Raw genomic sequence first — 111,869 nt, 5'->3', positions numbered from 1 at the left:
GTCACGCCGAGCGACGCGGTGCGCCGCGTCGGCCGCGACGAGTCGCGCATGTTCATCGAGGCGAACAAGCCGGTGTCCGTGCATGACCTCGTGTACGGGATGATCATCCAGTCGGGCAACGATGCCGCGATCGCGCTGGCCGAACTCGTCGGCGGCAGCGAAGGGCAGTTCGTCACGATGATGAACGACGAGGCCGCGCGCCTCGGCATGAAGGGCACGCACTTCGCCGACGTGAACGGCATGCCCGACCCGAACCACTACACGACGGCCGGCGACCTCGCGAAGCTGTCCGCGCACCTGATCCGCGATTTTCCGCAGTACTACGGGATCTTCTCGGAGAAGGAATTCAAGTACAACAACATCCGCCAGGGCAACCGCAACCGGCTGCTGTGGCTCGACCCGACGGTCGACGGCCTGAAGACGGGCCATACGCAGGCGGCTGGCTACTGCCTGATCGCGTCGGCCAAGCGCGCGATCCCGGGTGTCGACGGCCAGCGCCGCCTCGTGTCGGTGATGATGGGCGAGCAGAAGGAAAGCGACCGTACGCAGGACAGCATGAAGATGCTGAACTACGGCTACAGCGCGTTCGACTCGGTGCGCCTGTTCAAGGGCGGCCAGGCGATCGCGACGCCGCGCCTCTACAAGGGCAAGGACAACACCGTGCAGGTCGGCGTGAGCGCCGACCAATGGGCGACCGTGCCGCGCGGCCTCGGCGACAAGGTCAAGACCGAAGTCGACGTCAACGCGCCGCTGATCGCGCCGCTCGCGCAAGGCCAGCAGGTCGGCACCGTGAAGATCGTCGCCGACGGCAAGACGCTGTCCGAATTCCCGGTCGTGGCACTGCAGGCCGTGCCGGAAGCGGGTATCTTCGGACGTATCTGGGACTCGATCCTGCTGATGTTCAGCAAGAAGAAGTAAGCGCGACGGGCCTTTGTTTTCACGACTTCATCCCCATCTGTCATAGCCATGAGCCAAGCCGAATTCGAACCGATCGTCTACCTCAGCGTCTCGTCGCAGGAGGAACTGGTACCGCTGTCCGAAGCCCGTGTGCCGGTGCTCGACCGCGGGTTCATCTTCGGCGACGGCGTGTATGAAGTCGTCCCCGTGTATGCGCACGACGGCGCGCACGTGCCGTTCCGGATCGAACAGCATCTGGAGCGGCTCGCGCGCAGCCTGAAGAAGATCGGCATCGACGACCCGCACGATGCGGCCGGCTGGCGCGCGCTGATCGAGCGGGTGGTCGCGGCGAACGCCGAAGGCCTCGGCGACGGCAACGCGCTCGTCTACCTGCAGGTGACGCGCGGCGTCGCGAAGCGCGGCCACGCGTTCCCGGCGAACGCGGTGCCGACGGTGTTCGCGATGACGAGCCCGCTGCGCCTGCCGTCGGAAGAGGAGCGCGCGAAGGGCGTGCGCTGCGTGACGGCCGAGGATCGCCGCTGGCTGCATTGCGACATCAAGTCGATCTCGCTGCTCGGCAACGTATTGATGGCGCAGCATGCGGCCGAACGCGACGCGTTCGAGACGATTCAGTTGCGCGACGAAAACGTGACCGAAGGCTCGTCGTCGAACGTGTGGATCGTGAAGAACGGCGAACTGTTCGCGCCGCCGCGCAGCAACAAGATCCTCGAAGGGGTCCGCTACGCGCTGGTCGAGCAACTGGCCGACGAATGCGGGATCCGGTTCGTCGCGCGCGAGATCAGCGAGGTCGAGCTGCGTTCGGCCGACGAAATCATGATCACGTCGGCCACCAAGGAAATCCTGCCCGTCACGTCGCTCGACGATCTGCCCGTGCAGGGCGGCAAGCCGGGCCCCGTGTTCGCGGCGCTGTACGACGCGTACCAGCGTGCGAAGGCGCGCGAGTTTGAACAGTTTGACCTAACCCGGAGAAAATGATGAGCGAACCGACCAAAACCGTCGAGGTCACCGGCGCGATCGAAACCCGGAAGGAGTCGCTGCTGGAGTTTCCGTGCGATTTCCCGATCAAGATCATGGGCAAGGCGCACCCCGAATTCAAGGACACGATCTTCAAGGTCGTGGCCGTTCACGACAACGAGATCGACGTCGAGAAGATCGAGGAGCGCGCGTCGAGCGGCGGCAATTACACGGGCCTCACGATCACCGTGCGCGCGACGAGCCAGGAGCAGCTCGACAACATCTACCGCGCGCTGACCGGCCATCCGATGGTCAAGGTCGTGCTCTAACGCCAGGCAGTCCGGGATCAGCGCAAACGGCCGCTGATCCCTTTCCATCCGCCCTCCAGCGCGCACTCGGCGGGGCATTTCCCCGCCGCGCGCCGCGCGTCCAGCTCGTCGCACAGACGCTTGTATTCGGCGACTTCCTCGAACAGCCAGGTCCGGAACGCCTGCACGCGCGGCGTGTTCAAGAGCGGCGGCGGACACACGAAAAAATAGTGCCACGGGCTCGGCCCGTCGATGTCGAACAGGCGCACGATGCGCCCGTCGAGCAGGTCGTGCACCGCGAGCGAGCGGCGTACCAGCGCGATCCCCTGGCCCTCGATCGCGGCGAGCAGCAGGTTCGACGAATCCTGGTACAGAATGCCCCGTTTCGGCTCGGTCAGCGTGTCGAGCCCGGCCGCGTCGAACCATGGTCGCCACAGCTCGTCGTCCGAGCGCAGCAGCGGGTAGTGCACGAGATCGGCGGGCGTCTGCGGCAGCTTGCCGCCGTTCAGTGTCGGCGCGCACGCGGGAAAGAACACCTCCTCGAACAGCGGCTCCACGTGCAGCCCCGGATAGCTGCCGAAGCCGAAGCGGATCGCGAGATCGACGTCGTCGCGCGCGAAATCGGTGAGCGAGTTGGTCGATTGCAGCTCGACGTCGATTTCCGGATGCCGCTCGATGAACGTGCCGATGCGCGGCGTGATGAAGCGCGCGGCGAACGACGACAGCATCGACACCACCAGCCGCCGGTCGCGGTCGCTCGCGCGCACGTCGCGCGTCGCGTCGGCGATCACCATCAGCGCGGTGCGGATCTGCTGCGCGTAGCGCATGCCGGCGTCGGTCAGGCACAGCCGCTTGCCGTTGCGCGTGAACAGCTGCACGCCGAGCTCTTCCTCGAGCGCGCGCACCTGATGGCTGACCGCGCCGTGCGTGACGAACAGCTCGTCGGCGGCGCGCGAGAAGTTCTCGTGGCGGGCGGCGGCTTCGAACGCGCGAATCGCGTTCAGCGCCGGGAGCTGGCGGAGGTCCATTTGCTAATTTTCCTCACATCGACGTGAAAATTGGTCGTTTGGTCGGGCGCCTTCGAGTGACTACGATTGTAGCCATCGAAGCACTTATTGGCGGAGTCGATCATGCAAGAAATCTCTTCAAGCATCACCTTCGAAATTCCCGCGGGCGAGACCGTGCCGATGAAGGTGCAACGCAGCACGCGGCTGATCGTCCAGTGCGGGCCGGTCTGGGCGACGCGCAGCAACGACGTCGACGATTACTTCCTGGTCGACGGCGAGACGCTCAAGCTGCGCCGCGGCGAGCGGCTGTGGCTCAGCGCGGAAAGCCGGGAGGGCGCGCGCGTCGCGTTCTCGGTGTCGCGGCCGCCGCGGGAAGTCGCGCTCGGCGGGCTGAGCCGGCTGCGCGAACGCGTCGCTGCGTTGGTCCACGGCGGCTGGCGCACCGTCTGACCGTCGTTTCGTCCGACGGATACCGGCGATCCGTCCCCCACCCAAGGCCGGCGAGACCCACGGGTTTTCGGTAAACTACCGCCCATGTCCGTTTCGCCGGTTTCCATCGTGTCCACGCCTGTCGCCGTTTCCGCATCGCCCGCCGGAGCCTTGGATCAGCCGGCTCAGCCGGTCACCGTGCGGTGGCGGGGCCGCGAGGCCTACGAGACGAGCTTCGACGCGATGCGCGCGTTCACCGACACGCGCACCGCCGACACCGGCGACGAGATCTGGGTGGTCGAGCATCCGCCCGTCTACACGCTCGGCCAGGCCGGCGACCCGGCGCACCTGCTGGTGGCCGACAGCGGCGTGCCGCTCGTGAAGGTCGACCGCGGCGGACAAATCACCTACCACGGCCCCGGCCAGATCGTCGTCTACCTGCTGCTGGACTTGCGCCGGCGCAAGCTGATGGTGCGCACGCTCGTGACGAAGATCGAGCAGGCCGTGATCGACACCCTCGCGGCGTATAATCTCGCTTCGGTCCGCAAGGCGGGCGCGCCCGGGATCTATGTGGCATCCGGCGTGCACGAGGGCGCGAAGATCGCGGCCCTTGGCCTGAAGATCCGCAACGGCTGCAGCTATCACGGGCTGAGCCTGAACGTGAAGATGGATCTGCGCCCGTTTCTCGCGATCAATCCGTGCGGCTATGCCGGACTGGAAACCGTCGACATGGCGAGCCTCGAGGTTGCCGCCGACTGGAACGACGTCGCCCACACGCTGGTGGGCCGTCTGATCGCCAACCTCGACGGCGCATCCGCGGCCGCCGACAAGCCGCACGCACTGGAACAATCGAATGACTGACGTTACCGCTTCTCCCGCACCGGCCGATACGGCCGCGACCCCGGCCTACGATCCGACCGCCAAGCAGAAGGCGCAGGCGAAGACGGCGCGCATCCCGATCAAGGTCATTCCGATCGAAAAACTGAAGAAGCCGGAGTGGATCCGCGTGAAGGCGGCTACCGGCAGTTCGCGTTTCAACGAGATCAAGACGATCCTGCGCGAGCACAACCTGCACACCGTGTGCGAGGAAGCGAGCTGCCCGAACATCGGCGAGTGCTTCGGCAAGGGCACCGCGACGTTCATGATCATGGGCGACAAGTGCACGCGCCGCTGCCCGTTCTGCGACGTCGGCCACGGCCGGCCCGATCCGCTCGACGCGGATGAGCCGAAGAACCTCGCACGCACGATCGCCGCACTGAAGCTCAAGTACGTGGTGATCACGAGCGTCGACCGCGACGACCTGCGCGACGGCGGCGCCGCCCACTTCGTCGAGTGCATCCGCGAAGTGCGCGAGCAGTCGCCCGACACGCGCATCGAGATCCTGACGCCGGACTTCCGCGGCCGTCTCGACCGTGCGATTTCGATCCTGAACGCGGCGCCGCCCGACGTGATGAACCACAACCTCGAAACGGTGCCGCGCCTGTACAAGGAAGCGCGCCCGGGTTCAGACTACGCGCATTCGCTGAAGCTCTTGAAGGACTTCAAGGCGCTGCATCCGGACGTCGCGACGAAGTCGGGGCTGATGGTCGGCCTCGGCGAGACGGAAGAGGAAATCCTGCAGGTGATGCGCGACCTGCGCGCGCACGACGTCGACATGCTGACGATCGGCCAGTACCTGCAGCCGTCCGAGCACCACCTGCCGGTGCGCGCGTACGTGCATCCGGACACGTTCAAGATGTACGAGGAAGAGGCGTACAAGATGGGCTTCACGCACGCGGCCGTCGGCGCGATGGTGCGTTCGAGCTATCACGCCGATCTGCAGGCGCATGGGGCGGGGGTGGTCTGAGCACCGCGTTTGCCTCCATCCGCGCAAGACCCGCAGTCCCGAAAGCCCGCAGCGATGCGGGCTTTTTCGTTGGCGCGGCGGTGATCCGCGCATGCGCGCGGCAATCGTCACCCGATCGGACGCGCGATCCAATCCGACACGAAAAGCAAAGCCGAAACGACATCGATAGCTTCGCACGATAAGTTCGCTCCCGCTGCGCGCAAAGCTCGTAAAGTCGGCTCTCCGCTTGCAACACCCGCATTCCGAAGGAGAGCCGCATGTCCCGTTTCAGCTTCATCCGCCGCGCGCTCGTCGCGCTGACCGCCTTTGCCGCGCTCGGCGCGGCGCACGCCGAATCGCGCGAAGTTGTGATCGCGTATCAGGACATGGTCGTGCCGTGGCGCTACGCGCAGGCGAGCGGTGAAGTCGAAAAGGCGACCGGCTACAAGGTCACGTTTCGCAAGCTCGACAGCGGCGCCGACGTGATCCGCGCGCTCGCGTCGGGCTCCGTGCAGCTCGGCGAAGCCGGTTCGAGCCCGATCGCGGCCGGCCTGTCGCAGGGGCTCGACATCTCGCTGTTCTGGGTGCTCGACAACATCAACGACGCCGAGGCGCTCGTCGCGCGCAACGGCTCGGGCGTGACCAGCGTCGCCGCGCTCAAGGGCAAGAAGATCGGCGTGCCGTTCGTGTCGACGTCGCACTTCCATACGCTCGTCGCGCTGCAGGCCGCGGGCGTGAATCCGAACGACGTGAAGATCGTCAACCTGCGTCCGCCCGAAGTCGCGGCCGCGTGGACGCGCGGCGACATCGACGCGACCTATATCTGGGACCCGGTGCTCGCGAAGGTCAAGCAGTCGGGCACCGTGCTCACGACGTCGGGCCAGGTTGCGAAGGAAAGCGGCAAGGCGACGTTCGACGGCTTCGTCGTGAGCCGCAAGTTCGCGCGCGAGAACCCCGAGTTCGTCGCGCGCTTCGTGAAGGTGCTCGCGTCCGCCGATGCCGACTATCGCGCACACACCGCCGCATGGCGGGTCGGTTCGCCGCAGGTCGCGGCGGTCGCGAAGGTATCGGGCGCGAACGCGGCCGATGTGCCCGCGAGCCTCGCGCTCTATGCGTTCCCGACGCCCGCTGAGCAGGCATCGCCGACGTGGCTCGGCGGCGGCGCGCAGTCGGGCGCCGCGAAGTCGCTCGCGGCCACCGCTGCGTTCCTCAAATCGCAAGGCACGATTCAGACGGTGCTCGCGGATTATTCGGTCGGCGTCGATCCGCAGTTCGTGCAGAAGGCCGCGCGTTGAGCGCGGTCATCCGGCCCATTCATCGCGGAGCCTTCGATCATGAGCACGCTGGAAGTTCGCCAGGTATCGGTCGCCTATCCGGGCGAGCGCGGCAGGCCCACGACGCAGGCGCTCGCGCGCGTCGACCTGCGCATCGATTCCGGTGAATTCGTCGTCGCGCTCGGTGCGTCCGGCTGTGGAAAGACGACGCTGCTGAACTGCATGGCCGGCTTCGTCGCGCCGACGACGGGCGACGTATGCGTCGACGGCGTGCCGGTCACGGGCCCCGGCGCCGATCGCGGCGTCGTGTTCCAGAAATACGCGCTGCTGCCGTGGCTCGACGTGCTCGACAACGTCGCGCTCGGGCTGCGCTTCGCACGCGTGTCGAAGGCCGAACGCGAAGCGCGCGCGGCGGAGATGCTCGCGCTCGTCGGCCTCGAGCGTCATGCGCATGCGCGCGTGTACGAACTGTCGGGCGGGATGCAACAGCGCGTCGGCATCGCGCGTGCGCTCGCGAGCGACCCGCGCGTGCTGCTGATGGACGAGCCGATGGGCGCGCTCGACGCGATGACGCGCGGCACGATGCAGGCGCTCGTGCTCGATGTGTGGGCGCGCACCGGCAAGACGGTGTTCTTCATCACGCACGACGTCGAGGAGGCGCTCTTTCTCGCGACGCGTCTCGTCGTGATGACCCCGGGCCCCGGTCGCATTGCCGAAACCTTCGAGCTGCCGTTCGCGCGCCGTTACGTCGAGTCGCGCGATGCGCGTGCGGTGAAGTCGTCGCCGGATTTCATCGCGTGGCGCGAGCGGCTGATCGCGTATCTGCATCGCGACGAGGCCGTCGCGGAGGCCGCGCGATGAGCGAATTCGCGCGGCACGGCGTGGCGGTCGGACGCGGCCGGATCAGTACATTGCACAGGCAGGACAGCATGAGCACGCAGGATTCTTGGGCGGCCGATCGCACGGCCGCGGGTGTCGAGCCGGACGACGGTCGCACGACGCGGGCCGAGGCTGCGGCGCGCGCCGTGCGTGCGCGTCGTTCGTCGGGCCGTTATCGCTTGCCGGGGCAGGGGAAAACGGCCGCGCTCAGCGCGGCGACGGTCGCTGCGCTGGCCGTGCTGTGGTGGGTTGCGACGCATCGGCAATGGTTGCCGCCGCTGTTCCTGCCCACGCCGGAAGCCGTATGGACGGCCTTCGTCGACGCGTGGCACGGCCGCATCCAGGGCGGCCTGCCGTTGTCCGAGCATCTGTTGTGGAGCGCTGCCCGCGTGTTCGGCGCGTTCGCGCTCGCCGCCGCGATCGGCGTGCCGGCCGGCATCCTGATGGGCGTGAGCCGAATCGCACGCGGCGTGCTGGATCCGTTGCTGGAGTTCTACCGGCCGCTGCCGCCGCTTGCGTATCTTCCGCTCGTCGTGATCTGGTTCGGCATCGACGAAACGGCGAAGCTCGTCGTGATTTTCCTCGCCTGCTTCGCACCGATCGCGATGGCCGCACGCGCCGGCGTGCGTGCGGCGACGGTCGAGCAGATCAACGCCGCGTATTCGCTCGGCGGCAGCTTCGCGCAGATCGTGCGGCACGTTGTGCTGCCGGCCGCGCTGCCGGAAATCCTCACCGGGCTGCGGATCGCGATCGGGTTCGGCTGGACGACGCTCGTCGCCGCCGAGATGGTTGCCGCGACGGCCGGGCTCGGGCAGATGGTGCTCAACGCATCGAGCTTTCTGCGCACCGACATCGTCGTGATGGGGATTCTGATCATCGGCGCGATCGCGTGGCTGTTCGATCTCGCGATGCGCTGGGTCGAGCGGCGGGTGGTGCCGTGGAAGGGGAGAGGGTGACTCGAAGCAGGCGGCGCATGCGCGCCGTCCGCTGCCGACAAGCGTCGATCATTCCCCCATCGCCACCCCTTCCCGCCGCGGATCCGCGCCACCGAACCACACCGTCTGCCCCTGCACGTTCAGCCGCTGGATCCCCTGCAGCCCCGAGTTCATCTCGACGACCTGTACGTCGTGCCCGCGGCCCTTCAGCCCGTCGACGAGCGCGTCCGACACGCGCCCGCGCTCGAGTTGCGTCGGCCCGTTCATCGACCCGAAGTTCGGCAGCGCGATCGCCTGCTGCATCGTCATCCCCCAGTCGAGCACGCCGACCAGCGTCTTCGCGACATGATTGATGATCGCGGGGCCGCCGGCCGAGCCGACGATCATCGTCACCTGCTTCGTCTTCTTGTCGAACACGAGTTCGGGCGACATCGCCGAGCGCGGCCGCTTGCCTGGCTGCACGCGGTTCGCGATCGGTCGGCCGTTGTCGGTCGACGCGAACGAGAAGTCGGTGAGCTGGTTGTTCAGCAGGAAGCCGCGCACCATCAGCCGCGAGCCGAACGCGTCCTCGATGCTGGTCGTCATCGACAGCGCCTGACCGTAGCGGTCGACGATCGCGATGTCGGACGTCGACGGCAATTCGGCGCTGCGGTCGTCGGCCATCGCCAGCGTCGCGCCCTGCGGCGTGCCGGCCTGCGCGACGCCCATGCTCGTGTCGCCGATCAGCCGCGCGCGCTGCGCGAGATAGGACTTGTCGGTGAGGCTCGCCCAGTTGCCGCCCGGCAGCGGCACGAAATCGGGATCGGCCACGTAGCGCGCACGGTCCGCGTACGCGAGACGCCCGGCTTCGCTGAACAGATGGGCGGCGAACGGCGTCGGCTCGTAGCCGAGCTCGTTGCGCACCGGCTTCTGCGCGCCGATCTGCTGCCAGTCGGGCATCGCCTCGAGAATGCCGAGCATCTGCGCGATCGCGAGGCCGCCCGACGATGGCGGCGGCATCCCGCAGACCACCGAGCGCCGATAGTCGGCGCACAGCGGCGCACGCACCTTCGCCTTGTAGCGCGCGAGATCCTGCAGCGACAGCAGCCCCGGGTTGGTCGGGTGCTTGCGCACCTTCGTGACGATGTCGCGCGCGATCGCGCCGCTGTAGAACGCGTTCGCGCCGCGGTCGGCGACCTGGCGCAGCACGGTCGCGAGCGCGGGATTCTTCAGCACCGTGCCGGCAGCCTTCGGTGTGCCGTCCGCATTGTAGAAATACGCGCGGGCGGCCGGGTCGTCGTGCAGGTACTTGTCGTTCGCGATCAGCATCGCGAGCCGCGGGCTGATCGTGAAGCCGCGCTCGGCGAGCCGGATGGCCGGCTGGAACAGCCGGCGCCACGGCAGCTTGCCGTGCGCGCGGTGCGCGGCGTCGAGCATCCGCAGCACGCCCGGCGTGCCGACCGAACGCCCGCCGACGACGCCTTCGTAGAAGCCCATCGGCTGGCCGGTCGGCCCGTAGAAGAGGCGCTCGGTCGCGGCGGCCGGCGCGGTCTCGCGGCCGTCGTACGCCTGCGTCGTCTTGCCGTCGAAGTACAGCATGAACGCGCCGCCGCCGATGCCCGACGATTGCGGTTCGACCAGCGCGAGCACCATCTGCGTCGCGATGGCCGCGTCGATCGCGGTGCCGCCGGCCTTCAGCATGTCGTAGCCGGCCTGCGTGGCGAGCGGGTTCGCGGCCGCGATCATGAAGTGCTGCGAGGTCCAGCCCGACTTGTCGGTCCAGCCGGACGACGGTTCGGGCGCGTGAACGCCGGGCAGCGGGACGGCCGCGCCCGATGCGGCGGCGACCGGGACGACGGCGCCCGATGGCGCGGACGGGGACGTGCAGCCGGCGTTGAACGCGACGAGCGCGACGGCGGCGAGCAGCGTCCAGGGACGCGAATGCGGACGAATCCGGTCGAACATTGAACCCTCGGCAGCAGTGAATTCGAAGGAGACGGCGGCGTTGACGTTGGCGCTGGCGCTGGCGCAACGGCGCCGCCCGTCCCGGCGCGCTATTGTCGCCGCGTGCCCGGCGGCTTGTCATCCGACAGGAAACCCTGACGCATCCCGCCGGGCCCGCCCCGGCCGGTCTTTCCGGCCTGTTCGAGGATGAATTCTATGAACGTCGACGTCGCGCGCGTGTGGTGGCGGTTCGGCATGTACAGCATGTACATGTGCGTGCCGAAGATGCTGAGCCGGTATGCGTCGAGCGACGTGACGACGGCGCCGCGGCGCAGATCGTCCTGCATCACGTAGTCGGGCACGATGCCCACGCCGATCCCCGCGAGGATCGCCTGGCGCAGGAACAGGAAGTTCTCCGAAATCAGCGTCGGCTCGAGCAGCACCTCGTGACGCTCGTCGCCGAGATACGCGGCGATCCGCAGTTGCCGGCCCATCACCGTCGCGGTGACGACCGGCGCGGCGGCCAGCGCGCCGAGGCTCGCCGGCATCCCGTGCGCGGCCGCGAACGCGGGCGACGCGCACGCGACGTAGCGCACCGCGCCCATGTCGCGTGCGACGAGGTTCTGCGGCGGCTCGGACATCACGCGGATCGCGATGTCGACTTCGTCGCGCATCAGGTCTTCCACGCGGTTCTCGAACACCACGTCGAGCACGATGCCCGGATGCCGCCGCTTGAACGCGAGCAGCCAGTCGGACATCACCATCTGCCCGTAGCCGCTCGGCACCGACAGCCGCACGCGGCCCTGCAGGTCCTGCCCGAGCGTGGTCACCGATTCCTGCGCGGCGAGCAGTTCGTTGCGGATGCGCCGGCCGTGCTCGTACAGCTTCAACCCGATCTCGGTCGGCTCCATGCGCCGCGTCGTGCGCCGCACGAGCTGCTGGCCGATCGAGCGCTCGAGCTGGTTCAGCCGGTAGCTGACGTTCGCCCGGCTCATCTTGAGCCGCTGCGCGGCCTTGCTGAGATTGCCGGCGTCGAGGATCTCGACGAGCAGCGTCAGCGCGTTCAGGTCCATGCGGGGTGTCTCCTGATCCGGCCCGTTTAACGATCCGAACTGGTCCGAAACGGTCCGAAAGCATTCAATGTCAAGTCAGACTTGACAGCTTGTAAAAGCGTGCAGGAATTGTCAATGAATCTCGATCAATCGAGAATCGAGTCATGCCCGGCAACCACGCCGGATCGTTTCCCGCCGCGCGGGACAGCTCGCGAACCGGCACCGCCCGCCGGCCTGGCGAGCGGTCCCGTCCGCCCGGCGCACCGCACTTGGAGACACGATGAATTCACCCGCTTCCCACGAACCCGCCCAGACGGGCACCGTCACCCGCGAGCGGCGCGACAAGGTGCTCGTCGTCACGATCGACCATCCGCCCGTCAACGCGCTGTCCGCCGACGTGCGGCGCGGCCTCGCCGACGCGATCGACGCCGCGCAGGCCGACGACGCGATCCGCGCGGTGCTGATCGTCGGCGCCGGCCGCAACTTCATCGCGGGCGCCGACATCCGCGAATTCGGCAAGCCGCCGGTGCCGCCGTCGCTGCCCGACGTGTGCGAGCGGATCGAGTCGAGCACGAAACCGGTCGTGGTCGCGCTGCACGGCGCGACGCTCGGCGGCGGCCTCGAGGTCGCGCTGGCCGCGCATTACCGGCTCGCGGTGCCGGGCGCGAAGCTCGGGCTGCCCGAAGTGACGCTCGGCCTGCTGCCCGGCGCGGGCGGCACGCAGCGCGCGCCGCGCCTGATCGGCGCGAAGGCCGCGCTCGACCTGATGCTGACGGGCCGCCATGCGAGCGCCGAGGAAGCGCTCGCGCTCGGCCTCGTCGATCGCGTCGCGCACAGCGACGACACGCTCGCCGAAGGGCTCGCGTACGCGCAGGAACTCGTGTCGCTCGGCGCGCCCGTGCGCCGCACGCGCGACGCACGGGGCCTGGCGGACCGCGCGGCCGCGCAGGCCGCGCTCGACGCGGCGCGCGCGGAATTGCCGAAGAAGTCGCGCGGCCTTTTCTCGCCGGCGAAGATCGTCGACGCGGTCGAGGCCGCGCTCACGCAGTCGTTCGATGCGGGGATGAAGCTCGAACGCAGCCTGTTCCTGCAGTGCGTCGACAGCCCGCAGCGTGCGGGCCTCGTGCATGCGTTCTTCGCGGAACGCGAAGCGGCGAAGGCGCCCGAGGCGCGGCGCGCGAGCGCACGGCCGGTCGAGCGGATCGGCGTGGTCGGCGGCGGCACGATGGGCGCGGGCATCGCGGTCGCGGCGCTCGACGCCGGGCTGCCGGTGACGATGATCGAGCGCGACGAAGCGTCGCTCGCGCGCGGCCGGGCGCACGTCGAGAAGGTGTACGACGACCTCGTCGCGAAAGGGCGGATGACGCCGGCCGCGCACGCCGCGCGGCTCGCGCGCTTCAAGGGCAGCACGTCGTACGACGCGCTTGCGCAGGCCGACGTCGTGATCGAAGCCGTGTTCGAGGACATGGCCGTGAAGCAGGCCGTGTTCGCCGAGCTCGCCCGCGTGTGCAAGCCGGGCGCGGTGCTCGCGACCAACACGTCGTATCTCGACATCGACGCGCTCGCCGCGAGCATCGACCGGCCGGCCGACGTGATCGGCCTGCATTTCTTCTCGCCGGCCAACGTGATGAAGCTGCTCGAGATCGTCGTGCCGGCGCGCGTGAGCCCGGACGTCGTCGCGACCGCGTTCGCGCTCGCGAAGCAGTTGAAGAAGACGCCGGTGCGCGCGGGCGTATGCGACGGCTTCATCGGCAACCGGATCCTCGCCGTGTACCGGACGGCGGCCGACTACCTGATGGAAGACGGCGCGTCGCCGTACCAGATCGATCGCGCGGTGCGCGAGTTCGGCTTTCCGATGGGCCCGTTCCAGGTGGTCGACCTCGCGGGCGGCGACATCGGCTGGGCGACCCGCAAGCGCCGCGCGGCGACGCGCGACCCGAACGCACGCTACGTGGAGATTTCCGACCGGCTGTGCGAGCGCGGCTGGTTCGGGCAGAAGACCGGCCGCGGCTACTACCTGTATCCGGACGGCGCGCGCGTCGGCACGCCCGATCCGGAAGTGGAAGCGATCGTCGCGCAGGAACGCGCGAAGAAGGGCGTCACGCCGCGCACGTTCACCGACGGCGAGATCCTGCGCCGCTACCTCGCCGCGATGATCAACGAAGGCGCGAACGTCGTGCACGAGAAGATCGCGCTGCGCCCGCTCGACGTCGACGCGGTGTTCCTGCACGGCTACGGCTTTCCGCGCTATCGCGGCGGCCCGATGCACTACGCGGACACGGTCGGCCTCGCGAACGTGCTCGCCGATATCCGCGCGTTCGCGAAGGAGGATCCGCTGTTCTGGAAGCCGTCGCCGCTGCTCGTCGATCTCGTCGCGCGCGGCGCGGATTTCGCGAGCCTGAACCGCATCGACTGAACGCCAACCGCATTTGCAACGGACCGAAGATGGACCTCGATTTCACGCCCGAAGAAGAAGCCTTCCGCGCGGAAGTGCAGCGCTTCCTGCAAACCGAACTGCCCGAGCGCATCGCGCGCAAGGTGAAGGGCGGCCTGCATCTGACGCGCGACGACATGCGCGAATGGCACGCAATCCTGAATGCCCGCGGCTGGCTCGCGAGCCACTGGCCGCGCGAATACGGCGGCCCCGGCTGGAGCGTCGCTCAGAAGTTCCTGTTCGACAACGAATGCGCGCTCGCCGGCGCGCCGCGCATCGTGCCGTTCGGCGTGAACATGCTCGGCCCCGTGCTGATCAAGTACGGCAGCGACGCGCAGAAGCGCCATTGGCTGCCGCGCATTCTCGACGGCACCGACTGGTGGTGCCAGGGCTATTCGGAGCCGGGCGCCGGCTCCGATCTCGCGGCGGTGAAGACGAGCGCGGTGCGCGTTGGCGATCACTACGTCGTGAACGGCCAGAAGACGTGGACCACGCTCGGCCACTACGCGAACATGATCTTCTGCCTCGTGCGCACCGCGACCGACGTGCGCAAGCAGGAAGGCATCAGCTTCCTGCTGATCGACATGAACACGCCGGGCGTCGAGGTGCGCCCGATCATCACGCTCGACGGCGAGCACGAGGTGAACGAGGTGTTCTTCACCGACGTGCGCGTGCCGATGGAAAACCTGGTCGGCGAAGAGAACCGCGGCTGGACCTACGCGAAATACCTGCTCACGTACGAGCGCACCAACATCGCCGGCATCGGCTTCTCGACCGCTGCCCTCGACCGGCTGCGCGCGGTGGCCGCGAAGGTCGCGAAGAACGGCCGACCGCTCGCGGACGATCCGTTCTTCGCGGCACGCGTCGCGCGCGTCGAGATCGAACTGGAAAACATGCGCACGACCAACCTGCGCGTGCTGGCCGCGGTCGCGGGCGGCGGCGTGCCGGGCGCGGAAAGCTCGATGCTGAAGATCCGCGGCACGCAGATTCGCCAGGAGATCACCGCGCTGATGCGGCGCGCGATGGGGCCGTATGCGCAGCCGTTCGTCGAAGAGGCGCTCGACGCCGACTACGCGGGCGAACCGGTCGGCCCCGACGAAGCCGCGAGCGCCGCGCAGCAGTATTTCAACAACCGGAAGCTGTCGATTTTCGGCGGCTCGAACGAGATCCAGAAGAACATCATCGCGAAGATGATGCTCGGGCTGTAACGAGGGACGCGACGATGGATTTCCAGCACACAGAAGACCGCCGGATGCTGGCGGACACGTTGAACCGCTTCATCGCCGAACAGTACGCGTTCCCGGTGCGCGACCGCATCGCGCAGTCGGCCGAAGGCTTCGACCGCGCGATGTGGCGGCGCTTCGCCGAGCTCGGCACGGTCGGCGCGCTGTTTCCGGAAGCCGACGGCGGTTTCGGCGGCGCGGGCTTCGACATCGCCGTGGTGTTCGAATGCCTCGGGCGCGGGCTCGTCGTCGAGCCGTTCCTCGGCGCGCTGCTGGCCGGGCGTGCGCTGTCGCTCGCGGGCGGCGATGCGCATCGCGACAAGCTCGCCGCGCTGATCGACGGCAGCGCGAGCGCCGCGTTCGCGCACGACGAGCCGGGTTCGCACTACGAGCTGACGACCGTGCGCACGCGCGCCGAACGTGCGGGCGACGGCTGGGTGTTGACGGGCGCGAAGGGCGTCGTCGACCAGGCCGCGCAGGCGGCGTTCTTCGTCGTCAGCGCGCGTGTGTCGGGGCGCGACGACGACGCGGCCGGCATCGGCCTGTTCGTCGTGCCGGCCGATGCGCCGGGCGTGTCGCTACGCGACTACCGGAAGATCGACGGCGGCCGCGCGGCCGAAGTGCGCTTCGAGCGCGTCGCGCTGCCGGCCGATGCGGCGCTCGGCACGCACGACGGCGAAGCGGGCGCCGAGCTGCTCGAACGCGTGCTCGGCTACGGGCTGCTCGCGCTGTCGGCGCAAGCGCTCGGCGCGATGGACGTCGCGAAGGAGGCGACGCTCGAGTATCTGCGCACGCGCAAGCAGTTCGGGATGCCGATCGGCAGCTTCCAGGCGCTGCAGCACCGGATGGCCGATCTGCTGCTCGAAGTCGAGCAGGCGCGCTCGGCCGTGATCAACGCGGCCGCGCAGCTCGATGCGCCGCGCGCGGTGCGCGAGCGCGCGCTCGCCGCGGCGAAATACAGCATCGGCCGGATCGGCACGCTCGTCGCCGAGGAATGCATCCAGCTGCACGGCGGAATCGGGATGACGTGGGAATTGCCGCTCGCGCACTACGCGAAGCGGCTCGTGATGATCGATCACCAGCTCGGCGACGAGGATCACCATCTCGCGCGCTACATCGCGCTGTCCAAACGATAACGGCGCAAACGCGAATGGAGGAGACGACGATGACGAACGACACGCGCGCGCTGCCGCTGGCCGGCGTGAAGGTGCTCGATTTCTCGCGTGTGCTCGCGGGCCCGTGGTGCGCGATGGTGCTCGCCGATTTCGGCGCGGAAGTGATCAAGGTCGAGCATCCGGCGCGCGGCGACGATACGCGCGACTGGGGGCTGCGGATCGGCGACACCGAGACCACGTATTTCAACAGCGTGAACCGCAGCAAGCGCTCGATCTGCGTCGACCTGCAGACGGAAGCCGGCCAGCGCCTCGCGCGCGAGCTGGCCGCACGGGCCGACGTGGTGATCCACAACTTCAAGTTCGGCGGCGCGGAGAAGCTCGGGCTCGGCTACGACGCGCTGGCCGAGCTGAATCCGCGCCTCGTGCACTGCGCGATCTCGGGCTACGACCGCTCGGGCGCGGAGGCCGCGCGGCCCGGCTACGACCTCGTCGTCCAGGGCGAGGCCGGGCTGATGGCGCTGAACGGCGAGGCCGGCCAGCCGCCGCTGAAGTTCGGCGTCGCGGCGGTCGACCTGTTCACCGGCATGTATTCGGCGCAGGCGATCCTCGCCGCGCTTTACGAGCGCCATGCGACGGGGCGCGGTCGCCGCATCGAGATGGCGCTGTTCGACTGCGGGCTGATGATCACCGCGTACTACGGGCTCGACGCGCTGCTGATGGGCGAGGACCCGCCGCGCTACGGCAACGCGCATCCGTCGATCGTGCCGTACGGCGTGTTCGATGCGGCCGACGGCCCGCTCGTGATCACGGTCGGCAACAACACGCAGTTCGCGCGCTTTTGCGACGCGATCGAGCGGCCCGATCTCGCGGCCGACGAACGCTACAGGACCAACCTCGGCCGTTCGGAGAATCGCGCCGACCTGCTGCCCGAGATTCGCCGCGAACTCGCGCGCCGCTCGCGTGCGACGCTGCTGGCGGCGCTCGCCGCCGCGGGCATTCCGTGCGGCGAAGTGCTCGGGCTGCACGAAGCATTGACGTCGGAACGCGCCACCCGCGCCGGGCTCGTCACGCGGCAGCCGCATCCGGTCGCGGGCGGCGTCGACGTGCTCGCGCCGCCGTACCGTTTCGACGGCGCGCGGCTGCCGGTGCGCGGTGCGCCACCGGTGCTCGGCGCGGATACGGACGCGGTGCTCGGCGGCTGGCTCGGGATGTCGGCCGACGAGGTGGCGCGGCTGCGTGCGGATCGCGTCGTGTAACGCGTTGCCTGGATTGCCGCCGCGGCGCGGGCGGAGCAGTCGATACGCGCCGACCATCCACGAGACAGCTCTCGCGATACGACGAGACGATATTGGAGACAACATGGAGCTTTCCGTCATCGAATCGGTCACGGCGCGCCCTGACTACCAGCAGCTCGTGCGGGCACGGCGCCGCTTCAGCTTCATGCTGACGGCGCTGATGATCGCCACGTACTACGGCTTCATCCTGCTCGTCGCGCTCGCGCCGCACGTGCTCGCCGCGCCGCTGTACCGCGGCGCGACGACGACGGTCGGGATCGCCGCGGGCGTCGCGATCATCCTCGTCGCGATCGGCCTGACCGCGTGCTACGTGCTGCGCGCGAACCGTGCGTTCGACCGCCGCGTCGACGCGATCCTGCAGCGTTCGTAACGGAGGCCGACATGCGATTCGTTTCGCGCGCGCTCGTCGCGCTGGCCGTTCTCGTTTCCTCCGCCGCCCGTGCGACCGGCGTCGCCGGGCCGATGCCCGACAAGGTCGAGCTGAACCCGGTCGCGATCGGGATGTTCTTCGCGTTCGTGTTCGCGACGCTCGCGCTCACGCGCTGGGCCGCGCGCCGCACGCGCTCGACACGCGACTTCTACACGGCCGGCGGCGGCATCACCGGGCTGCAGAACGGGCTCGCGATCGCGGGCGATTACATGTCGGCCGCGTCGTTCCTCGGGCTGTCGGGCATGGTGTTCATGTTCGGCTTCGACGGGCTGATCTATTCGATCGGCTTCCTGGTGGGCTGGCCGTTCGTGATGTTCCTGATCGCCGAACCGTTGCGCAACCTCGGCAAGTTCACGTTCGTCGACGTCGTCGCGTACCGCTTCGCGCAGCGGCCGATCCGGCTGCTGACGTCCGCGAACGCGCTGACGATCGTCGTGCTGTATCTCGTCGTGCAGATGGTCGGTGCGGGCAAGCTGATCCAGCTGCTGTTCGGGCTGTCGTACGGCACGGCCGAGCTGATCGTCGGCGTGTTGATGGTGGTCTACGTATTCTTCGGCGGGATGACCGCGACCACCTGGGTGCAGGTGATCAAGGCCGTGCTGCTGCTCTGCGGCGCGACGCTGCTCGCGTTGCTGGCGCTCGGCGAATTCGGCTTCGACATCGACGCGATGTTCCGCCGTGCGGTGGCCGTGCATCCGGGCGCGCTGTCGATCATGGGGCCGGGCAAGCTGATCCGCGATCCGGCCAATGCGCTGTCGCTCGGCATCGCGCTGATGTTCGGCACGGCCGGCTTCCCGCACATCCTGATGCGCTTCTTCACGGTGCCGAACGCGAAGGAGGCGCGCAAGTCGGTGCTCTACGCGACGGGCTTCATCGGCTATTTCTACCTGCTGACCTTCGTGATCGGCTTCTCGGCGATCGTGCTGCTCGCGCAGCATCCGGAATTCTTCCGGCTCGGCGCGAACGGCACGTTCAACCTGACGCACGACCTGCTCGGCGGCTCCAACATGGTCGCGGTGAAGCTCGCGCAGGCGGTCGGCGGCAACTGGTTCTACGGGTTCATCGCGGCCGTCACGTTCGCGACGATCCTCGCGGTGGTCGCCGGCCTCACGCTCGCGGGCGCGACGACGATCTCGCACGACCTGTACGCGCAGATGTGGGCGCGCGGCAAGCCCGACGAGCGGCTGGAAATGCGCATCTCGCGCGCGGCGACGATCGCGCTGTCGGCCGTCGCGATCGCGCTGTCGATCCTGTTCGAGCACGTGAACGTCGCGTTCATGGTCGGGCTCGTCGCGGCGGTGGCCGCGAGCGCGAATTTCCCGGTGCTCGCGATGTCGATCTTCTGGCGCGGGATGACGACGCGCGGCGCGGTGCTCGGCGGCGGCCTCGGCCTCGTGTCGGCGGTCGTGCTGACGGTGCTGTCGAAGTCGGTGTGGGTCGACGTGCTGCATCATGCGCACGCGCCGGTGTTCCTCGACAACCCAGCGCTCGTGTCGGTGCCGCTCGCGTTCGTCGGGATCGTCGTCGGCTCGCTCGCGGATCGCGGCGAGCGCGCGCGCCGCGAGCGCGACGCGTTCGCGCGGCAGGAGTTCTACGCGCAGACGGGCGTGCTCGCGAGCCGGGCCGTGCAGCACTGATTCATCTGATGAAACAATGCGTCCGTCCGGATCGCCGGACGGATATTTTCCGGAAATCCGGAATTCCGGATTTCCTTGCCTGCCGCATTACGGGAAATACAATGAAAACAATGGCTTGAGGGGTTCCGGAAACCTGGCATCGACCTTGCAATATGAAAAGCACGGCCATCCCCCGGCCCGACTATTAAACCAAGGAGACAATCGATGACCAGCGCCTTCCTCCCCTGTCGGATGTTCTGAGGCATCGCTTGTTGCGGCACGGCAGCCGCGCGGGCGAATGCCTTCTCCCCTGAGACATTCGCCTGCGCGCGTGACGCCGTTTCCACCGGCTCATCATCTACTTCAGCAGGAACCATCGTGAAGAAGAAACCCTTCTACAAAGTGCTCTATGTGCAGGTGATCTTCGCCATCATCGTCGGCGTGATCCTCGGCCACTACTACCCGGCGCTCGCCACCGACATGAAGCCGCTCGGCGACGGGTTCATCAAGCTGATCAAGATGGTGATCGGCCCGATCATCTTCTGTACGGTCGTCACCGGCATCGCCGGCATGGAGGACATGAAGAAGGTCGGCCGCGTCGGCGGCAAGGCGCTGCTGTACTTCGAGATCGTGTCGACCTTCGCGCTGGTGCTCGGCCTCGCGGCCACGCACCTGCTGCGTCCGGGCGTCGGCTTCAACATCGATCCGGCGACGCTGAACGGCAAGGAAGTCGCGTCGTACGCGGCGAAGGCGCACGGGCAGTCGACCGTCGACTTCCTGATGCACATCATCCCGAACACGATGGTCGACGCGTTCGCGCAGGGCGAAATCCTGCAGATCCTGCTGATCGCGCTGCTGTTCGGCAGCGTGCTCGCGCACCTCGGCGAGCGCGGCAAGGTCGTGACCGACTTCATCGACGGCCTGACGCGCGTGCTGTTCGGCATCGTGCACATCGTCACGAAGCTGGCCCCGATCGGCGCGTTCGGCGCGATGGCGTTCACGATCGGCAAGTACGGCGTCGGCTCGCTGGTGCCGCTGCTCAAGCTGATCGGCACGTTCTACCTGACGTCGGTCGTGTTCGTGCTCGTCGTGCTCGGCGCGATCGCGCGCTTCACCGGCTTCTCGATCATCCGCTTCGTGTCGTACATCAAGGAAGAGCTGCTGATCGTGCTCGGCACGAGCTCGTCGGAAGCCGCGCTGCCGCAGTTGATGGAAAAGCTCGAGAAGGCGGGCTGCTCGCGTTCGGTCGTCGGCCTCGTCGTGCCGACCGGCTATTCGTTCAACCTCGACGGCACCAACATCTACATGACGATGGCCGTGCTGTTCATCGCGCAGGCGACCAACATCGAGCTGACGTGGATGCAGCAGCTCACGCTGCTGGCCGTCGCGATGCTGACGTCGAAGGGCGCGAGCGGCGTGACCGGTGCGGGCTTCATCACGCTCGCCGCGACGCTGGCCGTCGTGCCGACGATCCCGCTGTCGGGCATGGTGCTGATCCTCGGCATCGACCGCTTCATGAGCGAATGCCGCGCGCTGACGAACATCGTCGGCAACGGCGTGGCAACCGTCGTCGTGTCGGCGTGGGAGAAGGAGCTCGACCGCAACAAGCTGCGCCAGGCGCTGAAGGGCGGCGCCGAAGTCGCGCCGACCGAGACGGCCGGCGTCTGACGCGATGAACGAGCAGGCGGCGGCACGGCCCGCCGGCCGTGCGGCCCGCGGCGGCCGGGGTATCGGGGCGGAGGCCTATGACACAATAGGCGATCCGCATCGTCAGGAAGCCTCGACCGTGACGCGCCGCCTGCTCATCCTCGTCGTGCTCGCCGCCGCGCTCGTCGCGGCGTGCGCGCTCACGTGGACGATCACGTGGCAGCGCGGCGTCGCCGAGCTGCAGCGCAATGCCGCGGTACGCGTCGAGCGCACCACCAACGCGCTCAAGAGCACGCTCGACCGCTACGAATCGCTGCCTTATCTGCTCGGCAGCCATCCGTACGTGCAGGATCTGCTTGCCGAGCCGAAGCGCGGCGACTACACCGCCCGCGTCAACCGCTATCTCGAAGACCTCAACGAACACGCGCACGCGACCGTCACCTACGTGATCGGCGCGGACGGCCTGTGCGTCGCCGCCAGCAACTGGCGCGCACCCGACAGCTTCGTCGGGATCGAATACCGTTTCCGCCCGTATTTCCTCGATGCGATGAACGGCCGGGTCGGCCGCTTCTTCGGGATCGGCACGATCTCGCGCGATCCCGGCTACTACATCTCGCAGCCCGTGTGGCGCGACGGCAAGATCGCGGGCGTCGTCGTCGTGAAGCTCAATCTCGAATGGTTCCAGGGCGCCGACGCGTCCGAGCCGCTCGTCGTCGTGGACGATCACGGCGTCGTGTTCCTGTCGTCCGTGCCCGCGTGGAAGTACCACACGCTGCGCCCGCTCACGGGGCCCGTCGCCGCGTCGATCTACGAAACGCGCCAGTACGCGCAGCAACCGGTCACGCCGCTGCCGCTGCGTGTCGAGCAGACGCTTGGCGCCGATGCGGAGATCGTGCGCCTCGGTGCCGGCCGGCGCGCGCCGCGCTTTCTCGCCAGCAAGCGCCGGATCGGCGAGCCCGACTGGCTGCTCGTCACGCTCGCGCCGATCGCGCCGATCGATGCCGATGCGCGCAACGCCACGATCGTCACCGGCTTCGGCTTCGTGTCGGTCGCGCTGCTCGCGTTCTACTGGCGGATGCGCCGCGCCCGCGTGCGCGAGATGATCCGCGGCCGCGCGCTGCTGCAGCAGGCGTACGCGGAACTGAACCGGCGCGTCGAGGAGCGCACGGCCGACCTGTCTGAAGCGAACGAGCGATTGCAGAAGGAAGTCGGCGACCGGATCCGCGCGGAGCAGGAACTGCGCGCCGCGCACGACGAACTGATCCAGGCGAGCAAGCTCGCCGCGCTCGGCCAGATGGCGGCCGGCATCACGCATGAACTGAACCAGCCGCTCGCGGCGCTGCGCAGCTTCTCGGACAACACGCGCGTGCTGCTCGATCGCGGCGAGCAGGCCGCCGCGCGCGAGAATCTCGAGGCGATCGCCGCGCTCACCGAGCGGATGGGCAAGATCACCAACCAGCTGAAGCTGTTCGTCGGCCGCGCGAAGCCGCGCAACGAGCAGGCGCTCGTCGTGCGCGCGCTGCGCAGCGTGCTGTCGCTGCTCGACGAGCGCCTGCGCGGCGTCGCGCTCACGCTGACGCTGCACGACGCGACCGTCTCGCCCGCGCACGACGCGCCGCTCGATCTGGCGCGCGACTATCCCGAACTCGTCGCGCGCTGCGAGGACCTGCGCCTCGAACAGGTGCTGATCAACCTGCTCGGCAACGCGCTCGACGCGGTGGCCGGCGTCGCGGCGCCGGCCATCGAGGTCACGATCGCGGTGTCGGCCGCGACGCTCGCGGTCGAGGTGCGCGACAACGGCTGCGGCATCGCGCCCGATTTGTTGCCGCGCCTGTTCGAGCCGTTCTTCACGACCAAGGAAATGGGGCGCGGGCTCGGGCTCGGTCTCGCGATCTCGTCGTCGATCGCGAGCGACGCGGGCGGCGCGCTGACCGCACGCAACGCACCGTCGGGCGGCGCGCTGTTCGTCTTGACGCTGCGGCGCGCCCGCACGCATCATCCGGACTCCGTGTCCGAGCCGGCGGGCTCGCATTAGCGTGAGCAGGCCGGTCGGCGAACGACCGGCATCAACGAGATGCCGCGCGCGCCGCGCGGCTTGTCAGGAGCGAGTGAGTACGATGGCCAACCGGCTGCAAGTGATCTATATCGAAGACGATGCGCTCGTGCGCCGGGCGAGCGTGCAGAGCCTTCAACTGGCGGGCTTCGACGTCGCCGGCTTCGAGTCGGCCGAAGCGGCCGAGAAGGCGATCGTCGCGGATACCGCCGGCGCGATCGTCAGCGACATCCGGCTGCCCGGCGCGAGCGGGCTCGACGTGCTCGCGCAGTGCCGCGAGCGCGTGCCCGACGTGCCGGTGATCCTCGTCACCGGTCACGGCGACATCTCGATGGCCGTGCAGGCGATGCGCGACGGCGCCTACGACTTCATCGAAAAGCCGTTCGCGGCCGAGCGCCTGATCGAGACGGTGCGCCGCGCGCTCGAGCGCCGCGAGCTCGTGCTCGAGAACCACGCGCTGCGGCGCGAGCTGGCCGGGCAGAACGTCGTTGCGCCGCGCATCATCGGCCGCAGCCCCGCGATCGAGCAGGTGCGCAAGCTGATCGCGAACGTCGCGCCGACCGACGCGTCGGTCCTGATCAACGGCGACACGGGCGCCGGCAAGGAGCTGATCGCACGCAGCCTGCACGAGTTGTCGCCGCGCCGCGACAAGCCGTTCATCGCCGTGAACTGCGGCGCGCTGCCCGAGCCGATGTTCGAGTCGGAGATGTTCGGCTACGAGCCCGGCGCGTTCACCGGCGCCGCGAAGCGGCGCGTCGGCAAGCTCGAATACGCGTCCGGCGGCACGCTGTTCCTCGACGAAATCGAAAGCATGCCGCTCGCGTTGCAGGTGAAGCTGCTGCGCGTGCTGCAGGACGGCGTGCTGGAGCGGCTCGGCTCGAACCAGCCGATCCGCGTGAACTGCCGCGTGGTCGCCGCCGCGAAGGGCGACATGAGCGAGCTCGTCGCGGCCGGCACGTTCCGGCGCGACCTGCTGTACCGGCTCAACGTCGTGACGATCGCGTTGCCGCCGCTCGCCGAGCGCCGCGAGGACATCGTGCCGCTGTTCGAACACTTCATGCTCGATGCGGCCGTGCGCTACGGCCGGCCCGCGCCGGTGCTGACCGACCGGCAGCGCGCGAGCCTGATGCAGCGCGACTGGCCGGGCAACGTGCGCGAGCTGCGCAACGCCGCCGACCGCTTCGTGCTCGGCGTGGCCGACGTGCCGCAGCAAACGGGCGCCGCCGACGACGCCGACAACGACCAGACGCTGAAGGAGCGCATCGAGCAATTCGAGCGCGCGGTGATCGCCCAGGCGCTGAACCAGACGGGCGGCGCGGTCGCGGCAACGGCCGACCGGCTGCATGTCGGCAAGGCGACGCTGTACGAGAAGATGAAGCGTTACGGGCTGTCGGCGAAAGGCGAAACCGAGCGCTGAAAAGCAAACGGACCGCGGAACCGGGGTGTCCGGTCATGCGGTCCGTTGCGTGCCGGAACGGCGCGGTGCGCGCGCCTTCCGGCCGGCTCGGGCGGCGCTCAGGCCGCGTTGCCGTCGAGCGCCTTCTTGAGCAGCGCGTCGAGCTCCGCGAATTGCGGCGCGCCGACGTAGCGCTTCAGGATCTTGCCGTCCTTGTCGACGACGAAGGTCGTCGGCGTGAGTTGCACGTTGCCGAACTGCTTCGCGACGCTGCCGTCGTCGAGCGCGACCTTGAACGGCAACTGGCGCGTCTGCGCGTAATTCGCGACGTACATCGGCGGATCGTAGTTCATCGCGACCGCGACGAATTCCAGCCCCTGACCCTTGAAGCGATTGTAGGTGTCGACCATCTGCGGCATTTCCTGCATGCAGGTCGCGCAGCTCGTCGCCCAGAAGTTCACGAGATAGACCTTGCCCTTCAGGTCGCCGGCGGTCGAGACCTTCTGGCCCGACAGCAGCGTGAAGGTGGCGTCCGGCACGCTGGACTTGCCGTTGAACGCGAAGAAGCCGGCGACGGCGATCGCCGCGACGACGGCGGCCGCGGCGAGGTAGCGGACGGGGCCGGCACTGCGGCGGGTGGAAGGCGTGGTGTTCATCTGGTGCTCTCGGAGTCGATGACGCTGATCGACGCAAAGGACGTCGAAATTCGGCGCTCATTTTAGCGCGAATGCGGGGCGCGCACCGGCAGCCGGCACGCATCCCGGTTTTCCGGTTCGACGGATAATGGTCGTTTTGCCTGCCGCGATCCACGCCATGCCGAAGGAAGTCATCGATTCGTTGCGCCCCCTTTTTCGCCCGCTGCGACACTTCGCCGCGCTGGCCTGCGTGAGCGCCGCGCTCGCCGCGTGCTCGCCGTCGTACGACTGGCGCACGCTGCACAACGACGCCGGCTACACGATCGACCTGCCGGCGAAGCCGACCGTCGAGGAGCAGCCGGTGGCGCTCGGCGGTACGTCGATGCCGATGCGGATGCAGGCCGCGCACGTCGACGGCGCGGTATTCGCGGTCGGCACGCTGACGTTGCCCGACGATCGCGACGACACACGCCGCGCGGCGCTCGAATTCCTGCGCGCGGGGCTGTCGCGCAATCTCGAAGGCGCGCCGCAGACGGCGGCGGTGCCCGTGCCGCTCGCGGCCGGCGGCGCCGTGAACGGGCTCGAGCTGCGCATCGCGGGCGCCGCCGCCGGCGGCGATCGCGCGCGCAAGACGATCGTCGCGCGGCTCGCCGCGCGCGGCCGGCACGCGTACCAGGCCGTCGTGATCGCCGACGGGCCGCTCGCGCAGGAGCAGCTCGATCAATTTTTCGGTTCGTTCAAACTCGATTGACGACGGCTGGCGAGGGCGCTCGGACACGCCGTGACAACTGAAAGTTCATTCGCAGCTTTCGACGCTAATCGCCGGATTTTGCGAGGGTTTTTCGGCTATCCACAGCGCATGTGGATAACTTTGTTGAAAAGTGGCGGGAATTTCCCGCGAAGCCGCGCGGGACGGCCTTCCGGCCGGTTTGGTCGCCCATCCTCCTTTTGAGAAAAATCAATCGAAACAACGGGATACGAATTCCGCCCGGCAAAGGCCGCGACGAGCCGCGATCCGGGGCCGGATTCGTGGAATTGTGTATAAGTCAAGTCTTGACAGCCTGATTTTGTCCTCCTGGGCCGCTCACGGCGCCGTCAACGCGCGCCGGTAGCGGATCGCCTCGGCGATCTGCGCGGCCGTCGGCAGCGGGTCGCCGGCCAGATCGGCGATCGTCCGCGCGACTTTCAGCACGCGGAAATACGCGCGCGCCGACCAGCCGAAGCGCTCGCCGGCCTCGCGCAGCAGCCGCTCGCCTTCGTCGGTCGGTCGGCACAGGTCGTCGGTTTCGCGGCCGCTCAGCATGTGATTCGTCTTCCCCTGTCGCTCGAGCTGCAGCGCACGCGCCTGCGCGACCCGGGCCGCCACCGCCGCGCTCGGCTCGCCGGGCGCCGTCGCGCGGGTCGCGAGTTCGGCCGGCGACAGCGCGGGCAGGTCGATCTGGATGTCGATGCGGTCGAGCAGCGGCCCCGACAGCTTGCGCAGATAGCGGGCGGCCGCGTCCGGCGAGCAGCGGCAGCGCCCGGACGGATCGCCGTGCCAGCCGCACGGGCACGGGTTCATCGCGGCGATCAGCTGGCACGCGGCGGGGAAGTCGGCCTGCTGGGCCGCGCGCGAGATCGTGATGCGGCCGGCTTCGAGCGGCTCGCGCAGCATTTCCAGCACGTGCCGGTCGAATTCCGGCAGTTCGTCGAGAAACAGCACGCCGAGGTGCGCGAGCGTGATTTCGCCCGGCTGCGGCGGATTGCGGCCGCCGACCAGCGCGGCGGCGCTCGACGAGTGATGCGGCGCGCGAAACGGCCGGCGGCGCCACTGCGCGGGCGAGAAGCCGAGCCGGCTCGCGGACAGCAGCGCGGCCGAGGTCAGCGCCTCGTCGTCGGTCAGCGGCGGCAGCAGGCCGGCCAGCCGTGCCGCCAGCATCGACTTGCCGGCCCCTGGCGGGCCGACCATCAGCATGTGATGGCCGCCCGCGGCGGCGACTTCCAGCGCGCGTCGCGCGCCGCGCTGGCCGATGACGTCCGCGAGATCGGGCGCGGCGGGTGCCGGCAGGCCGTCGAGACAGGGCGCGGCGACCGGCGCGAGCCGCCCGTCCGGCGCATCGGCGAGGTGCGCGCACAGCGCAGGCAGGTCGCGCGCACCGAATACGGTCACGCCCGGCACGAGTGCGGCCTCGGCAGCGCTGTCGAGCGGCAGGTACAGCTCGGGCGGACGCGCTGTCGCGGCCGAATCGCGCGGGGCGCCGGGATCCATGCCCGGGCCGCCGGCCAGGCCCGCGCCGGATTCCTCCGCACGCCGGTCCCGCGCGGCGCCGCACGCCATCGCGAACGCGCCGCGCATCGGCCGCAGCGCGCCCGTCAGCGACAGCTCGCCCGCGAATTCGCGGCCGGCCAGCGCGTCGGCCGGGATCTGGCCGTTCGCGGCGAGAATGCCGAGCGCGATCGGCAGGTCGAAGCGGCCCGACTCCTTCGGCAGGTCGGCCGGCGCGAGATTGACGGTGATGCGGCGCACCGGGAATTCGAACCCGCAGTTCTGCAGCGCGGCGCGCACGCGCTCGCGGCTTTCGCGGACTTCGAGATCGGGCAGCCCGACGATCGAGAACGACGGCAACCCGTTGGCGAGATGGACTTCGACGGTGACGTCCGGCGCGCGGCCGGAGGCGGGCGCGCGACTGCGCACCACGGCGAGCGACATGGCGAGGCTCCTGTAAACAGGCGGACGACGGCCGTTCGGGGCCGCATGCCGCGGGACTCGGAGGAATCGGGTGCGCGCTTGCCGGCGTGGCGCGGGGAAAGAACGAGGTGCTGCGAAGAGCGATGGACTGCGAAGAGCGCGGGACGACGAAGAGCGCGGGACTACGAAGAGCGATGGACTGCGAAGAGCGATGGACTACGAAGAGGGGCTGCGAAGAGCGACGGACGACGAAGCGTGGCGAAACGGCTTCGGGGTGGCGGGCGCGGGCCGCACGAGGCGGCCCGCACCCGGACCTTGCGGCCGGTGGGGCGTCAGGCCTGCGGGGCGGCGAGCTTCTGCTCGAGTTCCGCGACGCGCTTTTCGAGCTCCTCGAGGCGCACGCGGGTGCGGGCGAGCACCTGTGCCTGCGTATCGAATTCCTCGCGCGTGACGAGATCGAGCTTCGAGAAGCCTTGCGACAGCATGGCCTTCACGTTGCGCTCGACGTCCTTGGCCGGCGAGTTTTTCAGCAAATCGCTGACGCGCGATTGCAGATCGTTGAAAACGTCGCTGGGTTGCTTCATGTGATTCCCCTTCCTTGCACAAAAAATGTGCATCTTCAGTTGCATACGTGCCCATGATGCACGCATGACCGGAAATGGTGCGCGCGGGGCGCGAATTCCGGGCATGGCGCCCGCATGGGTGAATGGCCCGGCGATCCGGGACGTGCGTGCACTCTAGCAACGATCCTTTCGCCGCGCCAGCAAACCGGGCCATGTTGGCCATTCGGCCGGGCTTTCGCGCCTTACGTCGCGGGATGCGACCCCCTTCCGCAGCCCTTCGAGACGGTGCTCGGACCAACATGGCATGCGAGTTGCTGAGAAGAGTCCGTCACAACATTCCAACTCATCCGACGGGACAACCCAGCGAGAGGACTTCATGAAACTCATTACCGCAATCATCAAGCCGTTCAAGCTCGATGAGACGCGCGAAGCGCTGTCGGCGCTCGGCGTCTCGGGCATCACGGTGACGGAGGTCAAAGGGTTCGGGCGCCAGAAGGGGCACACCGAGCTGTACCGCGGCGCCGAATACGTGGTCGATTTCCTGCCGAAGATGAAGATCGAGGCGGCCGTGTCCGACGATCTCGTCGACCAGGCGGTGGAAGCGATCGAGCGGGCCGCACGCACGGGCAAGATCGGCGACGGCAAGATCTTCGTCACGCCGATCGAACAAGTGATCCGGATTCGCACCGGGGAGACAGGCGCGGACGCGCTGTAACAGAACAGACAAGACAAGCGACAAGAGGAAACCCAAGATGCGCAAACTTCTGATGTCCCTGCTGATGGCCGGCTCGCTGATCGCGGCCGGCGTTGGCTCCGCGCTCGCCGACGACGCGGCGTCCGCCGCGGCTGGTTCCGCCGCGGCTGCTTCCGCGCCGGCCGCCGCCACTTCCGACGCATCGGCTGCCGCCGCACCCGCTTCGACGCCGGCCGCCGACGCATCCGCCGCCGCTGCCGCACCCGCTTCGGGCGCGGCCGACGCATCGGCCGCCGCATCCGCGCCGGCCGCCCCGGCGGCGCCCACCGCGCCGTTCTCGGTCGATTCGTCGAAGATCAGCGCGGGCGACACCGCGTGGATGCTCACGTCCACCGCGCTCGTGCTGTTCATGACGATCCCCGGCCTCGCGCTGTTCTACGCGGGCATGGTCCGCAAGAAGAACGTGCTCGCGACCGTGATGCAAAGCTTCGCGATCACCGCGCTGATCACGGTGCTGTGGACGGTGGTCGGCTACAGCCTCGCGTTCACGCCGGGCAACGGCTTCATCGGCGGCCTGTCGCGCGTGTTCCTGCACGGGATGAACTACATCAAGGGCGACAAGGCGACGACGCTGACGGTCAGCCATCTCGCGTCGACGATTCCGGAATCGGTCTACTTCGTCTACCAGATGACGTTCGCGATCATCACGCCGGCGCTGATCTGCGGCGCGTTCGCCGATCGCATGAAGTTCTCGGCGATGCTCGTGTTCATGACGCTCTGGTCGCTGATCGTCTATGTGCCGATCGCGCACATGGTGTGGGAGCCGACCGGCTGGCTGTCGGCGGACGGCGTGCTCGACTTCGCGGGCGGCACCGTCGTGCACATCAACGCCGGTATCGCGGGCCTGATGTCGTGCCTGGTGCTCGGCAAGCGCGTCGGCTACGGGCGCGAATCGATGGCGCCGCACAACCTCGTGCTGACGATGATCGGCGCGTCGATGCTGTGGGTCGGCTGGTTCGGCTTCAACGCGGGTTCCGCGGTCGCGGCCGACGGCCGTGCCGGCTTCGCGATGCTGACGACGCAGGTCGCGACGGCCTGCGCGGCGCTCGGCTGGATGTTTGCCGAATGGATCGCGAAGGGCAAGCCGTCGGTGCTCGGCATCGTGTCGGGCGCGGTCGCGGGTCTGGTGGCGATCACGCCGGCGGCCGGCTTCGTCGGCGTGGCGGGCGCGCTCGTGATCGGTATCGCGGCGGGCGTCGTGTGCTTCTGGTCGGCGACCTGGCTCAAGTCGAAGCTCGGCTACGACGATTCGCTCGACGCGTTCGGCGTGCACGGCGTGGGCGGGATTCTCGGCGCACTGCTGACCGGCGTATTCGCGGTCAAGGACATCGGCGGCATGGACGGCAGCCTGCTGCTGCAGGCGAAGGGCGTGCTGATCACGCTCGTGTACAGCGGCGTGCTGAGCTTCGTGCTGCTGAAGTTGATCGATCTGACGATCGGCTTGCGCGTGTCCGAAGAGGAAGAGCGCGAAGGCCTCGACGTGGTGCTGCACGGCGAGCACGTGGAATAAGTCACACGAACCACGGCGGGCCGCCGCGACGACGGCGCCCGCCCCCGAATGAGCGCAGCGACTTCGGCCCGCCTACCCGGCGGGCTTTTTTTCTCCTGACGCGTGCTGTCGTAGCGGATAACCCTTCACTCTATCGGGTCAATAGCCGAAAACTTCCTCCATATCCTTGTGAAGCCGGGAACAATCCCCAAATGGGCAAGGCAATTGCTCTACAATCTTCATTCTCCCGCTCGCGAGTGATTCATGGTTCCCCACCTCGTTACCGCGTTGAACGGTCCGCTGCTCGAACTCGAGCAGAAGATCCTCGACGCGACGCCTGCGATCGAACGCTGGTTCAGGCTCGAATGGCAGGAACACACCCCGCCGTTCTATTGTTCGGTGGACCTGCGCAATGCCGGCTTCAAGCTGGCGCCCGTCGACGCGAACCTGTTTCCCGGCGCCTTCAACAATCTGCCGTCCGAGGTGCTGCCGCTCGCCGTGCAGGCCGCGATGGCCGCGATCGAGAAGATCTGCCCGGACGCGAAGAATCTGCTCGTGATTCCCGAGCTGCCGACCCGCAACGCGTTCTACCTGGAAAACGTCGCGCGCCTCGCGACGATCATGCGCCAGGCCGGCCTGAACGTGCGTTTCGGCTCGCTCGATCCCAGCATCACCGACATGACGCCGATCACGCTGGCCGACGGCCAGAAGATCGTGCTCGAACCGCTCGAGCGTTCGCAGCGCCGCCTCGGCCTGAAGAATTTCGATCCGTGCTCGATCCTGCTGAACAACGACCTGTCGGCCGGCATCCCGGCCGTGCTGGAAAACCTGCACGAACAGTACCTGCTGCCGCCGCTGCACGCGGGCTGGGCCGTGCGCCGCAAGTCGACGCACTTCGCATGCTACGACGACGTCGCGAAGAAGTTCGCGAAGATGGTCGGCGTCGATCCGTGGATGGTGAATCCGTATTTCGCGCACGTGGAAGGCGTCGACTGGCAGGCGCATGAAGGCGAGCAGGCGCTCGCCGACGCGATCGACGGCGTGCTGAAGAAAATCGCGCGCAAGTACCGCGAATACGGGATCAGCGAGAAGCCGTACGTCGTCGTGAAGGCCGACGCGGGCACCGCGGGCCGCGGCGTGATGACCGTGCACGACGCGGCCGAGATCGGCCGCATGACGAAGGCCGAGCGCGCGCAGATGGCCGAATCGAAGGCCGGCCTCGCGGTGCGCGACGTGATCGTGCAGGAAGGCGTCTACACGTTCGAGCGCGTCGGCGACGAGGTGGCCGAGCCGGTCGTGTACATGATCGACCGCTACGTGGTCGGTGGCTTCTACCGCACGCACGGCGGCCGCGAGCGCGACCAGAACCTGAACGCGCCCGGCATGCACTACGTGCCGCTCGGCTTCGAGCACACCGCGCTGCCGGATGCCGGCGCGAAGCCGGGCGCCGCGCCGCCGAACCGTTTCTACATGTACGGCGTCGTCGCGCGGCTGTCGCTGATCGCGTCGTCGATCGAACTGGAAAAGACCGACCCCGAAGCCATCCAGGTGTAACGGACTTCGCTACGTACAGGACCCGCATGGACATTCTTTTTATCGCCGACCCGCTCGAGCATTTCAAGATCTACAAGGATTCGACCTACGCGATGATGGCGGAGGCCGCCCGGCGCGGGCATGCGGTGTACGCGTGCGAACCGCGCCACCTCGCGTGGACGGGCTCGGCCGTCGAGGCCGACGTGCGGCGCATCGCGTTCGTCGGCGAACTGGACGACCTGCATCGCGACACCTGGTTCGACGCGGGCGCGGTCGATGCGCGCCGTCTCGAATCGTTCGGCGCGGTGCTGATGCGCAAGGATCCGCCGTTCGACATGGAGTACGTGACGTCGACGTGGCTGCTCGAGCTGGCCGAGCGTGCCGGCGCACGCGTGTTCAACAAGGCGCAGTCGATCCGCGATCATTCGGAGAAGCTCGCGATCGGCGAGTTCCCGCAGTTCGTCGCGCCGACGCTCGTCACGCGCGACGCGAAGCGGCTGCGCGCGTTCCACGCCGAGCACGGCGACGTGATCCTGAAGCCGCTCGACGGAATGGGCGGGATGGGCGTGTTCCGCGTGAAGCCGGACGGCATGAACCTCGGTTCGATCGTCGAGATGCTGAGCCACGACGGCACGCGCTCGGTGATGGCGCAGAAGTTCATCCCCGAGATCAAGGCCGGCGACAAGCGCATCCTGCTGATCGGCGGCGAGCCGGTGCCGTATTCGCTCGCGCGGATTCCGCAGGGCAGCGAGGTGCGCGGCAATCTCGCCGCGGGCGGGCTCGGCGTCGCGCAGCCGCTGACGGCCCGCGACCGCGAGATCGCCGCAACGCTCGGGCCCGTGCTCGCGTCGCGCGGGCTGCTGCTGGTCGGCCTCGACGCGATCGGCGACTGGCTGACCGAGGTGAACGTCACGAGCCCGACGTGCTTCCGCGAGATCATGGAGCAGACGGGCTTCGACGTCGCCGCGATGTTCATCGACGCGCTGGAGCGTGCGGCCGCGTAGGCCGCCTTCCGCGCCACCCCGGCGGCGGCCGCGCAGGCCCCCCGTCGCCGGAGCCGCTTGACCGGCCTGCTACAATGCCCGCTTGCCCGGTGCCGCGATCGGCGCACCGAAGGCCCGGCGGTCGGGCCGACACTGTTGCAAGGCTGAACATGAAACGTTCCCCATACTCGCTACGCTCATTGCCCCGCCGCGGGGTATCGGCCCGCCAGGGGCGGCCGGGAGCGATCTGACATGGCCGGGATTCTGATCATCGCGCACGCGCCGCTCGCCACCGCGCTGCGGGACTGCATCGCGCACATCTACGGCGGCGTGCCCGCCCGCATCGGCTGCATCGACGTGATGGCGGACAGCGATCCGGCCCAGGTGATGGCGTTTGCGCACGCGGAACTCGCGCGGCTCCGGGAAGACAACGGCGTGGTCGTGCTGACCGACATGTACGGCGCGACGCCCGCGAACATCGCGGGCCAGCTCGCGAAGCTCGACAACGTGCGCGTGCTCGCGGGCGTGAACCTGCCGATGCTCGTGCGGGCCGTCTGCTACCGCACCGTGCCGCTCGACAAGCTGGTCGACAAGGCGCTGTCCGGCGGCGCGAAGGGCGTCCACGAGGTGTCGTCCGGCACGCCGCCGCCCCCGTCGGAAACCGGCTGCGGCCAGTGCGCGCCAATTCCGCCCGAACCGCAGCCGCGCACCGAATCGCACTGAGCCGCCGTTTTCCGTTTTAGCCCGACCCGCCGGCGCGCGCCGCCGGCGGTCCCGACCGACCCGACCGAGAATCATGCTTCAACAAGAAACCACCATCGTCAATAAATTGGGGCTCCATGCGCGCGCATCGGCCAAGCTTACGCAACTGGCCGGCAACTTCCAGTCGGAAGTCTGGATGACACGCAACGGGCGCAAGATCAATGCGAAGAGCATCATGGGCGTGATGATGCTGGCGGCCGGCATCGGCAGCACCGTGACGATCGAGACCGAAGGGCCCGACGAGCGGGAAGCGATGGATGCGCTGCTGAAGCTGATCGCCGACAAGTTCGGCGAAGGCCAGTGAGCGCGACGCGGAATCATTGCCGTTTCCAGTCAGAATGCCGCGGATGTCGCGGCATTTTTTTCGTCGGAAGCATTGATGCGGAATGCGCAATGCTGCGCTGCATGCAGTCAGCAGGGAGTCGCGGAATTTATAATCGCTAACCGGGGTCATAAGCGCATCGCAGCAGTGTGCCGCGGCTTTACTTGTACAGAGGAGGTGCGCGTGTCCTTCACGCTGCATGGCATTCCCGTCTCACGAGGTATCGCGATCGGGCGAGCCTATCTGATCGCGCCGGCGGCGCTCGACGTCGCCCATTACCTGATCGAGGCCAACCAGACCGACGCCGAAGTGGAGCGATTCCGCACGGCGCGCGACGTCGTGCGGCGCGAGCTCGAAGCGCTGCGCGCCGACCTGACCGACGACACCCCGAGCGAAGTCGGCGCATTCATCGACGTCCACACGATGATCCTGAGCGACGAGATGCTCGTGCAGGAAACCATCGACCTGATCCGCACGCGCCGCTACAACGTCGAATGGGCGCTGACCGAGCAACTCGAACTGCTCACGCGCCATTTCGACGACATCGAGGACGAATACCTGCGCGAGCGCAAGGCCGACATCGAGCAGGTGGTCGAGCGCGTGCTGAAGGCGCTCGCCGGTGCGCCGTCCGCGTCGCAGGCGCTCGACGGCGCGGCCGCGAACGGCACGAACGAGATGATCGTCGTCGCGCACGACATCGCGCCGGCCGACATGATGCAGTTCAAGACGCAGTCGTTCCAGGCGTTCGTCACCGATCTCGGCGGCCGCACGTCGCACACGGCGATCGTCGCGCGCAGCCTCGGCATTCCGGCCGCGGTCGGCGTGCAGCATGCGAGCGCGCTGATCCGCCAGGACGACCTGATCATCGTCGACGGCGATCAGGGCATCGTGATCGTCGATCCCGCGCCGATCGTCCTCGAGGAATATTCGTACCGCCAGTCCGAGAAGGTGCTGGAGCAGCGCAAGCTGCAGCGCCTGAAGTTCTCGCCGACGCAAACGCTGTGCGGCACGAAGATCGACCTGTACGCGAACATCGAGCTGCCCGACGACGCGAAGGCGGCCGTCGAGGCCGGCGCGGTCGGCGTCGGCCTGTTCCGCTCCGAGTTCCTGTTCATGCATCAGAAGGAGATGCCGGAAGAGGAGGAGCAGTTCGCCGCGTACAAGCGCGCCGTCGAGTGGATGAAGGGCATGCCGGTGACGATCCGCACGATCGACGTCGGCGCGGACAAGCCGCTCGACGCGCTCGACGAAGGCTACGAAACGGCGCCGAACCCGGCGCTCGGCCTGCGCGCGATCCGCTGGAGCCTGTCCGAGCCGCAGATGTTCCTCACGCAGTTGCGCGCGATCCTGCGCGCGTCCGCGTTCGGCCAGGTGAAGATCCTGATCCCGATGCTCGCGCACGCACAGGAGATCGACCAGACGCTCGACCTGATCCGCGAGGCGAAGCGCCAGCTCGACGACGCGGGGCTCGCGTACGATCCGAACGTGCGCCTCGGCGCGATGATCGAGATCCCGGCCGCGGCGATCGCGCTGCCGCTGTTCCTGAAGCGCTTCGATTTCCTGTCGATCGGCACGAACGACCTGATCCAGTACACGCTCGCGATCGATCGCGCCGACAACGCGGTCGCGCATCTGTACGACCCGCTGCATCCGGCCGTGCTGCACCTGATCGCGTACACGTTGCGCGAAGCGAAGCGCGCGGGCGTGTCGGTGTCGGTATGCGGGGAGATGGCGGGCGACCCGGCGCTCACGCGCCTGTTGCTCGGGATGGGGCTCACCGAGTTCTCGATGCATCCGAGCCAGTTGCTCGTCGTGAAGCAGGAGATCCTGCGCGCGCACCTGAAGGCGCTCGAAAAGCCGACGGCCGACGTGCTGGCCGCGTTCGAGCCGGAAGAAGTGCAGGCGGCGCTGCAGCGGCTGTCGATCGCCGAGCCGCGGGCGGATGCGGCTGCCTAGGCGTTCTTGCCGCCGCTAACCATCGCGAAACGTCACGCATGCGCGGCCCGGCGCATGCCCGTCGCGCGTCAGTGCCGGCCCCTGCACACCGGGCAGTCGGCCTGGCGCGCGATTTTCATCGTCGTCCATTCCATCCGCAGCGAATCGAGCATCATCAGCCGCCCGTTCAGCGTCTTGCCGATGCCGCCGATCACGCGCAGCGCCTCGGCCGCCTGCATCGCGCCGATGATCCCGACGGTCGGCGCGAACACGCCCATCGTCGCGCATGCGACTTCCTCGAACGGCTGGTCTTCCGGAAACACGCACGCATAGCAGGGCGCGGCCGCGTCGCGGAAGTCGAACGTGCTGATCTGGCCGTCGAAGCGAAGCGCGGCACCCGACACGAGCGGCACGCCGTGCGCGACGCATGCGCGGTTGATCGCGTGCCGCGTCGCGAAGTTGTCGGTGCAGTCGAGCACGACGCTCGCATGCGGCACGTGCGCGTCGAGCCACGCATCGTCGACGCGCGCCGCGACCGCGTTCACCGTCACCTCCGGGTTCAGTTGCGCGAGCGTGTCGCGCCCCGATTCGACCTTGCTGCGGCCGACCGATGCCGTCACGTGCAGGATCTGCCGCTGCAGGTTCGTGAGGTCGACCGTATCGGCGTCGACGAGCGTGAGCGTGCCGACCCCCGATGCCGCGAGATACATCGCGGCCGGCGAGCCGAGGCCGCCCGCGCCGACGACGATCGCATGCGCGTCGAGAAAGCGCTGCTGCGCGTCGATGCCGATTTCGTCGACGAGGATGTGGCGGGAGTAGCGAAGGAGTTGATCGTCGTTCATGGGGGCTCGTGAGCGAGGCGGGCGGACGTTCGTTATTTTAGGCGCGCATGAAAAACGGGCCATCGCGGTCTTCCCGCGATGGCCCGTCGGATGCCGGCCGGCGCTTACTTCGGCGCGGAGGCGGGCTTCGGTGCGGAAGCCGGCTTCGCGGCGCTTGCGCCCGATGCCTTCGCGGCCGCGGCGGCCTTGCCGGCCGGGCTCTTCGTCGTGCTCTCGGCGAGCAGCGACTTCGATTCCTGGACCGGCTTGCCTTCGAGCTTGTTGAGCGCCTGCTGCATCATGAAGTCGTCGGCGCTGCCGAACTCGATCGGCTTGCGATCGCGATCCTTCTGGCGCTGCTCCGGCGTCTTCTTGTCGTTCTGCTCTTCGAGAATGCGCAACTGGTCCAGCCGGCGCTGCTCGCGCTCTTCCTGCTCCTTCTTCTCGTTCGGATCCTGCGTGTTCGCGAGGTGGTTCGTGTAGTCGACCTCGCGCGTCACGAGCACGTCGTCCGGATCGCCGTCCGCGTACTGATCGACCGGCACGTCCGGCGTGATGCCCTTGTTCTGGATCGAACGGCCGCTCGGCGTGTAGTAGTACGCGGTAGTCAGGCGCAGCGCGGTGTCGGCCGTCATCGGGCGGACCGTCTGCACCGAACCCTTGCCGAACGTCGTCTTGCCCATGATCTGCGCGCGCTTCGAATCCTGCAGCGCACCGGCGACGATTTCCGACGCGGACGCCGAATACGCGTTCGTCAGCACGATCATCGGCACGGTCTTGAAGATCGGCGGCAGGTTCTTCAGCGGATCGCCGTCGAAGGACGGCAGGCGATAGTTGTCGTACGTATCGCGGTAGACCTGCTTCGAATCGGGGATCTGGCCGTTGGTCGACACGACGACCGAGTCGGGCGGCAGGAACGCGCCGGCCACGCCGACCGCGCTCTGCAGCAGGCCGCCGCCGTTGTTGCGCAAGTCGAGGATGAGGCCCTTCAGATTCGGTTGCTGGCGCGCGATGTCCTGCAGCTTCTGCGCGAGATCCGGCGTCGTGCGCTCCTGGAAGCTCGTGATGCGGACATACGCGTAGCCCGGATCGAGCATCTTCATCTTCACGCTCTGGACCTTGATGATCGCGCGCGTGACCGTGACCGGGAACGTGCGGTCGTCGCTCTTGCGGAAGATCGTCAGCGTGACCTTGGTGCCCGGCTCGCCGCGCATCTGCTTCACGGCCTTGTCGAGCGTCATGCCGCGCACCGGCTTGTCGTTGATGCGCGTGATCAGGTCGCCCGGACGGATACCGGCGCGGAACGCCGGGGTATCCTCGATCGGCGAGATCACCTTGACGAGGCCGTCTTCCTGCGAGATCTCGATGCCGAGGCCCGCGAAGCGGCCCTTCGTCTGCTCCTGTAGCTCGTCATAGTCGGTCTTGTCGAGGAACGACGAGTGCGGATCGAGGCTCGACACCATGCCCTTGATCGCGGCCGTCAGCAGCTTCTTGTCGTCGACCGGTTCGACGTACTCGCGCTTGATCTGCCCGAATACTTCCGCGAACAGGCGGAGCTGGTCGAGGGGAAGCGGCGCCGTGGCGGTCTGCTCGGCCGATGCGGAAACCTGCAGCGTGGCGAACACGCCCGTGGCAAGGCCCGCGGCAATCAGGCCGATGTTCTTCAAATTCATTCGCATAGAGATCTGGTGCGGTCGGGAAGCGCGTGGCGGTAGCGGGGATGTAGCGGACAAGTATAACTGTTCGTCCGATAACTCAGTGGAACGGCGCGAAAAGCGTCGACAAGGCCGCAGAAGGCCCGGCGAGGCACCGCCGGGCGCGCTGCGGGGTTCGAAAGCGGATTCGACCGCAGCAGGGCCGCGAAGGTTCGCGCGACGTGCGGCCCGGCGTTCGAGGCCGGGCCCGGCACGCCGCGCCGGGCGTCAGCCCGCCTTGCCCTGCTTCGCGACGGCGGCCTGCGCCTGCGCGATCGCTTCCTGGTCGCCGAGGTAATAGTGCTTGATCGGCTTCAGGTTCTCGTCGAGTTCATAGACGAGCGGCACGCCGTTCGGGATGTTCAAGCCGACGATGTCGCTGTCCGAGATGCCGTCGAGGTACTTGATCAGCGCGCGCAGCGAGTTGCCGTGCGCCGCGATCAGCACCTGCTTGCCGGCGCGCACCGCTGGCGCGATCGACTCGTTCCACAGCGGCAGCACGCGCGCGACCGTGTCCTTCAGGCACTCGGTGAGCGGCAACTGCTCGCGCGGCACCTTCGCATAGCGCGGGTCGCCGAACGGCGCGCGCTCGTCGGTCGGCTCGAGCGCGGGCGGCGGCGTGTCGTAGCTGCGGCGCCACACGAGCACCTGCTCGTCGCCGAACTTCGCAGCCGTTTCCGCCTTGTTCAGGCCCGACAGCGCGCCGTAGTGGCGCTCGTTCAGGCGCCACGAGTGGACGACCGGCAGGTACATCAGATCCATCTTGTCCTGCACGTGCCACAGCGTGCGGATCGCGCGCTTGAGCACCGACGTGTACGCGATGTCGAACGTGTAGCCGGCCTCCTTGAGCAACTCGCCGGCCTGGTAGGCCTCGTTGCGACCCTGTTCGGTCAGGTCGACGTCGACCCAGCCGGTGAAGCGGTTTTCCTTGTTCCACGTCGATTCGCCGTGGCGGATGAGAACGAGTTTGTACATGGATCTTGCGGTCGGTAGTGAAGGGAAGCGGGGCGCGTCGCGCGGCGCCCGGACCGGGCCCGCCATCGCGCAAGGCGGTTATTTTATAATGGCGGGATTGTCCTCATCCGATTTCTCTTCTTCCGGCGGAATTCCGTGACGTTCTTTACCAATTACACCAACCTGGCCCTTATCGCGATCCTGGTGGTTTCCGGCGGCCTGCTCGCATGGCCCGCACTGCGCCGCGGTCGCGGCGGCCTGTCTGCCGCGGAGGCGACGCAGCTCATCAACCGTCGCAACGCGGTCGTGATCGACCTGCGCGCCGCCGCCGATTTCGCCGCCGGCCATCTGCCGTCGGCGCGTCAGGTCGCGCCGGGCGAGATCGGCGCGAAAATTGCGCAGGTCGCGAAGAACAAGAGCACCCCGGTGCTGCTCGTCTGCCAGAACGGCCAGCAGTCGCAGAAGGCGGCGCGCGAGGTCGAGGCGGCGGGGTACGCCGAGGTGCACGTGCTCGAAGGCGGCGTGGCCGCCTGGCAGCAGGCCGGGATGCCGGTCGTCAAACAAGGAGTGGCGAAGTGAACAAGGTTTTGATGTACAGCACGCAGGTGTGTCCGTATTGCATGCAGGCCGAGCGCCTGCTGAAGCTGCGCGGCGTCGAGCAGATCGAAAAGGTGCTGATCGATCGCGATCCGGCCCGCCGCGAGGAAATGATGACGCGCACGGGGCGCCGCACGGTGCCGCAGATCTATATCGGCGACACGCACGTCGGCGGTTACGACGATCTGTCGAAGCTCGACCGCGAAGGCGGCCTCGTGCCGCTTCTGCAAGCGGCCTGATTAGGGCAGAATGGCCGCCGGCCGCGCCGCGGCTTGGGCGCGCAGGATTCATCCGTGGCGGCCGGCGAACAGCCGGGCCGCCCCGTCACCACTTTTAGGGAAACACCATGTCCGACGTCGAAAACCAACCGTTCTTCAACATCCAGCGCGTCTACCTGAAGGATATGTCGCTCGAGCAGCCGAATTCGCCGGCGATCTTCCTCGAGCAGGACATGCCGTCGGTTGAAGTCGAAGTCGACGTCAAGGCCGACCGCCTCGCGGAAAGCGTGTTCGAAGTCGTCGTGTCGGGTACCGTCACCGCGAAGGTGAAGGACAAGGTCGCGTTCCTGATCGAAGCGAAGCAGGCCGGCATTTTCGACATTCGCAACATTCCGGACGAACAGCTCGACCCGCTCGTCGGCATCGCGTGCCCGACGATCCTGTTCCCGTACCTGCGCTCGAACATCGCCGACGCGATCACGCGTGCGGGCTTCCCGCCGATCCACCTGGCGGAAATCAACTTCCAGGCGCTGTACGAGCAGCGTCTCGCGCAGCTTCAGCAGCAGGCCGGTGCGGCAGGTGCACCGAACGGCGCGCCGAATGGCGCGCCGAACGGCACGACGCTGAACTGACGTTTCGCTCGGACCGGTGCTGGGTATGAAAGTAGCCGTTCTCGGCGCCGGTGCCTGGGGCACCGCGCTCGCGGGCCATCTGGCCGCGCGGCACGATACGCTCTTGTGGGCGCGCGATGCCGCGCTCATCGCCGGGCTGCAGGCCCGGCACGAAAACTCCCGCTATCTGGACGGCATCGCGCTGCCCGATGCGCTGCGCTACGACGCCGATCTCGGCGCCGCGCTCGCGCATGGCGCCGCGGACGACGCGCTGTGCGTGATCGCCGCGCCGGTGGCCGGGCTGCGCACGCTGTGTCGCGCGATGCGCGACGCAGGCTGCGTGCCCGCGCACATCGTCTGGGTCTGCAAGGGCTTCGAGGCCGACACGCATCTGCTGCCGCATCAGGTGATCGCGGCCGAGCTGCCCGAACAGCGGAGCAACGGCGTGCTGTCCGGCCCGAGCTTCGCGCGCGAGGTCGGACAGTCGCTGCCCGTCGCGCTGACGGTGGCGAGCACGTCGGCCGAATGCCGCGAGCGCACGCTCGCCGCGTTCCATCACGGCGCGATGCGGATCTATACGGGCGACGACGTGGTCGGCGTCGAGGTCGGCGGCGCGGTGAAGAACGTGCTGGCGATCGCGACCGGCATTTCCGACGGCCTCGGCCTCGGGCTGAACGCGCGCGCCGCGCTGATCACGCGCGGCCTCGCCGAAATGTCGCGGCTCGGCGTGGCGCTCGGCGGCCGCGCGGAAACCTTCACGGGCCTCACCGGCCTCGGCGACCTGATCCTCACCGCGACGGGCGACCTGTCGCGCAACCGCACGGTCGGCCTGCAACTGGCGGCCGGCCGCACGCTGAACGACATCCTCGGCGCGCTCGGCCACGTGGCCGAAGGCGTGCGCTGCGCGCAGGCCGTGCTGGCGCTCGCGCGCGCGCAGGCGATCGAAATGCCGATCACGGAAGCGGTGTGCGGCGTGCTGTTCGACGGCATCGCGCCGCGCGACGCGGTCAGCGGTCTGCTGCGCCGCGACGCGCGCGCCGAGTAGGCCCGGCGGGATCGCCCGGCACGGGTGCGCCGGGCACGCGGCGCCAAAGCGGACTACGCTTGAAGTGTCTCCGGCGTTCCGCGAGGTCGTCATGCTGCAGATCCATTCCACCACGCTCGATGCGCAGGTCGTCGACATCACGACGCTCGACGTCGATGCGATCGTCAACGCCGCGAACGGCTCGCTGCTCGGCGGGGGCGGCGTCGACGGCGCGATTCACCGCGCGGCCGGCCCCGGCCTGCTCGCCGAGTGCCGCACGCTCGGCGGCTGCGACACCGGCGACGCGAAGCTCACGCGCGGCCACGGGTTGCCCGCGCGCTACGTGATCCACGCGGTCGGGCCGGTATGGTATGGCGGCGCGCGCGGCGAGGCCGAACTGCTCGCATCGTGCTATCGGCGCGCGATCGAGCTGGCCGAAGAGGTTGCCGCGACGTCGATCGCGTTTCCGGCGATCAGTTGCGGCGTCTACCGCTATCCGGCCGAAGCCGCCGTCGATATCGCGGTCGGCACCGTCATCGAGATGCTCGCGCAGGCGCCGAACCTCGCCCGCGTGGTATTCGCGTGCTTTTCCCCCGACATCTACGACCTGTACCGCGCGCGCCTCGTGCGAACCTGACGCGTTCGGCGCCCGGGCTGCGTGCGTCGCGCGTCAGGCGCCGCCTTCGAAGCCGGCCTGACGCCAGGCCTCGAACACGACCACCGCGACCGTGTTCGACAGGTTCAGGCTGCGGTTGTCCGGCCGCATCGGCAGGCGCACGCGCTGTTCGTTCGGAAAGCGTTCGAGCAGCTCGGCGGGCAGGCCGCGCGTTTCGGAGCCGAACACGAACCAGTCGCCGGGCAGGAACGCACGATCGTGGAAGCGGCCCGAGCCGCGCGTCGTGAACGCGAACATCCGCGCAGGCTCGGGTGCTTCGGCGGCGACGAACGCGTCCCAGTCGCGATGCACGCGCATCTGCGCATACTCGTGATAGTCGAGGCCGGCGCGGCGCATCCGCGCGTCGTCGAGCGGAAAGCCGAGCGGCTCGATCAGGTGCAGGTGCGCGCCGGTGTTCGCGCACAGGCGGATCACGTTGCCGGTGTTCGGCGGAATTTCGGGGGCGACGAGAACGACGTTGAACATGTTTCGGTTGGGCTGGGGCGGCCGGAGTGGCGCAGCGCGCGCGTGCATCCGGCCGGCCGGTTCGTGACGGCCGCACGCGGGCGGCCGGCTTCTTTATCTAATTAATCCCTGGCGGTGCGCAGCGCAACCAGATTCGTCACGCGCGCGGCGCCCGCCGCCTTCAGCGCCTGCGCGGCCGCCGCGAGCGTCGCGCCGGACGTCATCACGTCGTCGACGAGCGCGATGTGGCGACCGGCGACGCCGCCTGCCACCGCGAAAGCCGCCATCACGTTGTCGCGTCGTGCGCGCCGGTCGAGCCGCGACTGCGGCGCGGTGTCGGCGACGCGCGCGAGCAAGGCCGCGTCCGCTTGCACGCCGAGCCTGCGCGCGAGCGGACGCGCGATCGCCCACGCCTGGTTGTAGCCGCGCGCGACGAGCCGCCGGTGCGACAGCGGCACGGGCGCGACGAGGTCGAAGCCGCGCGCATCGCGCGTATCGTCGACCAGCCGTGCGAGCCGGGCCGCGAATTCGCCGCCGAGCGCGAGCCGCGCATGAAACTTCAGGCCGCGCGCGAGCCCGTCGAGCGGCGCGCGGTAATCGGCGAGCGCGAGCGTCGCGTCGAACGGCGGCGGCGCGGTGCGGCACGCGTCGCACCGGTACGCGGCCGCGCGGCCGGCGCCGGGGCGACGGCCGCCGGGCGATCGCACGTGCCCGACGCCGAGCGGCAGCGCGCAGACGTCGCAGCGCAGCCGCGCTTCATTCCAGTACGCGGCATCGCAGGCGCCGCAAATCACGGCGTGTGACAAATTGCCGCATAGCGCGCACCGGTTCGGCAACGCGACCGCGGCAACGCGCGCGCCCCATGTTCTGGCGTGCGACAAAACGACGCGAACCGAGCGTTCGGCGGAACCGCGGACCATCGCAACACTCCTGGCATGCCGCCTCAATGAAGCTTGCGAGGCGAGCGAGTATACTTCGGGCTCTTCGCCAGTGTGCCCGACATGTCCCCAGCTTCGACTTCAACCGGCCGTCCGGCCAATGACGCCAGGCGCCTGCGGCGGATCTTCGACCGCCGTGCCGCCACGTTCGATGCGGTTGCGTTCCTGCCGCGCGAGATCGCGCAGCGGATGAACGAGCGCCTCGAATACATCAAGGTGAGCCCCGCGGCCGTGCTGGATGCGGGCTGCGGCCCGGGCGACGATCTCCCGGCGCTGCGCGCGCGCTTTCCGGAAGCGCCGGTGTTCGGCGTGGACCTGTCCGGCGCGATGCTCGCGCGGGCCGGTCGGCGCGAAGTCGAGCAGACCACCTGGCGCCGCTGGCTGCCGGCGTCGCTCGGTCGGGCGCTGGGCCAGCGCGGCCCGCGCGTCGCGCAGGCCGACTTCGCCGCGCTGCCGTTCCCGGGCGGCGCGTTCGACCTGATCTGGTCGAATCTCGCGCTCCACTGGCATTCGCGTCCCGATACCGTCTTCCCCGAATGGCAGCGCGTGCTGCGCGTGAACGGGCTCCTGATGTTCAGCACGCTCGGCCCCGACACGCTGCGCGAGCTGCGCGCGGCCTGCGCGGACGCCGAAGCGGCGCTCGGCATCGCGCCGCCCGCCGCGCGCGTGATCGATTTCGTCGACATGCACGACCTCGGCGACATGCTCGTCGAGAGCGGCTTCGAGATTCCCGTGATGGACCAGGAAGTGCTGACCGTCACCTACAAATCCGCCGATTCCCTGCTGGCCGACGTGCGCCGTTGGGGCGCCTATCCGTTCGAGCGCACGGCGCCGCGGCACGCGATGCGGCGCTTTCGCGCGGCGCTCGGCGACGCGCTGGACGCGCGCCGGCGCGAGGACGGCACGATTGCGCTGACCTTCGAGGTGATCTACGGCCACGCATGGAAGGCCGTGCCGCGCACGACCGCGGAAGGGCACGGGATCGTGCGCATCGAGGACATCGGCAGGGGGCGTCCGAAGAATCGGTAAAGCGGTAAAGAGGGGTTTTGTTATGTCTGAAATTAGCGGCGCAAAGCGGGGTCGAATTGGCGGCTAAAACGGCCGAAAAGCTTGTCGCGCTTGGCTTGGCGGGCGATAGGCGCTTGCTTGTGGATGCCATTGAACCCGCCTATAATGCGTCAGCTTGTCGTCCCGGGGTCCCCGCAATACGGGGCGACGAGTCCGATGCAGGCATGCATCGCATGCCATTCGCGTGAGGCGGCGATGGAAGCAGCGAGGGTTTTGGCGGAGACGGCGGACAGCGAACCGATCCTCGAAGATTGGCTCATGAAACGCAACTGTTCGGTGTCGCCACGCCAGTTCGTGCTGTTTTACGCGTCGCTCGCGGGCTTCTCGCTGGCGATCGCGGCGTTGCTGATGTGGAGAGGGGCCTGGCTCGTCATGCCCTTTACCGGCATCGAGTTGCTGGCGGTGGGTGTCGCATTTGCGATCTATGCTCGCCATGCGGTCGATTACGAGCGCATCAGGCTGTTTCCGCACCGGCTCGTGATCGAGCGGATGGATGCGGAGCGGCTCACGCAGATCGAATTCAACCCGCGCTGGGTGCGGGTCGAGCCGGGTGCGACGCCACGCGATCCGATTCGGCTGGTGTCGCGCGGGCAGACCGTCGTAATCGGGCAGCATCTCGCGCAGTACAAGCGTGCGCAGTTCGCCGACGAACTGCGCGTGTCGCTCAGGCGCTGCGGCTGACGAGGCGCAGCCATCGGCCGGAACGGGCCGGCGGCTTGCGACGGGGGAGGGTTTGAATGGAAATTTTGGGTAAGGATGCTATGAAAACAATCAAGCGAGCCCTCGCGGGCGTGCTGGCATGCAGCGGATTGCTCTTTGCCGGTGCGGCCCTGGCGGTCGGTGATAGCCCGGGCGGCCCCCGTGTCAACGAGATCAACTTTCAGCCGCCGGTCACGAAAATCGCCGAGGAGCTCTACGATCTCCACACGATGATGCTGATCCTCTGTACGGTGATCTTCGTCGGCGTGTTCGGCGTGATGTTCTATTCGATCTTCGCGCACCGCAAATCCAAGGGCCACAAGGCCGCCAATTTCCATGAAAGCACGACCGTCGAGATCATCTGGACGATCGTGCCGTTCGTCATCGTCGTGCTGATGGCGCTGCCGGCGACGAAGGCCGTCGTCGCGATGAAGGACACGACGAACGCCGATCTCACGATCAAGGTCACCGGCTACCAGTGGAAGTGGGGCTACGACTACGTGAAGGGCCCGGGCGAGGGCATCGGCTTCCTGTCGACGCTGACCACCCCGCGCGACGAAGTGATGGGCAAGAAGCCGATCACCGACACCTATCTGCAGGAAGTCGACAATCCGCTCGTCGTGCCGGTCAACAAGAAGATCCGCATCATCACGACCGCGAACGACGTCGTCCACTCGTGGTACGTGCCCGCGTTCGGCGTGAAGCAGGATGCGATCCCCGGCTTCGTGCGCGACACGTGGTTCAAGGCCGACAAGGTCGGCACGTTCCGCGGTTTCTGTACCGAGCTGTGCGGCAAGGAACACGCGTACATGCCGGTCGTCGTCGAAGTGCTGTCGGAAGACGACTACGCGAAGTGGGTCACCGCGCAGAAGGCGAAGCTCGCCAGCGCGGCGGTCGATCCGAACAAGGTCTACACGATGGCCGAACTCGTCGCGCACGGCGAGGAAGTCTACAAGGCGAACTGCGCGGCCTGCCACCAGGTGAACGGCAAGGGCCTCGGCGCGTTCCCGGCGATGGACGGCAGCCCGATCGTGAACGGCCCGATCGCGGCCCACGTCGAGCGCGTGCTGCACGGCAAGGGCGCGATGCCGTCGTGGGCATCGCTGTCGGACCTCGACATCGCTTCGGTCGTCACGTACGAACGCAACTCGTGGGGCAACCACAAGAACGACCTGCTGCAGCCGAAGCAAGTGGCTGACGCACGCAACGGCAAGATGCCGGAAGACACCGCGGGCGCGGCACCGGCAGAAGCGGCTTCGGCATCGGCGCAAGCCGCGTCGGGCACCGAGCAGCCGGCGGCAGCGGCATCGGCCGCGCTGTCGACGATCTACTTCGAGACGGGCAAGAGCGTGCTGCCGGCCGACGCGAAGGCGGCGATCGCCGCCGCGGCCGACTATGCGAAGGCGCATCCGGACGCGAAGCTCGCGCTGTCGGGCTTCACCGACAAGACGGGCTCGGCCGACGCGAACGCCGAACTGGCGAAGCATCGGGCCCAGGCCGTGCGCGATGCGCTGAAGGCAGCAGGCGTGGCGGAAGACCACATCATTCTCAAAAAGCCGGAAACGATCACGGGCGGGGCTGACGCGAAGGAAGCCCGGCGTGTCGAGATCGGCCCGGCGGCTTGACGTGTCGCTGAGTTAGTCGACGTATTCGCATTAGGAGATTCTCATGTCTAGCATCGGGCACGACGTAGCCGCGGACCACGCGCACGACGACCACGCGCACGAAGCCCCGCACGGCTGGCGTCGCTGGCTGTTCGCCACCAACCACAAGGACATCGGTACGCTGTACCTGCTGTTCTCGTTCATCATGTTCCTGTCGGGCGGCGTGATGGCGCTCGGCATCCGTGCCGAGCTGTTCGAGCCGGGCCTGCAGATCATGCGTCCGGAGTTCTTCAACGAACTCACGACGATGCACGGCCTGATCATGGTGTTCGGCGCGATCATGCCGGCCTTCGTCGGCTTCGCGAACTGGATGATTCCGCTGCAGATCGGCGCATCCGACATGGCGTTCGCGCGGATGAACAACTTCAGCTTCTGGCTGCTGCCGGTCGCGGCCGTGCTGCTGGTCGGTTCGTTCTTCGCGCCGGGCGGCGCGACGGCCGCCGGCTGGACGCTGTACGCACCGCTGTCGACGCAGATGGGCCCGGGCATGGACTTCGCGATCTTCGCGGTCCACATCATGGGCGCGTCGTCGATCATGGGCGGGATCAACATCGTCGTGACGATCCTGAACATGCGCGCACCGGGCATGACGCTGATGAAGATGCCGATGTTCGCGTGGACGTGGCTGATCACCGCGTACCTGCTGATCGCCGTGATGCCGGTCCTGGCGGGCGCGATCACGATGGTGCTGTTCGACCGCCACTTCGGCACGTCGTTCTTCAACGCGGCAGGCGGCGGCGACCCGGTGATGTACCAGCACATCTTCTGGTTCTTCGGCCACCCCGAGGTGTACATCATGATTCTGCCGGCGTTCGGGATCGTGTCGCAGGTGATCCCGGCGTTCGCGCGCAAGACGCTGTTCGGCTATAGCTCGATGGTGTACGCGACGGCGTCGATCGCGATCCTGTCGTTCATGGTCTGGGCGCACCACATGTTCGCCACGGGCATGCCGGTCACCGGCCAGCTGTTCTTCATGTACGCGACGATGCTGATCGCGGTGCCGACGGGCGTGAAGGTGTTCAACTGGCTCGCGACGATGTGGCGCGGCTCGATGACGTTCGAAACGCCGATGCTGTTCGCGATCGGCTTCCTGTTCGTGTTCACGTTCGGCGGCCTGACGGGCCTGATGCTCGCGATGGCGCCGCTCGACATCCAGTATCACGGCACCTACTTCGTGGTCGCGCACTTCCACTACGTGCTGGTGGCCGGCTCGCTGTTCGCGCTGTTCTCGGGCTGGTACTACTGGGCGCCGAAGTGGACGGGCTGGATGTACAACGAGACGCGCGGCAAGATCCACTTCTGGGCGTCGATGATCTTCTTCAACCTGACGTTCTTCCCGATGCACTTCGTCGGTCTCGCGGGCATGCCGCGCCGCTATGCGGACTACCCGGCGCAGTTCACGGACTTCAACCAGGTGGCGACGATCGGCGCATTCGGCTTCGGCCTCGCGCAGGTGTACTTCCTGTTCGCGGTCGCGCTGCCGGCCTATCGTGGCGGCGGCGAGCTGGAGAAGGCGTCGGACAAGCCGTGGGACGGCGCGACGGGCCTCGAGTGGACGGTGCCGAGCCCGGCTCCCTTCCACACGTTCGAGCAACCGCCGCACGTCGAATAAGTGTCACCCGGCGGCCCGCCGCTGCCTGCCGCGCAGGCAGGCGCGGCGGGCGCCGAATCGATGGATCAGCGAAGTTTCAGCGAAGTTGCAGATGACCCGGAATCCACAAGAAAGACGAACGCCCGAGCAGATCCGCGCGGGCAACAAGCGGCTCGGCCTCACCCTGCTCGTCATCGCCGCCGTTTTTTTTGTGGGTGTCGTGATCAAGCAGTGGTGGCTGTCCACCCACTGATGCAGTAATTGACGCAGTAGCGAGGAAGTCGTCGTATGTCGAAGCCGGAAGAGGGCGCCGTGGATCGTGCGTTCAATCGTTCGATGCTGGTGAAGCTCTTCGTCGTGGCCGGGCTGATGTTCGGTTTCGGCTTCGCGCTGATCCCGATGTATCGGGCGATCTGCCAGATCACCGGCATCAACAACCTGGTGCAGCGCGATGTCAGCGAGCGCGAGGTGAAGAACTCGCAGGTCGACTATAGCCGCACGGTGTCGGTCGAGTTCGATGCGAACGCACGCGGGCCGCTCGGGTTCAAGCCGGAGCACAACAGCCTCGACGTGCATCCGGGCGAGCTGACGACGATCGTGTACGACGTGACGAACGGGCAGGGCCGGCCGGTCGTCGCGCAGGCGATTCCGAGCTACGCGCCGAAGCAGGCGACGGAGTTCTTCAAGAAGATCGAGTGCTTTTGCTTCACGCAGCAGACGCTGACCGCGAACGAGTCGCGCAAGATGCCGGTGGTGTTCGTGATCGACCCGAAATTGCCGAAGGACGTGAAGACGATCACGCTGTCGTACACGTTCTTCGAGCTGAATACCCCGGCCACGCCGGCACCGGCGCAGCGCAGCACGGCGGCGGCGCAGGGTGCGGCGAAGCCGGACGCATGAAGACGGAGGCGGGGCGATGACGGAGATCAAGCGGAGCGGGACGTTCGGACAGGCGTTGAGAGCGGTGCTGTGGTCGTTCTTCGGGGTGCGCAAGCGGCGCGACCTGGAGGCCGATGCGACGCAGCTCAATCCGCTGCACGTGCTGATCGTCGCGTTGATCGCGGCCGGCGTGTTCATCGGCGTGCTGATCCTGATCGTGCGTGCCGTCGTGGGCTGAGGCGAGCGGCGCGCGGCTAGCGGCCACGAAAGAATGCAGTGCGCGGCGCCACGGCGCGGCGTGCAGGAAAGAGCGGCGGCGGTCTCGCCGCGCAAGAAATAAAGCCGGAGCGGTTTCCGGTACACAAATTGGACTGAAGTGGAGAATCAAGCATGAGCGGTCAAAACCAGACCCCGTACTATTTCGTGCCGCATCCGTCGCAGCATCCGATCAGCGCGGCCATCGGCCTGCTGGTCATGCTCGGGTCGGTAGCGCTGTGGATCAACGGTCACGACTGGGCGCCGTTTACGGCGCTGCTCGGCCTGCTGTGGTTGCTCTTCACGCTGTATCACTGGTTCGGCGACGCGATCGCCGAATCGGAAGGCGGTCATTACGGCAAGAACGTCGACAAGTCGTACCGCTGGAGCATGAGCTGGTTCATCTTCTCGGAAGTCATGTTCTTCGGCGCGTTCTTCGGCGCGCTGTTCTATGCGCGTGAAATCGCGCTGCACCAGCTCGGCAGCCTCGACTACAAGCTGATCTGGCCGGACTTCTCCGCCGTGTGGCCGAACGAAGGCCCCGCCGCGCTCGCCGGTCACTTCAAGACGATGGGCCCGTGGCCGATCCCGACGCTGAACACCGCGCTCCTGCTGTCGTCGGGCGTGACGCTGACGATCTCGCACCACGCGCTGCGCGACGATCATCGCAAGAAGGCGATTGCATGGCTGGCCGCGACGCTCGTGTTCGGGATCTGCTTCCTGTTCCTGCAGGGCTTCGAGTACTACCACGCGTACAACGAACTGAACCTGACGCTGAACTCGGGCGTGTACGGTTCGACGTTCTTCCTGCTGACCGGCTTCCACGGCTTCCACGTGTTCCTCGGCGGCACGATGCTCGCGGTGGTGCTGGTGCGGATGATCCGCGGCCACTTCAAGCCCGATCATCACTTCGCGTTCGAAGGCGCCGCGTGGTACTGGCACTTCGTCGACGTCGTCTGGCTCGGCCTGTACGTCGTCGTCTACTGGCTGTAAATGGAAAAACGGCCCGCGCAGCGATGCGCGGGCCGTTTTCATTGGTGTGCGGGCGCGGCGGCGAAGCCGCGGCCGACACCGCCCCGGCGCCGCCGCGACTCAGTCAGGCGGCGCTTTTGCTTGGTGGCGCGGCCGTGCGGCGAAATGTCACAGCGGCTGCGGCAGCCGGCGCGGCAACGGCATCAACGTCCGATCGGCAGGCCGGTCGAATGGATCCAGCCCATCCAGTTCGCGAACAGGATGAACAGGAACAGCGACACCGACAGCCCGACGCGGGTGGCGAGCGACCAGACCATGCGCTTCGTATGGCCTCGGTCGTGCATCATGAAGTAGAGCGCCGAGCCCATGCTGGCAATGATGAGGACGAAGGCGATGGGAACGAGTATGTGCATGACACGAACCGGACGACGGCAATTCGAAAGGAAGAGGATAATTATCGCACTTCGCTTTCGCGCACGTGCCGGGCGGGCCGCACGATGAAGATTCGCTGGCTGCCTGCGCTGCTGATCCTCGTCGTCGTCGCCGTCACGATCCGTCTCGGTTTCTGGCAACGCGACCGCGCACACCAGAAGGAGGCGCTGCAGGCGAGCATCGCGCGCTACGAGCAGGCGGCCCCGGTCGATCTCGGCGCGCAGCCGGTGCCGCTCGCGTCGATCGAGTTTCACCGCGTGCGGGCGAAAGGCCGTTTCATGCCCGAGCAAGCGGTGTTCCTCGACAATCGGCCGTATAACGACCAGCCGGGTTTTTACGTCGTGATGCCGTTTAAACTCACGGGCGGCGGCGTCGTGCTCGTGAACCGCGGCTGGCTGCCGCGCAACATCGCCGATCGCACGGCGATCGAGCCGTTCGCGACGCCGGCGGGCGAGGTCGAGATCGTCGGCATCGCGCGCGCCGATGCGTCGCGCGCGTTCGAGCTCGGCGAAGGCGGGTCGGCCGCGCACCAGAAGATCCGGCAGAACCTCGACGTCGCCGCGTATGCAAAGGAAACCGGGCTGCCGCTGCAGCCGTTCGTGATCCAGCAGACGAGCGACGACGGCGACAAGCTCGTGCGCGACTGGCCGGCGGCGACGACCGGCGTCGAGCGCAATTACGGTTACATGTTTCAGTGGTGGGCGATGGCGGCGGCCGCGCTCGGCTTCGGCCTGTACGCCGCGCGGCGTGCGGCGAAGAAGTCGACCGGCGCGTGAGCGCCATGCCAGGACGCGGCGCCGGCGCCGCGGGTTCGTTTCGAGAGGTCTGATTTGTCCATGCAATCTTCCCGTCAAGGTCCGGCCGCAGCGCCGATGTCGGCCGCGGCCCGCAAGCGCGGCCGCTGGATGCTCGTGCTGCTGGGTCTCGTGTGCGCTGCACCGATGATCGCGTCGTATTTCACCTATTACGTGATCAAGCCGAAGGGTGGGTCGACGAATTACGGCACGCTGATCGAGCCGCAGCGCCCGATCCCGGCGGATCTGCAGGTCACCGACGAAACCGGCAAGACGGTACCGCTGTCGTCGCTGCGCGGCGTCTGGCTGTTCGTGATGACCGACCGCAGCGCGTGCGACGACGCCTGCGCGCGCAAGCTGTATTTCATGCGCCAGATCCGCGTCACGCAGGCGGGCGAGCGGCACCGGATCACGATGGTGTGGCTGCGCAGCGATGCGGGCGCGACGCCGCAAAAGGTGCTGGACGCGTATCCGGACACGCGCCGGTTCGTCGCGGATCCGGCCGCGGTGGCCGCGTGGCTGCCGGCCGATGCCGGCACGAAGGACACCGACCACATCTACATGGTCGACCCGAACGGCAACCTGATGATGCGTTTCCCGAAAGACCCGAATCCCAGCAAGATCAAGTCGGACGTGACGAAGCTGCTGAAGTGGTCGAGCATCGGTTGAGGCGAGAGAACGAGGCACCATTCCGATGTCGTATCTACTGCAACTCGGCCTGATCGGCCTGTGCATCGCACTGCTGCCGCTGTCGTACGTGTGGGTGAAGGCCGACGACGACAAGTTCCGCAAGCTCGTGTGGATCACCACGTTCCTGACCCTCGACCTCGTGATGTTCGGCGGCTTCACGCGGCTGACCGATTCGGGGCTCGGCTGCCCCGACTGGCCCGGCTGCTACGGCACGTCGTCGCCGTTCATCGCGCACGCGGCGATCACGGCGGCGCACCAGGCGATGCCGACCGGGCCGGTCAGCATGACGAAGGCGTGGATCGAGATGATCCATCGTTATTTCGCGATGGCTATCGGCGTGCTGATCATCGCGCAGGTGGCGATCGCGTGGGCCGCGCGGCTGCGCCGCCGCCCGCTGCACGTGTCGCCGTGGTGGCCGACGAGCCTGCTGCTGCTGATTCTCGTGCAGGGTGCGTTCGGCGCATGGACGGTCACGATGAAGCTGCAGCCGGTGATCGTCACGATCCACCTGCTGCTCGGCCTCACGCTGCTCGGCACGCTCGGCTGGCTCGCGGCGCGGCAGACACCGCTGCCGTCGCATGACCCGGAGGCCGGGCGCTACCGGGCGGCCGCGCTCGCGGCGCTCGTGCTGCTGGTCGTGCAGATCGCGCTCGGCGGCTGGGTCAGCACCAACTACGCGGTGCTCGCGTGCACCGACTTCCCGACCTGCAACGGCCAGTGGATTCCGCCGATGGATTTCCAGCACGGCTTCCACCTGTGGCGCGCGCTCGGGATGACGAAGGACGGCGACGCGATCACGCAGGACGCGCTGGTCGCGATCCATTGGACGCACCGCACGTTCGCGTTCGTCGTGGTCGCGTATCTGGTCGCGTTCGCGCTGAAGATGCGCCGCTTCGCATCGCTGCGGCGGCCCGCGAACGGCGTGCTGCTGGTCGTCCTGCTGCAGTTCGTGACGGGCCTGACCAACATCGTGCTGCAGTGGCCGCTGCCGGTCGCGGTCGCGCACAACGGCGGCGCCGCGATCCTGCTGCTGCTCGTCGTCATGTTAAACTTTCGCATCCTTTCAAGCCGCCCCGGCCGTGTCGCGCAGCCCGCGCGCGACGCCGCCCCGGCGTGACCGCCCCCATGCAAAGCACCCTCTCCCAATCGCCCGGTAGCCGCTTTTCCCAGTACATGGCGCTGACGAAGCCGCGTGTCACGCAGCTCGCGGTGTTCTGCGCGGTGATCGGCATGTTCCTCGCGACGCCGGGCATGGTGCCGTGGCATGTGCTGATCGGCGGCACCGTCGGCATCTGGCTGCTGGCCGGCGCCGCGTTCGCGATCAACTGCCTCGTCGAGCAGAAGATCGACGCGATGATGCGCCGCACCGCGTGGCGCCCGTCCGCGCGCGGCGAGATCACGACGCCGCAGATCCTGCTGTTCTCGGCCGTGCTCGGCAGCGTCGGCGCATGGACGCTCTATACGTTCACGAACCCGCTGACGATGTGGCTGACGATCGCGACGTTCGTCGGCTACGCGGTGATCTACACGCTGCTGCTCAAGCCGATGACGCCGCAGAACATCGTGATCGGCGGCGCGTCGGGCGCGATGCCGCCGGCGCTCGGGTGGGCGGCGGTCACCGGCGCGGTGCCGGGCGACGCGTGGATCCTCGTGCTGATCATCTTCGTCTGGACGCCGCCGCATTTCTGGGTGCTCGCGCTCTATCGCCGCAAGGATTACGAGAACGCCGGGCTGCCGATGCTGCCCGTCACGCACGGCGAGAAGTTCACGCGCCTGCACATCCTGCTGTATACAGTGATCCTGTTCGCGGTCACGCTGATGCCGTTCATTTCCGGGATGAGCGGGGCCGTCTACCTGACGAGCGCGGTGCTGCTCGGCGCGGTGTTTCTCGCGTATGCGTGGAAGATCCATCGCGACTATTCGGACGAACTCGCCCGCAAGGCCTTCCGCTACTCGATCGTCTATCTGTCGCTGCTGTTCGCGGCGCTGCTCGTCGATCACTATGCACGCCCGCTGCTCGGCGTGTAACCGCACGGTTTGAACGCAATGCTCCCATCACGGTTCGGGCGCCGCGCGCGCCAAGGCTGGATGCTCGCGTGCGCATTCACGGCAGCGCTGCTGCTCGCCGGATGCGACAACGCGCCGAAATTCCAGAATCTCGACATCACCGGCAACACGCAGTTCGGCAGCGACTTCTCGCTGCCCGATACGACCGGCAAGGTCCGCACGCTCGCCGACTTCAAGGGCCGTGCGGTCGTGATGTTCTTCGGCTATACGCATTGCCCGGACGTGTGCCCGACCACGATGGCCGAATTGTCCGAAGCGCTGAAGCAGCTCGGGCCGGATGCCGCGAAACGCGTGCAGGTGCTGTTCGTCACCGTCGATCCGGAGCGCGACACGCCGGCGCTGCTCGGCCAGTACGTGCCCGCGTTCGATCCGTCGTTCATCGGCCTGCGGCCGGCCGACGAAGCGCAGCTCAAGAAGGTCACGAAGGATTTCCGCGTGTACTACGCGAAGGTGCCCGGCAAGACGCCCGGCAGCTACACGATGGATCACACGGCCGCGAGCTACGTGTTCGACCGCGACGGCAAGCTGCGCCTGTTCGTGCGCGACGGCCAGGGCCCGGCCCCGTGGGTCCACGACCTGAAGCTGCTGGTCGACTGACCGGCAGCTGCCGGGCGAGCGGCCCGGCGTGTCGCGTGACGGCCGTCCTGCGCCGTCGCGTTTTTCCTCTCTCATCGTGGTGCGCATGCGCTGCCCGCCGGGCGGCGCGTCGGCATGCGCGCGCGTGGCGCCGAAGCCGCGTTACGGCAGCGCCGGCACGTTGAAGCCGGAGGCGGCGCGCGTGATCCGGAATTCCGTCACGCGATACGTGGCGAGCCCCTCGGTGACGAACGGGTCGGTCTCGAGGATCGCGTCGAGCGCGTCGCGATCGATGCGGGCCGCGAGGATCACGCCGCCTTCGCGCGGCACCTTCGGCCCCGCCGCGATGAAGATGCCCTTGTCGAACTGCGGCTGCAGGTACGCGCGGTGGCGTTCGAGCGCGTCGTCGATGCGCTCGAGCGACGCGGTGTAGTGGATGTCGATGACGTACATGGATGGCCCTGGAAGGATGCCGGCGCTTCGCGCACCGGCCGGTCGGTCTTTTTAGCACAGCGGACGCGGGCTGTCGCGCCGGCGCGGCCTCGCGACGGGCGCCGTACCTGTCGATCGCCGGCTCGCCGCGGCCGCGCGTATTCAAGATGTAAGCCTCGTTGCCGTAAATGAAAGAGCAACCGTTTGCGCGCGGCAGGCCGTTCGCGCGTCGGATGCTTCGACATCGACAGAGGCACGCAGATGAGCAGAATGAGTTTGAACCGCAAGCTGTGGCTCGCGCTTGCGCTGGTATGGATCGGTCTCCTGGGCGTCGGCGCATGGAGCGCCTACGAGACGCGCGCGACGATGCTCGCCGAACGCAAGGCCGGCATCGCGAATCTCGTCGACTCGGCGGCGGGCATCGTGAAGGCCTATCACACGCTCGTGCAGAACGGCACGCTGCCCGAGGCCGACGCGAAGCGCGACGCGCTCGCGCGTCTCGCCGCGATGCGCTACGGCGATTCGGGCTACGTGTTCGTGATGGATTCGAAGCCGGTCGTGCTGATGCATCCGACGCTGCCGAAGCTCGTCGACACGCAGGTCGGCGACTATCTCGATCCGGACGGCAAGCCGCTGTTCGTGACGATTCTGAACGCGGCGAAGGCGACCGGCAGCGGCTTCGCCGAATATCGCGGGCGGCTGCCGCACAGCGAGACGGCCGTGCCGAAGATCAGCTACGTCACGCGGTTCGCGCCGTGGGACTGGAACATCTCGAGCGGCGTGTTCCTGAAGGACATCGACACCGTCTACTACCGGACGCTGCTCGGCCATCTGGCCGTGGTGTTCGTGATCGGCCTCGTGATCAGCGCGGCGATGCTGGTGATCATCCGCAACGTGCGCGGCAGCCTCGGCGGCGAGCCTGACGAAGCGGCCGCGCTCGCGACGCGCATCGCGCAGGGCGACCTGACGCAGCCGGTGCCGGTGCGCGCGGGCGACCGCACGAGCATGATGGCCGCGATGCACGACATGCAGGCGCGGCTGCAGGCGACGATCGGCGGGATTCGCCAGTCGGCCGAAGCGATCGCGTCGGCGAGCCGCCAGATCTCGGCCGGCAACGACGACCTGTCGCAGCGCACCGAGGAGCAGGCCGCGTCGCTCGAGGAAACGGCCGCGAGCATGGAGCAACTGACCGCGACGGTGAAGCAGAACGCCGACAACGCGCGGCAGGCGAGCGGGCTCGCGAACAATGCGTCGGACATCGCGCGCACGGGCAGCGACGTCGTGAACCGCGTGATCGGCACGATGGGCGAGATCGACGACAGCTCGCGCAAGATCGCCGACATCATCGGCGTGATCGAGGGCATCGCATTCCAGACCAACATCCTCGCGCTGAACGCGGCGGTCGAGGCCGCGCGCGCAGGCGAGCAAGGCCGCGGCTTCGCGGTGGTCGCGGGTGAGGTGCGCTCGCTCGCGCAGCGCAGCGCGACGGCCGCGAAGGAGATCCGCGCGCTGATCGTCGATTCGGTCGAGCGCGTGCGCAACGGCTCGACGCTGGTCGGCCAGGCCGGTACGACGATGGGCGAGATCCTGCAGGCGGTCGCGCGCGTGACCGACATCATGGGCGAGATCGCGGCGGCGTCCGAGGAGCAGGCGAGCGGCATCACGCAGGTCGGGCGCGCGGTCACGCAGATGGACCAGGTGACCCAGCAGAACGCGGCGCTGGTCGAGGAAGCTGCCGCGGCGGCCGCGTCGCTGCAGGAACAGGCCGCGCGGCTGCGCGATGCGGTCGGCGCGTTCCGGGTCGGCAATGCCGGCGGCCCGGCGCCGCGCGGGGCCGGTGCGCGTGCGGTCGAACCGGCCTTCGGCGCGAAGGCGGCCGACGAGACGGTGGCGGCGTGACGCGTGTCGGCCGATGGACCGATGCGTCGATGGACCGATGCGCCAAGAAAAACTGCAACTAACGGCCGACTCGTGCGTCGGCCGCCGGCACCGCGCGGGTGCATACCCATATGAGCGGGATGTATTTCACTTCCCGCCGATCCTGTGACACCATTTGGCCCTTCCTGCGAGTCGGGGCATACCCGTATCGCGCCCCATTTCAAGTAAGCAAGCAAGCGAGAAACAGATGAAGCGTCGCAGTCTCCTGAAGGTATTTTCCGTGCTGGCCACCGGTGCCGCGCTGACGCTGTCGGCAGGCGCGCACGCCGAAGACAAGGTGATCAAGGTCGGCACGGTCGCCGGCCCGGATTCGGAAGTGTGGCAAGTCGTGCAGAAGGTCGCGAAAGAGAAGGAAGGCCTGAACGTGAAGGTCGTCGAGTTCAACGACTACGTGCAGCCGAACGCGGCGCTCGACTCGGGCGACCTCGATGCGAACAGCTTCCAGCACCAGCCCTACCTCGACAGCCAGGTGAAGCAGCGCGGCTACAAGCTCGTCAGCGCGGGCCTGACCTACATCTCCCCGATCGGCGTGTACTCGAAGAAGTTCAAGTCGCTGAAGGATCTGCCGCAGGGCGCGAAGCTCGCGGTGCCGAACGATCCGTCGAACGAAAACCGCGCGCTGCTGCTGCTGCAGACGCAAGGCGTGATCAAGCTGAAGTCGGGCGCCGGCACGGGCGGCAACAACGCAACGGTGCTCGACATCGCCGAGAACCCGAAGAAGCTGAAGATCTCCGAACTCGACGCCGCGCAACTGCCGCGCGTGCTGTCGGACGTCGACGCGGCCGTGATCAACACGAACTACGCGCTCGCCGCGAACCTGCAGCCGACCAAGGACGCGATCGCGCTCGAATCGCTGACGAGCCCGTACGCGAACCTGATCGCCGTGCGCGCGAAGGACAAGGATCAGCCGTGGGTGAAGAAGCTGGTCAAGGCGTACCAGTCGCCGGAAGTGAAGGAATTCATCAAGAAGCAGTTCAAGGGCTCGATGGTCGCGTCGTTCTGAACGCCGCTCACCCCGCTCACCGGTCGGACCGCTGAACGAAAAGGGCCTGCTCGCGCAGGCCCTTTTTTCATTGGCGCGGCAGGCGCGCGCCTGCCCTACATCTCGCCGCGCCGCGAGCAGATCGCCATGATCTGCTGGATCGCATAGTTGTCGCGCACGCCGGGCAACGATTGCACGACGCACTCGTGATAGCGCCGCTCGCGCGGCAGCAGCATCGCGTTGTTGCGGTACAGCGCGTCGCACGAGCGCTGGATCAACTGCGCGGCGGCGCCGTTGCGGCTTTCGCGCAGCGCATTGAGCATGCAGTCGTCGTATTGCGCGCTGCCGTCGGTCAGCGCGAATGCCGCGCCCGGCAGCGCCTGCGTGACGGCGGCGAAGGCCGCGAAGGCGATCGCGCGAATCGTTCGTTTCATGTCCCCTCCGATGGTGTGGATCGGGTCGGCGGACAGCATAACGTAAAGCCGCGAGCGCGGCTGGCGCGTTGCGCCGGGACCGGCGCGGAGCGCCGCCAGCCGGGCTTTCCAGGCATTTCATGGGGGCGCGGCGGCGCCGCGCATCGGCCGCTCGCGCGAAAGCGCGGAGTCAGGCGGTGGTCTGCGGAAATGGTATCCTCGTGCGTTCGCCGCCGCACGCTTTCCCGGAGCGTGCGTGGGCCGATCGCCCGCGTCCCGCACGTGCGGCGGCGCCCGCCTGACGGCGGCGGGAATCCATCATCCAGAACCGACACAATACGGGGGAGACTCACCCATGAATCGTTTCAAGACTCTCGCGATCCGTTCGATCACGGCCGGCGTCGCCGCACTCGCGCTGGCCGGCGTCGCGCACGCGCAGACGGTCAAGGTCCTGTCGATCGTCGACCATCCGGCGCTCGATGCGATCCGCGACGGCGTGCGCGCCGAACTGAAGGCGCAAGGTTACGGCGACGACAAGCTCAAGTGGGAATACCAGAGCGCCCAGGGCAACACGGGCACGGCCGCGCAGATCGCGCGCAAGTTCGTCGGCGACAAGCCCGACGTGATCGTCGCGATCGCGACACCGGCCGCGCAGTCGGTCGTCGCGGCGACGAAGAGCGTGCCGGTCGTCTACTCGGGCGTGACCGATCCGGTCGCCGCGCAGCTCGTGAAGGGTTGGGGGCCGTCGGGCACCAACGTGACGGGCGTATCCGACAAGCTGCCGCTCGACCGCCAGGTCGAACTGATCAAGCGCGTCGTGCCGAATGCGAAGACGGTCGGCATGGTCTACAACCCGGGCGAGGCGAATTCGGTCGTCGTCGTGAAGGAGCTCAAGGAGCTCCTCGCGAAGCAGGGAATGGCGCTGAAGGAAGCGGCCGCACCGCGCACCGTCGACATCGGCCCGGCCGCGAAGAGCCTGATCGGCAAGGTCGACGTGATCTACACGAACACCGACAACAACGTCGTGTCCGCGTACGAAGCGCTGGTGAAGGTCGCGAACGAAGCGAAGATTCCGCTCGTCGCCGGCGACACCGACAGCGTGAAGCGCGGCGGCATCGCGGCGCTCGGCATCAATTACGGCGATCTGGGCCGGCAGACCGGCAAGGTCGTCGCGCGCATCCTGAAGGGCGAGAAGCCGGGCGCGATCGCGTCGGAGACGAGCAGCAACCTCGAACTGTTCGTCAATACGGGCGCGGCCGCGAAGCAGGGCGTCACGCTGGCGCCGGATCTCGTGAAGGAAGCGAAGACGGTCATCAAGTAAGCCCGCGGCCCGAGCGCCGCGCTTGCAGGCCCGATCCGGGCCTCGACGACATCGCCGGACGGGCGGCTCCCACCCGGGCCGCCCGTTCGCTTCGCCCGGCCGTACACGTCCGGCCGGGAAGCAACAGGATTTCCCCATCATGTCTCTGTTCTCGTTTCTGGGCGCCCTGGAGATCGGCCTGATCTTCAGCCTCGTCGCCCTCGGGGTGCTGATCTCGTTTCGCATCCTCAACTTCCCCGACCTCACCGTCGACGGCAGCTTTCCGCTCGGCGGCGCGGTCGCCGCGACGCTGATCTCGGCCGGCTACGACCCGTTTTCCGCGACGCTGCTCGCGATCGTCGCGGGCGCGCTGGCCGGCTTCGTCACCGGCTGGCTGAACGTGCGCCTGAAGATCATGGATCTGCTCGCCAGTATCCTGATGATGATCGCGCTCTACTCGGTGAACCTGCGGATCATGGGCAGGCCGAACGTGCCGCTGATCACCGAGCCGACGCTGTTCACCGTGCTGCAGCCCGACTGGATGCCCGATTACGTGCTGCGCCCGGCGCTGCTCGCGATCGTCGTCGTGGTCGCGAAGCTCGGCCTCGACTGGTTCTTCTCGTCGCAGCTCGGCCTCGCGATGCGCGCGACCGGCGCGAATCCGCGGATGGCGCGTGCGCAAGGCATCGCGACCGGTCGCGCGACGCTCGCCGGGATGGCGCTGTCGAACGCGCTCGTCGCGCTCGCGGGCGCGCTGTTCGCGCAGACGCAGGGCGGCTCGGACATTTCGATGGGGATCGGCACGATCGTGATCGGGCTGGCCGCGGTGATCATCGGCGAGACGCTGCTGCCCGCACGCCGGCTGGTGCTGACGACGCTCGCCGTCGTGCTCGGCGCGATCGTCTACCGCTTCTTCATCGCGCTCGCGCTGAACAGCGAATTCATCGGCCTGAAGGCGCAGGACCTGAACCTCGTGACGGCCGCGCTCGTCACGATCGCGCTGGTGCTGCCGGCGACGCGCAAGAAGCTGTTCGCGCGCAAGAACGGAGGGGCATGACATGTTGTCCGCACAAGACCTGAAACTCACGTTCAATCCCGGCACGCCGATCGAGACGCGCGCGCTGCGCGGGCTGTCGCTCGAGATTCCCGACGGCCAGTTCGTCGCGGTGATCGGCTCGAACGGCGCCGGCAAGTCGACTTTCCTGAACGCGATCAGCGGCGACCAGGCCGTCGATGCGGGACGCATCGCGATCGACGGCACGGACGTCACGCGCAAGGCCGCGTGGGACCGCGCGCACCTCGTCGCGCGCGTGTTCCAGGATCCGATGGCCGGCACCTGCGAGGCGCTGACGATCGAGGAGAACATGGCGCTCGCGATGGCGCGCGGCGTGCGGCGCGGTTTCCGGGCCGCGCTCGATCGCCCGTCGCGCGAGCTGTTCCGCGACAAGTTGCGGCTCCTGAATCTCGGACTGGAAAACCGGCTGACCGACCGGATCGGGCTGCTGTCGGGCGGCCAGCGGCAGGCCGTGAGCCTGCTGATGGCGTCGCTGCGGCCGTCGCGCATCCTGCTGCTCGACGAGCACACGGCCGCGCTCGACCCGAAGACGGCCGCGTTCGTGCTGGAGCTGACCGCGCGCATCGTCGCCGAGAGCAAGCTGACGACGATGATGGTCACGCACAGCATGCGGCAGGCGCTCGACTATGGCGACCGCACGGTGATGCTGCACCAGGGGCAGGTCGTGCTCGACGTGTCGGGCGATGCGCGCCGCGGACTCGATGTGCCGGACCTGCTGCAGATGTTCGAGAAGGTGCGGCACGAGCAGCTCGACGACGACGCGTTGTTGCTGGGGTGAATTGGGTTGCTTTCGGCTGTTTTGGCTGGTCTCTCGGGTGTTCCCGGCTGCTTTCGCCGGATCCCGGCTGATTCAGGCTGAGCCGGGCTGATCGACCGGACGGCTGCCCGGGCTGCCCGGCCGGCGCGCAGGTTTGGCGTCGGTCGAGCGGTCCGTTTTCGTATGCGGAATACGGCCGTTCCGTCGCGTCGGCACGGCCTTCGACTTCGCAGCAGCGGACGCGTGCGTTCCGGCCCTCCCCGGCCTTCCCGACGATCTGCATGTCCCTTTTTGTTGAGGCCTGACAGCGCCCGTTGCGATCCTCTATACTGTATATCCATACAGCATCGAGCCGCATGATGTCCGCCTCATCCCTGTCCCCCGAATCCCTTCATCCGTCGCTATGGCGCGGCTCGCAGCTCGCGCGCGGCGGTCTGCGCACGATCGACACGGGCTTCGCGCCGCTGTCCGCCGAATTGCCGGGCGGCGGCTGGCCGGTCGGCGGGCTCGTCGAGCTGCTGGCCGCGCAGCCGGGCTGCGGCGAGATGCGCTTGCTCGCGCCCGCGCTCGCGCGCACCGTCAGCGCACGGCGGCCGCTCGCGCTCGTCGCGCCGCCGCAGGTGCCGCATGCAAGCGCACTCGCCGGTCTCGGCGTGCCGCCCGACGCGCTGCTGTGGCTGCGTGCCGGCAGCCGCACGGATGCGCTGTGGGCGGCCGAGCAGGCGCTCAAGGCGGGCTGCTGCGGGGCCTTGCTGCTCTGGCAGGACGCGCGCCCCGATGCGCTGCGGCGCCTGCATCTCGCGGCCGCGCGCACCGGCGACACGCTGTTCGTGATGCTGCGTCCGCTGGCGGCCGCGCGGCAGCCGTCGCCGGCCGTGCTGCGCGTCGCGCTGTATCCGGTGCCGGGCGGCGTGTCGCTCGACATCGTCAAGCGTCGCGGGCCCGCGCGCAGCGAGCCGCTCGAGCTCGACCTGCCATCCCCGATCGTGGAGAGCCGCTATGCGCGTCTTGCTCGGCATCCATCTGCCGCGCCTGCCGCTCGACGTGTGCGCCGCGCCGCCGTCTGACGGCGAGGCGGTCGACGCCGGCTGCGCGGTGCTCGAACACGGTGCCGTGCTGATCGCCGACGCGGTCGCGCGCCGGCAAGGCGTGCGTGCGGGCATGAAGCGCGGCGGCGTGCTGACGCTCGCGCCCGACACGCACCTCGTCGAGCGCGATCCCGCGCGCGAAGCCGATGCGCTGCGTGCGGTCGCGCTCGCGCTGTTGCGCTTTTCGCCATGCGTCGCGCTCGGCGACGAAGCCACGCTGATCGTCGACGTCGGTCCGAGCCTGCGGCTGTTCGGCGGGCTGCCGTCGCTGTGCCGGCAAGTGCGCGCGACGCTCGCGGCGCTCGGCTATGCCGCGCGCCTGTCCGCCGCGCCGACCGGCGGCGGCGCGTGGCTGCTCGCACGCGTGTCGTCTCGCGCACGGATCCGGCGCCGGGTCGCCGGGCACGCGTCGCTCGTTCGCGCGCTCGATCGGCTGCCGTGCGTGCTGCTGCCCGACGCACGGCCCTATGCGGGCTGGTTCGACGGCCTCGGCTGCCGCACGCTCGCCGATTTGCGCCGCCTGCCGCGCGCGGGGCTGCAGCGGCGCTGCGGTCCCGCGCTGCTGGCCGCGCTCGATCGGGCGTACGGCGACGCGGTCGAGCCGCTCGCGTGGATGGCGGTGCCGCCGGTGTTCGACGTGCGGCTCGAATTGCCGGAGCGCGTCGAATACGCGGAAGCCGTGCTGTTCGCCGCGCGGCGGCTCGTCGTGCAGCTGTGCGGCTGGCTGGCCGCGCGGCAACTGTCGCTGGCCGCGATGACGTTCGAGCTCGAGCACGAGCGCGGCCGTCAGGCCGTGCCGCCGACCCCGCTCGAGCTCGCGTTCGCCGCGCCCGTGCGCGACGAGGTGCATTTCATGCGGCTGCTCGGCGAACGGCTCGCGCGCGTCGAGCTGCCGGCCGCGGTGATCGCGGTGCGGCTGAAGGCCACGCGTGTCGAATCGGTCGCGCCGCCGGCCGACGATCTGTTCCCGGAGCCGGGCGGCACGAAGGAGACGCGCGCGCGCCTGTTCGAGCTGCTGGTCGCGCGGCTCGGCGCGGAGAGCGTGCTGCGCGCGGTACCGGCGGCCGATCATCGGCCCGAGGTGGCGAACCGCTGGGTGTCGCTCGATGCGCAGGCCGGCAAGCCGGCGGGCGCGCCGCCGGCGGTGCCGCCGCGTCCGGCGTGGCTGCTGGCGGAGCCGCTGCCGCTGCTGATGCGCGAGAACCGGCCGGTGTTTCATACGCCGCTCAGGACGATGTCGTCGCCCGAGCGGATCGAGGCGGGGTGGTTCGACGGTCAAACGGCCGAGCGCGATTACTACGTTGCGCAGGACGAAGAGGGCGCGTGCTACTGGATATTCAAGGAGCGCATGAGCAGCCAGGCGAACCCGCATTGGTTTCTGCACGGCCTGTTCGGGTGAGCGGCGATGACGACGGAGTACATGTTGCTTCCGGACTATGCGGAACTGTTCTGTCGCTCGAACTTTTCGTTCCTGCACGGCGCATCGCATGCGGAAGAACTGGTCGAGCGCGCCGTGGAACTCGGCTATCGCGGGATCGCGATCACCGACGAATGCTCGCTCGCGGGCGCGCCGCGGATGCATGTCGCGGCGAAGGCAGCCGGATTGCCGCTGATCGTCGGCTCGTATTTCGAGGTGACGCCGGACGATGTGCCGCCCGGCTACGATCCGGGCCCCGGCGCGTTCGGGCTCGTGTTGCTCGCGCAGAACCGCGAGGGTTACGGCAACCTGTCCGAGCTCATCTCGTGGCGGCGGATGGAAGCGCCGAAGGGCACGTACCGGCTGACGTCGAAAATGCTGTCAAGGCCGCCCGAGGCATTCGCCCATCTGCGCGGTATGCCCGAGTGCTTCGCGATCCTCGTGCCCGCGTATCCGGTGCGTGCAAACGTGCTCGATGCGCAGGTTGCGTGGTTTCGCGCGACGTTCGGCGAGCGGGCGCGGCTCGGGCTCGTGCAGTTGCAGCGTGCGCTGGACGGCCCGCAGCGCGACGAGATTCGCGAGGTGGGCGCGCGGCGCGGCGTGCGCGTCGTCGCGCTCGGCGACGTGACGATGCACAGGCGCTCGTGCAAGCCGCTGCAGGACGTGATGACGGCGATCCGCATTGGGATGCCGGTTTCGGAATGCGGGTATGCGCTCGCACCGAACGCGGAACAGCATCTGCGCGCACGGAACCGGATCGCGAAGCTGTTTTCGCCGGCGGAGATCGCCGAGACTTGCGCGATTCTCGACGGTTGCCATTTCTCTCTCGGCGAATTGAAGTATGAGTATCCCCTTGAACTCGTGCCGCGCGGACATACGCCGACCAGTTACCTGAAACAGGAGACGTGGGCGGGCGTGGCTCGACGTTACTGGAATGGCGTGCCTGAAAAAGTGGCGAAGCAGATCCGGTACGAACTGGCGCTCATCGCAAAGCTGAACTACGAACCGTTCTTCCTGACCGTCTACGACATCGTCAAGTACGCGCGCAGCCGGAACATCCTGTGCCAGGGCCGCGGCTCGGCCGCGAATTCGGTGGTCTGCTATTGCCTCGGCATCACCGAGGTCGATCCGGACCAGAGCACGACGCTGTTCGAGCGCTTCATCAGCGAGGAGCGCGGCGAGCCGCCCGACATCGATGTCGACTTCGAGCATCAGCGTCGGGAAGAGGTGATTCAGCATATCTACGAAAAATACGGACATGATCGCGCCGCGCTGGCGGCCGCCGTCTCGACGTATCGCCCGCGCGGCGTGCTGCGCGAAGTCGGCAAGGCGCTCGGCGTCGATCCGATGCTGGTCGATCGCGTGGCGAAAGGGCACCGCTGGTTCGATGGCAGCCGCGATCTGCTGCAGAAATTCGCGACGGCCGGGCTCGATCCCCACACGCCGCTGATTCGCGCATGGGCCGAACTGGCGGGGCGGCTGCTCAATTTCCCGCGCCACCTGTCGCAGCATTCGGGCGGCTTCGTGATCAGCCGCGGCAAGCTCACGCGGCTCGTGCCGGTCGAGAACGCGGCGATGGACGGGCGGCGCGTGATCCAGTGGGACAAGGACGATCTCGAGGCGCTCGGGCTGATGAAGGTCGACGTGCTCGCGCTCGGCATGCTGTCGGCGCTGCATCGCGCGTTCGACCTGCGCACCGCGTGGCGCGGCCCGGCGAAGGACGGCAAGCCGTTCACGCTGAAGCACATTCCGCAGGAGGACGAAGCGACCTACGACATGATCTGTCGCGCCGATACGGTCGGCGTGTTCCAGATCGAATCGCGCGCGCAGATGTCGATGCTGCCGCGCCTGCGGCCGCGCACTTATTACGACCTGGTGATCGAGGTGGCGATCGTGCGGCCCGGGCCGATCCAGGGCGGCGCGGTGCACCCGTATCTGAAGCGGCGGCAGGGACTCGAAAAGGTCAGTTACCCGAAGGAAGACCTGAAACCCGCGCTCGAACGCACCATGGGCGTGCCGATCTTCCAGGAGCAGGTGATGCAGATCGCGATGATCGCGGCGGGCTTCACGGCCGGCGAGGCCGACGGGCTGCGTCGCGCGATGGCCGCATGGAAGCGCAAGGGCAATCTCGAGAAATATCACGTCAAGATCGTCGAGGGGATGCGCGAACGCGGCTACCCGCCCGATTTCGCCGAGCAGATTTTCGAGCAGATCAAGGGCTTCGGCGATTACGGCTTCCCCGAAAGCCATGCGGCGAGCTTTGCGAAACTGGCCTACGCGAGCAGTTGGCTCAAATGCCACGAACCGGCGATCTTCCTCGCCGCGCTGCTGAACAGCCAGCCGATGGGTTTCTATCCGCCGTCGCAACTCGTGCAGGACGCAAAGCGCCACGGCGTGCAGGTCCTGCCGATCGACGTGACGCAAAGCGGTTGGGAGGCATCGCTCGAAGCGCTGCCCGGCCAGCCGCCGCCACACGGCCAGCCGGCTGTGCGGCTCGGCCTGTCGCTCGTGAGCGGCTTCGGCGAAGCCGCCGCGCGCCGGATCGAAGCCGCGCGCGCGGCCGGCCCGTTCGACAACGTCGACGCGCTTGCGCGCCGCGCGCAACTCGAACGCCGCGACCTCGAGGCGCTGGCGGCTGCGAACGCGCTCGCGACGCTCGCCGGCCATCGCCGCGACGCGCTCTGGCAGGCCGTCGCCGCGGCGCCCGAACGCGACCTGCTCGCGGCCGCGCCGATCGACGAACCCGAGAAGCCCGCGCTCGGCGCGCCGTCGGAAGCCGACGAGATCCTCGCCGATTACGACACCACCGGTCTCACGCTGAACCGTCACCCCGTCGCGTTGCTGCGGCCGGCGCTGCGCGCGCGGCGGTTGTCGTCCGCGGCCGAGCTGCGCGATCGCCCGGACGGCCGGCTCGCGCGCGCATGCGGGATCGTGATCTCGCGGCAGATGCCGGGCACCGCGAAAGGCGTGATATTCATGACGCTCGAGGACGAAACGGGCTGTGTGAACGTGATCGTCCGACCCGAGCTGCTCGCGCGGCAGCGTCGCGAGGCGCTCGATTCGCAACTGCTCGCGGCGTCCGGCGTGTGGCAGGTCGTGAGCGACGTGAGGCACCTCGTCGCGCAGCATTTCGAGGATCTGACGCCGCTGCTCGGCGGCCTGCGCACGTCGAGCCGCGAATTCCACTGACATTTCCCCGACCCTGCTGCCGCCCGACTTCCCTGACGCGAATCGCCGGCCCGGCGGCACGTCGCCACGCGATGCATACCAGTTGGCTAAATTGGTTCTATTCCGGTCTCATATCCCCTTCCGAAGCACGCCCGAATCACACCGGAGAACTGTCCCCTTGCATACCACCTCGGGTAAATCCCTATCCCGCACTGCGTTGTAAACAAAGGCTTTGTCGGCACTAAAACGCTTGCCGTGCAAGGCTTTCGGCGATTTTCGCAGCGCTAATACCAGTTCGTTGACTGGTATTATGGTGGTTATATAATGCGTTCACTTTCGACGGTCCGAGATCGTCGTCCGACACGCGGAGGCACATGGAAACCGGCTGGTCCGAACTGGCGCCCGATCCCCTCGACGACACGCCGCTCTATCTGCAGCTCGCCCGCAAGCTGGCGAGCGCGATCCACGCCGGCGCGTGGCGGGCCGGCGAGGCGCTGCCGTCGGAGCGGCTGCTGTCGGTGTCGGTCGGCGTGTCGCGGATCACCGCGCGTCGGGCGCTCGCGTTGCTGGTCGAGCAGGGACTGATCAAGCGGGCGCGCGGCGCGGGCAGCTTCATCACGCCGCGTGTCGCCGATCCGCTGTCGCATCTCGTCGGCTTCACCGCGAAGATGCGGCAGCGCGGCTTCGTGCCCGATTCGGTGTGGCTGTCGCGCACGCTGCGCGCCGCGAGCCGCGACGAGACCACGCATCTCGGCCTCGCGCCCGGCGCGACGGTGGCGCGGCTCGAGCGGCTGCGCCGCGCGGACGGCATCGTAATGGCCGTCGAGCATTCGACGCTGCCCGCCGCGGTGGTGCCCGATCCGCAGGCGCTCGGCGCGTCGCTGTACGAATACCTCGAGGCGCGCGGCATGACCGTCGTGCGCGCGCTGCAGCACTTTCGCGCGGCGAACGCGACGCACGCGATCGCGAAATGGATGGCGGTGAAGCCGGGCTCGGCCCTGCTGGTGATCACGCGGATCGGCTATGGCGCCGACCAGCGCGCGATCGAAATGAGCGAAACGTATTGCCGCGACGATTACTACGACTTCGTCGCCGAACTGAAACGCTGACGCGCGAGACTGCCGGCGCACCACGCGCGATGGAACGCAATCGGGCGCGACGAATCGCAACGAAATGGCAAATCACGACGCGGATGCCCGCGTCACCGGATCATCAAGAGAACGTCATGCTGACTGGCAACATCCTCACCCCCGACGGCTGGATTCACGGTTCGCTCGATAGCGAGAACGGTCGCATCACCACGCTCGACGGCGTGCCCGTCGATCCCGCGCAGAACGACGCACCGTACATCCTGCCCGGCTTCATCGACCTGCACGTGCACGGCGGCGGCGGCGCCGACGTGATGGAAGGCGGCGACGCGATCGAGACGATCGTCCGCACGCACGCGCAATTCGGCACGACGAGCCTGCTCGCGACGACGATGACCGCGCCGCGCGACGAACTGATGGAGGTCGTCGCGAACCTCGGCACCGTCGCGCGCAACCGCACGCCGGGCGGCGCGCGCGTGCTCGGCGTGCATCTCGAAGGGCCGTACATCAACCCCGGCAAGCTCGGCGCGCAGCCCGACGCGGCCGTGTCGGCCGCGCTCGACGAGGTGCTGAAGTACCTGTCGATCGCGCCGATCCGCGTCGTCACGCTCGCACCGGAAATCGCGGGCCACATCGAGATCATCGGCGAGATGGCCGCGCGCGGCGTGCGCGTGCAGCTCGGCCACTCGCTCGCGACCTACGACGACGCGGTCGCCGCGCTCAAGCACGGCGCATGCGGCTTCACGCACCTGTTCAACGCGATGTCGCCGCTGCATCACCGCAACCCGGGCCTCGTCGGCGCGGCGCTCGCGCACGCCGAATACGCGGAAATCATTCCCGACCTGCTGCACGTCCACCCAGGCGCGATTCGCGCGGCGCTGCGCGCGATTCCGCGCCTGTACGTCGTGACCGACAGCACGTCCGCCACCGGCATGCCCGACGGCGAATACCGGCTCGGCAGCCAGCACGTGACGAAGTGCCTCGGCGGCGTGCGGCTCGCCGACGGCACGCTCGCCGGCAGCACGCTGACGATGGACCAGGCGCTGCGCAACCTCGTGTCGCTCGGCCTGCCGATCGCCGACGTGTCGAACCGGATGTCGCGCTACGCGGCCGACTACCTCGGCGTCGCCGATCGAGGCCGCCTCGAGCGCGGCGCATGGGCCGACCTCGCGGTGTTCGATCGCGACCTGAACCTCACCGCGACCTACGTCGAAGGAGAATCGATTGTCGAATATGCTTAAGGAAGCGCGCGAGTCCGCCCAGGTCGTCGCCGCGCAGATCGCCGACACCGCGCGCGTCGAAGCGCTCGCCGGCCAATTGCTCGATCACCCGCCGGCCGTCGCGCTGACGGTCGCGCGCGGCAGCTCGGATCACGCCGCCAGCTATTTCGCGAGCCTGACGATGAGCCGCCTCGGCGTGCCGGTCGCGTCGTTGCCGATGTCGGTCGCGACGCTGCAGCAGGCGCCGCTGAAAGTGCAGGACCAGCTCGCGATCGCCTTTTCCCAGTCGGGCAAGAGCCCCGATCTCGTCAATACGATGGCCGCGCTGCGCGAAGCCGGCGCACGCACCGTCGCCGCCGTGAACGTGCTGCCGTCGCCGCTCGCCGACGCGTGCGAGCACCGGTTGCCGCTGCTGGCCGGCCCCGAGCTGTCGGTCGCCGCGACCAAGAGCTATATCGCGATGCTGTCGCTGTCCGCGCAGATCGTCGCGTACTGGCAGCGCGACGCCGCGCTGATGACCGCGCTGCGCGGCCTGCCCGACGTGCTCGCGCAGGCCGGCCGGCTCGACTGGTCGCAGGCCGTCGCGGCGCTCGCGGGCATCGAACGGATGATCGTCATCGGCCGCGGCCTGGGCCTCGCGATCGCGCAGGAAGCCGCGCTGAAGCTGAAGGAAACGTCCGGCATCCAGGCCGAGGCGTTCTCGAGCGCCGAAGTCCGTCACGGCCCGATGGAGCTGATCGACCGCGACTATCCGCTGCTCGTGTTCGCGCCGCCCGGGCCCGAGCAGGCCGGCCTGCTGCAGCTCGCCGCGGACATGCGCGCACGCGGCGCCGCCGTGCTGCTCGCGGCGCCCGCCGGCACGCCCGGCGTATCGGGTACCGTGCTGCCGCTCGCGCAGTCCGCCCATTCGGCGCTCGACCCGATCGCCGCCATTCTTTCGTTCTACGTGATGGCGGCGGATCTCGCCGTCGCGCGCGGCCGCAATCCCGACACGCCGCGCCACCTGAACAAAGTGACAGAAACGCACTGATAGCCGAGAAAGCCGATGAGACGCGCCGAGGAATCCCAGTTGAAGAGTCCCACCCACGATCAGATCGTTCTGCTCAGCCCGTTGACGGGGCCGATCGTCGCACTGGCCGATGTGCCCGATCCGGTGTTCTCCGGCGGGATGTTCGGCGACGGCATCGGCATCGACCCGCTCGCGGGCCGGCTCGTCGCGCCGTGCGCGGGCGTCGTGTCGCATGTGGCGCGCACCGGCCACGCGGTGACGATCACGACGCCGCAAGGCGCGGAAGTGCTGCTGCACATCGGTATCGACACCGTCGAGCTGAACGGGCAGGGCTTCATCGCGCACGTCGAAGCCGGCGCGCGCGTCGAAGCGGGCGCGCTGTTGATCGAGTTCGACCAGGACGCGGTGGCGCGCCATGCGCATTCGCTCGTGTCGGTGATCGCGATCGCGAATTCCGACGCGTTCGAGGTGGTCGATCGCGCGAGCGGTTTCGCGACCGCCGGCGAGACGCCGTTGCTCGCGCTGCGCGGCAAGGGCGACGCCGCCGCACAGGCGGCGCAGGCGGGTGCTGCCGCGCACAACGAAGTGCGCCGCGCGATCGTGCTCGCGCAGCCGGGCGGGCTGCATGCGCGGCCGGCCGCACGGGCGCGTGAAGCCGTGCGCGGGTTCGACGCGACCGTCGACGTGCTGTACGACGGCCGCAAGGCGTCGATCGCGAGCGTCGTCGGCCTGCTCGGCCTCGGCGCCGGCGAAGGCGCGACGGTCGAACTGGTCGGACGCGGCGCGCACGCGCAGCAGGCCGTCGATGCGGTCGAGCACGAGCTGCTGCGCGAGGCGCACGGCGAAGTGGAAGAAAAGCCGGCGCGGCTGACATCGCCCGCGCCGCAGACGGTCGCACACCACGCCGGCGCACCGATCGACGGTGCGCCCATCGATCCGAACACGCTCGCCGGCGTATGCGCGTCGCCCGGCATCGCGGTCGGCACGCTGGTGCGTCTCGACGATGCGGACATCGTGCCGCCCGAACAGGCCACCGGCACGCCGGCCGCGGAAAGCCGCCGGCTCGACCACGCGCTGAAGGCGGTCGACGCCGAACTCGGCGAAACGGTGCGCAACGCGTCGGCGCGCGGCGCGGTCGGCGAAGCGGGCATTTTCGCGGTGCATCGCGTGCTGCTCGAGGACCCGACGCTGATCGACGCGGCGCGCGACTTGATCAGTCTCGGCAAGGGCGCGGGCTTCGCGTGGCGCGCGACGATTCGCACGCAGATCGACACGCTGTCGAAGCTCGACGACGCGCTGCTCGCCGAACGCGCGGCCGACCTGCGCGACATCGAGAAACGCGTGCTGCGCGCGCTCGGCCACACGAACGGCGCCGCGCGTGCGCTGCCCGACGAGGCGGTGCTCGCGGCCGACGAGTTCACGCCGTCCGACCTGTCGTCGCTCGATCGCGAGCGCGTGACCGCGCTCGTGATGGCGCGCGGCGGCGCGACGTCGCACGCGGCGATCATCGCGCGGCAGCTCGGCATCCCGGCGCTGGTGGCGGTCGGCGACGCGCTGTACGCGATTCCGGACGGCACGCAGGTCGTCGTCGATGCGAGCGCGGGCCGGCTCGAACACGCGCCGACCGCGCTCGACGTCGAGCGCGCGCGGCACGAGCGCCAGCGCCTGGACGGCGTGCGCGAGACGAACCGGCAACGGGCCGGCGAGGCGGCCGCGACGGTCGACGGCCGCGCGATCGAGGTCGCCGCGAACATCGCGACGCTCGACGACGCGAACACCGCGGTCGACAACGGCGCGGACGCGGTCGGGCTGCTGCGCACCGAGCTGATGTTCATCCATCGCCAGGCCGCGCCGACGGCGGTCGAACACCGGCAGAGCTACCAGTCGATCGTCGACGCGCTGCAGGGCCGCACGGCGATCATCCGCACGCTCGACGTCGGCGCGGACAAGGAAGTCGACTACCTGACGCTGCCGCCCGAACCCAACCCGGCGCTCGGCCTGCGCGGCATCCGTCTCGCGCAGGTGCGCCCCGATCTGCTCGACGATCAATTGCAGGGCCTGCTCGCGGTGAAGCCGTTCGGCGCGGTGCGCATCCTGCTGCCGATGGTGACCGACGCGGGCGAACTCGTGCGGCTGCGCAAGCGCATCGACGAATTCGCGCGCGCGCAGGGCCGCACCGAGCCGATCGAGGTCGGTGTGATGATCGAGGTGCCGTCAGCCGCGCTGCTGGCCGACCAGCTCGCGCAGCACGCGGATTTCCTGTCGATCGGCACCAACGACCTGACCCAGTACACGCTCGCGATGGACCGCTGCCAGGCCGATCTGGCCGCGCAGTCCGACGGCTTGCATCCGGCCGTGCTGCGCCTGATCGACATCGCCGTGCGCGGCGCGGCAAAGCACGGCAAGTGGGTCGGCGTGTGCGGCGCGCTGGGCGGCGATCCGCTCGCGGTGCCGATCCTGGTGGGCCTCGGCGTGACCGAACTGTCGGTCGACCCGGTGTCGGTGCCGGGCATCAAGGCGCGTGTGCGCCGTCTCGATTACCAGTTGTGCCGTCAGCGCGCGCAGGATCTGCTCGCGCTCGATTCGGCACAGGCGGTAAGGGCAGCAAGCCGCGAGGTCTGGCCGCTCGACTGACGTCGGCGGGGGGCGCGCGACCCGTTTCACTACGAAAGCAATTAGGTCAACGACGATTGAAGAGACATGGATTGGAGGACTGAATGGACGGGAACCCGTTTCTGAAGATACAGGGCCTGGGTCGGGCGCTGATGCTGCCGATCGCGGTATTGCCGGTCGCCGGCATCCTGCTGCGGCTCGGCCAGCCGGATGTGTTCAACATCAAGATGATCGCCGACGCCGGCGGCGCGATCTTCGACAACCTGCCGCTGCTGTTCGCGATCGGCGTGGCGGTCGGCTTCGCGAAGGACAACAACGGCGTGGCGGCGCTCGCGGGCGCGATCGGTTACCTGATCGAAACCGCGATCATGAAGGACATCGATCCCAAGCTGAACATGGGCGTGCTGTCGGGGATCATCGCGGGCGTGGTCGCGGGCCTGCTGTACAACCGCTACAAGGACATCAAGCTGCCCGACTACCTCGCGTTCTTCGGCGGCAAGCGGTTCGTGCCGATCATCACGGGGCTGGTCTGCGTGATATTGGGCATCGCGTTCGGGTACGTGTGGCAGCCGATCCAGCATGCGATCGATGCGGCCGGCCAGTGGCTGACGACGGCGGGCGCGATCGGTGCGTTCGTGTTCGGCTTCCTGAACCGTCTGCTGCTCGTCACCGGCCTGCACCACATCATCAACTCGCTTGCGTGGTTCGTGTTCGGCAACTTCACGCCGCCGGCCGGCGGCGAGATCGTGCACGGCGACCTGCACCGCTTCTTCGCGGGGGACCCGACCGCGGGCACCTTCATGGCCGGCTTCTTCCCGATCATGATGTTCGGCCTGCCGGCGGCGTGTCTCGCGATGCTGCACGAAGCGCCGAAGGAGCGCCGCGCGATGGTGGGCGGCCTGCTGTTCTCGATGGCGCTGACGTCGTTCCTGACCGGCGTGACCGAGCCGATCGAGTTCAGCTTCATGTTCCTCGCGCCGGTGCTGTACGTGATCCACGCGGTGCTGACGGGGTTGTCGCTCGCGCTCTGCCAGATTCTCGGCGTGAAGCTCGGCTTCACGTTCTCGGCCGGCGCGATCGACTACGTGCTGAACTACGGGCTGTCGACGAAGGGCTGGATCGCGATTCCGCTCGGCATCGCGTATGGCGCCGCGTACTACGGGCTGTTCCGCTTCTTCATCCGCAAGTTCAACATGGCCACGCCGGGCCGTGAGCCGGCATCGACCGATGCGGCCGCGCAATCGTACGCATCGGGCGGCTTCGTCGCGCCGGGCGCGGCTGCGACGGCTGCCGCGCCGCGCGCGCAACGCTACATCGCCGCGCTCGGCGGGGCGGCCAACCTGTCGGTCGTCGACGCGTGCACGACACGCCTGCGCCTGACCGTCGTCGATCCGGAGAAGGTATCGGAGCCGGAACTGAAGTCGATCGGCGCACGCGGCGTGCTCAAGCGCGGCGGCAACAGCGTGCAGGTGATCATCGGGCCCGAGGCCGACATCATCGCCGACGAGATGCGTGCCGCGATCGGCGGCGGCGCGACCGGTGCCGCATCGGCGGCAACGGGCGCTGCCGCGCAGCCCGTCACGGGCGCGGCCGCCGGCCCGCTCGATCCGGAGCCGGCCCGCTGGCTCGCGGTGTTCGGCGGGGCGACCAACGTCGCGTCGCTCGAGGCGGTGGCCGCCACGCGCCTGCGCGTGGTCGTGCGCGATCCGTCGGCGGTCGATCGCGAGCGTCTCGGCACGCTCGACGTCGCATGGGTGTCGCTCGACACGTTCCACATCGTCTGCGGCAACGCGGCGGTGCGCTATGCCGAACAGCTCGGCGCGCGCCTGCCGCCGTCGGGCGGCGGCACGGCCGCACAACCGGCGTGATGCGGTGAAGCCGGCCTGATCGATCCGCGCGGCGGATTCGGGCCGGCGGTCAAAAAAGCACGGCTTGCGACGTACGCGTCGCAAGCCGCTTTTCTTTTTGGGGTGGGCGATGCGCGATGCGTTGGCCCGCATCGCGCATCGCCGGATGCCTTCAGCCGTTCACGGATTCGTCAGCGTGAAGGTCGGCTTCCGGTAGCCGACGCCGGCGCGGTCGAGCTTCGGCAATTCGCGTTGCGTGAGCAGCGTCGCGAAGCCGGCCCAGTCGCGCTGCAGCGCGGCGATGTCGACATGGTGCGTGTCGCCGCGCTTGAAGCGCACGCCGGCCGCATACGGCAGCTCCCAGTCGGCCCGGTGCCACGCGCGCTCGGCGAGCGCGAGCAGCCGCGGATAGGCCATGTATTCGAGGAAGGTGTCGTTGCGCATCACTTCGCCCCACGCCTGGCCTTGCATGCCTTCGATGCGCGGCGCGGCGCCCGTGCCCGTCACCTCGAACGGGTTGCCGTCGCGGTCGCCCATCACCTCGGCGTTCTGCGGCAGGTTCTCCGGCGCGAACGAGAACACCTTGTACTCGTCGGTGGCGTGCGAGCCCCAGTAGTAGCCGCGCTCGCGCGGATTGAGCGTGTACGGGAAGTCGAAGTACAGATAGTCGGGCAGCGCGAGCACCGTCAGGTAGCCCTTGCCGCTCAGGTCGCGCGCGCTGTCCGACGCACCCCAGAAGACCGTGTCCCACAGCGACACCATCACGTGGCGCGTGCTGAAATCCTGCGGCCCGTTCGCATGCTTGATGCCGTCCTGCCACGCGGCCATCGTGCCGATCCCGTTCGCGTCGACCGCCGCGCTCACCTGTTTCGCGAAACGCGTCGGCAACTCGTCGATCGACTTGATCTCGCCGCGCTGGAGCAGCGCCGTGCACGCGGGCGACCGCGCCCACGGCTTGTCCTGCGCGGCCAGATCGATGCGCCCCTTGTTCGGGTCGGTGCCGTTCAGCGGCTGGAAGCCGCCGCCGAGGAAGATGTTCTTCGCTTCGTCGCCGCCGTAGTGCCAGGTCTGCAGCGGCGCTTGCGCGTCCGCGTGCATCGCCGCGATCTCGCGGATCACCTTCGACGCGAAGTTGAGCGCGCCCGGCACGCACGGGTTCAGATCGCTGCGCCGGTCGTAGAACTGCACCGTCGTCAGGTTCGTCGTGTCCTGCGGGTCGAGCAGCCGATACGCGTTCGCTTCCTGCTCGCGGCCGGCCGCATGCAGCCGCCGGTAGCGCGCCTCCATCGTCACGACGGCCGCCCGTGCATGCGCGGGCATGTCGATCTCGGGGATGATCTGCACGAAGCGCGCGGCCGCGTAGCGCACGAGCGCCACGTAGTCGTCGCGCGTCAGGTAGCCGCCGCCGGAGCGGTTGTCGGGGCCGGAGCCGAGCTGCGGCAGCAGGCAGCGCGTCTCGCTCGGGTCGTGGCAGCGGCGTGCGCCGATCTCGGTCAGCTCGGGCAGGCCGGGAATCTCGATGCGCCAGCCTTCGTCGTCGGACAGATGCAGGTGCAGGCGGTTGAGCTTGTACGCGCTCATCTGGTCGATCAGGCGGCGCAGCGTCGCCGGATGCTTGAAATTGCGCGCGAGATCGACGTGCATGCCGCGATGCGTGAAGCGCGGCGCGTCCTCGACGAGCATCGCCGGGATCGGGCCGCCGCCGGCCGGCGCGAGCGAGTAGAGCGTCTGCACGCCGTAGTAGAGGCCCGCGCGATCGTAGCCTTCGATCAGCACGCCGCGCGGCCCGATCGCGAGCCGGTAGCCGCCCGGTGTCGCGAGGTCGGCCGGCAGCCGGCGCGGCGCGAGTGCGCCGCGAACCGGCACGCGCGCGCCGTCGAGCCCGAGGGTCGTCGCACGCTCGCGCAGCGCCGCGACCTGGGCGTCCGGCAGATCCGGCAGCGAGAGTTCGACGCCGCGCAGATCGAGCGTGCCGGGTAGCGGCTGTTCGCGCTTCACGCTCGGCAGCGCGCGGCCCGGATCGGGGCGGGCGGCCACCGGCGGCGCGTTGCCGGTCGAGTTGTTCTGCGCGTCGGCCGGCAGCGATTCGACGTAGCGCAGTTCGTTGTCGGTGTCGTCGTAGCGCAGCACGGCCGGCGGCGCGCCGTCGACGACGACATACGGGCGCGGAATCACGTCGCTGTAACGCAGCAGCCAGTATTCGGCGACGAACGGCAGCTCGATGCGCTCGCCGGGCGCGAGCCGCACCGAGCCCGGCTGCGGCGTCAGTTCGTACAGGTCGCCGGTGAGCCGCCGCAGCGCGAAGCCCGGACGATCGATCCGCAGCAGGCGGCGGATGCTGTGCAGGTAGAGCTTCCAGCCGCCGTCGGCGATCGCCTGGTGGCCGCGGTTCTGCAGGATCAGGCGGCCCGTCGCGCAGGCGGCGCCGTCGGCGCCGAGATCGGCGCACGGCACGCCGGCCGCGGCCGCGTGGTTGTTGTCGACGGCCACGCGCAGCGCGAGGCCGTCCGACAGCAGCGCCGCGAGACCAGCCGCCTGGGCGCCGCCGGTGCTCGCGCCGGCGACGGCCGACGCCGGCGTCGACGCCGCCGAGATCGCGGCCGGCGACAGCACCGCGATCAGCAGACCGGCAATGAGGGAGGGCAAGGTAGATTTCATTCGAACTCCTGAGAAAAAGGGGGCGTAGCGGCGTCGTGACGCGACGTCGCTGCGAGCGGGTCTTTCAGTGGAGCTGCGGGCGATACCAGCACGCGGGGCGATGCGGGTGCTCCGCGTGCATTCGGCACGCGGGAGCGTGCGTTACGGAACGGGAGGCGGGCATGCGTGCCGATCGGGCCGGCGCGGCGGCGGGCGCGGATTCATCGGCGGCAGCCGGCAATCGCCACGCCGGCGAGGCGGCGGCAGCCGGCGGCATTCGTCCGGCCGCGCACGGTCGCGACGACGGCGCGCACCCTCGCGCACGGACGTCGACACGGCGCGCAGGCGCACGCCCTACACGGAATTCGCATGTCTCCCCCACCCGGAAGGAATCGGCCTGTCAGCGGCCGTGTCCAACGATCTTATGAAACCTTTTATTGGTATTCAAGTGGTATCAATCTGGCGCTAAATTGGCATCGACGTACGGCGCCTGCCCGCGCGGCCGGGACGAAAAAAACCTCGCGCGAAGCGAGGTTCTTTCCTTTCCGGACGGCGGCGGCGCGCTCGGCTGCGCGCGTGTCGCGCGTCGATGCCGTCAGTCGCGGCGCGCGCGCACCGGCGCTTCCTGCGGCTTCTGCCGCGCTTCGAGCCACATCGCGTTGACGATGCCGAACGACAGCGCGACGCCGATACCGAGAATCCAGCTGAAATACCACATGATCCGACTCCTTGCGAAACGGTGGGCGAGGGCGCGTGCACGCCCCGGCCCGGTTCAATGCGTCAATACATCGAGTGCTTGTTCTCTTCGAGCGTCTGGTGCGTGACCTTGCCGCGCATCACGCGATACACCCAGCTCGTGTAGAGCAGGATGATCGGCAGGAACACGATCACCGCGAACAGCATCACCTGCAGCGTCATGTGGCTCGACGTCGAATCCCACACGGTCAGGCTGCTGCGCGGGTCGAGCGACGACGGCATGATGAACGGGAACATCGAGAAGCCCGCGGTCAGGATCACGCCGACGATCATCAGGCCGGTGCAGAAGAACGCCGTCTTTTCCTGCTTCGAGCCGGCGAGCAGCAGCGCGAGCACGCCGCCGGCGATGCCGGCGACCGGCGCCGCGATCATCCACGGATAGTCGCCGTAGTTCGCGAGCCACAGGCCCGAACCGGCGGCGACGTCCTTGAGCAGCGGGTTCGCGACGGTGTCGGTCGGCGCGGCATGGGTGATGTGGAAGCCGCCGATATAAGAGGCCACCAGCACGCCGGCCAGCACGAACAGCACGACCGCGAGCAACGACGCGACGCGCAGCGCGATCGACGCGCGGCGCGCGATCGCGCCGTCGGTCTTCATCTTGATGAACGCGGCGCCGTGCGCGACGAGCATCGTGAGGCTGACGAGCCCGCACAGCAGCGCGAACGGATTCAGCAACGCCCAGAAGCCGCCGTAGTAGGTCACGCGCAGGTCGCTGTCGAACTTGAACGGCACGCCCTGCAGCAGGTTGCCGAACGCGACGCCGAACACCAGCGCCGGCACGAAGCCGCCGACGAACAGGCCCCAGTCCCAGCCCGCGCGCCAGCGCGGGTCGGGCCGCTTGCTGCGGTAGTCGAAACCCACCGGCCGGAAGAACAGCGCGAACAGCACCAGCAGCATCGCGAAGTAGAAGCCGGAGAACGACGCCGCGTAGACGAGCGGCCACGCGGCGAACATCGCGCCGCCGGCCGTGATCAGCCACACCTGGTTGCCTTCCCACGTCGCGCCGACGGTGTTGATGATGATGCGGCGCTCCTCGTCGGTCTTGCCGAGGAACGGCAGCAGCGCGGTCGCGCCCATGTCGAAGCCGTCGGTGACGGCAAAGCCGATCAGCAGCACGCCGACGAGCAGCCACCAGATCAGCTTGAGAGTTGCATAGTCCATAGCGATTCCTTGTTCGGTTGCGAGGGCGTGCTCAGACTGCGGCCCGCTCGCCGGCAGCGGCGAGTTCGTGGTGATAGCGGCCGGTATGCAGCGACGACGGGCCGAGGCGCGCGTACTTGAACATCAGCTTGATCTCGATGACGAACAGCGCGGTGTAGAACGCGATGAAACCGGCGAGGCTCAGGTACAGGTCGCTCGGCTGCAGGCTCGACGCGGACAGGTGCGTCGGCAGGATGCCGGCGATGGTCCACGGCTGGCGGCCGAGTTCGGCGACGACCCAGCCGAATTCCGCGGCGAGCCACGGCAGCGGGATCGCCCACACCGCGTAGCGGAGGAACCAGCGGCGGTTGTCCTGCAGCAGTTCGCGGCGCGCGCAGAACCAGAACGCGGCGGCGAAGGTCGCGAGGAACAGGAAGCCGAGGAACACCATGATCCGGAACGAGAAGAACACGGGCGCGACCGGCGGGATCGTCTTCTGCGCGGCGGCCTTGACCTGCTCGGGCGTCGCGTCGACCACGTTCGGCGTGAACTGCTTGAGCATCAGCCCGTAGCCGAGATACTGCTTGTGCTGGTCGAACAGTGCGCGGGTCGCGTCGCTCGTGTCGCCTTCCTTGATCTTCTGCAGCGCGCCATACGCAACCATCCCGCTCCGGATGTGCTCCTCGCTGTGCTTCGCGAGCTCGCGCAGGCCGATCACCGGCTCGTCGATCGAGCGCGTCGCGATCAGGCCGAGCGCATACGGGATCTTGATCGCGTAGTCGGTGCGCTGTTCCGCCTGGTTCGGAATGCCGATCAGCGTGAACGATGCGGGCGCCGGCTGCGTTTCCCATTCGGATTCGATTGCGGCGAGCTTCATCTTCTGCACTTCGCCGGTCGTATAGCCCGATTCGTCGCCGAGCACGATCACGCACAGCGTCGCCGCGAGGCCGAAGCCGGCCGCGACCGCGAACGAGCGCAGCGCGAAGTCGACGTCGCGCTTCTTCAGCAGGTACCACGACGACACGCCGAGCACGAACATCGCGGCCGTCACGTAGCCGGCCGACACCGTATGCACGAACTTCACCTGCGCGACCGGGTTGAACAGCACGTCGAACAGGCTCGTCAGCTCCATGCGCATCGTCTGGTAATTGAATTCGGCGCCGACCGGATTGTTCATCCAGCCGTTCGCGACGAGGATCCACAGAGCCGACAGGTTCGAGCCCAGCGCGACGAGGAACGTGACGATCAAGTGCTTGACCTTCGACAAGCGGTTCCAGCCGAAGAAGAACAGGCCGACGAACGTCGATTCGAGGAAGAACGCCATCAGGCCTTCGACCGCGAGCGGCACGCCGAAGATGTCGCCGACGTAGTGCGAGTAGTACGACCAGTTCGTGCCGAACTGGAATTCGAGCGTGATGCCGGTCGTCACGCCCATCGCGAAATTGATCCCGAACAGCTTGCCCCAGAACTGGGTCATGTCCTTGTAGACCTGTTTGCCGGTCATCACGTAGACCGCTTCCATGATGACGAGCAGCCAGGACAGGCCGAGCGTCAGCGGCACGAACAGGAAGTGGTAGAGCGCCGTGATGCCGAACTGCAGACGCGACAGATCGACGACTTCGCTACTTATCATGGTGGTCTCCCTCGGTAGATGCAGGCGCCGGCACCGAGAGCAGCTTCTCGGCCACGGCGGCAGGCGGCAACGACATGTGTTCGGCCTGCGGATGATTGAAGAATGCGTATTTGAGCGACATCAGGAGGATCAGCTTGACGATCAGCACCAGGGTGATGTCGCGGGCGAGGGTCGGTCCGCGTGCCCACGCGGCGATGCGCGCGCGCCAGCCGATCGTGCCGGCCGGCCGCGAAGGCGATGCAGGCTCTTTATTGATCGAGATCAAGGCGATTATCCTGAATCGATTTAGGTCGGATTGGGGGCGACTTTACGTCGGATTGATGACGGCCGTGAAGCTGTTTTAATCCTTTTGCGCCTGACATGCCAATTTTAAAAGGACGGCTTTCCGATGCCGAGTGCTGCGCTGCGGCAGACCGTCGCGAAACATGGGGTAGAAATTGAGGCAGATCAAGGTTATGCGGAAGGGCGCCGCAAATGACGTCATACCCGATGAATCGGGTCAATTGATCGGCGAAGAAACGGAGCGTGAAACGCGCTGAAAAGCGGGTGAAAAGCGGCGGAAAACGGATGAAAAAAAACCGCTGCCGGTCGGGCAGCGGTTTTCGATGAAGCGCTCTGAATCGTCGGGGATTTACGCGTATTCGGCGAGGGCGGTGCGCATTTTTTTCATCGCGCTCGCTTCGATCTGGCGGATACGTTCCGCCGACACGCCGAACTCCGCGGCGAGATCGTGCAGAGTCGAGCCGCCCGAGCCGTCGTCGTCGACGTGCAGCCAGCGCGCCTCGATGATGCGGCGGCTGCGTGCGTCGAGCGCGTCGAGCGCCTGCGCGATGCCGTCCGTCTGCAGCATGTCGCGCTGGCGCGCGGCGAGCACGGCGGTCGGCTCGTTGTGCGAGTCGGCCAGGTAGGCGATCGGCGCGTACGATTCCTCGCCGTCGTCCACCTGCCCTTCGAGCGCGATGTCGCCGCCCGACAGGCGCGTTTCCATCTCGGTCACTTCCTCGCGCTTGACGTTGAGCTCCTGCGCGAGGCCGTCGATTTCCTCGGGCGTCATCGCCTGCATGCTCTTCTTGTGGCTGCGCAGGTTGAAGAACAGCTTGCGCTGCGCCTTCGTCGTCGCGACCTTCACCATGCGCCAGTTGCGCAGGATGTACTCGTGGATCTCGGCCTTGATCCAGTGAATCGCGTACGACACCAGGCGCACGTTTTGCGCCGGGTCGAACCGCTTTACGGCTTTCATCAGGCCGATGTTGCCTTCCTGGATCAGGTCGCCGTGCGGCAGGCCGTAGCCGAGATAGTTGCGCGCGATCGACACGACGAGACGCAGGTGCGACAGCACGAGGCGGCGCGCCGCGTCGAGGTTGTTGTCTTCGCGGAATTCGGTTGCGTACCGGCGTTCCTCCTCGGCGGTCAGCAGCGGAATGCGGTTGACGGCCTGGATGTACGCGTCGATGTTGCCGAGCTGGCCGGGCAACATCGATTGGGCTGCGAGCGCCAACGAGCCTGCCGATTCGGCCTTGGCCGGCGTCGGGCTCAGGGTGTTCGGGAGGGTCAGGGCGTTGCTCACTAAAAACTCCTTTGGAATCAGGGACAAACCCCGGTCTCGGATGAGATTCCGGAAGTCATCTTAGCACTCCCGCAAGGCGAGTGCTAATTCCTTAGAGCGGGCGGGGGCATCCGAGTTCCCCATTTTCTATCGAACCGGTTGAGTCGATAGTCTATTCTGCGACAAGGGGTATGCCTCGAAGTTCCGTAAGCCGTTGTTTTCGAGGGGAATCGGTAGACGATTTCGATTTTTGTCTTTTTGGAAGCAAGCTATTTCGCTTCGTGATGCCGATCCGAAAAGTCCTTTACCATACCATTCAGTTCGCTCGGGCCCGGCCGTTGCGGCAGGCTCCATTCAACCCACAAAGTTGGAGTGTCAGATGAACAATAAGAAGAATCGCCGGCCCCGCAGCCGGCTGGTGCTGCATGCGATGCTGGCGGCATCTCTTCTGGGTGGATCGGGTGCGGCTTTCGCGGATCGATGGGGGATCCAGGCGGGCGGCGGGTTTTCGGATCGTCGCGGGATCGACAAGGCCGATATCGGCGTGGTGTGGGATCCGGGCTGGAACTGGTGGGAAATCGGCGGTTGGCACTTCGCGTTCGTCGTCGAAGGGCACGCCGGCTACTGGCACACGGGCGGCAACGTCCATGGCAGCATCGGCGAGTTCGGCGTCACGCCGATGTTCCGTTTCATCAAGAGTAGCGGGGAGATTCGCCCGTTCATCGAGGCGGGCGGCGGCGTCCGGCTTCTGACGCACCCGACGATCTCGAACAATTTCTCGCTGTCGACCGCGTTCCAGTTCGCGCCGACCGGCGGCGTGGGCGTGCAGTTCGGTCAACGGCAACAGTATCAGGTCGGCTACCGTTTCGAACATGTGTCTAACGCGGGTATCAAAGAGCCGAATCCTGGTATAAATTTCCACCAGTTCTACCTGCAGTACAACTTCTGATCCGTACGCCCGAGCAAGGCGGGCGCGTTGCCGAGGAGTCAGGCGATGGCGAAGGTGGTCGATGCGATCCGCGCGCTCGAGCGCGATCGGTTCCGGGCGATGGTGGACGGCGACGGCGAGGCGCTCGACGCGCTGTTGTCGGACAAGGTGTTTTTCGTCCACACCAACGGCAAACGCGAAACCAAGCAGCAGTTCATCGACGCCATCGTCGCCGGCCGCCGCCGCTATCGCCAGATCGAAATCCAGTCGCAGGACGTGCTGCCGGTCGGCGACGAGACCTGCGTCGTCACCGGGCGCGCGTTGATCGAGATGGAAACGAACAACGGCGGCCTCGTCTTCCCGATTGCCTATACGTCCGTCCACACGCACGCCCAGGGCCGCTGGTGCCTGTTCGCGTGGCAGGCGACGCGGTGCGCGACCGAAACCTGAGCGCGTGGCGCTTCGTTTCATGTGTCGACCGAAGCGGCCTTCTGAGCCGCTTTTTGCTGCCTCGTGCGGCGCGGATCGCGCGGCGCACGGGCGGTCACGCACCGCTCGCTGACGTTTCAACCCTGCATCGAAGCCCGCGCTCAGGCCGCCGCGCGGCGGTCCGCACAGTGCCACGCCGAGCGATTGATCGCGCTGACGACCGCATCGAGCGCCGCGCTTGCCGCATCGGCGTGCATGCCGACACCGTGCCGCAGCGGCGCGTCGCCGACCCGGCAGCCGACCGACACCGCGATTCGGCCGTCCGCGGCGCGCGTGTGTTCGCACGACGCGACGTCGATCGCGACGCCGGCGGCCGCCGCAAATGCCGCGGCGAAATGTCGCACGGCGTCGTCGGGCGTCGCGTCGGCGGCAGGCGCCACCGCGATCTCTCGGTTCTGCCAGCGCGCGCCGTCGCCATGGCGCGCGGCCGGGCCGTCGGTCTCGAAGAATTCGCGTGCGAACAGCGCGCAGATCGCGTCGCCCGTCACTTCCTCGCCCGATGCATCGGCGAGCGTCTGCACCGCATGGCTGAACTCGATCTGGACGCGGCGCGTCGGCGTGAAGCCCATCCCGCGTTCGAGCAGGAACGTCGCGCCGCCCTTGCCGGACTGGCTGTTCACGCGGATCACCGCGTCGTAGCTGCGGCCGAGATCGGCCGGGTCGATCGGCAGGTACGGCACCTCCCACATCGCGTCGGGGCGCTGCTGCGCGAAGCCCTTGCGGATCGCGTCCTGGTGCGAGCCCGAGAACGCGGTGAACACGAGGTCGCCCGCGTACGGATGGCGCGGATGCACGGGGATCTGGTTGCAGCGCTCGACGACGCGGCGCACGGCGTCGATGTCGGAGAAATCGAGGCCCGGGTCGATACCTTGCGTGTAGAGGTTCAACGCGAGCGTGACGAGATCGACGTTGCCGGTGCGCTCGCCGTTGCCGAACAGGCAGCCTTCGATCCGGTCGGCGCCCGCGAGCAGCGCGAGTTCGGCCGCCGCGACCGCGGTGCCGCGATCGTTGTGCGGATGCACGGACAGCACGATGCTGTCGCGATACGCGAGGTTGCGGTCCATCCATTCGATCTGGTCGGCGAACACGTTCGGGGTCGCGGCCTCGACGGTGGCCGGCAGGTTGACGATCATCTTGTGGTCGCGGGTCGGGCGCCACGTCTGCGCGACCGCGTCGCAGATCTCGCGCGCGAACGTCAGCTCGGTCATGCTGAAGGTTTCCGGCGAGTACTGGAACGTCCACTGCGTATCGGGGCGCGCGGCCGCGTGTTCCTTGATGATGCGCGTGCCGTCGATCGCGAGCGCCTTCACGTCGTCCTTCGACATCCCGAACACGATGCGGCGGAACGACGGGCAGACCGCGTTGTACAGGTGCACGATCGCGCGCGGCACGCCTTCGAGCGCGTCGAACGTGCGCGCGATCAGGTCTTCGCGCGACTGCACGAGCACTTCGATGGTCACGTCGTCGGGAATCCGCTTCTCGTCGATCAGCTTGCGGACGAAATCGAAGTCGGTTTGCGACGCCGACGGAAAACCGACTTCGATCTCCTTGAACCCGATGGCGACCAGCATTTCGAAGAACTCGAGCTTCTGCTCGATGCTCATCGGCTCGATCAGCGACTGGTTGCCGTCGCGCAGATCGGTGCTCATCCATACGGGCGCACGCTCGATGGTGCGGGCGGGCCAGCGGCGGCCATTGAGGCGGACGGGCTCGAACGGACGGTACTTGTCTTGCGGATTGCGCATCATCTTCTGGACCTCGGGTCTCAAGTCGCGAGCGAAGACGGGCGGCAGGGCGCCGGTGGGCGCTGCCTCGCATCCGGCGCGCGATGGCGCCGCGGATGCGGATGATCTTCGCGAATCGGCCGACGGATGGACGGACGAATGCTGACGACTTCGGGTTGTAAAAATTACGAGAGGGGTACTGCGAGGAACTGCTGGGAGGACCGTGCGGACGGCACACGGCGCTACGACAGCCTTAGGCTAGTCGTAGCGATAGCGGCCGCGCTAGGCGGCCGGAGGTAATTCGGAGGGTGTTCGGAAAGGAACGCATGACGGCCACTCTATGCCAGGATGCGCTCGCGTGTCAAATGTCGGGATAAAGGGGCGGGTCGCCGCGGCGCCCTCAGTGCGCGACGCGGGCGATCCGGACGATCGTCGCGACCTGTCGCGCCACCGTGTCGGGCACCGGCACCTCGCCGCGCAGCACGGCGTCCGTCCACGCGGCCGTGGTCGCCGCATCGCGCGACTCGGGCAGTGCGACGGGCGGCGCATCGGTCGACGAACGCTCGGCGTCGATCAGCGTGTCGCACACGCCGTCGTGCAGCCAGTCGACCTGCACCTGACGGCGCGTGTCGGCCACCGCTTCGCCTTCGGTGCCGCGCGCGAGCAGCGCGCCGCCCCGCGCGGCGTCCGGATGGTCGCGGAACAACTGCGCGAGGCTGTCGCGGTACGGCGGATGCGTGTAGTTGACGAGCCGCAGCCCGGCCGGCGCGAACGGCTGCAGGATCTTCACGAGCGTATGCGTCGAATTGCGCACGCCGAGCACGCGGCGCATCGACAGCAGGCGCGCGATGCGCGGCGCCAGCACGTCGATCGGGGCGAACGCGACACGGCGTTCGGCGAGCGTGTCCTCGATCGCATCGTGCGACGTCGACGGCGCGAGCGACAGTGCCGAGAAAATTTCGGCGCTCGTCACGCGGCCCGGATCGCGCTCCACCCCATGCACCAGCACCGGCACGCCTTCGCGCGCGAGCAGCAGCGCAAGCAGCGGCACGAGGTTCGGCTGCTTGCGCGCGCCGTTGTAGCTCGGGATCGACACCGGCCGGAACGCGGCGTCCTGTACGTGCACGGGCTCGAACGACGCCTGCGCGGCGGCGAGCATCGCGGCCAGTTCGTCGGCGGATTCGCCTTTCAGCCGATAGGCGATCAGGATCGCGCCGAGTTCGACGTCCGACACGCGCCCATCGAGCATCGCGCGATAGAGCTCGAACGTGTCCTCGGCGGACAGGGCGCGCGCCCCGTTCGGGCCGCGGCCGATTTCCTTGATGAAGCGGGCGCAGGGGAACGGCGCGGCGGCGGGATCGTGAGAAGCGGTCATCGGGGCGTGGGGCGGGCGGCCGGCATCGGGCCGCGCGGTGAGCGATCAGGAATGCCCCGAGTATCGCACGGGCGCGGCCGCGCATCGTGCCGCGCTACACTCTGGTTCCCGGCGACGCGCGCACCGGCTGCGCCGCACCCGTGCCGTTGCCGGCCGAATACGACAACGAGAGACATCCCATGAAGCTCTACAGCTATTTCCGCAGTTCCGCGTCGTACCGCGTGCGGATTGCCCTGAACCTCAAGCAGTTGCCGTTCGACTACGCACCCGTGCACATGCTGCGCGACGGCGGCGAGCAACTGAAGGACGCGTACCGCGCGCTGAATCCGGATGCGGTCGTGCCGACGCTGATCGACGGCGACGCGACGCTGCAGCAGTCGCTCGCGATCATCGAATATCTCGACGAAACCCATCCCGAGCCCGCGCTGCTGCCGAAGCAGCCGGTCGATCGCGCGTACGTGCGCGCGGTGGCGCTGCAGATCGCATGCGAAATCCACCCGCTCAACAATCTGCGCGTGCTCAAGTACCTGAAGCACACGCTGCAGGTGCCCGAGGACGCCAAGAACGCGTGGTACCGGCACTGGATCGAGGCCGGTTTCGAAACGCTCGAGGCGCGTCTCGCGAACGATCCGCGCACCGGCACGCTGTGCTTCGGCGACACGCCGACGCTCGCCGACATATGCCTCGTGCCGCAGGTGTTCAACGCGAACCGCTTCTCGATCGACACGACGCGTTTCCCGACGATCCAGCGCATCGTCGACCATGCGGCGACGATCGATGCGTTCAAGGCCGCCGAGCCGGGCGTGCAACCCGACGCGGAATGAGCGCGGCGCGCCCGTGGCGGGCAACGATCGGGCGCGCATGAAAAAGGGCGCCCGAAGGCGCCCGTGCGAGGTGCGACGCGAGCCGGCGGCGTTCAGCCGAGCAGCGCGTCCGCGAATTCCGCCGCGCTGAACGGCTGCAGGTCCTCGACCTTCTCGCCGACGCCGATGAAGTAGACGGGCACCGGGCGTTGCCGCGCGATCGCGGCGAGAATCCCGCCCTTCGCGGTGCCGTCGAGCTTCGTGACGATCAGGCCGGTGAGGCCGAGCGCGTCGTCGAATGCCTTCACCTGCGTGAGCGCGTTCTGGCCGGTGTTCGCGTCGATCACCAGCAGCACTTCGTGCGGCGCGCCGTCGTGCGCCTTCGCGATCACGCGCTTCACCTTCTTCAGCTCTTCCATCAGATGGAGCTGCGTCGGCAGGCGGCCGGCCGTGTCGGCCATCATCACGTCGATCTTGCGCGCGCGCGCGGCGCTGACCGCGTCGAAGATCACCGCGGCCGGATCGCCGCTTTCCTGCTGCACGACCGTCACGTTGTTGCGCTCGCCCCAGACCGCGAGCTGTTCGCGCGCGGCCGCGCGGAACGTGTCGCCGGCGGCCAGCAGCACCGACTGGTCGAAGCTCTGCAGATGCTTCGCGAGCTTGCCGATGCTGGTCGTCTTGCCCGCGCCGTTCACGCCGGCGATCATCATCACGAGCGGCTGCGCGCGGCCGAGCATCAGCGATTTCTCGAGCGGCGTCAGCAACTCGACGAGCAGGTCGCGCAGTGCATTCTTCACCTGTTGCGGATCGGTCAGCCGGCCCGCGCGCACCTTCTCGCGCAGCGCGCCGAGCAGGTATTCGGTCGCGTCGACGCCCGCGTCGGACATCAGCAGCGCGGTTTCGAGCTCCTCGTACAGATCCTCGTCGATCTTCGTGTTGACGAAGACGCCGGTGATGTTCGAGCCCGTCTTCGCGAGACCCGTTTTCAGGCGCGCGAGCCACGACTTCTTCGCGGACGCGTCCTGCTGCGGTGGCGGGACGATCTCGACCGTCTCGACGACTTCGTCGCGGCCGTCGTTGGTCGGCGTGACCGTCATCACGACGGCCGGCGCGGCTGGTTGCGCGGGCGCCCGCGGCACGTCGGCCGCGGGCGGCGTCGCGCGCGCGTCGGCGTCGGACGCTTCGTCCGCTTGCTGCGCGTCGGCCGATGGCGATTCCGCCGGATCGGGCTCCTGCGTTTTCTTGAATCGTTTGAAGAAACTGAACATGGTCTGACGTCGGGAAGAGGGCGGGCCGCCGCCGAGGGCGGGGCGCCGGACGGGCCGTTCTGCGTTCGCGCGGGCGCGGCGCACGGCGGCCGAAACCGTGCATTTTATCAGCGCGGCGTGGCGCTCGCGTCGGTGCGCGTCGCCGCTGTGGTAACGTGCGCCTGTTTGGCGGCGCCCTCTGCGCGCGCCCGGTCCCTCCGTTGTCGATATCCCGTATGTCCCGTTCCTCTTCCGGCCGCCCGGCGGCCCCCCTTGGCCGCGGCAAGCCGCACACGATCCGCATCATCGGCGGCGACTGGAAACGCACGCCGCTCGCGGTGCTCGATCTCGACGGCCTGCGCCCGACCCCCGATCGCGTCCGCGAGACGCTGTTCAACTGGCTCGGCCAGGATCTCGACGGTTGGCGCTGCCTCGACCTGTTCGCGGGCACCGGCGCGCTCGGCTTCGAGGCCGCGTCGCGCGGCGCGGCGAGCGTCGTGATGGTCGAGCGCCATCCGCGCGCCGCGCAGCAGCTTCGTGCGATCAAGGACAAGCTCGGCGCCCGTTCGGTCGAGATCGCCGAGGCCGACGCGCTGCGGCTCGCGGCCGGGCTCACGCCGGGCGCGTTCGACGTCGTGTTCCTCGATCCGCCGTTCGACGACCTGGCCGCGCTCGAGCGCGCGATCGCGTTGTCGGCGCCGCTCGTCGCGGCCGGCGGCGCGCTGTACGTCGAAACGGGGGCGGAACTCGATCCGGCCGCGCACGACGCGCTCGCGGGCTGGCAGGTGGCGAAGCACGGCAAGGCCGGTGCGGTTCACTATCATTTGCTGCGGCGCGAAAATGATGAATAATGCGCGTTCCATACGAGGCGGCGCGCGGCAAAGGCGACGCATGCCCATCTCGGCAGCGGCGTGCGCATCGCACGGCTGCCATCCCGTTTGCGTGATGACAGGAGGAGCGACATGGTAGTCGCCGTGTATCCCGGTACGTTCGATCCGCTGACGCGCGGGCACGAAGACCTCGTGCGGCGTGCGTCGAGCATTTTTGATACGCTGGTGGTGGGTGTCGCCGACAGCCGCGCGAAAAAGCCGTTTTTCTCGCTCGAAGAACGTCTGACGATTGCGAACGAAGTGCTCGGTCATTATCCGAACGTGAAGGTGATGAGTTTCACCGGCCTCTTGAAGGATTTCGTGCGCGTCAACAATGCGCGCGTGATCGTGCGCGGGCTGCGCGCCGTGTCCGATTTCGAATACGAGTTCCAGATGGCGGGCATGAACCGCTATCTGCTGCCCGACGTCGAGACGATGTTCATGACGCCGTCCGACCAGTACCAGTTCATCTCGGGAACGATCGTGCGCGAAATCGCGCAATTGGGCGGCGATGTCAGCAAGTTCGTGTTCCCGTCCGTCGAGAAGTGGCTGACCGAGAAAGTCGCAGCGATCGGAGGCCCGGCCGCGTGACGCGGCGCCGGCCGGTTTCGTTGCGAAGCCCGCCGGCGGCCTGAAGAAGTGAGATCAGTATGTCTTTGATGATTACCGACGAGTGCATCAATTGCGACGTGTGCGAGCCCGAGTGCCCGAACGGCGCGATTTCGATGGGCCCGGACATCTACGTGATCGACCCGAACAAGTGCACCGAGTGCGTCGGCCATTTCGACGAACCGCAGTGCCAGCAGGTGTGTCCGGTCGAATGCATTCCGCGCGATCCGCAGCATGACGAATCGCACGCGCAATTGATGGAGAAGTATCACGCGTTGATCGCCGCGAAAGGCGACGACGCATCGTGATCCTGCGCTGACGCGCGCGCCTGGCTTGGCTCGCGCGCGTCGTGCTTTCGGATCGGTGCCGCCCGGCGCCGGTTCCTTCGTGTCAGCCCAGCAGCTCGCGCAGCGCCGCGACGAGCGCATCGCATTCGGCATCGGTGCCGACGGTGATGCGCAGGTGCTGGTCGATCCGCGGCAGCCGGAAGTGCCGCACGAAAATTTCCCGTTCCTTCAGCTTCGCCGCGATCGTGCCCGCGTCGTGCGCGGGATGGCGCGCGAACACGAAATTCGCGGCCGACGGCACGATCTCGAAGCCGAGTGCGTCGAGCGCATGCGTGAGCCGCGCCCGGCTGTCGATCACGCGCCGGCAGGTGGCGTGGAAATAATCGGCGTCCTCGTAGGCGGCCTGCGCGGCCACCTGCGCGAGCCGGTCGAGCGGATACGAGTTGAAGCTGTCCTTCACGCGGTTCAGTGCGTCGATCAGCGCCGCATCGCCGAACGCGAAGCCGACGCGCATGCCCGCGAGCGAGCGCGCCTTCGACGTCGTATGCACGACGAGCAGGTTCGGATGACGGTCGATCAGCGTGATCGCCGACTGCGCGCCGAAATCGACGTACGCTTCGTCGATCACGACGACCGACGACGGATTCGCGGCCGCGATCCGCTCGACGTCCGCGAGCGGCAACGCGCGCCCGGTCGGCGCATTCGGGTTCGGAAACAGTACGCCGCCGGCGTCGTCGAGATAGTCGTCGACGCGGATCGAGAAATCGTCCGCGAGCGGCACGATCGTGGTCTCGACGCCGTACAGGCGCGCGTAGGTCGGATAGAAGCTGTACGTGATGTCGGGAAAGCGGAGCGGCCGGTCGTGCTTGAGCAGCGCCTGGAACGCGTGCGCGAGCACCTCGTCGGAGCCGTTGCCGACGAACACCTGCTCGGGCGCGATGCGGTGATGGGCCGCGACCGTCTCGCGTAGCGCGCGCGCGACCGGGTCCGGATAGCGGCGCAGCGAGTCGCCGGTGTCGCCGAGTTCGCGTGCGATCGCCGCGACGACGCGCGGCGAAGGCGGATAGGGATTCTCGTTGGTGTTCAGCTTGACGGGGTGTGCAAGCGCGGGCTGTTCGCCCGGCACGTAAGGCACGAGTTGCTGAACGACGTCGCTCCAGTAACGGCTCACCGCTTGGCTCCTGACGGGCAAAACGTCGAGAGTACCGCATGTGCGCGTCGCGGTGGGGCGGGCGGGGCCGTCCGGTTGCGCCGAACGGCCGATGCACCAGGCCGGTGCGACGGGCGGTCAGTTGCGATGCAGTTGCATCGTCGCGCGATCGAGTTCGCCCTTGACGATCATCGGCATCACGGCGAGCGCGCGTTCGATCGATGCGTCGATCACGTCCTGTTCCTCGCGGCGCGGCGGCTTCAGCACGAAGTTCGCGACGTCGGGCTTCGCGCCGGCGCGCGCACTTTCCGGAATCAGGTCGCGCGGATGGCCGATGCCGATCCGCAGCCGCCAGTACTGCTGCGACGACAGGTGCGCGGAGATGTCCTTCAGGCCGTTGTGGCCGCCGCTGCCGCCGCCGAGCTTCAGCTTCACGGTGCCGGGCGGCAGGTCGAGCTCGTCGTGCGCGACGAGGATCTGGTCGGGCAGGATCTTGAAGAACTGCGCGAGCGCGACGACCGATTGGCCGGAGCGGTTCATGTAGGTTTGCGGCTCGAGCAGGTGGACTTCCTCGCCGTGCAGGCGCGCTTTCGCATAGAAGCCGTGGAAGCGGCGCTCGTCGCGCAGCGTCGTGCCGGCTTCGCGGGCGAGCTGGTCGATCAGCCAGAAGCCGGCGTTGTGGCGCGTCGCGGTGTATTCCGCCCCGGGATTGCCGAGGCCGACGATCAGTTTGATCATGACGTTTCGAAGGCGGCGGTTGCCGCCTGGGCGCAGAAAAAGAAAAACCCGCCGGGCAGGCCGCGGCGGGTTGCGTCGATCGTTTCGTGAAACGGATCGATGGGGCGCGTGAGCGGCCGCTTAGGCAGCCGGCGTTTCGCCTTCGTCTGCTGCGTCCGACACGGCGCCAGCCGGGATCGTTGCCGAGGCGACGACCGGGTTTTCCGCGTCGACGTGCGCGACCAGCGCGACGCCCTTCGGCAGCGCGATGTCCTTCGCGTGCAGCGATTGACCGGCTTCGATCTTCGACAGGTCGACTTCGAGGAATTCCGGCAGGGCAGCCGGCAGGCACTCGACTTCGATTTCCGTCGCGACGTGCGAAACGACTGCGCTCGACAGCTTCACGGCCGGGCTGACTTCAGCGTTCAGGAAGTGCAGCGGCACCTTCGTGTGCAGCTTCTTCTTCGCGTCGACGCGCTGGAAGTCCACGTGCAGCACCAGTTGCTTGAACGGGTGGTATTGCACGTCGCGCAGCAGAACCTGTTGCGACTGGCCGGCCACTTCGAGGTCGAGGATCGACGAGTGGAAGGCTTCCTTCTTCAGGGCGTGCCACAGGGCGTTGTGATCGAGTTCGATCTTTTGCGGGGCGGCTTCGCCACCGTAGACGATACCCGTGGTCTTACCGGCGTTGCGCAGGCGGCGGCTCGCACCCGTACCTTGCTGTTGGCGCTCGAAAGCGACGACTTTCATGTGATTCTCCAATGGCTGCCCGCGACCAGGCAGTGAAACGGGGCCATCAAGCGGCCCCCGATGAAACGGCCGGGGTTTCGTCTATCCCGTCCGATTGTGCAAAAAGCGAAGCGTTGCCGCTTCGCTTTCCGCGCATACTATATTCCGTCGATTCGCGATCAGGATTCCGCGAACAGCGACATCACCGAATCGCCGCGGCGAATCCGCGAGAACGTCTCGGCCAGCAGGCTCGCGCTCGTCAGCGAGCGGATCTTCGAGCACGCCAGCGATTCGGCCGACAGCGGAATCGTGTCGGTCACGACCAGCTCGTCGAGTTCCGATGCGGCGATGCGTTCCGCGGCGCCGCCCGACAGCACCGGGTGCGTCGCGTACGCGAACACCTGTTTCGCACCGCGGTCCTTCAGCACTTGCGCAGCCTTGCAGAGCGTGCCGGCCGTATCGACCATGTCGTCCATGATCACGCAGGTGCGGCCTTCGACTTCACCGATGATGTTCATCACTTCGGCGACGTTCGCCTTCGGGCGACGCTTGTCGATGATCGCGAGATCGCAGTTGAGCTGCTTCGCGAGTGCCCGGGCGCGCACCACGCCGCCGACGTCCGGCGACACGACGAGCAGATCCGAGTAGTTCTGCTTGCGCAGGTCGCCCAGCAGGATCGGCGTGGCGTAGATGTTGTCGACCGGAATGTCGAAGAAGCCTTGAATCTGGTCGGCGTGCAGATCCATCGTGATGATCCGCTCGACGCCGGCGATTTCCAGCATGTTCGCGATGACCTTCGCCGAGATCGCGACGCGCGCCGAACGCGGGCGGCGATCCTGACGCGCATAGCCGAAGTAGGGGATGGCTGCAGTGATCCGGCCGGCGGACGCGCGCTTGAGCGCATCGACCATGATCATCAGTTCCATCAGGTTGTCGTTCGTCGGTGCGCACGTGGATTGCAGGACGAAGACGTCCTTGCCGCGCACGTTTTCCTGGATCTCGACCTGGATCTCGCCGTCGGAGAAACGGCTGACCATCGCTTTGCCGAGGGGGATACCAAGGATATTGACGACTTCCTGGGCGAGCGCGGGATTCGCGTTGCCAGTAAAGACCATCAGGCCATCATGGCTGTGGCTGCTCATCGTGCACCTGCTTCAGGCTTGGGCGGGAAATGCGGGAAAATTTTTGGCAGGGGAGGAAGGACTCGAACCCTCGCATGCCGGAATCAAAATCCGGTGCCTTGACCAACTTGGCGACTCCCCTACACTTAACTGATAACTTCACCGAACTCGTGTAGGCCGTTCGGCAAAGTAAAACTTCATGACGCGAAAGCGAAGAGCGGATGCTCGTTCAGGCTCTCGGCAACTGCGCCATTCCAACTGGCGGGCAGTTTGGCTTTCGCCGCTTCTGCCTCGTGCTTGCTGTGAAACGCTGCAAACACGCTTGCTCCGGAGCCGGTCATCCTCGCGGGGGTCACATCATACAACCATTTGACCACCTGCGCAACTTCCGCGTACTTCCTTGTTACAACTTCCTGCATATCGTTCCGACCGAAGCTATCTGGCCATCCCGCATCGCTGGTTTGCTGTGCAAGAAAGTCAGCAATTGTGACGGGCTTCGTATCTCTTGTCAACAGCTCATCTGAAAATATTTCAGCGGTCGGGACATGAACGCGTGGCGTCACAACCAGGAACCAGCGAGTCGGCAATTCTACCTCAGCTAATTCTTCTCCGATACCCTCTGCGAACGCATTTTTTCCAAAAATGAAAAACGGGACGTCGGCGCCGAGTTTGACGGCGAGCGACTGGAGTTCGGCGCGCGGCAAATCGAGTTGCCACAGGCGGTTCAGCGCGAGCAGCGTCGTCGCCGCGTCGGAGCTGCCGCCGCCGAGGCCGGCGCCCATCGGCAGGATCTTGTCGATCTCGATGTCGACGCCGTGCGCGGTGCCCGTATGCGCTTTCAGCAGGTTGGCCGCGCGCACGACGAGATCGCTTTCCTCGGGCACGCCGGGCACGTCGGTGACGCGTGCGACGCGGCCGTCGTCGCGCCGCGCGAAGTGCAGCGTGTCGCCCCAGTTCAGCAGCTGGAATACGCTCTGCAGATCGTGATAGCCGTTCGGGCGACGGCCGGTGATGTGCAGGAACAGGTTGAGTTTCGCGGGCGCCAGGCAGTTGCGCAGCGAGCGGGTCGAATCGGTCATGCGGGTATCGGGGGCTAGGCGCGCGTGCTCACTGATCGAGCACGAGCTTGATGTCGAGCGGCGGCGTCGCGCGCACGAGGTTGACGCGTTTGACGCCCGTGGCCGGGGCATCCGCGTAGGCGAGGTAGTCGATCGTCCAGCCGTCCTGGCGGAGCTGCTTGAGGCGCGTGCCGTCGGCCGGGTCGCGCACGGTTTCCGCGGGCGTCGCGGGCGCGGCGCTCGGCAGCAGCCAGTAGCGCAGGCCCGCGAGCGGCAACTCGAAGCCGAGCGTTTTCTGCATCAGGTCGCCGACGTCCGACGCATATTGGGTCGGACGGTTCGGCAATTCGAGCGACGCCGCGCGCGGCGTCGTTTTCACGACCGCAAGCGTCTGACCGAGCGGGCTGCGCAGTTCGAGCGACACGTCGTCGCCGTGTTCCTGCCAGTCGAAGTTGCCGTACACGTTCTGCGGGTTGCCGAGACGATCGTCGTACCGCACCGCGAAGCGGCCGTGGTACGCATGCGTCGCCGCCGTCTGCAGTGCGGCGCCCGCCGGCGTGCCGGCCGACGGCGGCGTGCTCGCGCAGCCGGCGAGCGCGAGCGCTGCGCCGGCTGCGGCCAGCGTGCGCTGCGCGCGGGAAGACAGGGAAAACATCGCGAACATCCGCATCAGAGGCCGTTGATCTGCAGGCGCTTCAGCGTCTGCACGAGCGTTTCGTTGTCGGGCTCGAGCTTCTGCGCGGCACGCCACGCATTTCGCGCGTCTTCCTGCGCGCCGCTCTTCCACAGCACTTCGCCGAGATGCGCGCCGATTTCGGCGTTCGGCTGCAGTTCGTATGCACGTTGCAGCACCTTCGTCGCGCCGGCCGTGTCGCCCATCCGGTACTTCACCCAGCCGAGGCTGTCCATGATGTAGGCGTCGTTCGGCGCGAGCGCCATCGCCTTGTCGATCAGCTTGCTGGCCTCGGGCAGGCGCTGGTTGCGGTCGGCGAGCGAATAGCCGAGCGCGTTGTAGGCCTGCGGGTTGTCGGGCTGCGTGCGGATCAGCTCGCGCAACTGCTTTTCCATCGTCGCATAGTGGCCCGTCTTTTCGGCCGCCATCGCGTAGTCGTAGCGCAGGTCGGGATCGTCCGGGAAGTCCTGGACGGCCTGCCCGAGCCGCGCCTCCGCTTCCGGATAGCGCTTCGCCGTGAACAGGATCGACGCATCGGTGCGCGCCACCACGGCCGCGTCGCGCGGATCCGTGATCGGCAGGTTGTCGAGCACCTTGCGCGCCTCGTCGGTCTTGCCCTGTTTCTGCAGCAGTTGCGCGCGCGTGATCTGCGCGGGCAGGTAGTGCTGGCTCGTCTGGTCGACCTTGTCGAGCCATTGCGACGCCTGCGCGTCGTTGTTCTGGTCGATCGCGATCTGTGCGAGGTAGATGTAGCCCTGGCCGACGTCGAGGTTCGGCTGCTTGTCGCCGAGCTGCACGTACTGCTTCAGGTAGCCGGTCGCCTCGTCGAGCTTCTTCTGCTGGATCTTGATCAGCGCGAGCGCCATCAGCGGCGTCGGATCCTTCGAGTCGAGCTTGCGCATCGTCTCGAACTGCTTCTGTGCGTCGTCGAGGCGATCGTCGGCGAGATAGAGCTGCGACAGCGCGAGCCGTGCGTCGCGCGACTTCGGATTCTGCTGAACATACTTCTCGAACGACGCGATGCCCGCCGCGCGTTCCGCCGGCCCCATTTGCGACAGCATCAGCGCCGCCGGCAGGTAATCGGGGCGAATCTGCAGCGCCTGCTTCAGCGATTGCGCGGCGCCGTCCTTGTCGTCGACCGCGAGCTGCTGCCGCGCGATCGCCAGCTGCGCCTCGGGGCGATTCATGTCGTTCTTCAACATGTCCTTCAGCACCGCGAGGCCGCCGACGCGGTCGGGGCCGCGCACGAGCAGCGCCTGCAGCGCGAGGATCGCCGGGCCGCGCGTGTCGCCGGTCGCGCGGGCCAGCTCGCGCGCGAGCATCGGCTGCGCGTCGGCCGGCTTGCCGGCGAGCACCAGCAGCGCGGCGTCGACCTGCGACGCGCGGTTCGAATCCGGTGCGTACTGGCGCCACAGATTCGCGGCGGACAGCGCGTCGGCCGGGCTCTGCGCGCCGAGCGCGATTTCGGTCGCGCGCTGCGCCATGCGCGGATCGCGCGTGTCGCGGGCAAGCGCGAGGTAGGTCTGGTAGGCCGGTGCCGGCTGGTTGCGCTGGAGCGCGACCTCGGCGGCGAGCACCTGGTAGACGATCTGGCTCGTCAGCGGCACGCCGGGGAGATTCTTCTGCTCGTCCGGCATCACATGCTCGAACGCGCCCTGCGGCTCCGCGTCGTCCGAGGCCGGATCCTGCGCGTGGGCCGGAAAGGCGGTGAGGGTCCAGGCGGCAAGCAGCGCGGCACCGAGTGCACGGCGGACCGGGAAGGCGCGCGCGCCGCGCACGGCGGCGGGGCGCTTCTGAAGCAGCTTCGAGGGCAGGGTCATGGAAATCCGTTCGATGTTTCAACCGATTGTAACGCGCTCGCTACAATACACGCACGATCGTGATAGGGTCCGCTTACCTGTGGAATCCCCATGCGAATGCCCGAAATCGCCCGTCTCGCGTGCTGCCGGGCGGGCGATTTCGGGTATTCCCGTGTCTCGTTCGGGGGCGCCGCGAGCGCGGCCGTTTTCGTGGCGGCGCACGCGCGTTCCTATGTAAACAGACCGTAGCCTCAGACCCGCAAAACATGCCAGAGTTGCCAGAAGTCGAAGTCACGCGCCGGGGCATCGCGCCCTTTGTCGCGGGCCGCCGCGTCGAGCGTGTCGACGTCCGTACCGCGATGCTGCGCTGGCCCGTGCCGGCGGGGCTCGCCGAGCAGTTGCGCGCGCGGGAGGTGCTCGCCGTCGAGCGCCGCGGCAAGTACCTGCTGTTCGAGGTCGATGCAGGCTGGTTCATCGTCCATCTCGGGATGACCGGCACGCTGCGCGTGCTACCCGCAACCGGCGTGCCGGTCGCGGCGAAGCACGACCACATCGACTGGATCTTCGACGAATTCGTGCTGCGGTTCCGCGATCCGCGCCGCTTCGGCGCCGTGCTGTGGCATCCGCGTGAAGCAGGCGACGTGCATGCGCATCCGCTACTCGCGAGCCTCGGCGTCGAGCCGTTCTCGCCGGCGTTCACCGGCGCGCTGCTGCATGCGCGCACGCGCGGCCGCACGGTGTCGGTCAAGCAGGCGCTGCTCGCGGGCGACATGGTCGTCGGCGTCGGCAACATCTACGCGTCGGAGAGCCTGTTTCGCGCCGGCATCCGGCCGACGACGGCCGCCGGCAAGGTGTCGCTGCCGCGCTACGAGCGGCTGGCCGATGCGGTACGCGCGACGCTCGCCGACGCGATCGAGCGCGGTGGCAGCACGTTGCGCGATTTCGTCGGCAGCAACGGCGAAAGCGGCTACTTCCAGCTCGACTGCTTCGTCTACGATCGCGCCGGCCAGCCGTGCCGCGTATGCGGCACATCGATCCGCCAGATCGTGCAGGGCCAGCGATCGACCTATTTCTGCCCGACGTGCCAGCGTTGAAACCCTTTTCCGCCATCAGACAAACTTGAAGCCGCCCCGCATCGCCCCCGCTCCGTTCCCCGTCACGCCGCTGCACCGCACGTTCGCCACGCGTCTCGTCGCGTGGCAGCGCGAGCATGGCCGCCATGACCTGCCGTGGCAGAACACCCGCGACCCGTACCGGATCTGGCTGTCGGAAATCATGCTGCAGCAGACGCAGGTATCGACCGTCATTCCGTATTACACGCGTTTTCTCGACCGCTACCCCGACGTCGCCGCGCTCGCGGCCGCGCCGAGCGACGACGTGATGGCGCTGTGGGCGGGGCTCGGCTACTACTCGCGCGCGCGCAACCTGCACCGCTGCGCACAGGTCGTCGTCGCCGAGCACGGCGGCGCGTTTCCGGCGACCCCCGACGCATTGGCCGAACTGCCGGGCATCGGTCGTTCGACGGCCGCCGCGATCGCGTCGTTTGCGTACGGCGCGCGCGCGACGATCCTCGACGGCAACGTGAAGCGCGTGCTCGCGCGGGTATTCGGCGTCGAGGGCTTTCCGGGCGAGAAGCGCGTCGAGAACGACATGTGGGCGCTCGCCGAATCGCTGCTGCCCGACGCCGCGAACGCGGCCGACGTGAGCGCGTATACGCAGGGGCTGATGGATCTGGGCGCGACGCTGTGCGTGCGCGGCAAACCCGACTGCGCGCGATGCCCGTTCGCGGGCGACTGTGTCGCGCAATCGACCGGCCGTCAGCGCGAACTGCCGGCCGCGCGGCCGAAGAAGGCCGTGCCGACGCGCAAGACCTGGATGCTCGTGCTGCGCGACGGCGACGCCGTGCTGCTCGAGCGCCGGCCGCCAACCGGCATCTGGGGCGGACTGTGGAGCCTGCCGCAAGCGGACGGCGATGCCGCGCTCGCGGATCTCGCGCGCGGCTTCGGCGGCGGCGGCACGGTGCCGCTCGCGCCGCTCACGCATACGTTCACGCATTTCCGGCTCGAGATCGAGCCGCGGCTGAGCGATCTGACGGAAGGCAAGGGCCTGCCGTCGCCGGCGCGGGACGCGGACACCGCATGGGTGCCGCTGAGCCGGCTCGACGCGTACGGCGTGCCGGCGCCCGTGCGCAAGCTGCTCGATGCGCTGAGCGGGCCGCTGCTGTAACGAACGGCGTGGGGCGCGGCGCGGGCCGCGTTCGGGAAGGCGCCTGACTGTCGCGGCTGTGCCGTCGCGCAGGCAGGCTCGCCGGGCAGGTGCGCTGCGCGACGGAGGCTGCGGCGTTACAGCCAGCCGTGCCGGTCGAGCACGTGGTGCACGGCGTCGATGCGCGCGCCGACGTCCGGAAACTCCATCAGCTTCTGCCGCGCGCGCAGGTCGAGCGGCAGCAGTTCCGCGAGGCGATTCGATACCCAGCTCGGATCGTCGAGGCGGAACGGTTCGCCGAACGGCATTTTCTCCGGATCGGACTTCTTCAGCGCGTCGATGATGCGCTCGAGCACCTCGGCGCACGAGCCGAACTGCGCGAGCGCCTGCTCGCCTTCGAGCGGGATGTCGTCGGGCAGCGGCTCCGCGATGCCGACCAGCAGCCCGTTGCTTTCGACGCGATACGACAGCAACTCGAAACGCTGCGTGCCGACCGCCTGCAGATAAAGCATCCCGAACTCGCCGGTATCGCACTCGGTGATGCGCGCCATGCAGCCGATGGTTTCGGGCACCGACACCGCGCCGTCCTGCGCGACTTCGGGCCCGCTCTTGAGCAGGCACACGCCGAACGGCGCGTCGTCGCGCAGGCATGCGCGCGACATGTCGAGATAGCGCGCCTCGAACACCTTGAGCGGGAGCAGCCCTCCCGGAAACAGCACCGTGTGCAGCGGAAACAGCGGCAAGTCGATCAGGGTGGTCGATAGGGAGGACATGGCGCGCGGGCGTGGGGGCGGGTGTCGCTAGGGTCGATCGACCTCGGAGACGAGCCGCGACGACGCGTCGACATCCACTGGCGCGTCACGATGCCGCACGATCACGTTCGCGTCGCGCGCGAGGCGCGCGGCGAGCGTTTCCGCGATGAACACCGAGCGATGCTGGCCGCCCGTGCAGCCGATGGCGACGGTCAGGTAGCTGCGGTTGTCATCGCGGAAGTGCGGCAGCCATTTCATCAGGAACGCATGGATGTCGTCGATCATCTGATGGACGATCGGCAGTGCGTCGAGAAAGGCGATGACCGGCTGGTCGAGCCCGGTGAGCGGGCGCAACTGGTGGTCGTAGTACGGATTCGGCAACGCGCGCACGTCGAACATCAGGTCGGCGTCGAGCGGCACGCCGCGCTTGAAGCCGAACGATTCGAACATCACCATCAGGTCGTTGTTCTTCTGCTCGATGAAGCGCTTGACCCAGGTGCGCAGCGCGTTCGCGCGCAGCGTGCTGGTATCGATCTGGTGGCCGAATTCCGCGAGCGGCGCGACGAGCTCGCGTTCGCGCTCGATCGCTTCCTCGAGCGACGACAGCAGGCCGACGTCCGCATCGTGCGACCGCGAGCCGGACAACGGATGGCGGCGGCGCGTTTCGGAGAAGCGCTGGATCAGCGCCTGGGTGCTCGCGTTGAGGAACAGCACGCGCACGTCGTGCTCGCGGGACAGCTCGCGGATCAGGCCGGGCATTTCATCGAGCGACGCGCTCGAGCGCGCGTCGATCGCGACCGCGAGCCGGCGCTGGCCGTCCTGGGCGAGGTAGCGGGCGAGTTCGGGGAGCACGTGCGGCGGCAGGTTGTCGACGCAGTAATAGCCTGCGTCTTCGAGCGCGTTCAGCGCGACGGACTTGCCTGAGCCGGAGATGCCGGTAATGAGGACGATGCGCATGGGAACGGAGAATCCTGACGTTTCATCATAGCACCGGCTCGACGCGTCGGCGTTGCGTGGCCGGCGCGTGCGGGTTACACCAGTTTGCCGGGGAACTGACTGTCGGGATCTTGCATCGCGAGTCGTTGCCGATCCATGAAATCGCGCAACGTGTCGATTCCGCGCAACTGCAGGATCGTGTTCCGGACGGCTGCCTCGACGAGCACCGCGAGGTTGCGGCCGGCCGCGACCTGGATCGTGACCTTGCTGATCGGCAAACCGAGCACGTCGACCGTCTGGCTCTCCAGCGGCAGTCGCTGGAACTCGCCGTCGGGGCGCCGCACGAGCTGGACGATCAGCTTCAGCTTCATTTTCCGTCGCACCGCGGTTTCGCCGAAGATCGTCTTGATGTCGAGCAGGCCGAGGCCGCGCACTTCGAGCAGGTTCTGCAGCAGCGGCGGGCAGCGCCCTTCGACGAAATCGGGGCCAAGGCGGACGAAGTCGACCGCGTCGTCGGCGACGAGGCCGTGTCCGCGGCTGATCAGCTCGAGGCCGAGCTCGCTCTTGCCGAGGCCCGAATCGCCGGTGAGCAGCACGCCCATCCCGAGGATGTCGAGGAACACGCCGTGCAGCGTCGCGCGCGGCGCGAGGATGCGCGACATGTAGAGCCGCAGGCTGTCGATCACCGCGGCGGCCGACATCGGCGTCGTGAACAGCGGCGTGGACGAGCGCGTGCAGCGCAGCACCAGTTCGGGCGGCGCCGCGGCGCCGCCGGCGACGACGAGGAACGGCGGCTCGAGCGCGATCAGCTCGGCCATGTGGCGCGAGCGGTCTTCGTCGGTCTGTCGCTGGTAGTAGTCGATTTCGGCTTCGCCGAGCACCTGGATCCGGTTCGGATGGATCAGGTTCAGGTGGCCGACGAGGTCGGCGCTCGACGTTGCGTTGCCGACCGTGTCGGCCGAAAAGCCGCGTTCCCAGCCTTCATGCCCCGTCAGCCAGCTCAGTTTCAGCGTGGCTGCGTTGTCGTCGAAGATGCTCTGGGCGTTGATGCTGGACGTATCCATGACTCTCGTCACTCCAATGGGCCGGTGCGGGCGCGCGGCGACGGACGTCGCCATGCCGGGCCGGCGCCGGGCGGCCCTGGACGGCGGCGCGTGCCGCCTGGTACGGGGAAATATTCCGCCCGGAACAACTCAAGGTTGCCACTGAGTGAGCAGGCGATGCAACTCGGCGATATCCGTTTCGTTGTGCAGACGCTCGCGTGCGTCGCGATCGGACAGCAGTTGCGCGATTTCCGACAGGATCTCGAGGTGTTGCTGGGTCGCTTGCTCGGGGACGAGCAGGAAGATCAGAAGGCCGACCGGCTGGCCGTCGGGCGCTTCGAACGGGATCGCATCGGCGAGGCGGACGAACGCGGCGAGCGGGTGCTTGAGGCCCTTGATGCGGCCGTGCGGAATTGCGACACCTTCGCCGAGCCCGGTCGAACCGAGGCGCTCGCGTGCGAACAGGTTGTCCGTGACGGTGCTGCGGCCGATGCCGTTCTGATTCTCGAACATCAGCCCGGCTTGTTCGAAGACGCGTTTCTTGCTGGTGACCGAGAGGTCGATGACGACGTTCTCTATGGGCAGGATTTTGGCTAGGCGATTCATGTTGGCAGGCGATTGGGCGGCCTGGGGTCTCCTTGCGGCGGCGGACTGATTTTCCATGTTCGGCGATATCAAGGCATGTGGCATGGCAACCTGCAACGCCGCTACCGCATCCAACACCCCCCGGCGATAACCGGAACATTATAGAGCACAGCCGCGTGCGTGGCGCGGCACGGACGGACCGGCTGCACCTTCGCGCGGAGTCGCAAAAAAAACGCCCGGCGAACCGGGCGGCGTGCGTGTTGCAGTGACGGTTATTGCGGCGGCAGTTCGATCTGGTCGATCGACGGCTGCAGCTTGATCGGATCGTGCGCGTGCGTTTGCAGGCGCTCCATGTGCTTGACGACCTGGCGATCCAGCTTGTCGATCAGCAGATCGATCGCGGCGTACAGGTTGCCGTTCGCGCTTTCGACGAAGATGTCCTTGCCCTTCAGGTGCAGATTGATTTCCGCGCGCTGCTGCTTGTCCTTTTCCTTGTGGTTGTCGACCGAGAGGATCACAGTGCCATCGATCACCTGATCGCTATGCCGTAGCACCCGGTCCAGCTTGGTGATCACGTATTCGCGAATCGCAGGCGTGACTTCGAGATGATGTCCACTGATCTTCAGGTTCATAGTGCTTCTCCAAGCGAGTGACCACCCGGCCGCATCGAGGCGGCGCTCCGGTCGACTTGCCCGTGCCGCACGAGGCGGCGTATCGCGGACAGGTCGCCCGGCCTGTTCCCCGTGTGCGCGGTGGCCGGAACACGCCTGCCGCCGGGCAGGCAGCAGGCTTAAAGAGACTTGCGCAGATTCACTGCCGGGATCTTGAGGGCTTCGCGATATTTCGCAACCGTGCGGCGCGCGACCACGAACCCCTGTTCTGCCAGCAGCTCGGCAATGCGGCTGTCCGAAAGTGGCGATTTTGGGTCTTCAGCTCCTATCAGTTGCTTGATGAGGGCTCGGATGGCGGTCGACGAGGCGGCGCCACCGGTGTCGGTCGAAACGTGAGATCCGAAGAAGTACTTAAATTCAAGCGTCCCGAACGGGGTCAGCATGTACTTCCCGGTTGTCACACGGCTGACAGTCGACTCGTGTAGGCCCAGCGTATCAGCTATTTCCCGCAAAACCAAGGGGCGCATGGCAATTTCGCCGTGCGCAAAGAAATTCTTCTGACGCTCGACAATAGCCTGCGCGACACGCAGGATCGTGTCGAAACGCTGCTGGATATTTTTGATCAGCCAGCGCGCTTCCTGAAGCTGCTGCTTCAGCGATCCGGCCGACGGATCGCCGCGGCTGTTGCGCAGGATGTTCGCGTACAGGTTGTTGATCCGCAGGCGCGGCACGACCTCCGGATTGAGTTCCGCGAGCCATCCCTGGCCGGCCTTCTTCACGATGATGTCGGGCACGACGTAGTCGGCCTCGGCCTTGCCGTATGCGGCGCCGGGGAACGGCTCCAGCGAGCGGATCAGCGTGTGCGCGTCGCGCAGCGCGTCGTCGCTCGCCTTCAGATGCTTGCGCAACCGTGTGAAGTCGCGGGCGGCGAGCAGCTCGAGATGCTGCGACACGATCTCGAGCGCGAGCGTGCGCGTCGGGGACGGATCGAGACGCAGCAACTGCAGCTTCAGGCATTCGGAGGCCGAGCGCGCGCCGACGCCGGCCGGGTCGAAGCTGTGCAGCAGCGCGAGCGCCGCGTTCAGTTCGTCGCCGTCGATTTCCAGTTCGGGCGGCAGGTCGGCGAGCACTTCGTCGAGCGTGGCGGTCAGGTAGCCGTCGTCGTCGAGCGATTCGATCAGGAACATCACGAGCGCGCGATCGCGCGGGCCGGCCTGCGTGACGCGCAACTGCGCGGACAGGTGGTCGCGCAGCGACGTCGCGGCTTCCTGCACCTGCAGCGGCGGCAGGTCGTCGTCGTCGGACGCGCCGCCCGAGCGGCCGTATTCGTCGAGGTTCCATTGCGGGCCGTCGTTGCCGTCGCCGGACCCGTAACCGTCGTATTCGTCGGCGCCGGCCGGCTCGTCGCGCTCCGCGCGATCGCTGGACGTGCCGCTGCCGTTCGTCGCGACGGGTTCGGTGTTCTGTGTGGGCGGCGTCTGCGCGATCAGCGATCCGTCCGCCGCGACGCGCAGCGGGCTCGCGATCCATTCGTCGTCGGTTTCGAGCAGCGGATTCTGCGCGACGGCCATCGCGACTTCCTGCTGCAATTCGAGCGTCGACAACTGCAGGAGCCGGATCGACTGCTGCAGCTGCGGCGTCAGCGCCAGATGTTGCGACAGGCGAAGTTGGAGGCTGGCTTTCATGGCAAGGAGGGAGTCATACCGGCAGTTTGCCACGACCCAGGCGCATTGAGCCATCCGCGATTACGCGCGGCGCGCCGCGTGGCCGCGGGCATGGCCGCGAAGCGGGACGCGGCCCCGCGCGGCCATGCCGGGCGGGGTGCAGCCAGCCACGAGGAGAACGTTACATGCGGAAGTGCTCGCCGAGGTACACGCGGCGCACGCTTTCGTTTTCGATGATTTCGCTCGGCGCGCCCGCGGCCAGCACCGAACCGTCGCTGATGATGTACGCGTGGTCGCAGATGCCGAGCGTTTCGCGGACGTTGTGGTCCGTGATCAGCACGCCGATGTTGCGCTGCTTCAGGAACTTGACGATCTTCTGGATCTCGAGCACCGCGATCGGATCGACGCCGGCGAACGGTTCGTCGAGCAGGATGAAGTTCGGGTTGGTCGCGAGCGCGCGCGCGATTTCGACGCGGCGCCGTTCGCCGCCCGACAGCGACAGCGCGGGGTTCTCGCGCAGGTGGCCGATCTGCAGCTCGTCGAGCAGCGCTTCGGTGCGCGACGAGATCGCATCCTTCGACAGCCGCTTGCCGTCTTCGCCGTGCTGCAGCTCGAGCACCGCGCGGATGTTCTCCTCGACGGTCAGCTTGCGGAACACGGACGCCTCTTGCGGCAGGTACGACAGGCCGAGCGACGCGCGCTTGTGGATCGGCAGCAGGCCGATCGAGCTGCCGTTCAGCGAGATTTCGCCCCCGTCCGTCGGCACGAGGCCGACGATCATGTAGAACGACGTGGTCTTGCCGGCGCCGTTCGGGCCGAGCAGGCCGACGACTTCGCCGCTCTTCACGTCGAGCGACACGTCCTTGACGACCGTGCGCGAGCCGTAGCGCTTCTTCAGGTTGCGGACGACGAGCGAGCTCGTGGTGCCGGCCGGCTGGCGATTCGGGAGCGCGTTCATTGGCCCGGCGCTCCCTGGATCGTGGTCGACGGCGACAGCTTGGCCGGCGCCCCGTTCAGCGGCGCGGGGCCGCCGTTCTTCGGCGACAGCATCGCGCGCACGCGGCCGTTCGGGTTGCCCGGCGCCGCGACGTCCTTGCCGCCCTTCGCGGTGTAGAAGTCGCGCTGGCCGTCATACGTGATCACGCTGCCGTGCACGGTATCGGCGACGGTCGACGTGCCCTGCAGGCGGCGCACGGTCGCCGCGGTGGTCAGCGTGGTCAGGTCCTGCTTGCCGTCGTAGTCGATGCGCTCGGCATCGCCGTCGATGTATTCGTCGAGGCCTTCGCGCTTCTGGCGGAACGTCGCGTGCTTCTTGCCGCTGCCGAACGACGTCGCATACTGGTAGCCTTCCGGGTCCTGGCGCACTTCGACGCGATCGCCCTTGATGATGATCGTGCCCTTCGTGATCACGACGTTGCCGGTCGCGACCGTGACCTGCTTCAGATCGTCGTAGGTCAGGTTGTCGGCCTCGACGTTGATCGGCTTGTTCTGGTCGGCCTTCTCGGCATGGGCGAGCGGCGCCAGCCCGACGAGCGGGAGCGCCACGAGCGTCGCGGCGAGCGCGGCGCGGACGGCGCGCGCAGCGCCGCCGGAAATCTGTCGAGGGAACGGTTCGTTCATGCAGTCACGTGAGGGATGCGTCACTTGGGTTGACCTTTCGAGCCGCCGGACGTGTCCGCCGCGGCGATCGTGCCGCGCACGTTGCCGTAAAGCTCGATGACCCGGGTGACGTTGTTGTACTTCATGCCGTCGGTCGCGTTGACGAGCGACAGGCCGCGCTGAAGTTTAACCGGCTTTTCGGTCTGGATCACATCGTCATTGACGAAGATCCGGAAATGCTGGGAATCGGCCTGCATCTGCGGATCGCCGCCGCCGGCCGCGCGCAGGATGCGCGCATCGTCGTACAAATCGACGATCGACACGTCGCCGTTGACGGTGCCGCGCTTCGCGGTGGTCGTCACGACGGGCTTGCCGGGCTGGAACGCGCGCATGGCCGGATCGGTCAGGTCGCTGCTTTCGGTGTCTTCGTAATGGACCAGCTTCGCGGCCGTCAGCCGGTACTGGGTCGTGCCGGACTGGTCGAGCTCGGTGACCGAGAAGTTGTCCGCGAAATAGTCGGGCGTATGGCGCTTCGGCTGCGCGACGCCCTCGCCGGGCGGCGGCAGCGTGGCCTGCAGCAACCACCAGGTGACGCCCGCGAGCGCGGCGACCGCGGCGAGCGGCAGCAGCTGGGTCCAGCGGAAATGCGTGCTCATCGGTCAGGCTCCGCAGGCGGCGGCGAGCAGCGCGTCGTAGCGGCGCTGTGCGCGCAGGATCGCATCGCAGACCTCGCGCACGGCGCCGTGGCCGCCGCGGGCTTCGGCGACCCAGTGCGCACGGGCGATCACCTCGGGGTGCGCGTTCGCGGGGGCCGTGGCGAAGCCGCAGCGCAGCATGACCGGCAGATCGGGCCAGTCGTCGCCCATGTAGCCGCATGCGTCGGCCGTCAGGCCGAGCGACGCGATCAGGTCGGCGAACACGGCGAGCTTGTTCTCGACGCCCTGGAACAGGTGCGCGATCTTCATTTCCTTCGCGCGCGACGCGACGATGTCCGAGCGGCGGCCCGTGATGATCGCGGTCGCGATGCCGGCTTCGCCGAGCAGCTTCACGCCGTGGCCGTCGAGCGAATTGAACGACTTCATCGCGTCGCCGGTCGCTGTAAACAACAGGCCGCCGTCGGTCAGTACGCCGTCGACGTCGAAAATCATCAGCTTCACGCGGCTCGCGCGTTCGGCCGCAGTCAGCGCTGCGCTCATCAGATCACCTTCTTCGAAAACAGGTCGTGCATGTTCAGCGCGCCGATCAGCGCGCCGTCGGCATCGACGACCAGCATCTGGTTGATCCGGTGGCGCTCCATCAGTTCCACGGCCTCGACCGCCAGGTGATCCGGCGCGATCGTGCGCGGGTCGCGCGTCATGACTTCGGTGATCGGCAGCGTGCGGAAGTCGCCGTCGCGCGCGAGCACGCGGCGCAGGTCGCCGTCCGTGAAGATGCCGACGACCTTGCCGTCGGCGTCGACCACGGCCGTCATGCCGAGGCGCTTCGCGGTGATCTGGAACAGCGCGTCCGACAGCGTCGCGTTCAGCCCGACGGAGGGGACGTCGTCGCCCGAGCGCATCACGTCGCGCACGTAGGTGAGCAGGCGCCGGCCGAGCGCGCCGCCCGGATGCGAGCGCGCGAAATCTTCCGAGCCGAAGCCGCGCGCATCGAGCACGGCGACGGCGAGCGCATCGCCGAGCGCGAGCGCGGCGGTCGTGCTCGCGGTGGGCGCGAGGTTCAGCGGGCACGCTTCCTTCGACACCGCGGCGTTCAGGTTCACGTCGGCGAGCGTGCCGAGGCTCGACCCCGCGCGGCCCGTGATCGCGATCAGCTTCGCGCCGATCCGCTTCACGAGCGGCAGGATCGCGACGAGTTCTTCCGATTCGCCGGAATAGGAGATGCCGATGAAGACGTCGTCGGAGGTGACCATCCCGAGGTCGCCGTGGCTGGCCTCGGCAGGGTGGACGAAGAAGGCCGGCGTACCGGTGCTGGCCAGCGTGGCCGCGATCTTGCGGGCGATGTGCCCCGATTTGCCGATCCCGGAGACCACGACGCGGCCGCGGCAGCCGAGCAGCAGCGCAACGGCCTGGACGAAGCCGCCGTCGAGCTGGTCGCGCAGCGCGCGCACGGCGTCCGCCTCGATGTCGAGCACGTCGCGGGCGAGCGCGAGCGCCCGATCATCATTGATTTTCGCTATCATGCGCGGAGTATAGCAAAGGCGTTTGTTCGCCGCGCCGCGCCTTCGGACTCGTCCGACGTCGCCTGTCCACCGCCACCACCCGCGCCCGCATTGCCGTGGCCCCGACGAACGAGGACGCTTCGCCTGTGATTTCCCCGCTCGAAATGACCCTGCTGCTGCTGCTGGCCTCGGTGGTGGGCGTCGTCGTATTCCGCTCGCTGAACCTGCCGCCGATGCTCGGCTACCTGACCGTCGGCATCCTGGTCGGCCCGCACGCGTTCGGCGTCGCGGCGGATCTCGAACGGGCCGAGCACCTCGCGGAGTTCGGCGTGGTGTTCCTGATGTTTTCGATCGGCCTCGAATTCTCGCTCGCGAAGCTGAGGGCGATGCAGCGGCTCGTGTTCGGGCTCGGCCTGCTGCAGGTCGTCGCGACCCTCGTGCTCGCGCTCGTGCTCGGCGTGCTGTTCGAGCGCTGGGTGCACATCACGTGGCAGGGCAGCATCGCGCTCGGCGGCGCGCTCGCGATGTCGTCGACGGCGATCGTGTCGAAGATGCTCGCCGAGCGGCTCGAGATCGAGACGGAGCACGGCCGCAACATCTTCGGCGTGCTGCTGTTCCAGGATCTCGCGGTCGTGCCGCTGCTGATCGTGATCGCCGC

107 protein-coding genes and 1 tRNA gene (2 of these 108 only partly in view) are annotated in these 111,869 nt (G+C 67.9%); 66 read left to right on the top strand and 42 right to left on the bottom strand.

Annotation, left to right across the window (positions count from 1 at the left end; all coding sequences use genetic code 11):
* The 3 genes in view from WS54_RS28090 to WS54_RS28080 are tightly spaced (at most 48 nt apart) and all read left to right on the top strand, a layout consistent with a single transcriptional unit that may run on beyond the window.
* Positions 1–918, top strand: partial view of a D-alanyl-D-alanine carboxypeptidase family protein gene (locus WS54_RS28090; RefSeq protein WP_034208485.1) — the 3' portion only. Its footprint begins 393 nt before the window's first position; 918 of the gene's 1,311 nt are visible here — the last part of the coding sequence; its start codon lies off the left edge, out of view; the stop codon is at positions 916–918.
* A 48-nt stretch (positions 919–966) separates the two neighbouring features.
* Positions 967–1,893: a D-amino acid aminotransferase gene (locus WS54_RS28085; RefSeq protein ID WP_034208484.1), complete on the top strand. Its 927-nt coding sequence runs from the start codon at positions 967–969 to the stop codon at positions 1,891–1,893.
* A complete protein-coding gene (locus tag WS54_RS28080; RefSeq protein ID WP_011546305.1) occupies positions 1,893–2,201 on the top strand; it encodes an HP0495 family protein in 309 nt (102 codons plus the stop codon). Before WS54_RS28085 ends, WS54_RS28080 begins: the two co-directional genes overlap by 1 nt.
* A 17-nt stretch (positions 2,202–2,218) precedes the next feature.
* Here WS54_RS28080 and WS54_RS28075 read toward each other — a convergent pair whose 3' ends face one another.
* Entirely contained in the window at positions 2,219–3,208 is a 990-nt protein-coding gene (locus WS54_RS28075; protein ID WP_006485238.1) for a transcriptional regulator GcvA, read from the bottom strand.
* 102 nt (positions 3,209–3,310) lie between these two features.
* On the opposite strand from WS54_RS28075, the gene WS54_RS28070 reads away from it, so the two are divergent.
* The 6 genes from WS54_RS28070 (at position 3,311) to WS54_RS28045 (ending at position 8,550) form a co-directional block, all read left to right on the top strand.
* A complete protein-coding gene (locus WS54_RS28070; protein ID WP_059781492.1) occupies positions 3,311–3,637 on the top strand; it encodes a DUF2917 domain-containing protein in 327 nt (108 codons plus the stop codon).
* An 84-nt stretch (positions 3,638–3,721) separates the two neighbouring features.
* Positions 3,722–4,477, top strand: a complete 756-nt coding sequence (gene lipB, locus WS54_RS28065) for a lipoyl(octanoyl) transferase LipB (RefSeq protein WP_034208483.1) — start codon at positions 3,722–3,724, stop codon at positions 4,475–4,477.
* Positions 4,470–5,462 (top strand): lipoyl synthase, encoded by a 993-nt coding sequence (gene lipA / locus WS54_RS28060; protein WP_006499067.1) that lies wholly within the window; start codon positions 4,470–4,472, stop codon positions 5,460–5,462. Before lipB ends, lipA begins: the two co-directional genes overlap by 8 nt.
* A 257-nt stretch (positions 5,463–5,719) precedes the next feature.
* Positions 5,720–6,736 carry a taurine ABC transporter substrate-binding protein gene (gene tauA, locus WS54_RS28055; RefSeq protein ID WP_034208482.1) on the top strand — a complete coding sequence of 339 codons (1,017 nt, stop codon included), beginning with the start codon at positions 5,720–5,722 and terminating at the stop codon, positions 6,734–6,736.
* Positions 6,737–6,775: 39 nt separating this feature from the next.
* Positions 6,776–7,576, top strand: coding sequence for a taurine ABC transporter ATP-binding protein (locus WS54_RS28050; RefSeq protein WP_059781397.1), 801 nt, complete (start codon positions 6,776–6,778; stop codon positions 7,574–7,576).
* On the top strand, positions 7,573–8,550 hold the full coding sequence (locus WS54_RS28045) for an ABC transporter permease (RefSeq protein WP_059781399.1): 978 nt from the start codon (positions 7,573–7,575) through the stop codon (positions 8,548–8,550). Before WS54_RS28050 ends, WS54_RS28045 begins: the two co-directional genes overlap by 4 nt.
* 48 nt (positions 8,551–8,598) lie before the next feature.
* Here WS54_RS28045 and ggt read toward each other — a convergent pair whose 3' ends face one another.
* Positions 8,599–10,473 (bottom strand): gamma-glutamyltransferase, encoded by a 1,875-nt coding sequence (gene ggt, locus WS54_RS28040; RefSeq protein WP_059781400.1) that lies wholly within the window; start codon positions 10,471–10,473, stop codon positions 8,599–8,601.
* An 89-nt stretch (positions 10,474–10,562) separates the two neighbouring features.
* Positions 10,563–11,525, bottom strand: a complete 963-nt coding sequence (locus WS54_RS28035) for a LysR family transcriptional regulator (protein WP_034208478.1) — start codon at positions 11,523–11,525, stop codon at positions 10,563–10,565.
* Between the two features lie 259 nt (positions 11,526–11,784).
* Between WS54_RS28035 and WS54_RS28030 the strand changes: the two genes are divergently transcribed.
* From WS54_RS28030 to WS54_RS27990, 9 genes are all read left to right on the top strand, one after another.
* The gene (locus WS54_RS28030) at positions 11,785–13,920 is read left to right on the top strand and encodes a 3-hydroxyacyl-CoA dehydrogenase NAD-binding domain-containing protein (protein WP_059781402.1); all 2,136 of its coding nucleotides are present in this window, start codon (positions 11,785–11,787) and stop codon (positions 13,918–13,920) included.
* Positions 13,921–13,949: 29 nt separating this feature from the next.
* Positions 13,950–15,146 carry an acyl-CoA dehydrogenase family protein gene (locus WS54_RS28025; RefSeq protein WP_059781405.1) on the top strand — a complete coding sequence of 399 codons (1,197 nt, stop codon included), beginning with the start codon at positions 13,950–13,952 and terminating at the stop codon, positions 15,144–15,146.
* A 14-nt stretch (positions 15,147–15,160) separates the two neighbouring features.
* Positions 15,161–16,297, top strand: coding sequence for an acyl-CoA dehydrogenase family protein (locus WS54_RS28020; protein WP_059781407.1), 1,137 nt, complete (start codon positions 15,161–15,163; stop codon positions 16,295–16,297).
* Positions 16,298–16,326: 29 nt separating this feature from the next.
* Entirely contained in the window at positions 16,327–17,532 is a 1,206-nt protein-coding gene (locus WS54_RS28015; RefSeq protein ID WP_059781495.1) for a CaiB/BaiF CoA transferase family protein, read from the top strand.
* Between the two features lie 103 nt (positions 17,533–17,635).
* Positions 17,636–17,941, top strand: a complete 306-nt coding sequence (locus WS54_RS28010; RefSeq protein ID WP_034208474.1) for a DUF485 domain-containing protein — start codon at positions 17,636–17,638, stop codon at positions 17,939–17,941.
* An 11-nt stretch (positions 17,942–17,952) separates the two neighbouring features.
* Positions 17,953–19,638 carry a cation acetate symporter gene (locus WS54_RS28005; RefSeq protein WP_059781409.1) on the top strand — a complete coding sequence of 562 codons (1,686 nt, stop codon included), beginning with the start codon at positions 17,953–17,955 and terminating at the stop codon, positions 19,636–19,638.
* 357 nt (positions 19,639–19,995) lie between these two features.
* The gene (locus WS54_RS28000) at positions 19,996–21,285 is read left to right on the top strand and encodes a dicarboxylate/amino acid:cation symporter (protein ID WP_034208472.1); all 1,290 of its coding nucleotides are present in this window, start codon (positions 19,996–19,998) and stop codon (positions 21,283–21,285) included.
* Between the two features lie 4 nt (positions 21,286–21,289).
* On the top strand, positions 21,290–23,299 hold the full coding sequence (locus tag WS54_RS27995) for a sensor histidine kinase (RefSeq protein WP_059781411.1): 2,010 nt from the start codon (positions 21,290–21,292) through the stop codon (positions 23,297–23,299).
* Between the two features lie 82 nt (positions 23,300–23,381).
* A complete protein-coding gene (locus WS54_RS27990; protein ID WP_034208470.1) occupies positions 23,382–24,734 on the top strand; it encodes a sigma-54-dependent transcriptional regulator in 1,353 nt (450 codons plus the stop codon).
* 98 nt (positions 24,735–24,832) lie between these two features.
* On the opposite strand, the gene WS54_RS27985 is transcribed toward WS54_RS27990, so the two are convergent.
* Positions 24,833–25,369: a peroxiredoxin family protein gene (locus tag WS54_RS27985; protein ID WP_059781412.1), complete on the bottom strand. Its 537-nt coding sequence runs from the start codon at positions 25,367–25,369 to the stop codon at positions 24,833–24,835.
* Positions 25,370–25,526: 157 nt separating this feature from the next.
* Here WS54_RS27985 and WS54_RS27980 point away from each other — a divergent pair, with 157 nt between their 5' ends.
* Positions 25,527–26,099 (top strand): hypothetical protein, encoded by a 573-nt coding sequence (locus WS54_RS27980; RefSeq protein ID WP_059781497.1) that lies wholly within the window; start codon positions 25,527–25,529, stop codon positions 26,097–26,099.
* Between the two features lie 333 nt (positions 26,100–26,432).
* Here WS54_RS27980 and WS54_RS27970 read toward each other — a convergent pair whose 3' ends face one another.
* A complete protein-coding gene (locus WS54_RS27970; RefSeq protein WP_034208468.1) occupies positions 26,433–28,037 on the bottom strand; it encodes a YifB family Mg chelatase-like AAA ATPase in 1,605 nt (534 codons plus the stop codon).
* 311 nt (positions 28,038–28,348) lie between these two features.
* A complete protein-coding gene (locus WS54_RS27965; RefSeq protein WP_006489451.1) occupies positions 28,349–28,600 on the bottom strand; it encodes an accessory factor UbiK family protein in 252 nt (83 codons plus the stop codon).
* 355 nt (positions 28,601–28,955) lie between these two features.
* On the opposite strand from WS54_RS27965, the gene WS54_RS27960 reads away from it, so the two are divergent.
* The 7 genes from WS54_RS27960 to ptsP (WS54_RS27930) all read left to right on the top strand — a co-directional run bounded on the left by WS54_RS27960 (position 28,956) and on the right by ptsP (WS54_RS27930) (position 36,378).
* Positions 28,956–29,294, top strand: coding sequence for a P-II family nitrogen regulator (locus tag WS54_RS27960; protein ID WP_006398175.1), 339 nt, complete (start codon positions 28,956–28,958; stop codon positions 29,292–29,294).
* Positions 29,295–29,331: 37 nt separating this feature from the next.
* Positions 29,332–30,843: an ammonium transporter gene (locus tag WS54_RS27955; protein ID WP_059781415.1), complete on the top strand. Its 1,512-nt coding sequence runs from the start codon at positions 29,332–29,334 to the stop codon at positions 30,841–30,843.
* Positions 30,844–31,086: 243 nt separating this feature from the next.
* The gene (gene gshA, locus WS54_RS27950; protein WP_034208466.1) at positions 31,087–32,376 is read left to right on the top strand and encodes a glutamate--cysteine ligase; all 1,290 of its coding nucleotides are present in this window, start codon (positions 31,087–31,089) and stop codon (positions 32,374–32,376) included.
* 26 nt (positions 32,377–32,402) lie between these two features.
* Complete coding sequence (gshB, locus tag WS54_RS27945) at positions 32,403–33,359, top strand: glutathione synthase (protein WP_059781416.1); 957 nt, start codon at positions 32,403–32,405, stop codon at positions 33,357–33,359.
* Positions 33,360–33,590: 231 nt separating this feature from the next.
* On the top strand, positions 33,591–34,061 hold the full coding sequence (locus tag WS54_RS27940; RefSeq protein ID WP_059781418.1) for a PTS sugar transporter subunit IIA: 471 nt from the start codon (positions 33,591–33,593) through the stop codon (positions 34,059–34,061).
* 73 nt (positions 34,062–34,134) lie between these two features.
* Positions 34,135–34,404 (top strand): HPr family phosphocarrier protein, encoded by a 270-nt coding sequence (locus WS54_RS27935; RefSeq protein ID WP_006477716.1) that lies wholly within the window; start codon positions 34,135–34,137, stop codon positions 34,402–34,404.
* A gap of 201 nt (positions 34,405–34,605) precedes the next feature.
* Positions 34,606–36,378, top strand: a complete 1,773-nt coding sequence (gene ptsP, locus WS54_RS27930; RefSeq protein WP_034208770.1) for a phosphoenolpyruvate--protein phosphotransferase — start codon at positions 34,606–34,608, stop codon at positions 36,376–36,378.
* A 68-nt stretch (positions 36,379–36,446) separates the two neighbouring features.
* On the opposite strand, the gene WS54_RS27925 is transcribed toward ptsP (WS54_RS27930), so the two are convergent.
* The 3 genes from WS54_RS27925 to gpmA form a co-directional block, all read right to left on the bottom strand.
* A complete protein-coding gene (locus WS54_RS27925; RefSeq protein WP_059781419.1) occupies positions 36,447–37,199 on the bottom strand; it encodes a HesA/MoeB/ThiF family protein in 753 nt (250 codons plus the stop codon).
* A gap of 104 nt (positions 37,200–37,303) precedes the next feature.
* A complete protein-coding gene (locus tag WS54_RS27920) occupies positions 37,304–38,857 on the bottom strand; it encodes a S41 family peptidase (RefSeq protein ID WP_059781422.1) in 1,554 nt (517 codons plus the stop codon).
* A gap of 243 nt (positions 38,858–39,100) precedes the next feature.
* Complete coding sequence (gpmA, locus tag WS54_RS27915) at positions 39,101–39,847, bottom strand: 2,3-diphosphoglycerate-dependent phosphoglycerate mutase (protein ID WP_034208461.1); 747 nt, start codon at positions 39,845–39,847, stop codon at positions 39,101–39,103.
* A gap of 135 nt (positions 39,848–39,982) precedes the next feature.
* Between gpmA and WS54_RS27910 the strand changes: the two genes are divergently transcribed.
* The 5 genes from WS54_RS27910 to WS54_RS27890 all read left to right on the top strand — a co-directional run bounded on the left by WS54_RS27910 (position 39,983) and on the right by WS54_RS27890 (position 42,913).
* Entirely contained in the window at positions 39,983–40,405 is a 423-nt protein-coding gene (locus WS54_RS27910; protein ID WP_034208460.1) for a rhodanese-like domain-containing protein, read from the top strand.
* Complete coding sequence (gene grxC, locus WS54_RS27905; protein ID WP_006477722.1) at positions 40,402–40,662, top strand: glutaredoxin 3; 261 nt, start codon at positions 40,402–40,404, stop codon at positions 40,660–40,662. The genes WS54_RS27910 and grxC overlap by 4 nt, the downstream gene beginning before the upstream one ends.
* A 107-nt stretch (positions 40,663–40,769) precedes the next feature.
* Positions 40,770–41,273: a protein-export chaperone SecB gene (gene secB / locus WS54_RS27900; protein WP_059781425.1), complete on the top strand. Its 504-nt coding sequence runs from the start codon at positions 40,770–40,772 to the stop codon at positions 41,271–41,273.
* Positions 41,274–41,298: 25 nt separating this feature from the next.
* Positions 41,299–42,297 (top strand): NAD(P)H-dependent glycerol-3-phosphate dehydrogenase, encoded by a 999-nt coding sequence (locus WS54_RS27895; RefSeq protein WP_059781426.1) that lies wholly within the window; start codon positions 41,299–41,301, stop codon positions 42,295–42,297.
* A 91-nt stretch (positions 42,298–42,388) separates the two neighbouring features.
* Positions 42,389–42,913 (top strand): O-acetyl-ADP-ribose deacetylase, encoded by a 525-nt coding sequence (locus tag WS54_RS27890; protein WP_034208458.1) that lies wholly within the window; start codon positions 42,389–42,391, stop codon positions 42,911–42,913.
* Positions 42,914–42,946: 33 nt separating this feature from the next.
* Here WS54_RS27890 and trmL read toward each other — a convergent pair whose 3' ends face one another.
* Both trmL and WS54_RS27880 read right to left on the bottom strand, forming a co-directional pair.
* Complete coding sequence (gene trmL, locus WS54_RS27885) at positions 42,947–43,417, bottom strand: tRNA (uridine(34)/cytosine(34)/5-carboxymethylaminomethyluridine(34)-2'-O)-methyltransferase TrmL (RefSeq protein WP_034208457.1); 471 nt, start codon at positions 43,415–43,417, stop codon at positions 42,947–42,949.
* 101 nt (positions 43,418–43,518) lie between these two features.
* Positions 43,519–44,316, bottom strand: coding sequence for a ComF family protein (locus WS54_RS27880; protein ID WP_059781428.1), 798 nt, complete (start codon positions 44,314–44,316; stop codon positions 43,519–43,521).
* 81 nt (positions 44,317–44,397) lie between these two features.
* On the opposite strand from WS54_RS27880, the gene WS54_RS27875 reads away from it, so the two are divergent.
* The 8 genes from WS54_RS27875 to WS54_RS27845 all read left to right on the top strand — a co-directional run bounded on the left by WS54_RS27875 (position 44,398) and on the right by WS54_RS27845 (position 51,483).
* Entirely contained in the window at positions 44,398–45,363 is a 966-nt protein-coding gene (locus WS54_RS27875; RefSeq protein ID WP_034208455.1) for a methyltransferase domain-containing protein, read from the top strand.
* A gap of 195 nt (positions 45,364–45,558) precedes the next feature.
* Positions 45,559–46,083 carry a DUF2244 domain-containing protein gene (locus WS54_RS27870; RefSeq protein WP_052100358.1) on the top strand — a complete coding sequence of 175 codons (525 nt, stop codon included), beginning with the start codon at positions 45,559–45,561 and terminating at the stop codon, positions 46,081–46,083.
* Positions 46,084–46,139: 56 nt separating this feature from the next.
* Positions 46,140–47,726 (top strand): cytochrome c oxidase subunit II, encoded by a 1,587-nt coding sequence (coxB, locus tag WS54_RS27865; protein WP_059781430.1) that lies wholly within the window; start codon positions 46,140–46,142, stop codon positions 47,724–47,726.
* A gap of 43 nt (positions 47,727–47,769) precedes the next feature.
* The gene (gene ctaD, locus WS54_RS27860; RefSeq protein ID WP_006477731.1) at positions 47,770–49,377 is read left to right on the top strand and encodes a cytochrome c oxidase subunit I; all 1,608 of its coding nucleotides are present in this window, start codon (positions 47,770–47,772) and stop codon (positions 49,375–49,377) included.
* Positions 49,378–49,468: 91 nt separating this feature from the next.
* Positions 49,469–49,609, top strand: a complete 141-nt coding sequence (locus WS54_RS34045) for a cytochrome oxidase small assembly protein (RefSeq protein ID WP_006486385.1) — start codon at positions 49,469–49,471, stop codon at positions 49,607–49,609.
* Between the two features lie 35 nt (positions 49,610–49,644).
* On the top strand, positions 49,645–50,256 hold the full coding sequence (locus WS54_RS27855; protein WP_034208453.1) for a cytochrome c oxidase assembly protein: 612 nt from the start codon (positions 49,645–49,647) through the stop codon (positions 50,254–50,256).
* Between the two features lie 16 nt (positions 50,257–50,272).
* Positions 50,273–50,473 (top strand): DUF2970 domain-containing protein, encoded by a 201-nt coding sequence (locus WS54_RS27850; protein ID WP_034208452.1) that lies wholly within the window; start codon positions 50,273–50,275, stop codon positions 50,471–50,473.
* A 152-nt stretch (positions 50,474–50,625) separates the two neighbouring features.
* Positions 50,626–51,483 carry a cytochrome c oxidase subunit 3 gene (locus WS54_RS27845; RefSeq protein WP_034208451.1) on the top strand — a complete coding sequence of 286 codons (858 nt, stop codon included), beginning with the start codon at positions 50,626–50,628 and terminating at the stop codon, positions 51,481–51,483.
* A gap of 182 nt (positions 51,484–51,665) precedes the next feature.
* Here WS54_RS27845 and WS54_RS27840 read toward each other — a convergent pair whose 3' ends face one another.
* On the bottom strand, positions 51,666–51,875 hold the full coding sequence (locus tag WS54_RS27840) for a twin transmembrane helix small protein (protein ID WP_006752055.1): 210 nt from the start codon (positions 51,873–51,875) through the stop codon (positions 51,666–51,668).
* A gap of 84 nt (positions 51,876–51,959) precedes the next feature.
* Between WS54_RS27840 and WS54_RS27835 the strand changes: the two genes are divergently transcribed.
* From WS54_RS27835 to WS54_RS27815, 5 genes are read left to right on the top strand one after another with little or no spacing between them, the layout of a single operon-like run.
* The gene (locus tag WS54_RS27835) at positions 51,960–52,670 is read left to right on the top strand and encodes an SURF1 family protein (RefSeq protein WP_034208450.1); all 711 of its coding nucleotides are present in this window, start codon (positions 51,960–51,962) and stop codon (positions 52,668–52,670) included.
* Positions 52,671–52,730: 60 nt separating this feature from the next.
* Positions 52,731–53,357 (top strand): SCO family protein, encoded by a 627-nt coding sequence (locus tag WS54_RS27830; protein ID WP_059781432.1) that lies wholly within the window; start codon positions 52,731–52,733, stop codon positions 53,355–53,357.
* 25 nt (positions 53,358–53,382) lie between these two features.
* Positions 53,383–54,495, top strand: coding sequence for a COX15/CtaA family protein (locus WS54_RS27825; protein ID WP_034208448.1), 1,113 nt, complete (start codon positions 53,383–53,385; stop codon positions 54,493–54,495).
* A gap of 8 nt (positions 54,496–54,503) precedes the next feature.
* Positions 54,504–55,406: a heme o synthase gene (gene cyoE / locus WS54_RS27820; protein ID WP_006477738.1), complete on the top strand. Its 903-nt coding sequence runs from the start codon at positions 54,504–54,506 to the stop codon at positions 55,404–55,406.
* 18 nt (positions 55,407–55,424) lie between these two features.
* Positions 55,425–56,042: an SCO family protein gene (locus WS54_RS27815; RefSeq protein WP_034208447.1), complete on the top strand. Its 618-nt coding sequence runs from the start codon at positions 55,425–55,427 to the stop codon at positions 56,040–56,042.
* A gap of 141 nt (positions 56,043–56,183) precedes the next feature.
* Here the strand turns inward: WS54_RS27815 and WS54_RS27810 are convergent, their stop codons facing one another.
* Positions 56,184–56,474, bottom strand: coding sequence for a YciI family protein (locus WS54_RS27810; protein WP_012329263.1), 291 nt, complete (start codon positions 56,472–56,474; stop codon positions 56,184–56,186).
* Positions 56,475–56,714: 240 nt separating this feature from the next.
* Here WS54_RS27810 and WS54_RS27805 point away from each other — a divergent pair, with 240 nt between their 5' ends.
* Together WS54_RS27805 and WS54_RS27800 are read left to right on the top strand one after the other, a co-directional pair.
* Positions 56,715–58,352, top strand: coding sequence for a methyl-accepting chemotaxis protein (locus tag WS54_RS27805; protein WP_059781434.1), 1,638 nt, complete (start codon positions 56,715–56,717; stop codon positions 58,350–58,352).
* A gap of 226 nt (positions 58,353–58,578) precedes the next feature.
* Positions 58,579–59,394: a MetQ/NlpA family ABC transporter substrate-binding protein gene (locus tag WS54_RS27800; RefSeq protein WP_059781436.1), complete on the top strand. Its 816-nt coding sequence runs from the start codon at positions 58,579–58,581 to the stop codon at positions 59,392–59,394.
* A 95-nt stretch (positions 59,395–59,489) separates the two neighbouring features.
* Here WS54_RS27800 and WS54_RS27795 read toward each other — a convergent pair whose 3' ends face one another.
* The gene (locus tag WS54_RS27795; RefSeq protein WP_059781438.1) at positions 59,490–59,807 is read right to left on the bottom strand and encodes a VF_A0006 family four-cysteine protein; all 318 of its coding nucleotides are present in this window, start codon (positions 59,805–59,807) and stop codon (positions 59,490–59,492) included.
* A 334-nt stretch (positions 59,808–60,141) separates the two neighbouring features.
* On the opposite strand from WS54_RS27795, the gene WS54_RS27790 reads away from it, so the two are divergent.
* The 11 genes from WS54_RS27790 (at position 60,142) to nagE (ending at position 76,389) form a co-directional block, all read left to right on the top strand.
* Positions 60,142–61,107: an ABC transporter substrate-binding protein gene (locus tag WS54_RS27790; RefSeq protein ID WP_059781440.1), complete on the top strand. Its 966-nt coding sequence runs from the start codon at positions 60,142–60,144 to the stop codon at positions 61,105–61,107.
* Positions 61,108–61,246: 139 nt separating this feature from the next.
* Positions 61,247–62,143 (top strand): ABC transporter permease, encoded by an 897-nt coding sequence (locus WS54_RS27785; protein ID WP_034208444.1) that lies wholly within the window; start codon positions 61,247–61,249, stop codon positions 62,141–62,143.
* A 1-nt stretch (position 62,144) separates the two neighbouring features.
* A complete protein-coding gene (locus tag WS54_RS27780) occupies positions 62,145–62,939 on the top strand; it encodes an ABC transporter ATP-binding protein (protein ID WP_059781442.1) in 795 nt (264 codons plus the stop codon).
* A gap of 338 nt (positions 62,940–63,277) precedes the next feature.
* Positions 63,278–63,985 (top strand): translesion DNA synthesis-associated protein ImuA, encoded by a 708-nt coding sequence (gene imuA / locus WS54_RS27775; protein WP_034208766.1) that lies wholly within the window; start codon positions 63,278–63,280, stop codon positions 63,983–63,985.
* A complete protein-coding gene (locus tag WS54_RS27770; protein ID WP_059781443.1) occupies positions 63,918–65,405 on the top strand; it encodes a Y-family DNA polymerase in 1,488 nt (495 codons plus the stop codon). Before imuA ends, WS54_RS27770 begins: the two co-directional genes overlap by 68 nt.
* A 6-nt stretch (positions 65,406–65,411) precedes the next feature.
* A complete protein-coding gene (locus WS54_RS27765; protein ID WP_059781445.1) occupies positions 65,412–68,612 on the top strand; it encodes an error-prone DNA polymerase in 3,201 nt (1,066 codons plus the stop codon).
* Positions 68,613–68,965: 353 nt separating this feature from the next.
* Positions 68,966–69,700 (top strand): GntR family transcriptional regulator, encoded by a 735-nt coding sequence (locus WS54_RS27760; protein ID WP_034208440.1) that lies wholly within the window; start codon positions 68,966–68,968, stop codon positions 69,698–69,700.
* 116 nt (positions 69,701–69,816) lie between these two features.
* Positions 69,817–70,920: an N-acetylglucosamine-6-phosphate deacetylase gene (gene nagA / locus WS54_RS27755; RefSeq protein WP_034208765.1), complete on the top strand. Its 1,104-nt coding sequence runs from the start codon at positions 69,817–69,819 to the stop codon at positions 70,918–70,920.
* Positions 70,913–71,929, top strand: a complete 1,017-nt coding sequence (locus WS54_RS27750; RefSeq protein WP_034208439.1) for an SIS domain-containing protein — start codon at positions 70,913–70,915, stop codon at positions 71,927–71,929. Before nagA ends, WS54_RS27750 begins: the two co-directional genes overlap by 8 nt.
* A gap of 15 nt (positions 71,930–71,944) precedes the next feature.
* On the top strand, positions 71,945–74,542 hold the full coding sequence (gene ptsP / locus WS54_RS27745; RefSeq protein WP_059781446.1) for a phosphoenolpyruvate--protein phosphotransferase: 2,598 nt from the start codon (positions 71,945–71,947) through the stop codon (positions 74,540–74,542).
* Positions 74,543–74,625: 83 nt separating this feature from the next.
* Positions 74,626–76,389 carry an N-acetylglucosamine-specific PTS transporter subunit IIBC gene (gene nagE / locus WS54_RS27740; RefSeq protein ID WP_059781448.1) on the top strand — a complete coding sequence of 588 codons (1,764 nt, stop codon included), beginning with the start codon at positions 74,626–74,628 and terminating at the stop codon, positions 76,387–76,389.
* A 159-nt stretch (positions 76,390–76,548) separates the two neighbouring features.
* On the opposite strand, the gene WS54_RS27735 is transcribed toward nagE, so the two are convergent.
* The 6 genes from WS54_RS27735 to rpoH form a co-directional block, all read right to left on the bottom strand.
* Positions 76,549–79,026 (bottom strand): family 20 glycosylhydrolase, encoded by a 2,478-nt coding sequence (locus WS54_RS27735; RefSeq protein ID WP_059781450.1) that lies wholly within the window; start codon positions 79,024–79,026, stop codon positions 76,549–76,551.
* Between the two features lie 574 nt (positions 79,027–79,600).
* Positions 79,601–79,723, bottom strand: coding sequence for a cytochrome bd-I oxidase subunit CydX (gene cydX, locus WS54_RS27725; protein ID WP_006483737.1), 123 nt, complete (start codon positions 79,721–79,723; stop codon positions 79,601–79,603).
* Positions 79,724–79,785: 62 nt separating this feature from the next.
* A complete protein-coding gene (gene cydB / locus WS54_RS27720; protein WP_059781452.1) occupies positions 79,786–80,922 on the bottom strand; it encodes a cytochrome d ubiquinol oxidase subunit II in 1,137 nt (378 codons plus the stop codon).
* Between the two features lie 31 nt (positions 80,923–80,953).
* A complete protein-coding gene (locus WS54_RS27715; protein WP_059781454.1) occupies positions 80,954–82,534 on the bottom strand; it encodes a cytochrome ubiquinol oxidase subunit I in 1,581 nt (526 codons plus the stop codon).
* On the bottom strand, positions 82,524–82,799 hold the full coding sequence (cydP, locus tag WS54_RS27710; RefSeq protein WP_059781456.1) for a cytochrome oxidase putative small subunit CydP: 276 nt from the start codon (positions 82,797–82,799) through the stop codon (positions 82,524–82,526). Before cydP ends, WS54_RS27715 begins: the two co-directional genes overlap by 11 nt.
* 366 nt (positions 82,800–83,165) lie before the next feature.
* On the bottom strand, positions 83,166–84,101 hold the full coding sequence (rpoH, locus tag WS54_RS27705) for an RNA polymerase sigma factor RpoH (RefSeq protein ID WP_034208432.1): 936 nt from the start codon (positions 84,099–84,101) through the stop codon (positions 83,166–83,168).
* Between the two features lie 358 nt (positions 84,102–84,459).
* Here rpoH and pagL point away from each other — a divergent pair, with 358 nt between their 5' ends.
* The gene (pagL, locus tag WS54_RS27695) at positions 84,460–85,029 is read left to right on the top strand and encodes a lipid A 3-O-deacylase PagL (protein WP_034208431.1); all 570 of its coding nucleotides are present in this window, start codon (positions 84,460–84,462) and stop codon (positions 85,027–85,029) included.
* Positions 85,030–85,074: 45 nt separating this feature from the next.
* Entirely contained in the window at positions 85,075–85,458 is a 384-nt protein-coding gene (locus tag WS54_RS27690; RefSeq protein WP_034208430.1) for a nuclear transport factor 2 family protein, read from the top strand.
* 140 nt (positions 85,459–85,598) lie between these two features.
* Here WS54_RS27690 and leuA read toward each other — a convergent pair whose 3' ends face one another.
* Positions 85,599–87,245 carry a 2-isopropylmalate synthase gene (gene leuA, locus WS54_RS27685; protein WP_059781457.1) on the bottom strand — a complete coding sequence of 549 codons (1,647 nt, stop codon included), beginning with the start codon at positions 87,243–87,245 and terminating at the stop codon, positions 85,599–85,601.
* Between the two features lie 376 nt (positions 87,246–87,621).
* The gene (ybiB, locus tag WS54_RS27675; RefSeq protein WP_059781459.1) at positions 87,622–88,596 is read right to left on the bottom strand and encodes a DNA-binding protein YbiB; all 975 of its coding nucleotides are present in this window, start codon (positions 88,594–88,596) and stop codon (positions 87,622–87,624) included.
* A 179-nt stretch (positions 88,597–88,775) separates the two neighbouring features.
* Between ybiB and maiA the strand changes: the two genes are divergently transcribed.
* A complete protein-coding gene (gene maiA, locus WS54_RS27670) occupies positions 88,776–89,420 on the top strand; it encodes a maleylacetoacetate isomerase (protein WP_059781500.1) in 645 nt (214 codons plus the stop codon).
* Between the two features lie 92 nt (positions 89,421–89,512).
* Here maiA and ftsY read toward each other — a convergent pair whose 3' ends face one another.
* Positions 89,513–90,667 (bottom strand): signal recognition particle-docking protein FtsY, encoded by a 1,155-nt coding sequence (gene ftsY, locus WS54_RS27665; protein ID WP_059781461.1) that lies wholly within the window; start codon positions 90,665–90,667, stop codon positions 89,513–89,515.
* A gap of 215 nt (positions 90,668–90,882) precedes the next feature.
* Here ftsY and rsmD point away from each other — a divergent pair, with 215 nt between their 5' ends.
* The 3 genes from rsmD (at position 90,883) to WS54_RS27650 (ending at position 92,432) form a co-directional block, all read left to right on the top strand.
* On the top strand, positions 90,883–91,497 hold the full coding sequence (gene rsmD / locus WS54_RS27660) for a 16S rRNA (guanine(966)-N(2))-methyltransferase RsmD (RefSeq protein WP_059781463.1): 615 nt from the start codon (positions 90,883–90,885) through the stop codon (positions 91,495–91,497).
* A 111-nt stretch (positions 91,498–91,608) separates the two neighbouring features.
* On the top strand, positions 91,609–92,106 hold the full coding sequence (gene coaD / locus WS54_RS27655) for a pantetheine-phosphate adenylyltransferase (RefSeq protein WP_027785472.1): 498 nt from the start codon (positions 91,609–91,611) through the stop codon (positions 92,104–92,106).
* A gap of 59 nt (positions 92,107–92,165) precedes the next feature.
* Positions 92,166–92,432 (top strand): YfhL family 4Fe-4S dicluster ferredoxin, encoded by a 267-nt coding sequence (locus tag WS54_RS27650; protein ID WP_027785471.1) that lies wholly within the window; start codon positions 92,166–92,168, stop codon positions 92,430–92,432.
* Between the two features lie 82 nt (positions 92,433–92,514).
* Here the strand turns inward: WS54_RS27650 and hisC are convergent, their stop codons facing one another.
* The 8 genes from hisC to WS54_RS27610 all read right to left on the bottom strand — a co-directional run bounded on the left by hisC (position 92,515) and on the right by WS54_RS27610 (position 99,679).
* Positions 92,515–93,582, bottom strand: coding sequence for a histidinol-phosphate transaminase (hisC, locus tag WS54_RS27645; protein WP_059781465.1), 1,068 nt, complete (start codon positions 93,580–93,582; stop codon positions 92,515–92,517).
* Between the two features lie 117 nt (positions 93,583–93,699).
* The gene (gene pth / locus WS54_RS27640) at positions 93,700–94,299 is read right to left on the bottom strand and encodes an aminoacyl-tRNA hydrolase (protein ID WP_027785469.1); all 600 of its coding nucleotides are present in this window, start codon (positions 94,297–94,299) and stop codon (positions 93,700–93,702) included.
* A 120-nt stretch (positions 94,300–94,419) separates the two neighbouring features.
* The gene (locus WS54_RS27635) at positions 94,420–95,028 is read right to left on the bottom strand and encodes a 50S ribosomal protein L25/general stress protein Ctc (RefSeq protein ID WP_034208424.1); all 609 of its coding nucleotides are present in this window, start codon (positions 95,026–95,028) and stop codon (positions 94,420–94,422) included.
* A gap of 158 nt (positions 95,029–95,186) precedes the next feature.
* Positions 95,187–96,149: a ribose-phosphate pyrophosphokinase gene (locus WS54_RS27630; protein WP_034208423.1), complete on the bottom strand. Its 963-nt coding sequence runs from the start codon at positions 96,147–96,149 to the stop codon at positions 95,187–95,189.
* A gap of 44 nt (positions 96,150–96,193) precedes the next feature.
* Positions 96,194–96,270 (bottom strand) — tRNA-Gln (locus WS54_RS27625).
* Between the two features lie 55 nt (positions 96,271–96,325).
* A complete protein-coding gene (gene ispE / locus WS54_RS27620; RefSeq protein WP_059781466.1) occupies positions 96,326–97,207 on the bottom strand; it encodes a 4-(cytidine 5'-diphospho)-2-C-methyl-D-erythritol kinase in 882 nt (293 codons plus the stop codon).
* Between the two features lie 28 nt (positions 97,208–97,235).
* Positions 97,236–97,856 carry a lipoprotein insertase outer membrane protein LolB gene (gene lolB, locus WS54_RS27615; RefSeq protein WP_034208421.1) on the bottom strand — a complete coding sequence of 207 codons (621 nt, stop codon included), beginning with the start codon at positions 97,854–97,856 and terminating at the stop codon, positions 97,236–97,238.
* Complete coding sequence (locus WS54_RS27610) at positions 97,856–99,679, bottom strand: tetratricopeptide repeat protein (protein WP_059781469.1); 1,824 nt, start codon at positions 99,677–99,679, stop codon at positions 97,856–97,858. Before WS54_RS27610 ends, lolB begins: the two co-directional genes overlap by 1 nt.
* 245 nt (positions 99,680–99,924) lie before the next feature.
* On the opposite strand from WS54_RS27610, the gene mutM reads away from it, so the two are divergent.
* Positions 99,925–100,752: a bifunctional DNA-formamidopyrimidine glycosylase/DNA-(apurinic or apyrimidinic site) lyase gene (gene mutM, locus WS54_RS27600; RefSeq protein WP_034208419.1), complete on the top strand. Its 828-nt coding sequence runs from the start codon at positions 99,925–99,927 to the stop codon at positions 100,750–100,752.
* A 25-nt stretch (positions 100,753–100,777) separates the two neighbouring features.
* Positions 100,778–101,884: an A/G-specific adenine glycosylase gene (gene mutY, locus WS54_RS27595; protein ID WP_059781472.1), complete on the top strand. Its 1,107-nt coding sequence runs from the start codon at positions 100,778–100,780 to the stop codon at positions 101,882–101,884.
* Positions 101,885–102,000: 116 nt separating this feature from the next.
* Here the strand turns inward: mutY and WS54_RS27590 are convergent, their stop codons facing one another.
* The 11 genes from WS54_RS27590 to kdsD all read right to left on the bottom strand — a co-directional run bounded on the left by WS54_RS27590 (position 102,001) and on the right by kdsD (position 111,232).
* A complete protein-coding gene (locus WS54_RS27590; protein WP_034208417.1) occupies positions 102,001–102,636 on the bottom strand; it encodes an LON peptidase substrate-binding domain-containing protein in 636 nt (211 codons plus the stop codon).
* A gap of 27 nt (positions 102,637–102,663) precedes the next feature.
* The gene (gene rapZ, locus WS54_RS27585; protein WP_006477783.1) at positions 102,664–103,572 is read right to left on the bottom strand and encodes an RNase adapter RapZ; all 909 of its coding nucleotides are present in this window, start codon (positions 103,570–103,572) and stop codon (positions 102,664–102,666) included.
* A gap of 74 nt (positions 103,573–103,646) precedes the next feature.
* Positions 103,647–104,615, bottom strand: a complete 969-nt coding sequence (gene hprK / locus WS54_RS27580; RefSeq protein WP_006483133.1) for an HPr(Ser) kinase/phosphatase — start codon at positions 104,613–104,615, stop codon at positions 103,647–103,649.
* Between the two features lie 129 nt (positions 104,616–104,744).
* Complete coding sequence (locus tag WS54_RS27575) at positions 104,745–105,257, bottom strand: PTS sugar transporter subunit IIA (protein ID WP_027806888.1); 513 nt, start codon at positions 105,255–105,257, stop codon at positions 104,745–104,747.
* Positions 105,258–105,451: 194 nt separating this feature from the next.
* The gene (gene hpf, locus WS54_RS27570) at positions 105,452–105,811 is read right to left on the bottom strand and encodes a ribosome hibernation-promoting factor, HPF/YfiA family (RefSeq protein ID WP_006477786.1); all 360 of its coding nucleotides are present in this window, start codon (positions 105,809–105,811) and stop codon (positions 105,452–105,454) included.
* A 158-nt stretch (positions 105,812–105,969) separates the two neighbouring features.
* Positions 105,970–107,475 carry an RNA polymerase factor sigma-54 gene (locus WS54_RS27565; protein ID WP_059781474.1) on the bottom strand — a complete coding sequence of 502 codons (1,506 nt, stop codon included), beginning with the start codon at positions 107,473–107,475 and terminating at the stop codon, positions 105,970–105,972.
* A 160-nt stretch (positions 107,476–107,635) separates the two neighbouring features.
* Positions 107,636–108,412: an LPS export ABC transporter ATP-binding protein gene (gene lptB, locus WS54_RS27560; RefSeq protein WP_034208414.1), complete on the bottom strand. Its 777-nt coding sequence runs from the start codon at positions 108,410–108,412 to the stop codon at positions 107,636–107,638.
* Positions 108,409–109,074: a lipopolysaccharide transport periplasmic protein LptA gene (gene lptA / locus WS54_RS27555; RefSeq protein WP_006483139.1), complete on the bottom strand. Its 666-nt coding sequence runs from the start codon at positions 109,072–109,074 to the stop codon at positions 108,409–108,411. Before lptA ends, lptB begins: the two co-directional genes overlap by 4 nt.
* A 20-nt stretch (positions 109,075–109,094) precedes the next feature.
* Positions 109,095–109,709, bottom strand: a complete 615-nt coding sequence (gene lptC, locus WS54_RS27550) for an LPS export ABC transporter periplasmic protein LptC (RefSeq protein ID WP_034208413.1) — start codon at positions 109,707–109,709, stop codon at positions 109,095–109,097.
* A gap of 3 nt (positions 109,710–109,712) precedes the next feature.
* The gene (locus WS54_RS27545; protein ID WP_059781476.1) at positions 109,713–110,249 is read right to left on the bottom strand and encodes a KdsC family phosphatase; all 537 of its coding nucleotides are present in this window, start codon (positions 110,247–110,249) and stop codon (positions 109,713–109,715) included.
* Complete coding sequence (gene kdsD / locus WS54_RS27540) at positions 110,249–111,232, bottom strand: arabinose 5-phosphate isomerase KdsD (protein ID WP_059781478.1); 984 nt, start codon at positions 111,230–111,232, stop codon at positions 110,249–110,251. Before kdsD ends, WS54_RS27545 begins: the two co-directional genes overlap by 1 nt.
* A gap of 125 nt (positions 111,233–111,357) precedes the next feature.
* Here kdsD and WS54_RS27535 point away from each other — a divergent pair, with 125 nt between their 5' ends.
* Positions 111,358–111,869, top strand: partial view of a monovalent cation:proton antiporter family protein gene (locus WS54_RS27535; RefSeq protein WP_034208410.1) — the beginning only. 1,495 nt of this gene lie beyond the right edge of the window; the window shows 512 of its 2,007 coding nt (coding positions 1–512); the start codon lies at positions 111,358–111,360; its stop codon lies off the right edge, out of view.

The sequence above is a fragment of the Burkholderia sp. NRF60-BP8 genome (genome assembly GCF_001522585.2).
GTDB lineage: Bacteria > Pseudomonadota > Gammaproteobacteria > Burkholderiales > Burkholderiaceae > Burkholderia.
Note: the sequence above shows the minus strand (reverse complement) of the source record. Positions and strands in the feature narration are given on the sequence as shown.

Excerpts from the sequence above, each read along its gene's own strand:
- WS54_RS27545 (WP_059781476.1), bottom strand. The coding sequence starts at position 110,249 with ATGAGCGCAGCGCTGACTGCGGCCGAACGCGCGAGCCGCGTGAAGCTG.
- WS54_RS27990 (WP_034208470.1), top strand. The coding sequence starts at position 23,382 with ATGGCCAACCGGCTGCAAGTGATCTATATCGAAGACGATGCGCTCGTG.
- WS54_RS27925 (WP_059781419.1), bottom strand. The coding sequence starts at position 37,199 with ATGAACGACGATCAACTCCTTCGCTACTCCCGCCACATCCTCGTCGAC.
- lptB (WP_034208414.1), bottom strand. The coding sequence starts at position 108,412 with ATGAACGCGCTCCCGAATCGCCAGCCGGCCGGCACCACGAGCTCGCTC.
- WS54_RS27810 (WP_012329263.1), bottom strand. The coding sequence starts at position 56,474 with ATGTACGTCATCGACATCCACTACACCGCGTCGCTCGAGCGCATCGAC.
- ybiB (WP_059781459.1), bottom strand. The coding sequence starts at position 88,596 with ATGACCGCTTCTCACGATCCCGCCGCCGCGCCGTTCCCCTGCGCCCGC.
- WS54_RS27750 (WP_034208439.1), top strand. The coding sequence starts at position 70,913 with ATGCTTAAGGAAGCGCGCGAGTCCGCCCAGGTCGTCGCCGCGCAGATC.
- WS54_RS27780 (WP_059781442.1), top strand. The coding sequence starts at position 62,145 with ATGTTGTCCGCACAAGACCTGAAACTCACGTTCAATCCCGGCACGCCG.
- WS54_RS27800 (WP_059781436.1), top strand. The coding sequence starts at position 58,579 with ATGAAGCGTCGCAGTCTCCTGAAGGTATTTTCCGTGCTGGCCACCGGT.
- WS54_RS27590 (WP_034208417.1), bottom strand. The coding sequence starts at position 102,636 with ATGTCCTCCCTATCGACCACCCTGATCGACTTGCCGCTGTTTCCGCTG.
- WS54_RS27610 (WP_059781469.1), bottom strand. The coding sequence starts at position 99,679 with ATGACCCTGCCCTCGAAGCTGCTTCAGAAGCGCCCCGCCGCCGTGCGC.
- ggt (WP_059781400.1), bottom strand. The coding sequence starts at position 10,473 with ATGTTCGACCGGATTCGTCCGCATTCGCGTCCCTGGACGCTGCTCGCC.
- WS54_RS28035 (WP_034208478.1), bottom strand. The coding sequence starts at position 11,525 with ATGGACCTGAACGCGCTGACGCTGCTCGTCGAGATCCTCGACGCCGGC.
- WS54_RS28045 (WP_059781399.1), top strand. The coding sequence starts at position 7,573 with ATGAGCGAATTCGCGCGGCACGGCGTGGCGGTCGGACGCGGCCGGATC.
- WS54_RS28075 (WP_006485238.1), bottom strand. The coding sequence starts at position 3,208 with ATGGACCTCCGCCAGCTCCCGGCGCTGAACGCGATTCGCGCGTTCGAA.
- coxB (WP_059781430.1), top strand. The coding sequence starts at position 46,140 with ATGGAAATTTTGGGTAAGGATGCTATGAAAACAATCAAGCGAGCCCTC.
- WS54_RS28030 (WP_059781402.1), top strand. The coding sequence starts at position 11,785 with ATGAATTCACCCGCTTCCCACGAACCCGCCCAGACGGGCACCGTCACC.
- WS54_RS27765 (WP_059781445.1), top strand. The coding sequence starts at position 65,412 with ATGACGACGGAGTACATGTTGCTTCCGGACTATGCGGAACTGTTCTGT.
- WS54_RS27875 (WP_034208455.1), top strand. The coding sequence starts at position 44,398 with ATGTCCCCAGCTTCGACTTCAACCGGCCGTCCGGCCAATGACGCCAGG.
- imuA (WP_034208766.1), top strand. The coding sequence starts at position 63,278 with ATGTCCGCCTCATCCCTGTCCCCCGAATCCCTTCATCCGTCGCTATGG.
- WS54_RS27830 (WP_059781432.1), top strand. The coding sequence starts at position 52,731 with ATGCAATCTTCCCGTCAAGGTCCGGCCGCAGCGCCGATGTCGGCCGCG.
- pagL (WP_034208431.1), top strand. The coding sequence starts at position 84,460 with ATGAACAATAAGAAGAATCGCCGGCCCCGCAGCCGGCTGGTGCTGCAT.
- WS54_RS27815 (WP_034208447.1), top strand. The coding sequence starts at position 55,425 with ATGCTCCCATCACGGTTCGGGCGCCGCGCGCGCCAAGGCTGGATGCTC.
- cydX (WP_006483737.1), bottom strand. The coding sequence starts at position 79,723 with ATGTGGTATTTCAGCTGGATTCTCGGTATCGGCGTCGCGCTGTCGTTC.
- WS54_RS28020 (WP_059781407.1), top strand. The coding sequence starts at position 15,161 with ATGGATTTCCAGCACACAGAAGACCGCCGGATGCTGGCGGACACGTTG.
- ctaD (WP_006477731.1), top strand. The coding sequence starts at position 47,770 with ATGTCTAGCATCGGGCACGACGTAGCCGCGGACCACGCGCACGACGAC.
- lptA (WP_006483139.1), bottom strand. The coding sequence starts at position 109,074 with ATGAACGAACCGTTCCCTCGACAGATTTCCGGCGGCGCTGCGCGCGCC.
- WS54_RS27690 (WP_034208430.1), top strand. The coding sequence starts at position 85,075 with ATGGCGAAGGTGGTCGATGCGATCCGCGCGCTCGAGCGCGATCGGTTC.
- WS54_RS28070 (WP_059781492.1), top strand. The coding sequence starts at position 3,311 with ATGCAAGAAATCTCTTCAAGCATCACCTTCGAAATTCCCGCGGGCGAG.
- hpf (WP_006477786.1), bottom strand. The coding sequence starts at position 105,811 with ATGAACCTGAAGATCAGTGGACATCATCTCGAAGTCACGCCTGCGATT.
- ispE (WP_059781466.1), bottom strand. The coding sequence starts at position 97,207 with ATGACCGATTCGACCCGCTCGCTGCGCAACTGCCTGGCGCCCGCGAAA.
- WS54_RS27870 (WP_052100358.1), top strand. The coding sequence starts at position 45,559 with ATGCAGGCATGCATCGCATGCCATTCGCGTGAGGCGGCGATGGAAGCA.
- WS54_RS27855 (WP_034208453.1), top strand. The coding sequence starts at position 49,645 with ATGTCGAAGCCGGAAGAGGGCGCCGTGGATCGTGCGTTCAATCGTTCG.
- WS54_RS28010 (WP_034208474.1), top strand. The coding sequence starts at position 17,636 with ATGGAGCTTTCCGTCATCGAATCGGTCACGGCGCGCCCTGACTACCAG.
- lptC (WP_034208413.1), bottom strand. The coding sequence starts at position 109,709 with ATGAGCACGCATTTCCGCTGGACCCAGCTGCTGCCGCTCGCCGCGGTC.
- ptsP (WP_059781446.1), top strand. The coding sequence starts at position 71,945 with ATGAGACGCGCCGAGGAATCCCAGTTGAAGAGTCCCACCCACGATCAG.
- WS54_RS27805 (WP_059781434.1), top strand. The coding sequence starts at position 56,715 with ATGAGCAGAATGAGTTTGAACCGCAAGCTGTGGCTCGCGCTTGCGCTG.
- WS54_RS27565 (WP_059781474.1), bottom strand. The coding sequence starts at position 107,475 with ATGAAAGCCAGCCTCCAACTTCGCCTGTCGCAACATCTGGCGCTGACG.
- WS54_RS27935 (WP_006477716.1), top strand. The coding sequence starts at position 34,135 with ATGCTTCAACAAGAAACCACCATCGTCAATAAATTGGGGCTCCATGCG.
- gshB (WP_059781416.1), top strand. The coding sequence starts at position 32,403 with ATGGACATTCTTTTTATCGCCGACCCGCTCGAGCATTTCAAGATCTAC.
- WS54_RS27840 (WP_006752055.1), bottom strand. The coding sequence starts at position 51,875 with ATGCACATACTCGTTCCCATCGCCTTCGTCCTCATCATTGCCAGCATG.
- WS54_RS27790 (WP_059781440.1), top strand. The coding sequence starts at position 60,142 with ATGAATCGTTTCAAGACTCTCGCGATCCGTTCGATCACGGCCGGCGTC.
- WS54_RS28005 (WP_059781409.1), top strand. The coding sequence starts at position 17,953 with ATGCGATTCGTTTCGCGCGCGCTCGTCGCGCTGGCCGTTCTCGTTTCC.
- WS54_RS27735 (WP_059781450.1), bottom strand. The coding sequence starts at position 79,026 with ATGAAATCTACCTTGCCCTCCCTCATTGCCGGTCTGCTGATCGCGGTG.
- nagA (WP_034208765.1), top strand. The coding sequence starts at position 69,817 with ATGCTGACTGGCAACATCCTCACCCCCGACGGCTGGATTCACGGTTCG.
- WS54_RS27970 (WP_034208468.1), bottom strand. The coding sequence starts at position 28,037 with ATGTCGCTCGCCGTGGTGCGCAGTCGCGCGCCCGCCTCCGGCCGCGCG.
- trmL (WP_034208457.1), bottom strand. The coding sequence starts at position 43,417 with ATGTTCAACGTCGTTCTCGTCGCCCCCGAAATTCCGCCGAACACCGGC.
- tauA (WP_034208482.1), top strand. The coding sequence starts at position 5,720 with ATGTCCCGTTTCAGCTTCATCCGCCGCGCGCTCGTCGCGCTGACCGCC.
- pth (WP_027785469.1), bottom strand. The coding sequence starts at position 94,299 with ATGATCAAACTGATCGTCGGCCTCGGCAATCCCGGGGCGGAATACACC.
- ftsY (WP_059781461.1), bottom strand. The coding sequence starts at position 90,667 with ATGTTCAGTTTCTTCAAACGATTCAAGAAAACGCAGGAGCCCGATCCG.
- WS54_RS27575 (WP_027806888.1), bottom strand. The coding sequence starts at position 105,257 with ATGGAAAATCAGTCCGCCGCCGCAAGGAGACCCCAGGCCGCCCAATCG.
- gshA (WP_034208466.1), top strand. The coding sequence starts at position 31,087 with ATGGTTCCCCACCTCGTTACCGCGTTGAACGGTCCGCTGCTCGAACTC.
- lipB (WP_034208483.1), top strand. The coding sequence starts at position 3,722 with ATGTCCGTTTCGCCGGTTTCCATCGTGTCCACGCCTGTCGCCGTTTCC.
- WS54_RS27835 (WP_034208450.1), top strand. The coding sequence starts at position 51,960 with ATGAAGATTCGCTGGCTGCCTGCGCTGCTGATCCTCGTCGTCGTCGCC.
- WS54_RS27985 (WP_059781412.1), bottom strand. The coding sequence starts at position 25,369 with ATGAACACCACGCCTTCCACCCGCCGCAGTGCCGGCCCCGTCCGCTAC.
- WS54_RS27630 (WP_034208423.1), bottom strand. The coding sequence starts at position 96,149 with ATGAGCAGCCACAGCCATGATGGCCTGATGGTCTTTACTGGCAACGCG.
- WS54_RS27850 (WP_034208452.1), top strand. The coding sequence starts at position 50,273 with ATGACGGAGATCAAGCGGAGCGGGACGTTCGGACAGGCGTTGAGAGCG.
- WS54_RS27940 (WP_059781418.1), top strand. The coding sequence starts at position 33,591 with ATGGCCGGGATTCTGATCATCGCGCACGCGCCGCTCGCCACCGCGCTG.
- WS54_RS34045 (WP_006486385.1), top strand. The coding sequence starts at position 49,469 with ATGACCCGGAATCCACAAGAAAGACGAACGCCCGAGCAGATCCGCGCG.
- WS54_RS27960 (WP_006398175.1), top strand. The coding sequence starts at position 28,956 with ATGAAACTCATTACCGCAATCATCAAGCCGTTCAAGCTCGATGAGACG.
- WS54_RS27770 (WP_059781443.1), top strand. The coding sequence starts at position 63,918 with ATGCGCGTCTTGCTCGGCATCCATCTGCCGCGCCTGCCGCTCGACGTG.
- maiA (WP_059781500.1), top strand. The coding sequence starts at position 88,776 with ATGAAGCTCTACAGCTATTTCCGCAGTTCCGCGTCGTACCGCGTGCGG.
- WS54_RS27825 (WP_034208448.1), top strand. The coding sequence starts at position 53,383 with ATGTCGTATCTACTGCAACTCGGCCTGATCGGCCTGTGCATCGCACTG.
- lipA (WP_006499067.1), top strand. The coding sequence starts at position 4,470 with ATGACTGACGTTACCGCTTCTCCCGCACCGGCCGATACGGCCGCGACC.
- WS54_RS28015 (WP_059781495.1), top strand. The coding sequence starts at position 16,327 with ATGACGAACGACACGCGCGCGCTGCCGCTGGCCGGCGTGAAGGTGCTC.
- WS54_RS28025 (WP_059781405.1), top strand. The coding sequence starts at position 13,950 with ATGGACCTCGATTTCACGCCCGAAGAAGAAGCCTTCCGCGCGGAAGTG.
- WS54_RS27995 (WP_059781411.1), top strand. The coding sequence starts at position 21,290 with ATGAACGAGCAGGCGGCGGCACGGCCCGCCGGCCGTGCGGCCCGCGGC.
- lolB (WP_034208421.1), bottom strand. The coding sequence starts at position 97,856 with ATGCGGATGTTCGCGATGTTTTCCCTGTCTTCCCGCGCGCAGCGCACG.
- mutM (WP_034208419.1), top strand. The coding sequence starts at position 99,925 with ATGCCAGAGTTGCCAGAAGTCGAAGTCACGCGCCGGGGCATCGCGCCC.
- gpmA (WP_034208461.1), bottom strand. The coding sequence starts at position 39,847 with ATGTACAAACTCGTTCTCATCCGCCACGGCGAATCGACGTGGAACAAG.
- WS54_RS27795 (WP_059781438.1), bottom strand. The coding sequence starts at position 59,807 with ATGAAACGAACGATTCGCGCGATCGCCTTCGCGGCCTTCGCCGCCGTC.
- secB (WP_059781425.1), top strand. The coding sequence starts at position 40,770 with ATGTCCGACGTCGAAAACCAACCGTTCTTCAACATCCAGCGCGTCTAC.
- WS54_RS27715 (WP_059781454.1), bottom strand. The coding sequence starts at position 82,534 with ATGATAAGTAGCGAAGTCGTCGATCTGTCGCGTCTGCAGTTCGGCATC.
- WS54_RS27920 (WP_059781422.1), bottom strand. The coding sequence starts at position 38,857 with ATGCGAATGAATTTGAAGAACATCGGCCTGATTGCCGCGGGCCTTGCC.
- WS54_RS27980 (WP_059781497.1), top strand. The coding sequence starts at position 25,527 with ATGCCGAAGGAAGTCATCGATTCGTTGCGCCCCCTTTTTCGCCCGCTG.
- nagE (WP_059781448.1), top strand. The coding sequence starts at position 74,626 with ATGGACGGGAACCCGTTTCTGAAGATACAGGGCCTGGGTCGGGCGCTG.
- coaD (WP_027785472.1), top strand. The coding sequence starts at position 91,609 with ATGGTAGTCGCCGTGTATCCCGGTACGTTCGATCCGCTGACGCGCGGG.
- hprK (WP_006483133.1), bottom strand. The coding sequence starts at position 104,615 with ATGGATACGTCCAGCATCAACGCCCAGAGCATCTTCGACGACAACGCA.
- WS54_RS27955 (WP_059781415.1), top strand. The coding sequence starts at position 29,332 with ATGCGCAAACTTCTGATGTCCCTGCTGATGGCCGGCTCGCTGATCGCG.
- cyoE (WP_006477738.1), top strand. The coding sequence starts at position 54,504 with ATGCAAAGCACCCTCTCCCAATCGCCCGGTAGCCGCTTTTCCCAGTAC.
- WS54_RS28085 (WP_034208484.1), top strand. The coding sequence starts at position 967 with ATGAGCCAAGCCGAATTCGAACCGATCGTCTACCTCAGCGTCTCGTCG.
- rsmD (WP_059781463.1), top strand. The coding sequence starts at position 90,883 with ATGTCCCGTTCCTCTTCCGGCCGCCCGGCGGCCCCCCTTGGCCGCGGC.
- WS54_RS27635 (WP_034208424.1), bottom strand. The coding sequence starts at position 95,028 with ATGAAAGTCGTCGCTTTCGAGCGCCAACAGCAAGGTACGGGTGCGAGC.
- WS54_RS27890 (WP_034208458.1), top strand. The coding sequence starts at position 42,389 with ATGCTGCAGATCCATTCCACCACGCTCGATGCGCAGGTCGTCGACATC.
- WS54_RS27845 (WP_034208451.1), top strand. The coding sequence starts at position 50,626 with ATGAGCGGTCAAAACCAGACCCCGTACTATTTCGTGCCGCATCCGTCG.
- WS54_RS27965 (WP_006489451.1), bottom strand. The coding sequence starts at position 28,600 with ATGAAGCAACCCAGCGACGTTTTCAACGATCTGCAATCGCGCGTCAGC.
- kdsD (WP_059781478.1), bottom strand. The coding sequence starts at position 111,232 with ATGATAGCGAAAATCAATGATGATCGGGCGCTCGCGCTCGCCCGCGAC.
- WS54_RS27650 (WP_027785471.1), top strand. The coding sequence starts at position 92,166 with ATGTCTTTGATGATTACCGACGAGTGCATCAATTGCGACGTGTGCGAG.
- WS54_RS27880 (WP_059781428.1), bottom strand. The coding sequence starts at position 44,316 with ATGGTCCGCGGTTCCGCCGAACGCTCGGTTCGCGTCGTTTTGTCGCAC.
- WS54_RS27760 (WP_034208440.1), top strand. The coding sequence starts at position 68,966 with ATGGAAACCGGCTGGTCCGAACTGGCGCCCGATCCCCTCGACGACACG.
- cydB (WP_059781452.1), bottom strand. The coding sequence starts at position 80,922 with ATGGACTATGCAACTCTCAAGCTGATCTGGTGGCTGCTCGTCGGCGTG.
- rapZ (WP_006477783.1), bottom strand. The coding sequence starts at position 103,572 with ATGCGCATCGTCCTCATTACCGGCATCTCCGGCTCAGGCAAGTCCGTC.
- WS54_RS27785 (WP_034208444.1), top strand. The coding sequence starts at position 61,247 with ATGTCTCTGTTCTCGTTTCTGGGCGCCCTGGAGATCGGCCTGATCTTC.
- leuA (WP_059781457.1), bottom strand. The coding sequence starts at position 87,245 with ATGATGCGCAATCCGCAAGACAAGTACCGTCCGTTCGAGCCCGTCCGC.
- WS54_RS27895 (WP_059781426.1), top strand. The coding sequence starts at position 41,299 with ATGAAAGTAGCCGTTCTCGGCGCCGGTGCCTGGGGCACCGCGCTCGCG.
- WS54_RS28050 (WP_059781397.1), top strand. The coding sequence starts at position 6,776 with ATGAGCACGCTGGAAGTTCGCCAGGTATCGGTCGCCTATCCGGGCGAG.
- WS54_RS28080 (WP_011546305.1), top strand. The coding sequence starts at position 1,893 with ATGAGCGAACCGACCAAAACCGTCGAGGTCACCGGCGCGATCGAAACC.